Consider the following 114,599-nt stretch of genomic DNA (forward strand, 5'->3'; position numbering starts at 1 on the left):
CGCGGCGAATCCTCATCAAGGCCAGAGGCGGCAACGCCGCCTCGTTAACAGGCCGGATATATGGCAGCAACCTGTCCCTCATCAACAACGTCTGAGGCCTTGCAAGCGGGGAGGAGACCATATATGGATTCCGTGGCAAAAAAACAGTCTTTAAAGCTCCTGGCATAAGGTCATCCACCGGGCAATCCCGGCACTTCGGTATTTCTGCTTATGAAGGATGAAGTAGAAATGCCGGTCAAACTGCCGGTGGGGCACTTTCAGGGGCACCAGGCTGCCGCGTTTGAAGGCATCGGCCAGCACCACCTCTGACAGACATCCGATGCCCAGGTCCGCTTCCACGGCGCGCTTGATGGCTTCGGTGTGCTCCAGCTCCAGCAATACGTTCAGGTCTGGCAGCAGGCCGTGCATGCCGCGCTCGAAGCTCTGGCGGGTGCCGGAGCCCTGTTCCCGCAAAATCCAGGTGGCGGCGCGCAGGTCGTCGTCGGTCAGTTCGCCCTTTGCTGCCAGCGGGTGGGTAGGGGAGCAGAAGGCTACCAGCCGGTCTTCCCGCCAGGGGATCACTTCCAGTTCCGAGGCTTGCAGTTCGCCTTCAATCAAGCCGATGTCCAGCTCAAAGTCCCTGACCCGTTTTGCGATGGTGCTGGTGTTGGCCACTTCCAGCGATACTTTCGGCCGGGTAGGGGTATTCATGTATTGGGCCATCACGCCAACGGCCAGATAGTTACCTATGGTCAGTGTGGCACCCACTTTCAGGGCGCCTACTTCCGAGTGCTTGCTCAGGGCCTGTTCCAGTTCGGTGGCCTGGGCCAGCAGGGACTCGGCCTTGGGCCGGTACAGCCTGCCCAGCTCGTTCAGCTGCAGGCGCTTGCCTACACGGTCGAACAGCTGGATGTCGAACTGGTTCTCCAGTTCCTTCAGGGCACTGCTGGCAGCCGATTGCGACATGGCCAGGGATTCCGCAGCCCGGGTGATGTTCTGGAAGTGGGCGGCGGCAAGGAAGACTTCGAGCTGGCGGAAACTGTATTTCATGATTGGTCCGGCACTTTTGCTGCTTTTTTAATGGGTGGGGCCAAATTATCGATAAAATCGAACAGGTTTATGAGAACAGCCTGTTTTGTCGATTTCAAGCAAAAGGTTAAACTGGTTACCAATTGATGACTGACCGCAAATAATCTGGCGAGGGCTCCATGAGCAATATGATGAAAGAAACCGTGACCAGTGTGCATCACTGGAACGACACCTTGTTCAGTTTCAAAACCAGCCGGGACCCGGGCTTCCGTTTCAAGAACGGCCATTTTGTGATGATCGGCCTGGAAACCGATGGCAAGCCGCTGATGCGTGCCTACAGCATCGCCAGTGCCAATTACGAGGAAGAACTGGAGTTCTTCTCTATCAAAGTGCCCGATGGCCCGCTGACTTCCCGCCTGCAGCAGATCAAGGTAGGTGACGAGATCCTGGTCAGCCGCAAACCCACCGGCACCCTGGTGCTGGATAACCTGTTGCCGGGCCGCAACCTGTGGCTGATTAGCACCGGTACCGGACTGGCGCCGTTTATGAGCATAATCAAAGACCCGGAAGTGTACGAAGCCTTCGATAAGGTGATCCTCACCCACGGCGTGCGCTACGTGTCTGAGCTGGCGTACCAGCAAGAGATCGACGAATTGCCGGAGAATGAATTCTTTGGCGAGATGGTGTCCGGCAAGCTGCTGTACTACCCGACCGTTACCCGGGAGCCGTTCCGCAACCAGGGCCGCCTGACTGAAGCCATGAAAACCGGCAAGATCACGCGGGATCTGGGCCTGCCGGACTTCGATATAGAGCAGGACCGCTTCATGATTTGCGGCAGCCCGAGCATGCTCAAGGATACCTGCAACATCCTCAACGACATGGGCTTTAAAGAAGCCCGTGGCGGTGACATGGGCCACTATGTTATCGAGCGGGCATTCGTGGAGCAGTAAATGAAGCCACTGATTCCGTTGTTGCTGACAGCCATGCTGTTGGTCTTGTCCGGGTGTGATGCGGACCGGGACCCGGTGACGGCGGACTCGCTGGCTCTTAAGCCTGCCCAGCTGGACTGGGTGGGCCAGAAAATCTTCGCCAACGAATGCGCCAGCCGGTTCGACTGCCTGGTGCACTGGAATGAAGGCGAAGCCTTTCCGTCTCTGGGTATCGGGCACTTTATCTGGTATCCGGAGGGGGTAGAGGGTCGATTCACAGAAAGTTTTCCCCAGCTTATCCGCTACATGGTGCAACGCCAGGCCAACGTGCCAGACTGGTTGCGCAACCTCGAGCCCTTCGATGCGCCCTGGCCTGACCGGGCTGCGTTTCTCGCCCTGCAAGATTCTGCGAGGATTGCCGAGTTGAGAGAGTTTCTGGCAGGAACCCAGGGGCTTCAGGCGGAGTTCATTTTTCGACGGGCAGCGGAATCTCTGGGCAAGATCGTGGCGGCGGCTCCGGAGAATCGCCAGCAGCAGGTAAGTGCTCGCCTGGAAGCCTTGAGTGCCACCCCCGGCGGCGTATACGCCCTTATGGATTATGTGAACTTCAAGGGCGAGGGGCTGGCGGAAGGTGAGCGTTACCAGGGTCAAGGCTGGGGGCTGTTGCAGGTATTGCTGGAGATGGACGCGGCCGGTGATAAAACGGAACTGCAGTCGTTCCGGGAAGCCGCCGGCCGAGTGCTTACCCGGCGGGCAGAGAATGCCGGGAACCCGATTGAGCGGGAACGCTGGCTGCCAGGCTGGCTGAAGCGGCTGGAAACCTATCGGGAGCCGGCGGGCGGCCCCGAATCATAGCGGGACTTTCTTCAGTTCCGGTTCCTGTCCTGAACGGGCTTCCAGCCACCAAACGTGCGTGTCCCAGTCACCCAGAACAATCCTCCGGGCGGGTTCGCCGTTGGCTTCCAGGTCATGGATGGCCGGGCGGTGAGTGTGGCCGTGGATCATCAGCTGTACGCCATGATGTTCAAGCTCTTTCACCACTTCTTCGGGCGTGACATCCATGATGTCTTCGGCTTTGCCCTGATTCTTGGCCATGGACATCTGGCGCAGCTGTCGCGCCATCTGCTGGCGGTCTTCCAGTGGGCGGGCCAGCATCATTTTCTGCATCTGCGGATTGCGCATGTTGGCCCGGAACTTCTGGTATTCCACATCGGCGGTGCACAGGCTGTCGCCATGCATCAGCAGGGCAGGGGTGCCGTACAGGTCGATCACAGTAGGGTCGTCCAGCAGGGTGGCGCCGGCCCGCTCGCAGTAGTCATTGCCGATCAGGAAGTCACGGTTGCCGTGCATCAGGAAAATCTCTGTGCCACTGTCCCGCACTTCACGGAGTGCCGCAGCTACCTGTTCCTGCAGCGGCGTGCGTTCGTCGTCGCCAATCCAGGCTTCAAAGAAGTCGCCCAGAATGTACAGCTGCTCCACACCCATGGCGTGGGTTTTCAGGAACCCGAGAAAAGCGCCCGTGATGTCCGGGCGCGATTCTTCCAGGTGCAGGTCGGAGATAAACAGCGTGGTCACGCGTCCTCCAGAACCTCGGCCTTCTCGATAACCACGTCCTCGAAGGGAACGTCCTGGTGGCCGGCGTTCATGGTGGTGCGAACGGCGCGGATCTGATTCACCGTGTCCATGCCGTCAACAACCTTACCGAACACGCAGTAACCCCAGCCTTCGGCATTCTTGGCAGTGTGGTCCAGGAAGCCGTTGTCCTGCACGTTGATGAAGAACTGGGCAGTTGCGGAGTGCGGGTCCATGGTGCGGGCCATGGCGATGGTGCCGGTTTTGTTGCTCAGGCCGTTGTCGGCTTCGTTCTGGATCGGCTCGCGGGTTTTGCGCGGGGTCATGCCCGGCTCGAAGCCGCCGCCCTGGATCATGAAATTGCTGATTACCCGGTGGAAGATCAGGCCATCGTAGAAACCTTCACGAACATACTGCTCGAAGTTCTTGGCGGTTTCCGGCGCGTTTTCGTAGTCCAGTTCCAGTTTGATATCACCGAGGTTGGTTTTCAGCAGAATCATCAGGGCTTCCTGTAGTTTGAGGTCGGAATGATCAAAGTCGCTATTGTACTGAAGAGTTTCGTTGTGTGCATGAGTCCTGAGACTATTTGTGAGTATAATAGGCGGTTTCACGGAGCCTTCGGATTGCTCCCATGTTTCATCCCCCGTTGACAGAGATTGTATGAGCGCCGAGTCGAAGAAAGCCCACAACTTTATTCAAAGCCTGATCGAAGATGCCATCGCCAAGGGCGAGCACACCGGCACGGTCGTTACCCGTTTTCCGCCGGAGCCCAATGGTTATCTGCACGTTGGTCACGCCAAGTCCATCTGCCTGAACTTCGGCATTGCCGAAACCTTCGGTGGCGAATGCAACCTGCGCTTTGATGACACCAACCCGGAAAAAGAAAGCCAGGAGTATATCGACGCCATCAAGCAGGATGTCGAGTGGCTGGGTTACAAATGGGCAGACGAAGTACTCTACGCTTCCGATTACTTTGACCAGCTGTATTTATTCGCTGAAGAGCTGATCCAGAAGGGCAAGGCCTATGTGTGCGCGCTGAATGCCGAACAGATGGCTGAGTACCGGGGTTCCCTGAAAGAGCCGGGCAAGAACAGCCCTTACCGTGACCGTCCGGTGGAAGAGAGCCTGCAGTTGTTCCGGGATATGCGGGACGGCAAGTTCCAGAACGGCGAGCTGGTGTTGCGGGCCAAGATTGATATGGCTTCTCCGAACATCAATATGCGGGACCCCATCCTGTACCGTATTCGCTATGCCGACCATCACCAGACCGGCAGCAAGTGGTGCATCTACCCGATGTACGACTTCACCCATCCGATTTCCGATGCCCTGGAAGGGATTACCCATTCCCTGTGCACCCTGGAGTTTGAAGATCACCGGCCGCTGTACGACTGGGTGCTGGATAACATCACCATTCCGTGCCACCCGCGGCAGATCGAATTTGCCCGGCTGAACCTGAACTACACCATCACCAGCAAGCGCAAGCTGAAGCGGCTGGTGGATGAAAACGTGGTCGACGGCTGGAACGATCCCCGGATGCCGACTATTTCCGGCATGCGCCGCCGCGGTTACACCCCGGAATCCATCCGGAGTTTCTGCGACATGATCGGTGTGAACAAGGCCGGCGGTACCGTGGATGTGGGCATGCTGGAATATGCCATTCGCGAAGACCTGAACGACCGGGCGCCCCGCGCCATGTGCGTGATGCGCCCGCTCAAGGTGACCCTGACCAACTACCCGGCCGACCAGGTTGAAACCCTGACCCTGCCGGTGCATCCGCAGAAGCCGGAGATGGGTGAGCGGGAAGTGACCTGGAGCCAGACCCTGTACATCGACCGGGAAGACTTCGTGATCGAGCCGCCACGCAAGTGGAAGCGGCTGGCCCCGGACCAGGCGGTGCGCCTGCGCGGTGGTTACGTGATGACCTGCAAAGAGGTTGTGCGTGATGACAGTGGCGAAATTGTCGAGCTGAAGTGCGAATACGATCCGAACACCCTGGGCGTGAACCCCGAAGGCTACAAGCCTAATGGCGTGATTCACTGGGTGTCGGCCACTGATAGCGTTGAGTCAGATATCAATCTGTACGACCGTCTGTTCAACCACGAGAACCCGGACAGCGACAAGGAAGGCGACTTCCTGGACCACCTGAATCCGGAATCCCTGGTGGTGCTGAAAGGCGCGCGGGTAGAGAAAAGCCTGGCCGAGCCGCGTACCGACCTGCCTTACCAGTTCGAGCGGGAAGGCTATTTCTTCTGCGACCAGGAACTGACCGCCAAGGCCGGCAAGCCGGTGTTCAACCGTACCGTGACCCTGAGGGATTCCTGGGGTAAGGGAGGCAAGTAATGCGCATCTACAACACGCTGACGCAGCAAAAGGAAGAGTTCAAAACCATCGAGCCGGGCAAGGTGCGCATGTATGTGTGCGGCATGACGGTTTACGACTACTGCCACCTGGGCCATGCCCGGGTGCTGGTGGCCTTCGATGTGATTACCCGGTACCTGCGCCACCGTGGTTATGATGTGCACTACGTGCGCAACATCACCGATATCGACGACAAGATCCTGCGTCGGGCGGACGAAAACGGTGAGGTCTACACCGACCTGACCGACCGCATGATCCACGCGATGCACGAAGACGAAGCGCGTCTGGGCGTGCTGGCGCCCAATGACGAGCCCCGGGCAACAGCTTACATCGACGACATCATCGCCATGATCCAGACCCTGATTTCCGGCGGCCACGCCTATGCGGCGGACAACGGCGATGTGTACTTTGCGGTGGATTCATTCCCGGATTACGGCAAGCTCAGCAAGAAGAAGCTGGAGGACCTGCTGGCAGGTGCCCGGGTGGACGTGCAGGAAGCCAAGCGCAGCCCGGCGGACTTTGCCCTGTGGAAAGCCGCCAAGCCGGGTGAGGTGAGCTGGCAGTCGCCCTGGGGTGAAGGTCGCCCGGGCTGGCACATCGAGTGCTCTGCCATGTCCACCAAGTGTCTGGGTGATACCTTCGATATCCACGGCGGCGGCCCGGACCTGCTGTTCCCGCACCACGAGAACGAGATTGCCCAGTCCGAGTGCGCCACCGGCCACAAGTTTGTGCACACCTGGATGCACGCCGGCGCCATTCGTGTAAACAAAGAAAAGATGTCCAAGTCTCTGGGCAACTTCTTCACCATTCGCGAGATCCTGGAAAAGTACCCGGCGGAAGTGGTGCGCTATTTCCTGGTGTCCAGCCACTACCGCAGCCAGGTCGACTATTCCGAAGACAATCTGGCCGAAGCTGGCCGCACGCTGACCAAGCTGTATCACGCCCTGCGTGGCATCACGCCGGCGAAAGAAGCCGATGTGCCGGAATCCGACCATGATCGTCGGTTTGCCGAGGCTATGGACGACGATTTCAACACCGCAGGCGCCATTGCTGTGTTGCACGCGGTAGCTAATGACATCAATCATCAGCGCCGGGAAGGTGACGAAGAGGCTGCCAAGCGCAGTGCGGCCGTGCTGGTGCGTTTGGGTGCGGTGCTGGGCTTGCTGCAGCAGGACCCGGAAGCGTTCTTCCAGGCGGATACCGGCAGTGAGCTGACGGCGGAAGATATCGAGGCGATGATCCAGGCCCGCGCCGACGCGCGCAAGGGAAAGGATTTTGCTGAAGCAGACCGCATTCGCGATGAGCTGCTGGACAAGGGCATTATCCTGGATGACAGTCGGGAAGGAACCACCTGGCGCCGCGCCTGAGATCCGGTTGATACACATAAAGTCGCATTGTGCTGAGTGGGAATGACCTTGTAGGGATTTTCACGTACAATGCGCCGCTCAAATACTAATGCCCCCGCACCTGGTGCGCTAAGGGGGAGTCGGGAAACATAACCCATCGAGGCAAGCAACGATGACAGAACGCGTTCAAGTTGGCGGCATTCAAATCGCCAAGAATCTGTACGATTTCGTAAACAACGAAGCGATCCCGGGTACCGGCGTTGACGCTGAAAAATTCTGGGCCGAGTTCGACAAGATTGTGAACGAGCTGGCTCCGCGCAACCGCGACCTGCTGGTCAAGCGCGACGAGATCCAGGAAAAAATGGACACCTGGAACCGTGACCATAAAGGCCAGAAGCTGGACATGGCCGAGTACAAGGCCTTCCTGAAAGAAATCGGTTACCTGGTTGACGAGCCGGCGGATTTCAAAATTTCTACCGCCAACGTAGACCCGGAAATCGCCACCATGGCCGGCCCGCAGCTGGTTGTGCCGATCATGAACGCCCGTTTCGCGCTGAACGCTGCCAATGCCCGCTGGGGTAGCCTGTACGATGCCCTGTACGGCACCGATGCTATTTCCGAGGAAGGCGGTGCCGAGAAAGGCCGTGGTTACAACCCGGTTCGTGGTGCCAAGGTTATCGAGTGGGCCCGCAAACTGCTGGACGGCTCCGCGCCCCTGGCTTCCGGCAGCCATAACGATGCTGCCAGGTACTACATCGACGGCGGCAAGCTGGCGGTGAAACTGCAGAACGGTGAAGTGACCGGCCTGAAAGACGAGTCCGGCTTTGTGGGTTACACCGGCGCTGCCGATGCACCTACCGGTATTCTGCTGGTGAAGAACGGCATGCACTGCGAAATCCAGGTCGATGCCAGCCATCCGATCGGTAAAGACGACGGTGCCAACGTTAAAGACGTTCTGATGGAATCAGCCCTGACCACCATCATGGACTGCGAAGACTCCGTGGCTGCCGTAGACGCGGATGACAAGGTGTTGGCCTACAAAAACTGGCTGGGCCTGATGAAGGGTGACCTGGAAGAGTCCTTCGAGAAAGGCGGTCAGATGATGACCCGTCGCATGAATGGCGACCGCAGCTACACCGGCGCTGACGGCAGCGAAGTTAGCCTGAAGGGCCGCAGCCTGCTGTTCGTTCGTAACGTCGGCCACCTGATGACTAACCCGGCTATCCTGCTGAAAGACGGCAGCGAGATTCCGGAAGGCCTGATGGACGGCCTGGTTACGTCCCTGATTGCCATCCACGACCTGAAGGGTGACGGCAAGTTCCAGAACAGCACCAAGGGTTCTGTGTACATTGTTAAGCCCAAGCAGCACGGCCCGGAAGAAGTGGCCTTCACCAACGAATTCTTCGGCCGCGTTGAAGATGCCCTTGGCCTGCCGCGCTTTACCCTGAAAGTCGGCATTATGGACGAAGAGCGTCGCACCACGGTTAACCTGAAAGCCTGTATCCACGCTGCCAAAGAGCGCACCGTGTTTATCAACACCGGCTTCCTGGACCGTACCGGCGACGAGATTCACACCTCCATGGAGCTGGGTCCGTTTATCCGTAAGGGTGAGATGAAACAGGCGGCCTGGATCAGCGCCTACGAGCAGTGGAACGTGGACATCGGCCTGGAAACCGGCCTGTCTGGTGTTGCCCAGATCGGTAAGGGCATGTGGGCCATGCCAGACCTGATGGCTGGCATGCTGGAAGCCAAGATCGGTCATCCGAAAGCGGGTGCCAACACGGCATGGGTTCCGTCTCCGACTGCCGCTACCCTGCACGCCACGCACTACCACCAGGTGAATGTGTTCGACGTACAGAAAGAGCTGGCTAACCGCGAGCGGGCGTCCCTGGAGGACATCCTGACGGTGCCGGTGATGGAAGATCCGTCTGCCCTGACGGCCGAAGACATCCAGCAAGAGCTGGACAACAACGCCCAGGGTATCCTCGGCTACGTAGTTCGCTGGATCGATTCCGGCGTTGGCTGCTCCAAGGTGCCGGATATTAACGACATCGGCCTGATGGAAGACCGCGCAACCCTGCGTATCTCTTCCCAGCTGCTGACCAACTGGCTGTACCACGGTATCTGCACCGAAGAGCAGATCATGGAAACCATGAAGCGCATGGCTGCCGTGGTCGACAAGCAGAACGCCGGCGATGCCGGGTACCGCAACATGGCGCCGAACTTCGACGACAGCATTGCCTTCCAGGCGGCTGTGGACCTGGTTCTGAAAGGTCGCGAACAGCCGGCCGGCTATACCGAGCCGCTGCTGCACGCTTATCGCCAGAAGGCGAAAGCCAAGTACGGTCAGTAAGACCGGACACAAAAAACCCCGCCTCGGCGGGGTTTTTTATGGGCCTTGCAGGCTACAAGGGGGTCGTACCCCCGGCGGGGGTACGACCCCACCCTTCTGTAAGCGCCGGTCTCCGAAGAATCTAGACCTCCGAATGCAGCACATCCGCCGCATACAAGGTGTTCTCCAGTAGCGTGGCAATGGTCATGGGCCCCACACCACCGGGAACCGGGGTGATGTAAGCGGCCCGCGCGGCTGCCGCCTCAAAGTCCACGTCGCCACACAGTTTTCCGTTGGCCATCCGGTTAATGCCTACATCAATCACCGTAGCGCCGGGTTTTACCCATTCGCCCTTGATGATGCCGGGTTTGCCCACGGCGGCGACCAGGATGTCTGCTTCGCTGACAAACTTTTCCAAGTTGTCGGTAAAGCGGTGGCATACGGTGGTGGTGGCGCCTTTGAGCAGGAGCTCCATACACATGGGGCGGCCGACGATGTTGGAAGCACCCACAATCACCGCGTGCTGGCCTTTATAGGGTGTGCCAACGGAATCCAGCAGGGTAATCACGCCGGCCGGTGTGCAGGGGCGCAGGGCGGGCTTGCGCTGCATCAGGCGGCCGATGTTGTAGGGGTGAAAGCCGTCCACATCTTTATCCGGACGGATTTTTACCAGGATCGGGTCTGCGTCCAGGTGTGAGGGCAGGGGAAGCTGTACCAGGATGCCGTCTACCGTCGGGTTTTCGTTCAGCTCGTCTACCAGGGCTTCCAGAGCCTGCTGGGAGGTGTCTGCGGGCAGGTCGTAAGACAGTGAAAGGATACCGGCCTGTTCGCAAGCCTTGCGCTTGTTGCCTACATAAACCTGCGAGGCGGGATCGTTGCCGACCAGGACCACGGCCAGGCCTGGTACACGAAGCCCCTTCTGTTTGCGGGCTTCCACGCCGGCAGCAACCCGCTGCCGGACCTGTGCGGCAATGTCTTTTCCGTTAATCAGTTTGGCGCTCATGTTTCCGTCTTGTCGGTTGGGCATGAATAGTGGTGAAGTGAGGCCGCGCATTGTCTCATGCTTCGGCGTGAACGCCAATGTAGCTTCCCGGAGGGAGCTTTTGCCGGGGCAGGCAGTCTTCTGAATCAACGTTATACGCAGGTTTTTTAAAATCCGTGTTGACGGATGCCTCAGGCGCCGGTAATATGCGCGCCAACTTTGCTGAGGCACTTGTTGTTCAGTTAACGGGGTATAGCGCAGTCTGGTAGCGCGCCTGCTTTGGGAGCAGGATGTCGGGAGTTCGAATCTCTCTACCCCGACCATTTTTCTGGATGTTCAGGTGGGCGAACGGTCAAGCGCCCGTAGCTCAGCTGGATAGAGCATCCGCCTTCTAAGCGGATGGTCGCAGGTTCGAGTCCTGCCGGGCGCGCCATACTGCTCGAAGCAGGTTGGCACCGGACTCGCCGAACCAGCAAAGTTGAAGTAAGCAGATGCGTACCGTAAGGTACCTCCCTGATGTGGTGGACGTAGCTCAGTTGGTAGAGCTCAGGATTGTGACTCCTGCGGTCGAGGGTTCGAACCCCTTCGTCCACCCCACTTTTCCCCTTGTTTGTTTCCGCGGTTCTGACCTTCCCGTTCCGGGATCGGTGCTGCGACGGATGTGCGAGAGTGGCGGAATTGGTAGACGCACTGGATTTAGGTTCCAGCGGGGCAACCCGTGAGAGTTCAAGTCTCTCCTCTCGCACCACCCTTTCTTTTTTCTGATTTGTCCCCATCTTTTGTCCGGTCCGGTTGTGGTACTGGTCTCAATCCGTTATTCCGGCGTGTCGGGTGATTCTCTCGGCAGGGTAAACCGTGATAAACTACCGGCCTTTAATTTTGCGTCCCTTTGAGGTGAACCGCTTCATCCGGGATTTTGTTTTAATTTTCATTCACATACAGAATCTGTAATTTGAGGATCTTCCATGCAAGTGTCTGTTGAAACGACCTCCAACATCGAGCGTCGCATGACGATTGGTGTGCCCGCCCAGGAAATCGACCAGGCGGTCCAGAAACGCCTGCAGGAAACTGCCCGTACTGTTCGCCTGAACGGTTTCCGCCCTGGCAAGGTGCCCATGAGCGTGGTCAAGCGTCGTTTCGGTGACAGCATCCGCCAGGAAATCGTTGGCGAGGTTATGCGCGACAACTACATCAAGGCACTGCAGGAGCAGGACGTTAACCCGGCCGGCTGGCCGCGGTTCGAGCCGAAGACCATGGAAGAGGGCAAAGACCTCGAGTTCGTGGCTATCTTCGAAGTGCTGCCGGAAATCGAACTGGGCGACCTGAGCAAGGTTGAAGTCGAGAAGCCGGTGTCTGAAGTGACTGACAAAGACATCGATACCATGATCGATAACCTGCGTCGTCAGCAGGCCACCATGAAGGAAGTGAAGCGCAAGTCCAAGAACAAGGACGTTGTGACCATCGACTTCAAAGGCTCCATCGACGGTGAAGAGTTTGAAGGCGGCTCCGCTGAAGGCCATCGCCTGACCCTGGGCTCCGGCCAGATGATTCCGGGCTTCGAGAAGGGCATTGTTGGCGGTAAGGCCGGCGAAGAGCTGGAAATCGACGTAGAATTCCCGGCGGATTACCACAACGAAGACCTGGCCGGTAAGCCTGCCAAGTTCGCCATCACTATCCACAAGGTTGAAGAGCCCCAGCTGCCCGAGCTGGACCAGGAGTTCTTCAAGCGTTTCGGTATCGAAGCCGAAGACGAAGCCGCCTTCCGTGAGGAAGTGAAGAAGAACATGGAGCGCGAGCTCAAGCAGGCGGTTTCCAACAAGGTCAAGAACGACGTTGTTGAAGGCCTGCTGGCTACCACCGAGCTGGACATTCCGTCTGCCCTGGTAGACCAGGAAATCGACCGTCTGCGCCAGGACGCTGTTCAGCGTTTCGGTGGCCAGGTTGACTTCCAGCAGCTGCCGAAGGAAATCTTTGAAGACCAGGCCAAGCGCCGCGTGAAGACCGGCCTGCTGTTCCAGGAAGTGGTCAAGAAGAACGACCTGAAGGCCGACGACGCCAAGGTTGAAGAGAAAATCCAGGAAATCGCTTCTACCTACGAGCAGCCGGACGAGGTTATCGCCCACTTCAGCAGCAACCCGGACCAGAAGGCCCAGGTTGAGTCTTCTGTACTGGAAGATGCCGTGGTTGACCACGTCCTGGCCCAGGCCAAGGTGACCGAGAAGAAAATGAAGTACGAAGAAGCGGTAGCCGCTGGTCAGCAGCAGCGCTGATCAGGCCCGGGCCTGGTGCCCGGTGCCGCTTTCTGGAAACAGCCGGCGTGTCCGGCTGTTTTCATCTGGGCTTACTGCTGGCAGAGTATAAGTATTCAGGGGTGTCCTGATCGCCGATTCAGGATATCCTCCGCAGAAGTCCATGCCCATTGTCCATAAGGAGTTCAGGCGCACATGACGCAGAAACCGTTTGATGGTCCTACAATGATAACCAGCGCCGGTCTGGTGCCGATGGTAATTGAACAGACGGCACGTGGAGAGCGTTCCTTCGACATTTATTCACGTCTGCTCAAGGAGCGGGTGATTTTCCTGGTTGGCCCGGTTGAAGATCACATGGCGAACCTTGTGGTTGCCCAGTTGCTGTTCCTGGAATCCGAAAACCCGGACAAAGATATCCACCTGTACATCAACAGCCCGGGTGGCTCCGTAACTGCGGGTATGTCGATCTACGACACCATGCAGTTCATCAAGCCGGACGTTTCTACCCTGTGTATTGGCCAGGCGGCCAGCATGGGTGCTTTCCTGCTTTCCGGTGGTGCCAAGGGCAAGCGTGCCTGCCTGCCGAATTCCCGCGTGATGATCCACCAGCCGCTGGGCGGATATCAGGGCCAGGCAACGGATATCGAGATCCACACCCGCGAGATTCTGAAGATTCGCCATACTCTGAACTCCATTCTGGCCCACCATACCGGCCAGGACCTGGATACCATCGCCCGTGATACCGACCGTGATAATTTCATGGACCCGGTCCAGGCGAAGGAGTACGGGTTGATCGATACAGTACTTGATAAGCGCGTATCGAATAACTAATACTGAAAGTCATCGCATCATCCCTGGTCGGCGTACTGTTTGATGGCGCCGACCAACGAAGAACAGAGGTATTTCAATGGCAGATGAAAGAAACGGCAGAGGCGACGATAACGGCAAGTTGCTGTACTGCTCGTTTTGTGGAAAGAGCCAGCATGAAGTCCGTAAGCTCATTGCAGGGCCCTCGGTGTTCATCTGCGACGAGTGTGTAGACCTGTGTAACGACATTATTCGGGAAGAAATCCAGGAAAATGCCCAGGAAGAGGCCAGCGACCGGCTGCCCACTCCTGCGGAAATCCGGGAGACCCTGAACGAATATGTGATCGGCCAGGATCGCGCCAAGGTGGTTCTGTCTGTAGCGGTATACAACCACTACAAGCGTCTGCGTTATGGTGAAGGCAAGAGCGACGTTGAGCTGGGCAAGAGTAACATCTTGCTGATCGGGCCGACCGGTAGCGGTAAGACCCTGCTGGCTGAAACCCTGGCCCGCATGCTGAACGTGCCGTTTACCATTGCCGATGCCACCACGCTGACCGAAGCCGGTTATGTGGGTGAGGATGTTGAAAACATCATCCAGAAACTGCTGCAGAAGTGCGACTACGATGTCGACAAGGCCCAGCGCGGCATTGTGTACATCGATGAAATCGACAAGATTTCCCGCAAGTCTGACAACCCCTCCATTACCCGGGACGTATCCGGTGAGGGTGTGCAGCAAGCACTGCTCAAGCTGATCGAAGGCACGGTAGCATCGGTTCCGCCCCAGGGTGGCCGCAAGCATCCGCAGCAGGAGTTCCTGCAGGTTGATACCACCAACATGCTGTTTATCTGTGGTGGTGCCTTCGCTGGCCTGGAAAAGGTGATTCAGGAACGGTCCGAGCGCAGCTCCATCGGTTTCTCCGCTTCGGTGAAGAGCCCGGACGACAGCAAGAACACCGGCGACATCATCCGTGATGTGGAAACCGAAGACCTTGTGAAGTTCGGCCTGATTCCCGAGTTCGTCGGTCGTTTGCCGGTTGTGGCAACCCTGACCGAGCTGGACGAAGAGGCCCTGGTGCAGATCCTGACCGAGCCCAAGAACGCACTGACCAAGCAGTACCAGAAGCTGTTCGATATGGAAGGTGTGGAGCTGGATTTCCGGGAAGACGCCCTGCGTGCGGTGGCCAGAAAGGCCATGGAACGCAAGACCGGTGCCCGGGGTTTGCGCTCCATCATGGAAGCCACCCTGCTGGATACCATGTACCAGATTCCATCCGAGCATGATGTGTCCAAGGTGGTGATTGATGAAAGCGTGATCAAGGGCGATTCCGAGCCCTTCAAGATCTACGCCAGCAGTGATCACGCCAAGGCAGTACCGGAAGACTGATTTCCGGACCGTCATGGTGCATCAGACAAAGGGGCGGCAACGCCCCTTTTTCATTGGCCTGCTTTCACAATACCGCATCATCCCGCCCGTGCTTTCCTTTCGTAAAAAGATTGCAATTTTTGTCTGCGCCCCAATGATGGGTGATATGCTGAAAGAAACGCTGTCAGAGGATTCCCTATGACCCGTATACCTGAAGAAACCGTGCAAGAATATCCGCTGCTCCCGCTGCGGGATGTGGTGGTATTTCCGCACATGGTGGTGCCCCTGTTTGTGGGCCGAGAAAAATCCATCCAGGCCCTGGAAGCCGCGATGGAGGGCAGCAAGGAAATCCTTCTGGTCGCCCAGAAAGACGCTTCTACCGACGAGCCGGGCCCGAAAGATGTGTTCGACATGGGCACGCTGGCTACTGTGCTGCAGATGCTCCGGTTACCGGACGGCACCGTTAAAGTGCTGGTTGAAGGTAATGCCCGGGCCAGCATCACCGGCATTGAAGAAGCCGACTTCCTGACCGGCCAGGCTGTTCTGATGGACGAGGAGTCTTTGCCCGAGCGCGAAGAAGACGTTCTCACCAAGACCCTGATGGGCGAATTTGAGAAGTTCGTAAAATTGTCCAAGAAAGTGCCTTCGGAAGTGTCCAATGCGCTTACCGGCATCAATGAGCTGGAGCGCCTGGTAGACACCATGGCCGCGCATCTGGATATGCGCATTCCGGAGAAGCAGGAACTGCTGGAAGCCCTGGATGTACGCAAGCGGGTAGACCTGCTGCTGGGCAAGTTGGACGGAGAGATCGACCTTATCGAGGTTGAAAAACGCATCCGTGGCCGCGTGAAGAAGCAGATGGAGCGCAGCCAGCGGGAGTATTACCTGAACGAACAGATGAAGGCCATCCAGAAAGAGATGGGCAATCTGGGTGAGGGTAACAACGATTTTGAAGAGCTGGAGCAAAAGCTCGAGCAGGCCGGCCTGCCGGAAGAAGCCCGCAAGAAGACCGAAGCGGAGCTGAACAAGCTGAAGATGATGTCGCCCATGTCTGCCGAAGCCACGGTAGTGCGGGGCTACATCGACTGGATGCTGGCAGTGCCCTGGAAAAAGCGCAGCCGCGTTCGCCATGACCTGGAAAAAGCGCGCGAGATTCTCGACCGGGACCACTACGGCCTGGATGAAGTCAAAAAGCGCATTCTTGAGTACCTGGCGGTGCAAAGCCGGGTGAAGAAGGTCAAAGGGCCGGTATTGTGCCTGGTAGGGCCTCCCGGTGTGGGCAAGACCTCGCTGGGGCAGTCCATCGCCAAGGCTACCAACCGGAAATACACCCGAATGGCCCTGGGTGGCGTGCGTGACGAAGCGGAAATCCGTGGTCACCGCAAAACCTATATCGGCGCCTTGCCGGGCAAGCTGTTGCAGAAGCTGGCCAAGGTAGAGGTGAAGAACCCGCTGTTCCTGTTCGATGAAATCGACAAGATGGGTATGGACCATCGGGGTGACCCGGCGTCGGCCCTGCTTGAGGTCCTGGACCCGGAACAGAACCACACCTTCAACGACCATTACCTGGAAGTGGATTATGACCTTTCCGATGTGATGTTCGTGTGTACCTCCAACTCCATGGATATTCCGCCGGCGTTGCTGGACCGTATGGAGATCATCCGGATTCCGGGTTACACCGAAGACGAGAAGGTCAACATTGCCCTGCGTTACCTGCTGCCCAAGCAGATCAAGGCCAATGGCCTGCGTAAGCACGAACTCAAGTTACCGGAAGAGACCCTGCGCGACCTGATCCGCTACTACACCCGGGAAGCCGGTGTGCGTGGCTTGGAGCGGGAGATTGCCAAGATCTGCCGTAAGGTAGTGCGTGAGCACGTAGAGAGCAGTGATAACGCTTCTATTACCCTGACGCCGGACATGCTGGAAGATTATTCCGGCGTGAAGAAGTTCAAGTACGGCCTGGCCGAGGAAAGCAATCAGGTTGGCCAGGTGACGGGCCTGGCCTGGACCCAGGTGGGCGGCGAACTGCTGACCATCGAATGCGCCCTGACCCCGGGTAAGGGCCGCGTGGTGAAAACCGGTTCTCTGGGTGATGTGATGCAGGAGTCTATCCAGACTGCGCTCACCGTGGTTCGCAGCCGTGCAGCAGGGCTCGGAATCGCTGATGATTTCCATGAAAAGCACGATCTGCACATCCACGTTCCGGAAGGTGCGACCCCGAAAGACGGCCCGAGCGCCGGTATCGGCATGTGCACCGCGCTGGTTTCTGCACTGACCCGAATTCCTGTGCGGGCCGATGTGGCCATGACCGGAGAGATCACATTGCGGGGCAGGGTACTGCCGATCGGCGGGCTGAAGGAAAAGTTGCTGGCAGCCCACCGTGGTGGCATCAAGACCGTTCTGATCCCAGATGAAAATGTCCGTGATCTCAAGGAGATACCGGATAATATCAAGGAGTCGCTGGAGATCCGTCCGGTTAAGTGGATTGATGAGGTGCTGGGCATTGCCCTGGAATATGCACCGGATCCGTCTGCCGAAAATGCCCCTGGCAAGGCGGCGTCTTCGAAAGCAAAAGAAGATGCCAGTGATGTTACCGAGCGCATAAATACTCATTAATGACGGGATGAGTTGTTGACACGTCGGAGAGCCCATTGGTATAACTGTTTCGCCGTGAAGCAGCCAATACCAAGGGCTCCCGCGCAGTATGTGCCTATTCCGATCACCGGTGAAACACCGCAAGGAATAAGAAAACAGAAGAATGGAATTCTCCGACTGCTTATGCGATAGTCGGAAAAGTCCGCTAAAAAATCCGACCTATAACATCTTCAACCTGAAATCGAAGGGGTTTAGTGTGAACAAGTCCGAACTGATCGACGCAATTGCAGAATCCGCAGATATTTCCAAAGCAGCAGCTGGCCGTGCGCTGGATGCAATGACCAGCTCCATCACCGGTGCTCTGAAGAAAGGCGACCAGGTTACCCTGATCGGTTTCGGTACCTTCTCTGTGAAAGAGCGTGCAGCCCGTACCGGCCGCAACCCGCAGACCGGCGCTGAAATCAAGATCGCGGCCTCTAAAGTACCTGGCTTCAAAGCAGGTAAGGCCCTGAAAGACGCCGTTAAGTAACGGTTCTTTCTTTGGCGGCTTTCGCACGCGGGAGCTGCCGCAGGAACTCGAGGCGCATTCCGTAAAGGGTGCGCCTTTTTGCGTTAAGAAGGGGCTGCCAGAACAGCTTCTCGCCAACAAAACATCCGCACGACCTTGAACAGGGATTCAGGAATAACATGCTTCAAGATATTCGGGATAATGCCCAGGGCACCATCGCAAAGGTTATTATCGGCCTTTTGATCATTTCCTTGTCGATCTGGGGGATGGACGCGATCATTGGCGGCTTCACCGGTGAACCGGAAGTGGCCACCGTTAACGGCAACGACATTACCGAACGGGAGTTCCTGCGCACCGTTCAGCTGGAAACCCAGCAACGCCTCATGCAGATGGAAAACCCGGATCCGTCACTGGTGGATGAAGACCAGGTTCGCCGGGATGTTCTGGAGGCTTTGATCCAGGAAGCCGTGCTCACCCAGGACGCTGCCAACCAGGGCCTCGAACTTTCCGATGCCGACATCGATTCCCTGATTACCCAGATGCCCCAGTTCCAGGTGGATGGCCAGTTCAACCGCGACCGCTTTGTGGCCACTGTGCGTAACCTGGGTATGGGTGTTGCTGAATTCCGTGAAAGCCTTCGCAAGAACTACGTGGTTAACCAGATCCGTGCGGCGATTGCCCAGACCGGCCTTGCCGTTCCCGCCCAGGCGGAACAACTGCTGGCTATCCAGAACCAGACCCGGGACTTCCGCGTACTGACGATTGATGCCGATACGGTGGCTGACCAGGTGTCGGTATCGGATGCAGACATCGAGGCTTACTACGAAGACAACAAAGACCAGTTCCGTAAACCGGAACAGGTTTCTGCCGCCTACATCACCCTGTCACTGGATGCGCTGGCAAGTGTCATCGAAATCTCCGACGAGGAAGTGCGTGGCTACTATGATGAGCGCGCCGAAGACTTTGCCCGTGAAGAGCGTCGTGCCGCCCATATCCTGATTGAAGCGGGTGTCGAGGCAGAGCAAACCATGGCAACCATCCAGCAGCGTCTGGAAGAGGGTGAATCCTTTGCTGCGCTGGCGGAAGAGTTTTCGGTTGATACCGTTTCCGCCCGTGAGGGTGGCGACCTGGGCTTTGCCGGTCGTGGTGTTTATGACGAAGCTTTCGAGCAAGCGCTGTTTGCACTGGAAGAAGGTGAAACCTCCGGCCCGGTGGAAACCAGCTTTGGTGTGCACCTGATTCGCCTTGTAGAAGTGCGCCGTGCTGATGTGCCGGCATTTGCAGAGCTGGAATCCGAACTGCGTGACGAGCTGGCCCGTGCCCGGGCAACCGAGCGTTTCGCTGAAGTGCGGTCCCAGCTGGCTGATGCTGCCTATGCCGCGGATGACCTGGCGGGCCCGGCCTCCGAACTGGGGCTGGACGTTCAGGAAGTCTCTGGTGTAACCCGCGACGGCGGCCCGGGGCCGTTTGACCACGCCGGACTGGTTCGCCAGCTGTTCTCTGACGACGTGCTGACTGGCGGCTACAACACCGAACTGATCGATGTTGAAAATAATCGTGCGGTGGTGGCCCGGGTTCGCGAGTATCAGGAGCCGCGCCAGCTGGAGTTGGCGGATGTTGAAGGCCAGGTTCGTGACCTGCTGACCAGCCGTGCAACCCGCAAGGCCCTGGATGACCGTGCGGCCGAGCTGGTGGCTGCGGTAGAAGCCGGTGAGCAGCCGATGGCTGACCAGTGGCAGGGTTTTGAAGGCGAGGGCCGTAACGTGGCAGGACTGGATCCGTTCATTGCCCAGGCTGTGTTCTCCCTGCCGCATCCTGAAGGCGAGCAGCCGGTTGTCGGCAAGGCGCTGGGTGGTAGCGAGGCTGCGGTGATCGTGCTGAGCGCGGTTAACCCGGGTGAGGTTCAGGATGATAATCCTGAGTACCGCCAGCTGCAGCAGTTCCTGGCACAGCTTGAGGGACAGCGTGAGTACCAGGCCTATCAGCAGTACCTGAGAAACACCGCAGAAGTCGAGCGGAATTAAGATCAGGCTTCAGACTGTAAAGGGTGCCCTCGGGCACCCTTTTTCGTATCCGGGGATCAGTTCTGGGGGAAGCGGGTAGCCTTCAGGCTTTCCTTGATCTTTTTCAGGTGATCCAGGAAATCCGGGCCGCGCTTGAGGGTGACTCCGGTGGCCAGGATATCGATGACCGTCAGGTGAATGATCCGGGAAGACATGGGCATGTAGACCTCGGTATCTTCCGGTGCAGTGACACCCACAACCGCGGTGCAGGCTTCCGCCAGCGGCGACTCCGGATTGGTAATGCCGATAACCGTGGCACCATTGGCCCGCGCCAGGTGTGCAATCTCCACGGTTTCCCGGGTACGGCCGGTAAAGGAGATCAGCACGATGGCGTCGCCAACCCCGGAACCGGCGGCCACCATGCGTTGCATCAGGGCGTCGTCGTAGGAGGTTACCGGGATGTTGAAGCGGAAAAACTTGTGTTGGGCATCCAGGGCCACCGAGGCCGAACCGCCCATGCCGAAAAAGGCAATCTGCTTGGCCTGGATCAGGTAATCCACCACTGTGGCAATGGCCTGTGGGTCCAGCGCCTGCCGTGCCTTGTCCAGGTTAGCGATGGTGCTGAGCATGATTTTTTCGCCATACTCCGCCGGGCTGTCGTCCGGCTCTATATCCTGGCCCACGTAGGGAGTGCCGGTGGCAATGCTCTGGGCCAGCCGGATTTTGAAGTCCGGAAAGCCGGTTGCGGAGAATCCGCGGCAGAACCGGTTGACCGTCGGCTCGCTCACATCCGCTGCGCGGGCGAGGGCAGCGATGGAGTAACGGGTTGCCGCACTCGGGTCTTTGAGAATGGCTTCGGCAACCTTGCGCTCGGATTTATTCAGCGATTCCAGGCGATTCTGGATCTGCTCAAGCAGGTTGTCGTCTCTGCGTCCCGGGTTATCCGCCATGCAGCTATACTCCCTTCGGTTCTGGTGGTAAGACGGCATTATACCTGCTGCGGGCAAACAAAAGGGTAGTAAATATGTCATATATCGGAAGTGCCCTTGGCTTGGCCCCGGGACAGTGCCATTATTTGGCTAAAGTTACGAAAAATCCGGCCTTGCGGTACGCCGGGCGAAGGAGACGCTGATGGTGGACCAACCTGTGTGTGCCTGCGATCTGATGCTGTTCGGTGCCTCGGGAGACCTGGCCCAGCGCAAACTGTTCCCGGCGCTGTATCAGCTTGACCGGGCCGGGTTGCTGGCATCGGACAGCCGGGTGCTGGCCATTGCCCGGCGCGACACAGACACCGAAGCCCTGCGCAAAGCGCTGTTGGCCAGGCTGGAAGAGCAGATTCCGGAGCCGGAGTTCGACGCCACCGTGGCGCAGGGATTTGTCAGCCGTGTGGAATACCTGAAGCTGGATTTCACCGATACCGACGGCTTCCTGGTGCTTAACGACTGGCGCCATCCCGGTAACCAGTTAATTGTCTATATGGCCACGCCGCCATCCATGTATGGCGTGATTGCCCGGAATCTGAGGGCCGGTGGTTGCTGTACCGAACGTACCCGGGTGGTTGTAGAGAAACCCATCGGCCACGACCTGGAATCTTCGAAAGTGATCAATGACGAGCTGGCTGAAGTGTATCGGGAAAGCCAGCTGTTCCGGATTGATCATTACCTGGGTAAGGAAACGGTCCAGAACCTGATTGCCTTGCGGTTTGCCAACAACCTGTTTGCCTCCCAGTGGGACCAGAACCATATCTCCCACGTGGAGATCACGGTGGCAGAAAGCATGGGCATTGAAGGCCGCTGGGGTTATTTCGACCAGGCCGGCCAGATCCGGGATATGATCCAGAACCACCTGCTGCAGCTGCTGTGCCTGATTGCCATGGACCCGCCATCGGACCTGTCTGCCGACAGTATCCGGGACGAAAAGGTAAAAGTGCTGAAGGCGCTGAAACGGATTACCCCGGATATGATGGCGGAATACGTGGTGCGCGGTCAGTACACCTCCGGCACCAGTGAAGGCAAGCCGGTGCCCGGTTACCTGGACGAAGAGGGCGCCAACAAGGCCAGCGAAACCGAGACCTTTGTTGCACTGAAGGCAGAAATTGATAACTGGCGCTGGTCTGGCGTGCCGTTCTATATCCGCACCGGCAAGCGGCTGCCGGAGAAAATGTCGCAGATCATCATCCACTTCAAGCCGGCACCCCATTACATCTTCGATCCGGACCAGAAGCACCTGGCCAACAACAAACTGATTATCCGGCTGCAGCCCGATGAGGGCATGGCCCTGAAGATCCTCACCAAGGACCAGGGGCTGGATAAGGGCATGCGGTTGCGCCAGGGGCCACTGGAGCTGACGTTCTCCGAAACCTTTGATACCGATCGGATTCCGGATGCCTACGAGCGGTTGCTGTGGGAAATCATGCGGGGCAACCAGTACCTGTTTGTCCGCCGCGATGAGGTGGAGCATGCCTGGCGCTGGGTAGACCAGATCATCCGTAACTGGCACGACAGCGGCGAACCGCCGAAGCGCTACGCCGCAGGCACCTGGGGGCCGGTGGCATCGATTGCCATGATCACCCGGGATGGCAGGAGCTGGTATGAAGACGTGTGACCTGCCGCTACCGGAAGGGGTGCAGGCATTTTTCAGTGAGACAGCGCAGGAATGTGCGGGCCAGCTGGCGTTGCACGTAGCGGAAAGCCTGCGTGGCCGGCTCCGCCGGGGCGGTCGGGCTTCGCTGGTGGTTTCCGGTGGCTCTACGCCGGTACCCTTCTTTCAAACGCTGGCACAGCAGGAGCTGGCCTGGGCCCGGGTTACGATGCTGCTGGCCGACGAGCGCTGGGTGCCGGAAGGGGACCCCGCCAGCAACACGACCCTGGTGCGGCAGAGCCTGCTGCAGGGCAGGGCAAAGGACGCACGCTTTCTCAGCCTGCGGCAGCCGCTGTGCAGCGCCGAGCAAGCCTTGCCTGCTATCGAGCAGCTGCTGGCCGAGTTGAAGTTGCCGCTGGATGTGGTGGTTCTGGGTATGGGCAACGATGGCCATACGGCGTCGCTGTTCCCGGATGCGCCCCAGCTGCCGGAGGCAATGTTCATGCAGGCACCAGGGCGGGTGTGCGTGATGACACCGCCGTCCCAGGCCCATACCCGGGTAACCCTGACCCGGCCGGTGCTGGCGGGCGCCCGGTTCCTGGCGTTGCATCTCAGGGGTGAGGACAAGCTGGAAACCCTGGAGCGGGCCCTGAAGGCCCCGGATGACTGGCGGGAAATGCCAATCCGTGCTTTTCTGAAGCCAGGCTTGCGAATTTACTGGAGCCCGTAACGGGCTGTTGTCCGGTTAGCGCCGGGGGAGACTTGAATGCCATTGCTGTCTGTGGAGCACCAGGAAAAGATCGAGTTTGTGATGGCGCAGTCGCCATTGATACCCGTGATCACCATCCGTGATCCGGACGATGCCATCCCGCTTTGTCGGGCGTTGTTTGACGGCGGTATTCGCGCGCTGGAGATCACCTTGCGCACAGAACATGGCCTGGATGCCATCCGGCGGGTTCGGGAAGCGCTTCCGGACGCGATTGTGGGGGCGGGTACGGTGATCAGCATCGATCAGTACCGGGACGTCGAGCGAGCCGGGGCCGAGTTTGTCATTACCCCTGGTGTAACCGATGCCATCCTGGATTTCGGTGTGACCTCGGAATCCCCCCTGCTGCCGGGCATTGCCACCGCATCAGAACTGATGATGGGGTACAGCCACGGCTACCGGCACTTCAAGTTGTTTCCCGCGGAAGTATCCGGGGGTGAAAGGGCCTTGAAGGCGTTTGCCGGCCCCTTCCCGGATGTCTGCTTTTGCCCGACCGGCGGGGTTCGCCAGCAGACGGCTGCGGCCTACCTGGCGCTGGATAATGTCTCTGCGGTGGGCGGTACCTGGCTGACGCCGGATGAAGCCGTGGCCAGTAAGGACTGGCAGACCATTACCGGCATCGCCCGGGCCAGCCTGGCGGCCATTGGCCACCGGGGCTGACCGGCGCAGGCTACTGGATGTCGGACCCTACACGAACGATTTTCATGGAGTTGGTGCCACCCTGGGCGTTCACATAGTCGCCCTTGGTGATCACCACCAGGTCGTTATCCTGCACAACACCCCGGCTCTTCAGTTCGTCGACGGCCAGTGCATTGACCTTTTCATTGGCGTGGTTGGCAGAATCGAACGGAACCGTCTGCACGCCCCGGAACAGAGCCACCCGGTGCTGGGTGGAGTGGTGCCGTGAGAAGGCAAAGATCGGCAGGCTGGATTTGATCCGTGACATCAGGCGCGGAGTAGAGCCGGTTTCTGTCAGGCAGATAATGGCAGACACACCCTGCAGGTGGTTGGCGGCGTACATGGCAGACAGGGCAATCGCCTCGTCTACCTTTTCCATGCTCTCGTGGATCCGGTGCTGGGACTGGTGCATGGACGGGTGCCGTTCCGCACCGGTGCAGATGCGCACCATGGCTTCCACGGCTTCTTTCGGGTAATCGCCCACGGCAGTCTCGGCGGACAGCATCACGGCATCCGTGTAATCCATCACCGCGTTGGCAACGTCAGATACCTCCGCCCGGGTGGGCATGGGGTTGGTGATCATCGACTCCATCATCTGGGTGGCGGTGATCACGGCCCGGTTCAGTACCCGGGCCCGCTTGATGATGTGTTTCTGAACTGCCACCAGTTCGGCATCGCCGATCTCCACGGCCAGGTCGCCCCGGGCGACCATTACGGCGTCTGACGCTTCGATAACGGCATCCAGTGCGTTGGTATCGTGGGCCAGTTCGGCCCGTTCAATCTTCGCCACCAGGCCGGCATCGGAGCCGGCTTCTTTCAGCAGCTGACGGGCCACGTGCATGTCTTCGGCGGTGCGGACAAAGGAAACCGCCACGTAGTCGGCATCCAGGCGGGCGGCGGTGACGATGTCCTGCTTGTCTTTCTCGGTGAGGGCGTCCGCTGAGAGGCCGCCACCGCGCTTGTTCAGGCCCTTGTTGTTGGACAGCGGGCCGCCGATCAGTACGGTGGAGGTGATGCTGTGGTCGTCGACCGCGGTCACTTCCATTTCAATCCGGCCGTCATCCAGCACCAGGATATCGCCCGGGCTGACGTCGTTGATCAGTTGTTCGTAATCAATGCCAACTTGCTCCGATGTGCCAGCCTCTTTGTCCATGGTGGCGTCGAGCACGAAGGTCTGGCCCCGTTCCAGGGTGACCTTGTTGTCGGTGAAGCGGGCGATGCGCAGTTTCGGGCCTTGCAGGTCGGCCAGGATGGCCACAAAGCGACCTTGGGCCGCGGCCGCTGCACGAACCCGGCGGGCTCGTTCCATATGCTCTTCGGCGCTGCCGTGGGAAAAGTTGAGGCGGGTAACATCAACGCCGGCGGCGATGATACCTGCCAGCGATTCCTCACTGTCGGTGGCGGGGCCGAGGGTGGCGACAATCTTGGTGCGCCTGAGCATAGTGCGTGTCCTTGTCTGTAAAATTTGAGTGTTCAATTGAACCTGAAAGCCTCCGGTAAAGAAAGTACACTTAGGTCTGGAATAACCACGATACAGGGAGAGAGCCCATGCACTCTACGGTTCAGAAGGTGGCCAACCGCATCATCGAACGCAGCAGGGCTTCCCGCGCGGATTATCTCGAGAGGATGGCCGGGCTGGCGGCAAAGGACCCCCATCGTGGCACCTTGTCTTGCGGTAACCTGGCCCATGGCTTTGCGGCTTGTAGCCAGGGCGATAAAGACACCCTGAAATTTCTTAACCGAGCCAATGTGGCCATGGTTTCCGCCTACAACGACATGTTGTCTGCCCATCAGCCTTATCAGCGCTTTCCTGACCTTATCCGCGAAGCGGCCCATGGTATGGGCTCGGTAGCCCAGTTTGCCGGCGGCACTCCCGCCATGTGTGACGGGGTCACCCAGGGCCAGCCGGGAATGGAGCTGAGCCTGTTCTCCCGGGACACCATCGCCATGAGTACGGCAGTGGCGCTGAGCCACAACATGTTCGACGCGGTTATGCTACTGGGTATATGTGACAAGATTGTGCCAGGGTTGCTGATTGGTGCCCTGAGTTTCGGCCACCTGCCGGCCATTCTGGTGCCATCCGGCCCCATGCCGTCCGGGCTGCCGAACAAGGAAAAGCAGCGGATTCGCCAGCTCTATGCCGAGGGCAAGATCGGCCGGGATGAATTGCTGGAAGCCGAAAGCCAGTCTTACCACAGCCCGGGTACCTGTACCTTTTACGGCACCGCCAACAGTAATCAGTTGCTGGTAGAGGTGATGGGCCTGCACCTGCCCGGTGCGGCCTTCGTAAACCCCGATACGCCCCTGCGGGATGCCCTGACCCGTGCAGCGACCGAGCAGGTCATCAAGTTGTCCCGGCCCCACGGCGGCGAGTTGGGGCTCGGCCATATGGTGGACGAGAAAGCCATTGTGAATGCCCTGGTAGCCTTGCTGGTGACCGGTGGCTCCACCAACCACACCATCCACTGGATCGCCATTGCCCGGGCGGCCGGGATCCTGGTTGACTGGAACGACTACGCCGAGTTGTCGTCGGTGGTGCCCTCCATGACCCGTATTTACCCGAACGGCCAGGAAGACATCAACGCTTTCCACGAAGCCGGCGGCACGCCGTTCCTGATTCGGGAGTTGCTGGCACAAGGCTACCTGCATAACGACGTCAACACAGTGATCGGTAAGGGGCTGGATGCCTACGCCCGGATGCCGGAGCTGGAAGGGGAAAGCCTTCGCTGGCACCCGGCTGTTACCAGGAGCCAGCGCCCGGATGTGCTGAGCAGCGCTGCAGAGCCCTTCGCCCCGGATGGCGGATTGAGGGTGCTGGATGGCAATCTCGGGCGCGGAGTGATCAAAGTGTCGGCGGTAGCACCGGAACACCATCGGGTTGAGGCGCCGGCGGTGGTGTTCAACGACCAGAACGAACTGAAAGCCGCCTTTGAAGCTGGCGACCTGGACCGGGATTGCGTGGTGGTGGTGCGCTTTCAGGGGCCGAAAGCCAACGGCATGCCGGAGTTGCACAAGCTGACCCCTTACCTCGGTGTACTTCAGGATCGAGGCTATCGGGTGGCGCTGGTGACCGATGGCCGGATGTCCGGAGCCTCCGGCAAGGTGCCGGCGGCTATCCATGTTTACCCGGAAGCACTGGCGGGCGGCCCGCTGGCCAGGATTTGTGACGGCGACGTTATTTGCGTGGATGCCGTTAGTGGTGTGCTGTCGGTGCAGCTCGGCGAGGCGGAACTGGCTGACCGCAGCCCGGCCAGTGCAGACCTGGCAGCGAACCATACCGGCTATGGCCGTGAACTGTTCGGCTGGATGCGCCAGGGTGTCTCGAATCCGGAGCAGGGTGCCAGTGTGTTCTGGAGCGCCGGCTGATGACGGAAGCTTTTCCGCACGCCATGGCGCTGGTGGGTGATGTTGGCGGCACCCATGCCCGGTTTGCGCTGGTGGTGCCGGGATCGGTGCAGTTGCAGTCGCTGAAGGTTTTCCGCTGTGCTGATTTTTCGGGGCCCGGGCAGGCCATTGCGGCGTACCTGAAGCATGTAGGGCCGGTGACTGTCCGCGAAGCCTGTGTGGCCGTTGCCGCCCCGGTTACCGGTGACGTTGTCACCCTGACCAACAACCGCTGGCAGTTCGATACCGGGCACCTGGCGCAACGCTTCGGCCTGGACCGGTTCCGGCTGGTGAATGATTACACCGCCATGGCGTTGGGCGTAATGCACGTGCCGGCCAGCCAACGGGTGCCGGTGGGCGGGGGCGGCGCAGACCCGTCGCGCCCGGTACTGGTACTTGGCCCGGGCACGGGCCTGGGCATGTCGGCACTGGTGCCGGCGGGGGATGGCTGGATACCGCTGGCAACCGAAGGGGGCCATGTGGACTTTGCGCCGCTGGATGACCTTGAGTGCGAGATTGCCCGCCGTCTTCGCGCCGCCTATGGCCGGGTTTCTGTGGAACGACTGCTGTGTGGTTCGGGTATCATGAACCTGTATCGAACGCTGGCGGAGATTACCGGCAGTAAGCCGGTACAGGAAACCCCGGAGCAGGTTTCCGCAGCGGCCGTGGCAGCTAATGACGAGCTGGCAGCCCGGGCGCTCAGCCTGTTCTGTGACATTCTGGGCCGGGTAGCCGGCAACAGCGTTCTGACCCTGGGCAGTTACGGCGGTGTCTATCTTTGTGGCGGCATTGTGCCGGCGATTCTCGACTTTTTCATGGCCAGCGGCTTTCGCGCCGCCTTCGAAAACAAGGGCCGGATGCGGCCGTTATTGGAGGCCACGCCGGTTCAGGTGGTGCTGGATGGCAACACCGGGCTGTACGGCGCTGCAGCGGCCCTGACCAATGCCGGGAGGTGACCATGACTCAGACGGCTAATCATCTGGATCGCCTGGACTTTGACCAGCTGGTGCAGCAGGTAAGGGCCTGTACCCTGTGTAAAGATGTCTTGCCGGAAGGGCCGAGGCCGGTTGTCCAGCTGTCCCGGTCGTCCCGAATCCTGGTGGTCGGCCAGGCGCCGGGCCGCAAGGTTCACGAAACCGGAATTCCGTTCAACGATCCCAGCGGTGACCGGCTTCGGCAATGGATGGGCGTGGACAGGGAGCAATTCTACAACGAGGAACAGGTGGCTATTCTGCCCATGGGATTCTGCTTTCCCGGCACCGGAAAATCCGGCGACCTGCCGCCCCGGCCGGAATGCGCCGAAACCTGGCGCGAGGTCTTGCTGGCGCGGCTGGACAAGGTTGAGCTGACCCTGGTGATCGGCCAGTATGCCCAGGCCTGGCACCTGCCGGACAGCCGCAAATCGGTAACGGATAATGTCAAAGCCTGGCGGGAATACTGGCCGGGGCTATTGCCCATGCCTCACCCGAGCCCGCGCAATATCCGCTGGCTGAAAAGCAATCCCTGGTTCGAGCAGGAGGTGATTCCCCGGCTTCAGGCCCGGATCCGGGAATTACTCTGACCCGGCGGCGGTGAACAGGCTCTGGTGCCGGGTTGCCGCCCGATGGATGTGGCTGTCCAGCTGCTCCCGTTGCTGCTCCGTGATATAGAGCCCCTGCTTGGTACGCCGCCAGAGCACATCTTCCGCGCTCAGTGCCCACTCGTGGGCAATCAGGTAGTCCACTTCACGCTGGTACAGGGTGGCGGTGTAGGCGTGGCCAAGATCCTCTGTGCCGGTACAGCCTTTGAGGATGTGGTGGCTGTCGGTGCCATAGCTGCGCACAAACCGGCGGATAATGGCGCGGTCCAGCCAGGGGTAGTGCAGTTGCAGCTCTTCTGCGAGCTGTTGCTGGCTGGCAAAGTCGGCCCCCGGTAACAGGGCGTTCCGGGTCCAGGATTTGCCCGCTCCGGGGAAGTAATCGCATACGGCATCGGTGACCGCCTCGGCCAGCTTCCGGAAGGTGGTGATCTTGCCTCCGAACACGGAAATCAACGGCGCCTGGTGATCCTGGTCGTCGACCTCGTAGGAGTAATCGCGGGAAGCGCTCTGGGCATTGCCGCCTTCATCGTCCATCAGCGGCCGGACCCCGGAGTAACTCCATACCACATCGCCGGGTGTCAGTTGCCGGCGGAAATACTGGTTCACCACGTCCAGCAGGTAGCGGGTTTCCTCTTCGGAAATTCGTGCTTCAGACGGGTTGCCCTCGTAGTCCACATCGGTGGTGCCGATCAGGGAGAACACATCTTCGTAGGGGATGACGAACACAATGCGCTCGTCGGCATTCTGGAGAATGTAGGCTTCGGTATCCTGGTTAAGGCGGGGCACCACAATGTGGCTGCCCTTGACCATGCGGATCTGTTTGGGCGCAGCCATGCCCAGGCTTTCACCGAACAGACGGCTGACCCAGGGCCCGGTGGCATTCACTACCACTTTGGCGCTGAGGGTTCGTGTGTGCCCGGTGAGGGTATCTTCCAGTACCGCCTGCCAGCCAGAGCCCTTGCGTTCGGCCCGGACGCACCGGGTGCGGGGCAGGATACTGGCGCCTTTTTGCTGGGCCTTGCGAGCTGAGAGTACCACCAGCCTTGCGTCGTCTACCCAGCCATCGGAGTATTCAAAGCCCCGGGTGATGTCCGGTTTCAGGGGGGATTCTTTGCCGATGTTGATGGCCCGGGAGCCGGCCAGCAATTCACGCTTGGCGAGGTGGTCGTACAGAAACAGGCCCGTGCGGATCATCCAGGCCGGTCTCAGGTGGGGCTGGTGGGGTAAGCGAAAACGCATCGGCCACATGATGTGGGGAGCGTTGCCCAGCAGGGCCTCCCGTTCCGCCAGTGCTTCACGCACCAGCCTGAACTCGTAATGCTCCAGATAACGCAGGCCGCCGTGGATCAGCTTGCTGCTGCTGGACGACGTCGCCGAGGCCAGGTCGTTCATCTCACACAAGACAACCCTTAGCCCGCGGCCGGCGGCGTCCATGGCAATGCCTGTGCCGTTTACGCCGCCACCGATAACAAGTAAGTCGCAGTGGTCCGGAAATCCGCCGAGCGGTGATGTTTCTGTGCTGGTTTTTGGTGCTTTCCGAACCACTGTCTGCTCACTCCTTGTGTCAGAGCCGGACTGGCTTGCCGGCCTCGCGGCGGCGCTCCTCCCACTCTTCCTGGGTTTGTGCGGCCTGTTCTCCGGCCATGGAGCCGATGATCTCGAAATAATCCGAGGCAAATTCATCGGCCATCACCTGGTCACGGGGTTTTACCTTCACCACGTAAACGCTTTGTACGTTCTGGTGATCAAACTCGCGCCAGTACTGCTCGTCTTTCAGGAAACTGTAGCGGTGGCCTTCCAGTGCCCGGATCACATCGGCAGTATTCGTGGTGCCGGCACGCTCAACCGCTTCCTTGTACTGGTACACAATACTGTAGGCCGAGGCCGCAGAGGAAGAGGGACGCATTTCATAGCGGGCAGAGAAGGCTTCAACAAACTCCTTGCCGCGGGGGTAGTTGTTCTCGTACGGCAGGGTCCATACCCAGGGTGCGCCGCCAATCACACCTTCCATCATCGCCGGGCCCACCTGCCGGGCCATGCCCAGGGTCAGGTTGGGAACCACCACCTGCATGCGCTTGGTCAAACCCATTTCATAGGCCACCTGCAGCGCGCGCACCATGTCGTCGCCAAACAGTACCATCATCAGCACCTTGGCGTCAGATTCGGCAGCCTGTTCCAGGGCCTTGCGGAAGTCGGTAATCAGTGCCCGGGGAAACGGGGTTTTGACGCCCGGGTGGCGTTCGGTGTCCTGGGTATTGGAAAACTGGCGAACGGACTCTTCCACTGACCAGCCCCAGGTGTAGTCCGAGGTGATGTAGAAGTAATCGTCGTTTGCGTGGTTCTGGTTCAGGTAATCGCCCAGTGCCTTGGCGGTCATCCAGGCATTGTATGGCTCCCGGAACATGAACCGGTGGCCTTCACTGCCGGTGGTGGCGTTGGAATAGGTGAGGGTGCCGAAGTAAATGCGGTTCCTGTCGCGGGCGGCCTTGCCTGAGGCGATGGCAACGGCGCTGGATACACCGCCAAACACCATCTGAACACCTTCCTGGTCAATCATTTCGGCGGTGTTGCGGGCGCCTTTTTCCGGCTCGCCGCGGGTGTTGCGGATGACCAGTTCCAGTGGTTGCCCCAGCACACCGCCGGCCTGGTTGATTTCCTCAACCGCAAGGTAGGCAGCCAGGCGTTGTTGCAGGCCTTGGTTTTTGTAGCGTCCCGTTTCCGGGTAGTTAAGACCGATCTTGAGAGATTCGGCGGAAACAGTGGCGCTGCCGAGCAAAAGCAGACATGCCGAGAGCAGGAAAGTCCTGAAAGTCATTGCAGATTGGCCTCCGGTTTAGGGTTCGCACAGCCTATTCTTGTTTTATGTCAGGCTGAAGTAATAGCGTAGTTTCTGCCCGGGGCTTTGAGGCAACAATGGGACTAAAGTGTAAAACGCCCGCTAATTCGCGGGCGCTTGATTTGCGTCAGTTTACGGGGTTATTGCCGTTGCCGGTTTGCGGGGTTATCGACGGCTTTCGGGTTGAAAAGCTGGTATCCGTCACGGCCACTTTGCTTGGCCTGGTACATCGCAATGTCTGCGCCATTAAGTAATTCTTCGCTGGTCTTGCCGTCACCCGGATACAGGCTGATACCGATACTGGTGCTCACTGCAAGGTGGTGGCCATTGATAACGTAGTCTGGGGCAGACGCCCTGACCAGCCTTTCTGCAACGTTCAGGACGGCTTCGGGGCTTTTTACCTCCGGCAGCAGGATAATAAACTCGTCTCCGCCCAGCCTGGCGAGGGTATCGTCTTCCCGAAGGCAACTACGCACCCTTGCAGTGAACTGTACCAGTAATTCGTCACCTGTCGCGTGGCCGAGGCGATCGTTCACGTCCTTGAATTTGTCCAGGTCCATGAACATGACAGCCAGTAACTGTTTGGTTCGATGAGCATGTCGGATGGCGTGGTCCAGGCGGTCTTCAAGCAGCCGCCGGTTGGGGACCCCGGTCAGGGCATCGTAATAGGCAAGCTGGCGGATTTGTTCTTCGTTTTTGCGGTTCTGGGTAATATCCGTAAACAGGCCGGCATAATGGGTAGCGTTGTCGTTGTCATCGGTGATTGCGGTAATGGTCAGCAATTCCAGGTAAAGCTCGCCGGTTTTACGCCGGTTCCAGATTTCACCGCGCCAGTATCCGTGGTGTTCAAGAGACTGCCACAGACGTGTGTAAAATTCTGAATCGTGGCGGCCGGAGGAAAGAACTTCCGGTGTGCGGCCGATCACTTCTTCCGGGCTGTAGCCTGTGAGGTGCGTAAAGGCCGGATTCACGAACTCGATTCGGGCATTTTTGTCGGTCACCATGATGCCTTCGAATGACGATTCAATAACACGTTCTGCCAGCTGCAGGGTCCGGCTCGACCGGGCAAGGGCTTTGTCGCGCTGTTCGAGTGCCTGCCGAAGGTCATCCAGGTACATTTGCTCGGCACCCGACAGCATATCGTTGTAACCGATCAGCCCGATGATTGCCCCTGTTTGGTCCAGCACACCGAGATGGCGAATGCGGTGGTCCAGCAACAAATCACGGGCGTGGATGAGCGGATCTTCTTCCTTCGCGGTAACCAGCGGGCGGGACGCTAATTCGCCAATACGGGTATTGCTGGTATGCCTGGCGATGAAGCGAACCATATCGCGCTCGGTGACAATACCAAAGCCGTCCTCACCGAAATTGACCACCACTGCGTCGGCTCCCCGGCGGTGCATCAGGTCGGCCACCTGGGCCAGGGGCAGCGATTCAGGTACGACTGCCGGTAAATGCGGAATGGCTGCGCCAACTTCCCTCAAGCGCAGATAGGGTTCCAATCCCTGATTCAGGGCCAGGTCTGTACGGGAAATAATGCCAACGGGTTGGCCGTCTTCGTCGGTAACCAGGGCATGTCGCTGGTTCTGGTTTTTTAGCCTGATTGCCGCCTGGGCAGTATCCATGGTGGCAGGTAACGACAGCACCGGCGATCTCATCACCGAGCGGACCGGTTGGCTGAACTGGTCCGGATCGGCGAAGTTGATGGCCAGGGCATCCCGTTCCGTCCATATTCCGACCACGGTGTTGTCCTGGCTGATCAAAATGGAACTGACCGAATTCTCCGCCATCCGCGCTGCGGCTTCGGAAATCACCGTTTCCGGACTGCATTGAAGCAGGAGGCCACTGTGCATGATCTGGGATACGGGAATTGGTTGCCCCATGTGTGCTCCTGTTGTCGATGCCGGAAGTTCCTGAATTATATCAATGTCCGGCGTCGGCTGCTTTTACTTTCACGTAACTGCCAGGGGCATCTTCAATGACCTCGAGTTTTCCTTCGCCGGGCTGTCGGGCCGGCACCTGGTCGCCTTCATAGCCGGCAATCCATTCCCGCCAGTATGGCCACCAGGAGCCCGGATGCTGCTCCGCACCGGAGAACCAGGCGTCCGGATCTTCCGGCAGGGTGTTGTTGGTCCAGAAGCCATATTTTTTTTTGTAGGGCGGGTTGATCACACCGGCGATGTGCCCGGAACCGGACAGGACAAAGCGGACATCGCCGCCGTAAGCGTGTGCCCCGTGGTAAGTGGTTTTCCACTTGGCGATGTGGTCCTGTCGCGCCGACAGGAAGAACGATGGCACCCGGATTTCCGACAGGTTGATGGTTTCGCCGTTCATGGTCAGGGCATCCGGCTGCACCAGCCGGTTATGCAGGTACATTTCCCGCAGATAGTAACTGTGCATTCTGGACGGCAGGTTGGTGCCGTCGGTGTTCCAGTACAGCAGGTCAAAGGCGGCGGGTTTCAGGCCTTTGAGGTAGTTGTTGGTCCAGTACGACCAGAACAGGTCGTTCTCGCGCAGCAGGTTAAACGTGAAGGCCATGGCCCGGCCATCCAGGTAGCCCTTGCGCTCCATGGCCCGCTCGATGCCACGGATGGAGTGATCGTTGATGAATACGCCGATGCCGCCGGGATCCGAGAAGTCCAGCAGGGTGGTCAGATAGGTGGTGCTGATGATCGGGTTACGGTTCTTCTTCTCCAGCCAGGCCATGGTAGAGCCCAGCAGGGTGCCGCCAATGCAGTAGCCGATGGCGTTCATCTGCTCTTCGCCGGTGGCCTCTGTTACCGCATCGATCGCCGCGAGGGGGCCGAGCTTCATGTAATCATCCCAGCCGGTCTCTTTCTGGGCCGGTCCCGGGTTACGCCAGGACACTACAAACACCGTCTGGCCCTGGCTCACGAGCCAGCGGATAAACGAGTTGCGCTCGGTCAGATCCAGTATGTAGAACTTGTTGATCCAGGGCGGGATGACCAGCAGCGGCCGCTGCGCTACCGTCCTGGTGGTGGGTGTGTACTGGATCAGCTGCATCAATTCGTTCTGGTACACCACCTTGCCCGGTGTGGTGGCCAGGTTGCCGCCGACTTCAAAAGCCGAACGGTCGGTCATCCCAACATTGAACAGGCCGGGGTTCTGGCGCAGGTCTTCCACCAGGTTACGGGCGCCATCCACCAGGTTCATCCCCTTGCGTTCCCAGGTAATGCGCAGTACTTCCGGGTTGGTCAGGGGGTAGTTGGAGGGCGACAGGGCGCTGGTCAGTTGCCGGGCATAGAACATCATCTGGTCCCGGGCGGGGCCGGGCAGGCCCTCCATGTTTTCTACCCAGTTCAGGAACGCGCCGGAATTGATCAGGTATACCTGCTGAAGCACATCGAAAGGCACATGCTTGCGCCAGTCGTCAGCCAGGAAGCGACGATCGTCGGATTCCGGAACGGCTACCGGCTCTGGCTGTTTGCCGGTCAGCCGGCTGAAAGTGTAACGGGCGAGGCCCAGATGCCTTTTGCCCAGCTCGATCTCGGCGCTGGCAAAGCGAAGCGGATGCAGCAGCAAGTCTTCGGCCATGGCACGATAGGCGTCTGACATTTCGCTGAGGGTGGACAGCTTGGCGTGGTCTACCATGCCGGTGTCGCCCAGCCATTGTTCCAGTTGCTGCTGGCCCTGACGCACGTTGTCGTCAAAGGTTTTCATCATCTGCTTTGCGGTTTTACTGATGTAGTCCATACCCAGCATCGAGGTTCTCCTTGCCACGGATACAAAAAGGCCGGAGCGTCGCAGACGTTCCGGCCCGGCCGGTCATTCAGGGTGTCAGGCAGCGGTTTTGCTGTTGCTGCCTTTACCGGTGGCCGGTGTTTTTTCCGCTGTGTTATCAGCCGGTTTTGCCTCGAACACCTGCTGCAGTTGCTCGCGGGTTTCGTTGGCGTAGTCCTGCCAGGCCTTCCAGTCTGCAGATACCTGCTCGCTGATGGTTTTCAGGGTTTCGGCCTGGTCTGTGGTCAGGGTTTTCAGGCTTTCGAGGTCGCGTACCTCGGCCATCTTCCGGGCCTGTTCCATGGCAACATCGGCATAGCGGCGGAACGCTTCCATCTGCATTTCCGCAGCTTTGCCGAACTGGTTGAACAGGGTTTCATTGAGGCGGTTGGCTTTTTCGAACAGCTCATTGTTCATGGGGTACAACTCCTTTGTAGTTGGAATGACTGGAATCCTCAGTCTAACTTTATATGCGTGACACCATTTTGACAGGCATCAAATGCCGTTCCAGCATATTCTTTAGTCTGGAATTTGTAACCTTACAGTGGAGAAAACCATGAGCAGTCGCAAATCCGAACTGGAAACCCTGAAAGCCGAACTCGAAGCACGGCTGGCCCGTTATAAGGCGCACCAGCACCGTGAGGGCGGGGCGCTTGACAAGGATTTTGAAGAGCAGGCCACGCAAACCCAGAATGACGAAGTGGTCGATTCACTGGAAGTGGAAACCCGCGCCGAACTGGTACAGATTGCCCATGCACTGGAGCGGATCGACAGCGGAGCAGGGGACGAATGCGAAAAATGCGGTGAGCAGATCGATCCGCGCCGGCTTCAGGTGTTGCCTTATACCACCGTTTGTGTAGATTGCGCCGACAACTGAATTCCGTCAAACACTGAGTGGTAAAGATGACACAGAACCCCGCTGGATCAGAACCGAAGCAAGGATTGCCCAAAAGCCAGGTCATTGGTTTGTTTCTTGGCGCCGCTTTCCTGCTGGTTACCCTGCTGGTGCCGGCGCCGGAGACGATGGGTCCGAAGGCCTGGGCCGCCCTGGGCATGATGCTGATGATGGCCACCTGGTGGTCTACCGAAGCCATTCCCATTCCGGCTACCTCCCTGTTGCCGATTGTGCTGATACCGGCGCTGGGGTTGGGAAGTATCAGCCAGGCCACATCGCCCTACGCTAATCCGATTATCTTCCTGTTCCTGGGCGGGTTCACCCTCGGCCTGGCCATGCAGAAGTGGAACCTGCACCGCCGGATTGCGTTGCTGACCTTGCGGGCGATGGGGGACAAGCCGAAACGGCAGATTGCCGGGTTCATGCTGGCGACGGCCTTCCTGAGCATGTGGGTGAGCAACACTGCCACGGCAATCATGATGCTGCCGATCGGCTTGTCGGTCATCGGCATGATGGATGACAGCAATCCGGACGGGGTTCGCCGTTATGCCACGGCCTTGCTGCTGGCCATCGCCTATTCCGCCAGCGTGGGTGGTATTGCCACCCTGATTGGCACGCCGCCCAATGCCTTGCTGGCGGCTTACCTGAGCGAAAACCAGGGTATTTCCGTGGGCTTTGCCCAATGGATGCTACTCGGTGTGCCGGTGACGGTGGTGATGCTGACATTGACCTGGTGGTGGCTGACCCGCAAGGACTTCGGCATTGAAGGCGCCCGGGAAAGCGGCCAGATGATTCGGGACGAACTGGCCGCGCTCGGCCCCATGAGCAAGGGTGAAAAGCTGGTTGCACTGGTGTTTGTGGTGACGGCGTCGCTGTGGATTTTCCGGCCTTTGCTCTCTGGCAGCATTGCGCCCTGGTTGAGTGACACCGGTATTGCCATTGCTGCAGCGATTGCCATGTTCCTGATTCCGGTAAGCACCCGGGACAGGAGCTTCGTGCTGGACTGGGATTCGGCTAACCGCCTGCCCTGGGGCGTGCTGCTGCTGTTTGGTGGCGGCCTGGCCATGGCGGGCGTGATCAGCAGTTCCGGACTGGCCGAGTGGATTGCCGAGAGCATGGGCGTGGCTGGCACCTTGCCGGTACTGGTGATGATGATCCTGGTGGCTGGGGTGATTATCTTCCTCACCGAGGTGACCAGTAACACCGCTACAGCGGCGGCGTTCCTGCCGCTGCTGGGTGCCCTGGCGATGTCGCAGGACGTCTCTCCGCTGCTGTTGACGGTGCCGGCTGCCATTGCCGCCAGCTGTGCCTTCATGATGCCGGTGGCCACGCCGCCGAACGCCATCGTGTTCTCCAGTGGCCACATGAAGATTTCCGATATGATCAGGGCCGGTTTTGCGCTCAATATCATGGGTATTGTGGTGGTAACCCTGATTACCTACGCGCTGCTCGGAACCGTTTTCTCAATGTGATTCAGGGCCGGATGCTTTCCGGCCTTTCCCTCCCTTGAACCAGTTCTCAGTACTGTCGCTGCTGGCCCCGCCTGCAGCGACAGATTTGAGGCACAGTTATCTTTAAGCCCGATTCGATTTCGGTATCTTACGGTTACAACATGTAACGCCGACGTTGCACATCCAAGAAAGTTGCACATCCAATAAAAACAGGAACTTTGCAAAATGCTGCTGGTGCTGGCCGGATCCCTTCTCACATTCGCCATGGTGCAGGAAGCCACCGAGGTAGAGCCGTTCGAGCCGGGCACCATCGTGCTGGAGCACAAGGTGGATGCGAGCCCGGTTGAGCAACGCTCTGATGTGCGGGTGGAGCCCCTGGTCGAGCAGAAGTTCCGGAACATCGTGCGACAGGCCTACGACTACAGCTGTGGCAGTGCGGCACTGACCACGGTCCTCAATTTCTATCTTGGCCGGACCCTCTCTGAACGGCAGGTGATGGAAGGGCTGCTGCACTACGGCGAGAGCGATCGCATCGTCCAGCGCCGGGCCTTTTCCATGCTCGATATGAAGCGCCTGGTGACGGCTTTGGGTTATCCCTCTGGCGGCTTCAAGGCCGAGATTGACGACCTGATGGAGCTGGATCACCCGGCTATCGTGCCCATCGACCACGCCGGCTTCAAACACTTCGTAGTGCTCCGGACCATCCGGGATGACCGGGTTTACCTGGCCGACCCCGCCGTCGGCAATATTTCCTTTACCGTGGCCCAGTTCCAGGAGAAGTGGGACGACAACGTGCTGTTCATTGTCTTCCCGGGCAGCGACAAGCCGCTGGACAACCTCGAACTGAAAGAGGAAGACCTGCGCTTTGTAGCCGACCAGACCATGACACTGCTGGCTATCCAACAGATGCCGGCGTTCGCCGAATCCACAGAAAGACGCGTCCAGAACTTGCTGGAACGCCAGAAGAACAATCCTGACGGTAGCGTTGAGAATACCCGTAAACAGCTTTACTACCGTCGAAACTAATTTTCCGGGCGGTTTTCCCCGGATCAGGAATAAAACCAATAAGAGTAGGGAGTCAGGATGAATCGTTGGTTAGTGCGAGGTTTTATCCTTGTTTCCGCGGCCGGTGTGCTTCCGGGCATGGCGATGGCCCAGGACGGAAATGTTGACCAGGCGCGGGAAGCCCTGTCACGCCAGGAAGGTGATGAAGATTCCACCAAGCAGCTCGAGGAAGTGTTCCTGGCTGCCGAGAAGAACTATTCGTTGCAGAAGAAGGGATCTCACTACCTGAACTATTCCTTCGACTATTCCTACACCGGGGATCAGCGCCTGGACCTGGCCATTACCAATGGTTCGGTGCGCAATCTGGATGTGGTGCCGTCAGCTACCCATAACTTCACCAATGCCTTTTCCTACGACTACGGCTTGCTGGACAACCTTACGGTTGGTACCCGGGTACCGCTGGTGGTCAAGTACGATACCGAGGACGAGCTGAATGTTTACGACTTCGGCGACATCTCCTTTACGGCCCGCTGGCAGCCCTTTGCCTACGTACCCGGCAAGGCATCGGCTACCTTCTTTGGCACCCTGAACAGCAAGACTGGTGTCAGCCCCTACGAGATCGACATCAAGGAACAGCTGTCTACCGGTAGCGGTTATTACTCCGTTGGTGGCGGCCTGAGTATGTCCAAGGTGCTGGACCCGGTGGTGGTGTTCGGTTCGCTCAGTGCAACCTACAACCTGACCGAAGACGGCCTGGAACAGGTTCGTGGTGCCCGCCTGCTCGAGAAGGTGGAGCCCGGCTTTGGTCTCTCCGGCTCCGCGGGCTTTGCCTATTCACTGTCTTATGACATTTCCCTGAGTATCTCGGCCCAGGTCAGCTACAGCGACCAGACCGTTCTGACCTTCTCCAACGGCGACCAGGCCGTAGCCCAGGACCAGATGACGGGCTTCCTGAGCATGTCGCTGGGTACCCGGGTCAGTGATATGACCATCGTAAACACCAGTCTGGGGATTGGCCTGACCGAAGATGCCCCGGATTTCTCTCTGGGTATATCCCTGCCCATTAATTTCTCCGGCCTCAAAGAGTGATTGGAGCTGCAGACGTTTCACGGGAAGGGAAGATTTTCATGGGACAACCTAGTCAAAAGCGACGCATTCTGGGAGCGCTGATCGCGGCAAGCCTGTCCGGCGGTGCCCAGGCGCAGCTGACCCAGAACCTGACGCTGCACCCCAAGGCACTGGCACTGGGGAACGCGGTCACCGCCGATCCCCCGGGTTTGATGGCCATTCACTACAACCCGGCAGGCCTCACCAAGCTGGATGGTCGCCAGCTTGAAGTCAACGTGTTGAGTATCTACCTGGATATTGATGCCGACTTCATTGCGGATGAAGACTACGAGATTTTCGGTATCAAAGGCCTGGAAACAGACCCCCTGACCGGCAAGCAGCGGGACCCGGTGGCCAATACTCGCAGCCACACCAACAACGTCGCCCTGTACGTTCCCGGGTATGGCATTCTGCGGTTGCCGCCGGGGCCGGCGGTAGCGCCCTCTGCGGGTATCAGTATCAAGCCACCCGGCTCAAAGCTGACCTTTGCCAACGCGTTCTATATGCCGATGGCCGCGGGTTTTTACCGGGAGAAAGACGATCCCGGCCGTTACCAGCCCCAGGCCGCAACGCTTCAGCGGACAACCTATCTTTCCCCCACGGTTGGCTATGAGATAAACGATGAATGGTCGGTGGGTGCCGGTATTCACCTGTCCCATTTCGGGTTTGCGGCAGACCAGTACATGCGGGCGCCGAACATGCTGATTGGTGTGGCAGAGGTTCTGCAAGACGCCTTCAACTGTGAAAGCGGTGACGAACCCCTGCAACCCTGGCTGGCCCTGTGTGGCGGTAATGTGGGCCCCTGGGACGATATCGGCGCGATGAACCTGAACCTGCAGGAAACCATCTCGCCCACCTACGCCCTGGGTGTCATGTGGGAGCCCACGGACTGGTTCCGCTGGGGTGCCAGCTACACCTCCGAAGCGGACATGAACCTGAAAGGCCAGTTCGAGATCCAGTACACCGATGACTGGTCCGGGTTCTGGCAAAGCGTTAACGGCTCAGTGCTGGGGGCCATCACCTCGGCTATTCTGAGCCTGCCTTCCGGTGCCCCCCGGGAGGCCGGTAACGTCAGTATGGACCTGGTGTATCCGCAGCATTTCCAGACAGGGATCAGCGTGGATGTACACCCGCTGCTCACCCTGAACGCCGACATCGGCTGGACCGACTTTGCCCAGTGGGACGCCTTCGAATTCAAGTTCGACCGCAAGCTGGAGTTCCTGAACGCTGCCCGGATTTTGTCGCCGGACAACGCCACACCAGACAGCCTGCGCCTGCCGCTGGGCTACAAAAGCCAGTGGAACTGGGCCTTTGGTGCGGAACTGCATGTGTCTTCCCGGCTTGACCTGCGCGCCGGTGTCGAGATAAGGGACTCGGTGATTCCCGATGACCAGCGCTCGATCATGGCGCCGTTCGGCGGAGCCAACCTGTACAGCGTAGGGCTGGGGTATCGCTGGGACAAAGACACGGAAATCGACCTGAACCTGTCTTACCTGCAGTCTATCGAGACTATTCCGGCAGACAGCAGCTGTAACGTAAACTGTGACAACATCACCAATATCATTTACAACCCCTATGCGGACCTGGAGATCAAGACCTCGCTGCGGGTTGTGATGGCGGGGCTGAGTTTCCGTACCAAATTCTGATGCAGTCCGGGGAGTAGTTTGTCATGGTTCTGATGCGATCCGTCCGGTTGGCAGGCTGTGTCCTGGCAGTGGCCCTGTCGGCGGGCTGCCAGTTGGGTGGAACCCCCATCGAGCAGCGGGACGGTTACTTCACCTGGGTAGACGAACAGGGCCAGGTACGTTACTCCCGCATTCCCGAAACAGAATCCGAATCCGAAAGTCCGGAAAGCGAAGATGTTGCCGAGACTGCGGGCTTACCTCCCAAGAGGGCACTGGGCGAGCCCGATGCTGCCAGCAAGCTTGAGGATGCCGGCGACTACACCACCGAAAACTACCCGGATGGCGAAGAGCTGGCCCGGGACGGTTTTATCCGGCCGGGCCAGCGGCAGCCCTATTACACCTGGCGAGATGCCGACGGCATTGTCCGGGTCAGCTATTACAAGCCCGATACCCGCACCGAGCGGCAACGTAACCCGGACATGGCGCCACTGAACCTGACCCCCGCCAGCGTTTACCTGCCCCGGCAGGAATCCGGAGAGGCCGAGCCCGTAGCCGGCCATGATCCGGATGCCTTTGCCGTCCTCGGCATCGAGCGTGAACCGGAGAACGTGTTGACCACCTTTGCCGGCAACTGCTGTGAAGCGTTATCCAACAAGGAGTTCGAGCACTGGCAGGAGGGAAGGGAGTTCGGGGTTCGTATCACCGAAGATTCCCCGGTTTATGATTTCAGCAGTGGCGAGTCCGCCTTCCAGTTGGTGGCCTTGCCCTCCGGTGAGTTTACCCATGGCTTTGTAACGCGCCTGCGCTCCTACGCCCACAAGGGCGTGTTCGTGCCTACACTGGCGTTTCTGGATCGGGATTTTCGCCCGGTTCGCCTGATTACTGACCTGGTGATGGATTATTATCCGGAAACCTGGCGTAAGCGGGGCTACCTGGAAGCCTGGGTGCCGGTATTTCCGGGGCAGGGTGAGCGTTGGTTATTGGTGATCACCCGTAGCGAAGACCTGCGCGCGCAAACCGTGTATGACGCCGATCACGGCCCCGTGGCGATTCCCCATGTGCCTTACGGTGAACTCGGCTTGACCACCTTCGAAGAGTAAGGGATCAGTCTTCCGGAGCGTCCAGGTTCAGCCATTGCTGGGATAGCCAGTAGTAGCGGCCATCACCTGCCGGGTGGGTACAGTTATAGCGAAAACGCCGGCTGTCGAATGCCTTAGGTGCCTTCACCGAGACCCGATTGCCGGTTGTCCGGAATTCGATGCGGCCCTGGCCGGAGGCAAAGCAGGTGAGCCGGTCTGCGGTCAGTTTTTCCCCCAGTTCGAACACCAGTTCCGGCGGGTTGGTTTCCAGTACGCCGTCGGGTAACTCGCTGGCAAGCACCGGGAAGGCCTTGCTCAGCAACTTGTCTTTCAGGCTTCCAAGCTGGCCAAAGCTGTTCGCCATGGGAAAACGGGGCAGTCGTGTGCTGTGGGAATAGCGGCCAATCGCCCCGGACTGTTGCCCGAATCCCAGCCAGCCTCTGGCTTCCAGTTTGCCCTCCAGTTTTTCGTCGAACTCACCGTAGGGGTAGGCAAACATCGGCTCCTCCACCCCGAGCCTGGTTTTCAGCGTGCCCTGGGCCTGGTCCAGGCTGTGCTCTGTCCGCTTGTGCCATTGCGCTTCGGGTTCACCGGGCTTGCGCGCCAGGTGGCCGTGGTCAGTGCTGTGGTTGGCAATGGTCACCTGTTCACCGGTGGCCAGCTCCTGTAACTGTTCCCAGCTCATGTAGCCCCGGCTGCCGATGGCGTCGGTGTTCACGAAGATGGTGTAGGGCAGGCCATGACGTTCAAGCAACGGGGAGGCGTTTTGATAGACCGACTCGTAGGCATCGTCAAAGGTGATGGCAACACGGCTGCTGTCATCCTCACCGGCCAGCGCCTGCCGGGTTGCGGGCAGCAGTGGCACAACCTCAAGGTTCAGGTCCCTGATCATGTCCAGCTGGGCTTCAAACAACGAGCGGGAGGTGCTGGTGGCCGGAGGCGTATGGTCCGCCACATGGTGATACTGCAGCACAACAAGGTCGGCAAGGGCGTGGGGTGCGGAGGCAGTCAGGCCAAGAATGGCCGCGGCTGCGAATCGGTTGAGTCGAGTCATGTCAGTCTATTGCCGGGTAAAGTGACGTTTGAGGACGGAAAACGCCCGGTTCAGCTCCTGGATATCTTCTGTGCGCCCGCCGCGATCCGGATGGGCTTGCATCACCCGCCGGCGGAATCGCTGCTTCACGGTATCGAAGTCGCCGGGCAGTGTATCAAAGCCGAGCACCTGCGCGGCTTCCTGAACGTCCTCCGGGCTGCCGGCCAGTGTTACGCCAGCCAGGAAACGCTCCATCATGCCCCGGATATCGTGGCCGGACAGGAAGTACCGGGACAGATCCAGGTAAAAGCTTCTGAGTGGATCTTCTTCTGCCGGCAGGGCCCGGGTATTGCCGGAGCCGGTGGTCAAAATACATAATCGAAGCGGGGAAATCACCAGTGTTTCCCCGGCCTGGGCCAGCTCCGATTGCAGCCGGTAAAGGGCATGGAACAGCAGGAAGTGCACAGGATAGAGCGCGGTCGGGTCGCTGAAGGTGACGGGCTCGATGAGTTGCCAGCGCGGGCTTTGTAAGGCACGGATCAAAGCCAGTTCTGTCAGCCCGGAAGCCCCCGCCGCCCGAAGTTCATGTTCGGCAGCCACCTGCAGGTGATCGGCCTGCTGCTCAAGCCAGGCGAGCTGATCGCGGCTGATCGGGGATTGATCCGGTCGGGCGGAAGGTGCGGGTGTATTCATGGCGGCCATGGTATGACACTCTGCCAGCACGTGAAAGCACAGGAGTTGAGGGAAGTGGCGTGCGGCGCACTTAGGAAAGTACCGAGCGCGGGGCCCCTGTCACTCGGCAATCGGGGCGCGTATAATTGCCGCCTCATTTACCTTGCAAGTGTGCCAACAGAATGTCCGAAGCCATGATCGCCAATGCCGAGCAGGCGCCGATGTCCGAGCAGGAGCGTCGCCAGAAACTGGAGCTGAACAAACTGCAGAAACGGCTGCGCCGGGACGTGGGGCAGGCCATTGCCGACTTCTCGATGATCGAAGCAGGCGACAAGGTGATGTGTTGCCTGTCTGGCGGCAAGGATTCCTACGCCATGCTGGATATTCTGCTGAACCTGCAGAAAAGCGCGCCGGTACGTTTCGAGCTGATTGCCGTCAACCTGGATCAGAAGCAGCCGGGCTTCCCGGAAGAGATCCTGCCTGAGTACCTGAAGTCGCTGGGTATCGAATACCACATCATCGAGAAAGACACCTACAGCATCGTCAAAGAGAAAGTGCCTGAGGGCAAGACGACCTGTGGCCTGTGTTCCCGCCTGCGGCGAGGCATTCTCTACAACTTTGCCGAAGAGCACGGTGTTACCAAGATCGCCCTGGGCCATCACCGCGATGACATGCTGGAAACCCTGTTCCTGAACATGTTCTATGGCGGCAAGCTGAAATCCATGCCCCCGGTTCTTCACAGCGACGACGGCCGTAACACGGTCATCCGCCCGCTGGCCTATGCCCGGGAGAAGGATATTGCCCGCTATGCGGGACTGCGGAATTTTCCCATCATTCCCTGCAACCTGTGCGGTTCCCAGGAAAACCTCCAGCGGCAGGTGATCAAGGAAATGTTCCAGGCCTGGGACAAGCAGCATCCGGGGCGGCTGGAAACCATGTTCCGGGCCCTGTGCAACGTCGAGCCATCGCACCTGGCGGATCCAAACCTGTACGACTTCAAGGAAGGCAAGCGGCTGGGCGGCAAGCGCCAGGCGGTGGTGCGGTCTGCGGAGCCGGAACAGGACTTCGGCCGGCTGGACGTGCTGAATCTCTGATCAGCCAGCAACCGTCGGCCGTTGGATCAGTGCATCAACAAGGCCTGGAACGGTAGCGTCCACAAGCCGAACAGTATCAGCAGGACACCGCTGATCTTGCGGAAGCCCTGATTGCTCTTGATGCCGCGAATCCAGTTGGCGGCGTAGCCGGTGGCCAGCATCGAGGGCAGGGTGCCCAGGCCGAAGAAAAACATGGTCAGGGCGGCGGCCGGCACCGTTGGCTGAAGCGCCGCCCAGCCCAGCGTGCTGTACACCAGTCCGCAGGGCAACCAGCCCCACAGAGCCCCCAGGGCCAGCGCCTGGCCGGCATTATTGACCGGAATAAAACGTTTGGTCAGCGGCGATAACGCCTTCCAGACCGGTGTCCCCACCCTTTCAACAAAGCGTATGCCCTGCCACCACTGGCCCATGGAAAGACCCATGAAAATCAGCAGCAGGCCGGCTATGGTCATCAGCAGCAAGCCGGCCCAGCGCCATTGGCTGGCGGCCTGGGTGCTCAGCAGGGCCACGAGGGTGGCGATCAGGGCGTAACTGCCAATCCTGCCGAAATTGAAGGCCAACAGCAGTAGTGTCTGGCGCAGGCGAAACCCTTTGCCGACCGGCAACGCCATCGACAGCGAAGCGCTGATTCCCCCGCACATGCCCAGGCAATGGGTGCTGCCCAGCAAGCCGATAACGAAGGCGCTCGAATAGCTCAGGTAAAGTTCCGGCTGCATGGTTCCGGTCAGGCCTTGTTATCGGGGTTTTGGTCAGAATCCCCGGTGCTGGCCTGTCCTTCCTGATCCGCTTTTTTGTCAGTGCGGGCATCATCCGGAATCATGTCTTTATCGTCGTCATACAGAATGCGATGGGCCGGCCCGTCCAGGTCGTCATACTGGCCATTCTTGACGGCCCAGGAGAACAGGAACACGCCCAGGGCCACCAGAAGCAGCATCAGGGGGACCAGGAACATGACAATGTGCACGACAACCTCCTTGCATGGGGAATGCGACAGGTGTTTCAGGCCTTCCGGCTAAGGCGCAGGGCGTTAAGCACCACAATGAGTGAGCTGGCAGACATGCCGATCGCGGCCAGCCAAGGCGCCACCAGCCCTGCGGCAGCCAGGGGCAGCGCACAGACATTGTACCCGAAAGCCCAGATCATATTCTGGCGGATAATCCGGCGGGTCTGCCGGCTGGTGTTGAGAGCCTCCACCAGCTGGTAAAGCTGGCCGTTCAGCAGGACCGCATCGGCTTTGAGCTGGGTCAGGTCGGCGGCAGTGCCCATGGCCACCGAAATACCGGCGCCGGCCATGGAGGGCAGGTCGTTCAGGCCGTCGCCCACCATCATCACCCGGTGGCCCTCGGTCCGGAGCTGATCCAGCACCTCCAGTTTCTGCTCCGGCGAGGCTTCTCCGATCGCCCGGTCGATCCCCAGCATTTGCGCGACGGTCTGCACGTGGCCGGATCGGTCACCGCTGAGCAGGATGGTCTGGATACCGGCGTCCTGCAGGGCGCGCACGGCTTTGCCGGCATCGTCCCGAACCTGGTCATCCAGCTGGAAGCTGGCCAGCCACTCGGTATCGCTGGCAAGCCAGATCTCCATGCCTCTGGTGGGGGCCGACTCCGGCTCGGGTGCCTGGGTGTGGCCGGCTACAAAACTCTTGTGGCCGATATACACCGGCTGGCCATTGTAGATGCCGGATAAGCCGCCGCCCAGGTGGTTGGTTACGTCGCTAACCGGAACAGACGCCAGGCTGTGAAACACCTTGGCAATCGGGTGTTCCGAATGCTTCTCCAGCCCGGCTGCAAGTTTCAGGGCACTTGCCTGGTCCATGCCGCCGAACTGTTGCTGGCCACTGAGGCTGAGTTCGCCCCGGGTCAGGGTACCGGTTTTGTCGAACACCACCGTGTCGATGGTGTTCATGGATTCCAGCGTGTGGCCCCGGGTAGGCAGGAAGCCGAGTTTGCGCAGGCGCACGGTGGCGGAGGTAATTGCCGTGGGCGTAGCCAGTGACAGGGCGCACGGGCAGGTGACCACCAGAACCGACAGGGTGATATCGAACGCGTTATCGGCGCCGGCCAGCCACCATCCGATCCAGACGACTGGCGCCAGGATCAATACACGGCCAACGAATTTGCCGGCAATGCGGTCGGCCATCCGGGCCACTGGCGGTTTCTCGGACTGGACCCGGTCCAGCACCCGCAGGATTCCGGACAGCCGCGTGTGGGCGCCGGCCTTGATTACTCGGACATCCAGCGGATTCTCGCCGTTGACGCTGCCGGCATGGACCGCGTCACCCGGGCGACGGGTTTCGGGTAGATACTCGCCGGTCAGAGCAGCTTCGTTCAGGGTCGATTCACCGGAAACAATTTCACCATCCACCGGCAGTGTTTCCCCGGGGCGTACCCGGACAATGTCGCCGGCCTTAACCCGGTGCATCGGCACGATATCGGCGTGGCCTTCCTTTACCAGTGCGGCGACTGATGGCTGGAACCCGGCTAGTGCATTGCCGGTGAGCCCCGCCCGGTATCGCGCCTGCACTTCCACGTACCGGCCCAGCAGCAGGAAGAAGGTAAACATGCAGACCGATTCGAAATACACCTCGTGGCCGCCGAACACGGTAATCCAGGCGCTGGCGGCATAGGCCAGGCCGATGGCAATGGCTACCGGCACGTCCATGGTCAGGTGTCGGGATTGCAGGTCGCGCCGGGCGTTACGGAAAAACGGCCGGGCGCTGTAGAACACCACGGGGGTGGCCACCAGCAGGCTGAACCAGCGGAAGAAGCTGACAAAATCGTTGGACAGGTCGTTGATCAGTTCGAAGTACAGCGGAAACGCGAGCATCATGCTCTGGAAGGTGCCAATGCCTGCCACCGCAAGCCGGATCAACATGGAACGGTGTTCAGCCTTCAGGGCCTGTTCTGCTTCGTCTGCCTGGTAGGGGCGGGCGGTGTAGCCCAGCTCATGGATGGCGATGAGCAGGTCGCTCAGGCGGGTCTGATCCTGCGCCCAGACCAGCCTGGCGCGCTGGGTGGTGTGGTTAACCGTGAAGCTCAGCACACCCGGTTGCTGCTTCATGTGGTTTTCCAGCAGCCAGATACAGGCTGCGCAGGTAATCCCGCCAATCAGCAGCTGGGCTTCCTGTCCCGCTTTGACGGGCGAAACAAAGGATTGTTGTACCAGCGGATGGTCCAGCTCCCTCAGGCGCTCAACCTCGGCACGGGTGAGTTCCCGGGGCGTGACGGCTGGTTCGGTACGGAAGTCATAAAAACCGGTCAGACCTTCCTGGTGGATGGTCTGACACACGGCTTTGCAGCCCTGGCAGCAGAAATGCTGTTGTGTTCCGTTCAGGTCCAGCGTGATCGGAGGATCACCGTCCGCTGGCTCTCCGCAATGGAAACAATTCAGGGCGGTCACCCTTGGGCGTTGCCTTTCGCATCAATGGTGATTGGAGAGGAAGAGGGCAGGCGCACTTCGCCTTTTACCCGCCAGTCGTTGTCCGGACCCTGCAGGTCGTAATACCAGCGGCCACTGACCTGCTCAAACAGCTGGCCACGGTACTCTCCGGGGGCCACACGGGTGAACTGAACGGTTTTGTCCTGGCCGGACAGGGTCGGGTGATACAGGTTGAACACCAGGTACGGATAGTCTGCCGCACCGTCAGCGGTATCCAGCATCAGGGTGGCAGATTTGTCCTGCAGGCTCAGTTCGCCGGCCAGCTGCAGTTCAGCGGCGCGCTCGTCCCGGGCGATGGACATATTGATGCCCCGGCCTTCCTTGGAGTAATCGTCTGACACCATGGAGTTGTCCAGGCTGGAAGACACTACCAGGGTGGTGATCCCCCACATGATCGACGCCAGCGGGAAAATGGTCAGAAACCAGAACCAGGGCTGGCGGTACCAGGGTGCAACAGGTGCGTTATCAGTCATTACTCTTCAATCTCGGATGATGGCTTTAGACCCGCGCACGGGTCGTTAACGGGGCCTTGGACCAACAAAACGGCTTTCAGTTTCCAGGTTCAGGGACGGATCTGTCTCTGATTCTGCAAAGAAGCGAATGGTGTTGTTGGATTCAACAATAGACTCCGGCGGAACGTCCACAACCGTCGGCAGGGAGCGATTCTCGCCACTGCTGATGGTAAAGGTGGTTTCGGTCAGAATCCGGATACCTTCCATGCCGTCAACGCTCAGTTCGAAAGTTTGGGGCACTTCCGACATGTTCTGGATCTTCACCGTGTAGGAGTTCTCTACCCGGCCTTCGCCGTTGAAGCTGAATAGTGCGCCACGGTCCCGCAGTACGTCCATCTTGGCCGGTACACGGGTAGCCACGGTAAAGATCATCGCACCGATCATCAGCAGCAGTACCGCACCGTAACCGAAGGTACGCGGACGCAGCAGCTTGGAGGTCTTGCCTTCCAGTTCGTTCTCGGTGGTGTAGCGAATCAGCCCTCTCGGGTAATTCATCTTATCCATGACTTCGTCGCAGGCATCAATACACAGCGCACAGCCGATGCACTCGTATTGCAGGCCGTCACGGATATCGATGCCGGTAGGGCACACCTGCACACACTGCTCGCAATCGATACAGTCGCCAAGGCCTACCTCTTCAGGCGCGACGCCTTTCTTGCGCTTGCCGCGAGGCTCGCCCCGGTTCGGGTCGTAGGAGACGACCCGGGTGTTGGGGTCAAACATCACCGACTGGAACCGGGCATACGGGCACATGTACAGGCAGACCTGCTCACGCATCCAGCCGGCGTTCAGGTAGGTGGCAACGGTGAAGAAGGCAACCCAGAAATAGGCCCAGCCGTTGGCCTGCAGGGTGAACAGGTCCACGATCAGTTCGCGGATCGGGTAGAAGTAGCCAACAAAGGTGACGCCGGTGGCAAAGGCAACAAACAGCCACAGTGCGTGTTTGATGGTTCTTTTGGTGACCTTTTCCCGGGAGTTGGGGGCCTTGTCGAGTTTCATCCGCTTGTTGCGGCTGCCTTCCACCTTTTCTTCAATCCACATGAAGATAAAGGTCCACACGGTTTGCGGGCAGGTGTAACCACACCAGACACGGCCAAACAGGGTGGTGATGAAGAACAGGCCGAAGGCGCTGATAATCAGCATGCCCGAGAGCAGGAAGAAATCTTTCGGGAAGAAGGTGATGCCGTAAAGGTGGAACTCGCGAGCCGGCAGGTCAAAGTGGATCAGGGGCTGGCCGTCCAGTGTGAGCCAGACAAACAGGAAATACATGCCCATGAGCACGGTCAGGCTGACGTTCCGGATTCTCTGGAAAAAGCCTTTTACCTCCTTCACGTAAATCTTTTCACGACTTGCGTAGAGGTCAACGGTTTCTGCTTTCTTGTTTTTGTTGTTCGAGGGATCGGAGGATGGGTCAACCTGCTTGACAGGAATCTCGTTACTCATGGGTACCTCCCGGTATAGGGTAAAGCTGGGAGCGGGCCTCGGCGGGTCTGCTGATCTTCTCAAGCCTGTACCCGCGAGGGCAGATACAGGGTTGAAAAGACCGGGCCAGGGCTAACCTGGCCGGGTCTGACTCAGTTTGACAGGCTGTAAACGTAAGCCGCCAGAATCTGAATCTGGTCGCCGGTCAGACGACCTTCCTGTGCGGGCATCTGGTTCTGGCGACCGTTAACCACGGTCTCCTTGATCCACTCGTAGGTGGAACCATACAGCCACACGTTGTCGGTCAGGTTCGGGGCACCCATGGCTGCCATGCCGGTACCGTCGGCACCGTGACAGGCCACGCACGCCTGGGCGAACACCTGCTCACCGGCCTTCGCTGCTTCGGCGTCCAGTTCACGGCCGCTGAAGCTCAGAACGTAGTTAACCACCTGGTCAACCTGCTCGTTGGTCATGTTCGGCATGGTTCCTTTCGGAGTCATGTTGCCGTTACGACCCTTGGCGATGCTGTGCAGGATCTGGTCCGGCTCGCCGCCCCACAGCCAGTCGTCGTCAGTCAGGTTGGGGAAGCCCACCTGGCCGCGAGCGGCAGTGCCGTGGCATACGGAACAGTTGTTGGCGAACAGGCGCTGGCCGATTTTCATGGCGTCTTCGTCCTGGGCCAGTTCCGGAATGGCGGTGTTACCGTACTGGGCATAGATTTCGCCGTATTTCTCGTCAGCCTCGGCAACTTCTGCTTCCCACTGGTTAGTAGAAGTCCAGCCCAGCAGGCCTTTGTAGTTACCCAGGCCCGGGTACAGGGCCAGGTAGCCCAGGGCGAATACGCAGGTCGCGATGAAGAGGTAGAACCACCACTTCGGCAGCGGATTGTCGTATTCCTCGATGCCGTCAAAGGCATGGCCCATAGTGCGGTCAGTTTCAGTGTCGGTTGTCTGGCCCTTGCGGGTTGCCCAAAGCAGCCACCAGCAGCCGAACACAGTACCGAGCACGATCACAGTGACCCAGATGCTCCAGAAGGTACTCATTGTTTTTTCTCCGTTTTATCCTGTTCGAGAGTACGCTTGTCCACTTCTTCGTCGTCGAAGGGGAGGTGAGCCGCTTCCTCATTGGCCTTCTTGCGGTGGGCGCTGTAGGCCCACCACACGATGCCGAGAAAAACGGCCATTACCAGAAAGGTGTGAATTCCGCGTAACTCATTGATATCCATTGGCTCACCGTTTCTCTGAAATCACAGTGCCCAGCTGCTGCAGGTAGGCAACCAGTGCTTCGATTTCAAACTTGCCTTCGATGTCGGCAGAAGCCTTGGCAACCTGTTCGTCGGTGTAGGGAACACCCAGAGTCTGCAGCGTAGACATACGCGCTTCGATGCTCTGGTGATCTACACGGTTTTCGAACAGCCAGGGGAACGCCGGCATGTTGGACTCGGGAACAACGCTGCGCGGATCGTACAGGTGCTGGCGCTGCCAGGCATCCGAGTAGCGACCACCTACACGAGCCAGGTCCGGCCCGGTACGCTTGGAACCCCACAGGAACGGACGGTCATAAACGAACTCGCCCGCAACGGAGTAGTGACCATAACGCTCAGTCTCAGCCCGGAACGGACGGATCTGCTGGGTATGGCACACGTGGCAGCCTTCACGGATGTAAATGTCCCGGCCTTCCAGTTCAAGAGCGGACAGAGGCTCCAGGCCTTCGACCGGCTCGTTCACCTCTTTGTGGAAGAACAGGGGCACCACTTCCGCCAGAAAACCACCACTGATGGTCAGTACGATCAGCACGATCATCAGACCAAGGTTCTTTTCGACTATTTCGTGTCTCATCTGGTCTCTCTCCCTTACGCCGCCTGAACCGCAGCATTATCTTCTGCAACGGCGTCTTTCTGGCGTACGGTCATGTACACGTTGTAGGCCATGATCAGCATGCCGGTCAGGAAGATCGCGCCACCGATGAAGCGTACAAAGTAGCCCGGGTAGGAAGCTTCAAGCGCTTCCACGAAGCTGTAGGTCAGGGTGCCGTCTTCGTTTACTGCGCGCCACATCAGACCTTGCATGATGCCATTCACCCACATGGCGGCGATGTAAAGCACGGTGCCTACGGTAGCCAGCCAGAAGTGAGCGTTGATCAGCGCAGTGCTGTACATTGCCTGGATGCCCCAGAGTTTCGGGATCAGGTGATAAACCGCACCGATACTGATCATAGCAACCCAGCCCAGGGCGCCGGAGTGCACGTGGCCGATGGTCCAGTCAGTGTTGTGGGACAGAGCGTTGACGGTCTTGATAGACATCATCGGGCCTTCGAAGGTAGACATACCGTAGAAGGACAGAGAAACCACCAGGAAACGCAGGATAGGGTCAGTGCGCAGTTTGTGCCAGGCACCGGACAGGGTCATCATGCCGTTGATCATACCGCCCCAGGACGGCGCCAGCAGAATCAGGGACATGACCATGCCTGCGGTCTGTGCCCAGTCAGGCAGAGCGGAGTAATGCAGGTGGTGACCACCGGCCCATACGTAGGTGGCGATCAGTGCCCAGAAGTGCACGATAGACAGGCGATAGGAGTAAACCGGACGGTTGGCCTGCTTGGGAACGAAGTAGTACATCATGCCCAGGAAGCCAGCAGTCAGGAAGAAGCCCACCGCGTTGTGACCGTACCACCACTGCATCATCGCATCGGTAACACCCGCATAGGCGGAGTACGACTTGAAGGCGGTGGCCGGCAGCGCCATGTTGTTACCGATATGCAGTACAGCAACGGTAATGATGAACGCGCCGTAGAACCAGTTGGCAACGTAGATGTGCGGAGTGCTACGCTTCATCACGGTTCCGAAGAACACCAGGGCGTAGCTGACCCAGACAACCGCAATCGCGATGTCAATCGGCCATTCCAGCTCGGCGTATTCCTTGGACGTTGTCAGGCCCATCGGAAGGGTGATGGCAGCAGCCACGATGATCGCTTGCCAGCCCCAGAAGGTGAACGCCGCCAGGCCATCGGAGAACAGGCGGGCCTGACAGGTCCGCTGAACTACATAGTAGGAGGTAGCAAACAGGGCACTACCACCAAAGCCGAAGATAACGGCGTTGGTATGCAGCGGCCGCAGTCGGCCGAAGTGGGTAAAGGGCAGGTCGAGGTTGAGGGATGGCCAAACCAGCTGCGCTGCAATCAGCACACCCAGAGCCATGCCTACAATACCCCATACCACTGTCATGATGGCGAATTGTCTCACCACCTTGTAGTTGTATGTCAGGTTTGCATTTACTGTGCTCATAGCCTTACCAATGGGTTCAGGATGGGGAATTATGCGGGCGCAAGTATGGAGAAACCGTTAGTTGTTTGCAATGATTCAGGTCAACTCCTGATATCCGTCAAATTCGCCGGATTCCGGAGTTTTACCAGTAAGTTGCAATGACAATCATTCCGGGTTCAGAAGCCCTGAAAGGGCAACAGACACCCACTTGCGCGTGGCCAAATGATACCCCTTCAGAGGTAACAGGTGAACGATGTGAAGCTGATTAAGACCAAAGGCTATGGCAAACAGGCCGAAATGGTAATGATTCTGGCCCACGGGGCCGGTGCGCCGATGGATTCTCCCTTTATGGAAGCGCTGTCCGAAGCCCTGGATGATCAGGGCATTGCCTGTGTCCGTTTCGAGTTTCCTTATATGCAGAAACGCCGGGAAGACGGCAAAAAACGCCCGCCGGACCGGCAGCCGAAATTGCTCGAGTGTTTTTCGGAAGTGGTGGCGGCCGTCCGGCAGGAAGTCGGGCCCGGAGCCAGGCTACTGATCGGGGGCAAGTCCATGGGCGGGCGCATGGCTTCGGTGCTTGCCGGCGAAGCCATGGCGGGTATCCGTGGTGTGGTGTGTTATGGCTATCCTTTCCATCCCCCGGGCAAGCCAGACCGTTGGCGTATTGATCACCTGTCGCAGGTTTCCTGCCCGCTGATGGTGGTGCAGGGTACCCGGGATCCGTTCGGCAAGCCGGATGAGCTGGCAGCCCAGGGTGAGATTGCGGGGATTTCGAAGCTGGTCTGGCTGGATGGTGGTAACCATGATTTCCAGCCTCCGGTGCGGCATCCCGAAACCCAGGCCAGCCTGATTCAGCAGGCGGCCGGCCATACCCGTCAGTTTTTGGCGGATTTTGTCACAGCCTCGTGAGTGCCCGGTGCGCCCCTGACCTGGTCCCGTCCCGCCGCCTTGGCAGTGTAAAGTGCTTCGTCGGCCCGGCGGAACAGCTCCCTGGGGCCTTCGCCCGGTTGCAGGGCGGCAATGCCGGCGCTCAGGGTCAGGCACAGGTCGGCGCCATCGGGTGTTCGGATTACCGTGGTTCGCATGGCCTGGAGGATGGACTGGCACAGAGTGATGGCGCCATCGGGCGTTGTCTCCGGTAACAGCAGGGCAAATTCTTCACCACCAAACCGGATGGCGACATCTCTCGGACGTCTAACGTGGCCGGCCAGGTTGTCGGCTATCTTCTTCAGGCACTGGTCGCCAAAATCATGGCCCCAGGTGTCATTGATCCGCTTGAAGTGGTCGGCGTCGACCAGGGCCAGTGTCAGTGGCTGGCCGGTGCGCCGGGCCTCGGCACAGAGTTCCGGCATGATGTTATCCATGTGCCGGCGGTTGTGCAGCCCGGTCAGGGCGTCGTTGAGACTCAGAGACGCCAGTTTCCGGTTTGCCTGTTCCAGTTCCTGCATGGTGTTGCGTAACTGGGTGGTGCGCTCGTGTACCTTGAATTCCAGTTCGGTCCTGGCTTGCTGTTCGATATCCAGCAACTTCTGGTTCAGCAGACGCCACCGTTGCACCATGGCGTAGTTCAGCAGCACCACCTGGGCACCGATGGCCGCCTGCATCATGACTTCCCGGGCCTGATAGTCGCCCAGGTGGCCGAAAGCCGCCAGGGCGTACAGCAAGGCACCAACCACCATCACGAGCCAGGCGCCGAGATACCAGAACGCGGGCTGGTAACCCTGGCGCCAGCGAATGGTGGCAATCACCGACAGGCTGGCAATCACCGACAGGGTCAGGAAGGTATTCAGCAGGATGCTTTTCGAGTACGGCAGAATAAAGCTGGCTCCAAGGAAGCCGACTGAGGTCCATGCCAGAATTTGCATGGCCTTTGCCGCAAGGGTGCCGGATTCGATTTCCAGGAAAGAGCCGCCAAACAACACCATGGCCAGGGAACACAGGGCCAGCCCCAGGGGGATCGACTGATTGGCCAGCTCGGTGTTGTCGGGCCAGAAGTACTGGTTAGCCAGCCCGCCCATGGCAAACAGGAACAGGGCCATGGAAACTATGTAGAACGCGTTGAAGAAGTAGTAGCGGGTACCGGAGCTGAAGAACAACACCAGGTTGAACACCGCCAGCACCAGCAGTGCACCGTAAAACAGCCCGTGCACCAGGGTCAGGTGGTTGCTCTCGGCAACGGCTTCACCGGGTGTGACCAGCGACAGCGGCACATTGAGCGCACCGCTGCTGTGAATCCGGAGGGTAATGGTGCGTTCTTCCTGTACATCCAGTGTGACGGGCAGCAGGTAATAACGGTAATCTATGCCCCGGCTGGCAAACGGGAAGCGGTCACCGGTTTGCAGGGGTGGTTCCAGTTCGGTGTACTGCCCGGGATTGTCCGGGGTGTGTTGCCAGAAGGTGATTTCATCCAGCAGCGGATAACTGAGTTTCAGGAACCAGAACGCCTGTTGCGGGCTGCTGTTACGGACCGTGAGCGTCACCCAGTACACCGCGTCGGTATGGCTGAACACCAGGTCATGGCCCTGCGCCGCCTGCCATTGCAGATTCTCGGGCAAGGCGCCCGGAAACCTGGCGCTGTGGGCCGGGTCGCCGGGACGGGCGCTGTAAAAGCACAGGTGATCATTGATGCGCTGTCGGGCGTCTGCGCTGGCAGCATCAAGCACCGTGCAGCGCTCGGCGGCAAAGGCCTGCTCCGGGCCGAACAGGGCCAGCAAAGCCACTACAAACAGGGCACAGGCTCGGTTGAGCATAGACAACATCCCGTAACAGCAAAGCGGGAAGTGTAGCCAGAATAAACCAGAGCGACCGTTAAACAGGTTCAACTTTCGTGGCCGGCCAGGTGCCATTTTCCTGACGGCCCCCGGGAAACACTTTATATGCAACAGATCATGCTGATATGCCGGCCAGGGTTCGAGACCGAGGCAGGTCAGGAACTGACCGACCAGGCTGCGGCGGCCGGTATTTTTGGTTATTTCCAGCCCGGCAAGAACACCGGGTTACTCCGCTTCACCATTGGTGGCAACGAGCCGGCCGAAGAACTGATGCGCCGCGTGGCCCTGGATAGCCTGGTCTTCACCCGGGACTGGTTTGCGCTGCTGGGCGATTGCGAATTGCCGGCCAGCGATCGGGTAGGGGCGATCCTGGCGTTCCTGAATGATCAGGAGTGGCAGGGCGACCGCTGTGCACGCCTGGAGGTACGGCTGTCGGAAATCAATGACGACCGGGACCTTGGCAACTTCGCCCGCAAATGGGTGGCGCCCCTGTCAAAAGGTCTGCGCGGTGCCGGCCTGTTAAAGGACGATCAGGAGGCCGAGGCACCGGTAAGGCTGGAAATTCTGCTGACGGATTTCAGCACGGCTGTGGTGGGTTACAGCCTGGCCGGCAACCGGTCACCCTTTGTCGGTGGCGTGCCCAGATTGCGTTTGCCGGCGTCAGCCCCCAGCAGGTCGGCGCTCAAGCTGGAAGAAGCCTGGAAAGTGTTTCTGCCGAAGGAGCGCTGGCTGGATTATCTCGGCGGCGGCAAAAAGTCGGTTGACCTGGGCGCCGCTCCCGGCGGCTGGACCTGGCAGTTGGTGCGGCAGGGCATGATGGTAACGGCGGTAGACAATGGCCCCATGAACCCGGAGCTGATGGCCAGTGGCCATGTGGAACATGTGGAGGCCGATGGCTACGCCTGGCGGCCGAAGCGGGCCGTGGACTGGATGGTGTGCGATATTGTTGATAAACCCCGCCGGACGGCGCGGATGGCGGTGGACTGGATGGGTGAGAAGCTGTGCCGCTACACGGTGTTCAATCTCAAGCTGCCGATGAAAAAGCGATACGAGGAATGGCTGGTGTGCCGGGAAATCCTGGTTCAGGGCCTGGAGGATGCGGGCCTGCATTGTCAGCTGAAGGCCCGCCACCTGTACCATGACCGTGAAGAGATCACCTGTTTTATCGAGCGGCTCGACTAGCCTCTCAAGGCATGGGGCTTTGCTCGAGCACGGTGATGGCCTCATCCTGGTCCATCATCGGTATCAGTTCGGCCATCAGGTTCTTGCGGGTTTCCGAGTGGTACCAGCGCTGCCAGTCAGCTTCTGAGCGCCAGTTGGCCAGGGTGATGCGATGGTTGGGGTCGTGGCTGTCGACCAGGGTTTCGCCGGAAATAAACCCCGGCGCGCCCACCGCCTGTTGCAGCACCAGTCGGGACCGCTCTTCATAGGCAGTTTCGAGTGTTTCGGCAATATGGCGTTCAATCAGAACCCGGATCATTAAAATCTCCTTTATTTTCGATGCTATAAACAATAATTTAGCACTGAATTCTGAAAAATCACGAGAACTTCTGGAGGCAATGTTGGCAGTTTCAGATTTTGACGCGGAACTCGATGCCCGGGGGCTGTTTTGCCCGGAACCGGTGATGATGCTGCACAACCGCATTAACGATGTGGAGCCCGGGCAAGTGCTGCGGGTACTGGCCACAGACCCGTCGACGACCCGCGATATTCCGCGTTTCTGCCAGTTCCTTGGCCATGAGCTGATAGGTGAACACGAGCAGGATGGGGAATACGTATACCTGATCCGGCGCAGCGAAGGCTGACGCCGGCCAGGTCAACGCAAGTCAGCTCAGATTTCCCGGGCGACCTTGTCCAGATGATCCATGAACTGCTCCCTGTCCATTTCTCCCAGAATCCGGGCCTGGCCCAGCTCCTCGCCATTGTTGCGGTAAAACAGGATGGCCGGCGGGCCGAACAGGCCCAGTTCGTCCAGAAGGGCCTGCTGGGCCCGGGTGTTGTCTGTCATATCAATCTGCAACAGGGTGTAGGGCCGTAATGCCTGAATCACATCCGGCTTGCTGAACACGTTGCGTTCCATCACTTTGCAGGAAATACACCAGTCGGCGTAGAAGTCGAGCATTACGGGCTGCCCGGCGCTGCGGGCATCGGCCAGCATGGCGCGAATCTGCTCCGGGTCTTCTACCCGCTCGAAAGGCGCGTGGGCTTCGGCAGCGCCAGCCGCTGACACGGTACCGGCGGTGGCTACAAAGGGATCCAGCGGGCGCAGGGGATCACTGGCCCCGCCAGCCGCGCCGGCCAGCAAGGCCAGGCCGTAGGCAAAAAACACTAGGCCGAAGCCTTTGCGGGTGCGCTCCCAACCGGCCCTGGCGGCATCAAAGGCGCCCAGTTGCACGCCGGTGATGGCAATCAGCAGACCCCAGAGCGTCAGCCCGGCCCAGGCCGGAATCAGCCGCTCGACCAGCCAGATGGCCACGGCCAGCAGCATCACACCATAGAAGTGTTTGACGGTAGTCATCCAGTGGCCCGAGGTAGGCAGCAGCTTGCGCCCGCCCACGGCTACCAGGATCAGTGGCACGCCCATACCCAGGCCGAGGGACAGCAGGGCAACGCCGCCGATGACCGGATCCTGGGTGGTGGAAATATAGAGCAGGCTGCCGGCAAGGGGAGCCGACACGCAGGGTGAGACAATCAGGGCAGACAGCGCGCCGATACCGAACAGGCTCAGTACCCGGCCGCCGGTCATCTTCTGGCTGGCATCGTTCAGGGGCTCCCGGATAAAGCGCGGCAGCTGGATTTCAAACATGTCGAACATCGACAGGGCAAAGACAACAAACATCGCCGCAAAGACCCCGAGCACCCAGGGCGATTGCAGGTGCGCCTGCAGGTTGAAGCTGGCTCCCAGCAAACCGGTGATCACCCCGGCGGCGGCATAGGTAATGGCCATGCCCAGCACATAACTGCCGGACAGCATTAGCGCCTGGCCGGTGGAGCGGGTGTTATGGCCCGAAACCATGCTGGAAATGATCGGCACCATGGGCAGCACGCAGGGGGTAAAGGTCAGGCCCAGCCCCAGCAGGAAAAACAGGCCGGCAATCATCCAGATGGTCTGGCTGGACAGGAAGCTGGCCAGGCCGCTGGCGCTGGAAGTGTCTGCGCCCTGCACGGAGCCCGGGCCGGTATTTGTGCCGGCAGCGCTGCCACTGCTGTTGCTGGTTGCGGCAGCGGCGGATTCACCACCGTTTCCGCCCGGATAATACAGCACATCCCGGGTCTGTGGCGGGTAGCAAAGACCGGCTTCCGCGCAGCCCTGGTAGGTCACCTGGAGTTCTGCTTCGCGGACACCATCCGGCAGGTTTACCGGCACCCGGGCTTCTACGGGATCAAAGAAGACTTCCATTTCACCGAAGAAGTCGTCTTCGGTCAGGGTGCCCGGCACGGAAAAATCGGGTTCTCCGAGGGTGACACCCTCGGTGACGGGGTTAATCCTGATGCGGGACTTGTACAGGTAGTGTCCGGGGGTGATATCCCAGGACAGCACAACAGCGCCCTGATCGGTGGAGAAGTTAAACGGGAGGGCTTCATCCACGGGCAGGAAGTCGCCGTTTCCGCCGCCGAACAGGGAGTTTCCGGAGTTGCCGAAAGCTTGCGCGGGCGAGGACGCCAACAGGCCCAGCATGGCGAGCAAAAGCAGTGCAGGCAGCAAAAGGGCGTGGCGGCGGATACCGGGATCAGAGAGCGTTGTCATGAATTCGTGATAATCCTGTGTCGTAAATGCATGAAGTCGTTCTGCCGGGGGGTGGACACGGGGGCCCCGCTAAAGTTCCCTCTGGTATTGGCCGGAGTAAAGTCGCACAATAGCCAACCGATGAACCACAATCCAGACGATCTTATCATGCTGTTCAATGACCTGTTCCGGGAAAGCTGCCGGACGCTACTGGTCAGGGGCAGCGACGAACCGGAATACATTCCTGCCAGCGAGCCCGAGGGGTTTGCCCGGGTGGTCTTTGCCCACGGATATTTTGCCAGCGCCCTGCACGAAATTGCCCACTGGTGTATTGCCGGTGAGCACCGCCGCACACTGCACGACTATGGTTACTGGTATTGTCCGGACGGGCGTACCCTGGAACAGCAGCAAGCCTTCGAGAACGTTGAAATCCGGCCCCAGGCCATCGAGTGGCTGTTTTCGCTGGCGGCCGGTTCGCGGTTCCATATCAGTGTGGACAACCTGGCAGGCGACGGCGCGGCCGACGAACAGGCCTTCCGGCGTAACGTTTGTAAACAGGCTGCGGATTACCTCGAGCATGGCCTGCCGGAACGGGCCCAGCAGTTTTTTGACACACTCAAGCAGTTCTACAACACTTCAACCCGCATCGGCCACGACTGGAACTACGACAAGGTTCGCATAGCGCCGGCGGGGAATGAATACCTTAAATCAAGGACAGCAGACACTCTATGACACCTGAAATCAAACATACGGGCGACCTACGCTTCGGTGATCTCAACCTGGATCAACGCCTGCTGGATGCCATTACCAAAATCGGCTTTGAATACTGCACGCCTATCCAGGCGGAAACCCTGCCCTGGACCCTGGCCTGTGAAGACCTGATCGGCCAGGCCCAGACCGGCACCGGCAAAACCGCGGCCTTCCTGATTACCGCCATCCAGACCCTGCTGGAAACCCCGATCGACGAGAAAGACCGCTTTGCCTCGGAACCGAGGGTCCTGGCCCTGGCGCCGACCCGTGAACTGGCCATGCAGATTGCCAAGGACGCCGAGCAGCTGTGCCAGTACACCGGCCATAACGTGGTGACCGTGGTAGGCGGCATGAACTACGACAAGCAGCGGGAACAGCTGCAGAACGAAATCGTGGACATCCTGGTGGCTACCCCGGGCCGGCTGATCGACTTTCTGGGCTCCCAGGATGTGTTCCTGGACCAGCTCGACATCCTGATCCTGGACGAAGCAGACCGGATGCTCGACATGGGCTTTATCCCGGACGTAAAACGCATTATCCGCAAATGCACGCCCAAGGATGAGCGCCAGACCCTGCTGTTCAGCGCCACCTTCAACCAGGACGTACTGAACCTGGCTTCCATGTGGACCCGTAACGCCGAGTTTGTGGAAATCGAGCCGGAACAGAAAACCGCCGAGCGGGTTGAGCAAACGGTCTACCTGGTGTCTGACGACGACAAACTGCCAGTACTGGTGAATTACCTGAAGCGTCCGGAAGTGGACAAGGCTATTGTCTTCGCCAACCGCCGTGACCAGTGCCGTGACCTGGAAGAAGACCTCCGTAACCAGGGCGTTAAAGTTTCCCTGATGTCCGGAGAAATTGCCCAGAACAAGCGCCTGAAAACCCTGGACCAGTTCAAGAAAGGACAGATCCAGGTGCTGGTGGCAACCGATGTGGCGGGCCGGGGTATTCACGTGAACGGTGTCACCCACGTGTTCAACTATAACCTCCCGGAGAACGCCGAGGACTACGTGCACCGGATCGGCCGTACCGGCCGGGCAGGCAGTACCGGTGTTTCGGTGAGCTTCGCCGGCGAAGAAGATGCGTTCGCGCTGCCGGAGATCGAGAAATACATCAGCCAGAAGCTGAAGACCGCGGTGCCGGACGAGGACCTGATGGCTGCCATGGAAAATCCGCCGATCACCCGCAAGCGCGGAGGTCGCCGGCCTCAGGGCAACCGTGGTTCCGGTGGCCGTGGTGGTCCGCGCCCGCGCCGCAACTGATCGGGAACCCGGAGACAGGTTATGTTGATCGTTGCAGATGAGAATATTCCGTTACTCGATGCCTTTTTCGGGGATATCGGGGAGATTCGCCGGGTTACCGGAAGAACCCTGACCCGGGACCAGGTGGAAGATGCCGACATCCTGCTGGTGCGGTCGGTAACCCCGGTCGGGCCCGGGTTACTGGAAGGCACTCGGGTAAAGTTTGTCGGTACCACCACCATCGGCACCGATCACGTGGACCTGGACTGGCTGGAACAGCAGGGCATTGCCTTCGCGGCTGCCCCCGGCTGTAATGCCAGCAGCGTGGCGGAATACGTGTTGTCGGTGCTTTCGCTGTTTGCCGAGCGCCAGGGGCGTGATGACTGGAGCTCTCTGAGTGTCGGGATTGTCGGCGTTGGCAATGTTGGCGGAGCCCTCGCCCGGGTTCTTGACCGGCTCGGTTTCGAGGTTCGGTTGTGTGATCCGCCGAGGCAGGACGCCGAGCCGGAGTCAGACGAAGCCTTTGTGAGCCTGGCGGAAGCGCTGGAGTGCGATGTCGTCACCCTGCACACGCCGCTGACCCGAACCGGTGCCCATGCTACCCACCATATGATTTCCTCAGCGGAGCTTGCGGCACTTCGGCCCGACCAGCTGCTGATCAATTCTGGCCGTGGCGAAGTCATCGATAACCAGGCCCTGAAACATCGCCTCGAACAGGCTGATGCACCACTGGCAGCGCTGGATGTCTGGGAAGGCGAGCCCCGTATCGATCCCGAACTGGTGGCGCTGACCTGGCTGGCGACGCCCCATATTGCCGGTTATAGCCTGGAAGGCAAGGTTCAGGGCACAGAGATGATCTACCAGGCTCTGAGTCAGTTTCTGGGGTTGCCGGTGCGCAAGAAGGCCGGCCAGTTTTTGCCGGAACCGGCCATGAGCAAGGTCTCGTTTACCAGCAATGCCGCCGAGGATGCGGCGATCCGCATTGCGCTCCGGGCTTGTTATGACCCCCGCCAGGACGACGCCCGCTTGCGATTGGCGATGACAGGAGCCCCGGAAGAGCGGGGCCTGGCTTTTGACCAGCTGCGCCGGGACTACCCGGTACGGCGGGAATGCTCCAGTCTGAAGGTTCAGCTCAAAGGCAGTAGCAAGTCCCTGCAGGACAGTTTCAAGGCCATCGGTTTCAAACTGAAAATCTGACCAGGATGCTTGCCTGGTTGGCGAAAAGCAGAAGGGGCGCATAGTGCGCCCCTTCTTCGTTATGGCCTGGCTGACCCGCTTATAGCTTGGCGTTTTGCAGTGCGGCAATCCGGTCTTCCAGCGGCGGGTGGGTCATGAACATGGCCGCCAGGCCGGAGCGGGCTCCGCGGTTGATACCGAAGGCCTGCAGGGTATCCGGCATCTGGTCCGGCACCTCGCTTTCCTGTTTCAGGCGGGCCAGGGCATTGATCATGGCGCCGCGCCCTGCCAGCTGGGCACCGGCGATATCAGCCCGGAATTCCCGGCGACGGGAGAACCAGAACACAATAGTGCTGGCCAGGCTACCCAGGACGATTTCCGCAACGATGCTGACCACAAAGAAACCAAGCCCGTGGCCGTTTTCGTTCTTGAAAATCACCCGGTCGACAAACGAGCCGATCACCCGGGATGCGAAAATCACGAAGGTGTTCACTACGCCTTGAATCAGGGTCAAGGTTACCATGTCGCCATTGGCCACGTGGCCGATCTCATGGCCCAGCACCGCCCGGATTTCATCCTTGTTGAAACGGTGCAGAAGGCCTTCGCTAACGGCGACCAGCGAGTCGTTCTTGTTCCAGCCGGTGGCAAAGGCGTTGGACTGGGACGCCGGGAAAATCGCGACTTCCGGCATGCCGATGCCGGCATTCTTTGCCAGTTCCGCGACGGTATCCACCAGCCAGCGCTCGGCAGGGGTGCGGGGCGACTCAATCACCTGCGCCTTGGTGCTCCACTTGGCCATGGGCTTGGAAATCAGCAGGGAAATGATCGCACCGGCAAAGCCGAAGACGGCGGCAAAGGCCAGCAGGGAGCCGTAATCAATGCCTTGCCCGGCCAGGTAACTGTCGACCCCGAGCAGGCGCAGGGTAAAGCTTGCCACCAGAATAACGGCCAGGTTAGTGGCCAGAAACAACAGAATGCGCATAGAGTTTTCCTGTAGTGACGTACGCTGAATCGTGTTGGCTGTCTGACCGTTATATGTGGCCCGGGTTCACTGCTTCAAGATCCTTACCGTGATTTAATGCAGCCCTTCGGCACTGAAATCCGTAAAGAAAGCGGCCTGGACGGCCAGGCTGATACGGGTGGAACTGCCGTTTTTCAGGGCGGCCCGAAGCAGGTGGATATAGGTAGACAGGTCCTGCTGGACTGAGGCCGGAAGGTTCGCTTCCTCGGGCAGGGCATTCAGCCTCCGGGCCAGTGATTGTGGTGCTGGTGCGCTGAGGCGAACGAAGGCTTCCCGGGTCAGCACCGCCTGGTCCAGGGCTTCCTGGCGGATGGTGTCGACATATCGCAGCAAACCTTCTTCCTGCAGCCACAGCAGGGCGCCGAAGCAAGCCATGTGGCGTTTGCTGTGCAGCCCGAATTCGTCCGGCTCATCCGGGCCGGCAATGTCTTCCACAAACAGGTTGGTGCGCCTGGGGAAGGCAGCGTACAACTGCGCCAGGGCGATGGCTACGTCCTTGTAAAATTCCTCGACATGAATGTCGGCCATGATAGATCCCGATTATTGGCGGTAGTGTTCCAGGAAGTTGGCCAGCCGTCCCATGGCATCTGCCATGGTGTCCTGGCGGGGCAGGAACACCACCCGGAGGTGTTGCTTGTCGTCGATGTTGAAGGCGGAACCCTGTACCAGCAGGATTTTTTCCTGCAGCAGCAAGTCCAGCACCAGTTTTTCATCGTTGGCGATGGGGAAGTGCTTCGGGTCCAGCTTCGGGAACATGTACAGGGCGCCCTGGGGCTTCACACAGCTGACGCCCGGAATGTCGTTGAGCATGCGCCAGGTGGTTTCGCGCTGCTCATAGAGCCGTCCGCCGGGTGCCACCAGGTCGTTGATGGACTGGTAGCCGCCCAGGGCGGTCTGGATGGCCAGCTGGGCCGGCACGTTGGCGCACAAGCGCATGTTCGACAGCATCTCGATGCCTTCGATCAGGTCCCGTGCCCGGTGCTTGGCGCCGCTGATGATCATCCAGCCGGAACGGTAGCCGGCTGCCCGGTAGTTTTTCGACAGGCCGTTGTAGGTAAAGAACAGCACGTCTTCGGCCAGGGAGGCGATGGACGTGTGCACGGTGCCGTCGTACAGAATCTTGTCGTAGATTTCGTCAGCCAGGATGATCAGGTTGTGCTTGCGGGCCAGTTCGATCACCTGGTGCAGCAGCTCATCCGAATACACCGCGCCTGTGGGGTTGTTCGGGTTGATTAGAACAATGGCCTTGGTGCGACGGGTGATCTTCTTCTTGATATCGTCGATATCCGGGAACCAGTTCTGCTGCTCGTCGCAACGGTAGTGTACCGGCTTGCCGCTGGACAGGGTGACGGCTGCGGTCCACAGCGGATAGTCGGGGGCCGGTATCAGTACTTCGTCGCCGGTATTGAGCATGGCCTGCATGGACATCACGATCAGTTCACTGACACCGTTACCCAGGTAGATATCATCAATGTCTACCCGGGGAATGCCGCGCTGCTGGCTGTAATGCATGACCGCCTTGCGGGCAGAGAACAGGCCCTTGGACTCCACATAGCCCTGGGCCTGGTGCATGTTGTAGATCACATCCTGCTGGATCTCTTCGGGCACATCCAGTTCGAAGGCAGCCGGGTTGCCGATATTGAGCTTGAGTACCCGGTGGCCTTCTTCCTCGAGCCGACGCGCCTCACGCAGAACCACGCCACGAATTTCATAACATACGTTGTCGAGTTTGGCGGATTTGAAATAGTTCTGCATGGCGTGATGCGTCCTTAACGAAAAACGGGAAAAGTTTCCGGATAACGGAAGCTTACTATTCTAGCGGAGGGATGTACCGGGGTAACAGGGGCAATTGTGACCAATTGTGGCGAATTACCGATTGATCACGGGAAGGTTGCCCGCCGGAAGTGCCAACTCTGTCCCGAAATGCCGTAAAAAGGGATGGTTGGACACAACCAAATTGCGCACAATGCGAACCCGCCCATTCAATACAAGGCAGTCAAACCATGTCGGACGCAACCATCTACGATTTCAGCGCCAAGGATATCAAGGGTAATGAAGTATCGCTGGCGGACTATCAGGGCAAGGTATTATTGATCGTCAATACCGCCTCCAAGTGTGGTTTTACGCCGCAGTTCGAGGGTCTTCAGAACCTGCACAAGGAGCTTGGCGACAAGGGCTTTGAAGTGCTGGGCTTCCCCTGTAACCAGTTCCTGAGCCAGGACCCGGGTGATGAAAATGCCATCAGCCAGTTCTGCTCCCTGAATTACGGTGTCAGCTTTCCCATGTTCGCCAAGATCGAGGTGAACGGTGAAGGCACCCATCCGCTGTTCCGGTTCCTGAAAAAAGAAGCCAAGGGGCTGATGGGCTCGGAAAAGGTTAAGTGGAACTTCACCAAGTTCCTGGTGGACAGTAACGGCCGCGTTGTTCGCCGCTATGCGCCTACCGCCAAGCCGGAAGAAATCCGGGCGGATATCGAAAAGCTGCTCTGATTCCGGCGCCACTCCGGGCTCTGCCGGCAACTACCCGGCCGGCGGTGCCCAGCGGCTGATAATGGCCCGCAACTCATCCCGCTGGTAAGGCTTGGTCACATAGTCGTTCATGCCGGACGCCAGGCAGTGTTCCCGGTCTCCCTGTAAGGCATTGGCGGTTACCGCTATAACCGGAAGATCCGCCCATTTCGGGTTCTGCCGGATGGCACGGGTAGCCTCGAAACCGTCCATCACCGGCATCTGGCAATCCATCAGAATGATGTCGTAACGGCGGCTTTCCAGTGCCGCCAGTGCCCGTTCACCGTTCTCTGCCAGGTCTACCCGGTGCCCGAGTTTCTTCAGCAGGCCACTGGCAACCAGCTGGTTTACCCGGTTGTCTTCCACCAGAAGGATCGATAAAGGCCGGTCGCTTGCCCGTTCCGTGATGGCTTCCGGGGCCTGAGGTCTGGTGTCCGCTTCTGCCACGGCCAGCGGCAAGATGACCGTGAAGTGAGTGCCGGCCCCTTTGCTGGAATCCACCAGGATACGCCCGTGCATATGCTCAACCAGCTGCCGGCAAAGGGTCAGCCCCAGACCGGTGCCGCCATAAAGCCGTGTTGTGCCGGTATCGGCCTGGGAGAAGGGCGAGAAAATGCTTTTCAGCCCCTGCTCGGACATGCCAATGCCGGTGTCGATCACTTCGATACGCAGGCTGCCACCGGTCCAGCTGGTGCGTACTTTTACACTGCCGGTGTCGGTGAATTTGATGGCGTTGCCCAGCAGGTTATTGATGATCTGCCGGGTGCGGGTGGGATCACCCAGAAAGCAGGCGGGTAAGTCCGGATCGGTTTCGCTGATCAGCTGGATCTGTTTGCCTTCGGCCTGTTGGCGGTGCAGCGTGGTGCATTCGTCGATCAGCTTGCGCATGCTGAACGGTATGGTCTCCAGGCTTAGCTTTCCGGCCTCCACCTTGGAAATGTCCAGGATGTCGTTGAGCAGGCCAAGCAGGTTTTCCCCGGCATTCAGGGCAATTTCCAGGCGATTGCGCTGGCCCTGGTCTTTTTCGCTTTCCAGCGCCAGCCCCAGCATCCCCAGCACGCCGTTCAGGGGCGTTCGGATTTCATGGCTCATGCTGGCCAGGAAGTTGGCCCTCGTGCGGGCGCGCCGTACCGCATCCTCCTTTGCCTTGACCAGGGCCCGGTTACCCCGCTGAAGGGCGTCGTTTTTCTCGGAAATTTCCCGGGTCCGGTCCGCAACTTCCTGTTCCAGCTGGCTGGAATAGTTCTTCATGGTAGCTTCAGCCGTTCGCAGTTGCGAAACGCTGTTGTCCATGTTTTCCAGGTGTTCATTGATAATGCCCACCATGGTGCCGATCTCGTCTTCCCGGTGGTTTTCCGGAACCGGCAGGCGAACTTTTTCCGGGGAGCTGGCGTTTACCTGGCTCAGGGCGTTGATTACGTTGAGCATGGGGCGGGTGAGCACAAAGTAGAAAATGGCCAGCAACACCCCGGATAACGCCAGGCTTTTCAGTAGCCCGATAACCAGGGTGTAGGTGGCACGCTCAAGGAACCTTATGCCGTAGTGGTAGGTATCGATGGTGACCACTAGCTGGCCCAGGGGCAGGTCTGCCAGCTGGGGTACCCGAAGGCTTTCCCGGAACACCCGGTCTGCGCCGAACAACAGGTCGCTGGCCCAGCGGTAGCGGGATTCCGGGCTGCTTTCGCTGGAGGCCGACATGGTCTGGCCTTCGTTATCGATCAGCCGGGCATCGATGGCGGCCGGGTGCTGCAGCAGGCCGTCGAGGAGTTCATCGGCCAGCCGCATGTCTATGTTGTAGGCAATCTGCGACGCGGGGCTGTGGCTGGTTTCAATCAGGGCTTGGACTTCCCGCTCCATGGAATCGCGGGCGTCAAAATAATCCAGGGTAATCTGGATCAGGTTCAGTACCAGGCCTACGGCCATGGCAACCAGAACGGTGTCCCGGGTAAGGCGGTAGGAGAGCCGTTGCCTGAAACTTTTGAACACGGTGGTGGTGGATCCCTGGATAAGCGCGGTGTTTTGCGCCAGAGCGTAGCAGAATTCTCCGGATCAGTCCGTTAACCTGCGTAACCGCATCATCCCATTCATTTAATGAATCATATGATTCCTGTATATTGAAGCGGTGAATAGTCGGCCGGTTGTCGGGCCGAGAACCCCTGATGGAGTTGCCCATGGATATTTCCCGCGTAGACCTCAACCTGCTGGTGTACCTGGATGTGTTGCTGCGGGAGCGCAATGTGACCAAGGCCGCCAACCATCTGGGCATTACCCAGCCGGCCATGAGTAACGGCCTGCGCCGCTTGCGGGACTTGTTCGGCGATCCCTTGCTGGTTCGTACCAGCGAAGGCATGACCGCGACTGAACGGGCCCGGGAGCTGCAGCCCCTGGTGCGGGGGATCTTGTCGAACATCGAACAGGCGGTGCAGGAAAAGACGCCGTTTGCGGCCCACGACAGCCAGCGCGTGTTCCGGATCATGGCCAGTGACTACGCAGAATCCTGCCTGATGCCGAGGGTATTGCGGCGGATTCGCCAGGAAGCGCCCCATGTGACCCTGGATGTCCTGACCCCCAGTGATGTCAGCTTCCTGGATGTGGAGCAGGGCCGGCTCGACATGGCCATCAACCGCTTCGACAAGATTCCCCAGTCGTTTCACCAGAAAACCCTCTGGACCGAATACTTTGCCTGCCTGATGAATTCCCACAATCCGATCCTCAAGCAGCCGTTCACCCTGGACACCTACCTGGAAGCCAGCCATATCTGGGTCAGCAAAACCGGTTTTGGTGTGGGTGTCGGGGTAAACCCGAAAGATGTCCAGCGTTTGGGGTGGGTAGACGAAGCCCTGGGGCGGATGGGGCGTAAACGCCAGATTTCCGTGTTTACCCGCCATTACCAGGTGGCCATGTTGCTGGCCGAGCAGCACGACCTGATTGCAACGCTGCCGTCACGGGCGGCCTGGCTGCAGAAAGATAATCCGAACCTGGTGGTGAAGGTGCCGCCGTTCGAAATCCCGCCGTTCGAACTGAAAATGGCCTGGAGTCCCTTGCTGCAGCACAACAGTGACCATCAGTGGTTGCGCCGGCTGATCATTGAAGTGGCCGAGGAGGTGGATGAGGAGTTTGCGCCGTTCGGTGCCCGTTTCGAATCGCCCCAGGCAATCTACGGGCAACACTCAGAGCGGTAGTTCCCGCAGTTCCATGGAGGGGCGGGCGGCGTCCCACATGCGCTGGAAGGATTCTTCCATCAGTTTTACCCGGCCTGATGCGGCGAAGCCGGCAAAGCCGTCGGGTTTGTTGAAGTGGTGGCGGTAAAGAACCCCTTCACGGTCAACCAGCATGAACGGCTGGTCTTCCATCGGGTAGTCGGCGTTTACCAGCCTTAGCTCCATGCGGCTGCTCAGGCGACGCATCAGCTCAACCAGCTGGTGCCGGCGTTTCACCAGGGGTTTGTCGTCGTGGATCAGCAGGCGGACTTCGCTCAGGCGGTGTCGGCGGGCTACCGCAGAAATCAGTTCCCGCAGCCGGTAACGGTCATACAGGTCGTGGTCCAGCAGGTTGTCATACAGCCACAGGCGCTGGCCGGCCTGGCCCACCAGCGAATCCATCAGGCCGAGCATAGTGGCTTCGTCGTGGAACAGCCAGCTCTCGGTGTCGGCCCCGAGAATCAGCGGTTGGGTGCGGTCAGCGAGTGCCTGGTGGGCCAGCGAGGGCGCAAGGCAACGCATATCCAGGTGGGGGATGCCGGCGTCATCGTAGGGCTCGGAGCAAATATGGAAGCCGAAGCGCCCGTAGAAGCCGGTGGCGTGGTTCTGGGCTGATAGCCGAAGTTCCTGGAAGCGCCCGGCTGATTCCGCAACCAGGTGCCGCAGCAGCGCCTCGCCCACACCTTGGCCACGGTATTCCGGAAGCACAGCCATTCGCCCGATAAAACCGGTTTCTTCCATGGTGGAAAACAGCCGGGCGGTGGCCATGGGGGTATTGCCATGATCGACTGCCAGGTAATGATCGGCAATCTCGTCAGTGTCGTCCCACTCAAGCTCCGGCGGCACCTTCTGCTCATCGATAAACACCCGCTGACGGATGTCGCGGATGGAGGCAGGGGCCAGTTGCCAGCTGTATTTGCGAAATCTCGGAGTCATAGCTTACTCGAAGTACAACGAACCCTGGTTATACAGGTTGGTCAACAGGCCCAGCAGGGCCTCGTCACCGGCAAATTCGGCCAGGGCCGACATATCAATGCGGGCTCCGGCACACAGCAAGGGTGCCAGTAGCTGGGCATCGCCTTTCAGCAGGTATTGCTCACCATCCACAAACAGGGCGGTTTCACCGGCCAGTTCATGGTAGGCAAAGCGGGAGCCTTCGTTCCAGCGCAGCTGCTCGCCGGCGCGGATGGCTTCCGCCAGGTCTTCTGCTTCAGCGGGTTCCTCTGCCGGCACCACGATGTCCATGCTCTTGGGAGCGGTGGTGAACTGGCCGAACCACAGGGCCAGGTTGCGGCGGTCGCCCAGCTGTTCGCGGATTACCGTATCCAGCCGGTCGATAACCTCCGCACCGATGGTGCCCGGGTTGTCCTGAACCTGTAGGTCCGGGTCGTCCAGGTGTTCGGCGGCCTTTTCTTTCTGACTCAGGAAATCGGTAAAGCTGGTCAGGATGTCGTCGATGGTGGGCGCACGAAAGCCGACAGACAGGGTGATGCAGTCGTCTTCCGCCACACCGTGGTGGCCGATACCCGGGGGCAGGTACAGCATATCGCCCGGTGCCAGGGTGACGGTTTCTTCGCCGTCCCAGCTGCTCAGGATGCGCAGGGGCGTGCCTTCCACCCTTGGCGATGTGTGGTCGCAGTGGCCACCAAAGGTCCAGCGGCGATGGCCCTGGGCCTGCAGCAGGAAGACGTCGTACATGTCGTAGTGAGGGCCGACGCTGCCACCTTTCGGGGCGTAGCTGGCCATGATGTCATCCAGGCGCCAGTTGGGGACGAAACGGAAGTTGTCGAGCAGGTCGGCAATTTCCGGTACCCAGTGGTCCAGGCCCTGAACCAGCAGGGTCCAGTCCTGTTCCGGCAGGTCGCTGAAGCGATCCGGGTTGAACGGGCCGTTGTGCAGTTGCCAGGGTTTGCCTGCATCGTTCTCGATGACGATGCGGGATTCCACCGCTTCTTCACAAGCCAGGCCGGCCAGTTCGTCCGGGCTGACCGGGCACTGGAAACCGGGAAATGCCTGACGGATCACCAGGGGCTTTTTCTGCCAGTAATCCCGCAGAAATTCAGAAGCTGTAAATCCGCCAAGCATGTCCATGGTGTTGCTCCCGTTTAAATGTTGCCGGCCTGTTCGACGGCATTACCGATGTAGGTGTCCGGAGTCAGGTTGCGCAGTTCGGCCTTGGCTTCTTCCGGAATTTCCAGGGTCTCCACGAAATTCTTGATGACTTCCGCGCTCATGGTTTTGCCGCGGGTCAAGTCCTTGAGTTTTTCGTAGGGCTTTTCGATGTTGTAGCGGCGCATCACGGTCTGGATCGGCTCGGCCAGTACTTCCCAGGCGTTGTTCAGGTCTTCGTTCAGGCGCGCCGGGTTGATTTCCAGCTTGCCCAGGCCTTTCAGGGAGGCTTCGTAGGCAATCAGGCTGTGGGCGAAACCAACACCCAGGTTGCGCAGTACGGTGGAGTCGGTCAGGTCACGCTGCCAGCGGGAAATCGGCAGCTTGGCAGACAGGTGGCCGAAGATGGCGTTGGCGATGCCCAGGTTGCCTTCGGAGTTTTCGAAGTCGATGGGGTTCACCTTGTGGGGCATGGTAGAGGAGCCAATTTCGCCGGCCACCGTCTTCTGCTTGAAGTAACCCAGTGAGATGTAGCCCCAGATGTCCCGGTCGAGGTCGATCAGGATGGTGTTGAAGCGGGCAATGGCATCATACAGCTCGGCGATGTAGTCGTGGGGCTCGATCTGGGTGGTGTACGGGTTCCAGTCCAGGCCCAGGCTCTCGACGAACTCTTCGGCGTTGGCGGCCCAGTCTACATCCGGATAGGCAGACAGGTGGGCGTTGTAGTTGCCCACGGCGCCGTTGATCTTGCCCATGATTTCCACTTCACGAATCTGCAGCAACTGGCGGCGCAGGCGGTAAACCACGTTGGCCAGTTCCTTGCCCACGGTCGTGGGAGAGGCGGTCTGGCCATGGGTGCGGGACAGCATCGGCTGTTCGGCGTGTTCCTTGGCCAGCTCGGCCAGCTTGTCGACCACCTTTTCCATGCCTGGCAGCAGTCCATGGTCCAGTCCTTCGCGCAGCATCAGGGCGTGGGACAGGTTGTTGATGTCTTCGGAGGTGCAGGCGAAGTGCACGAATTCGGTCACTGCGTGCAGCTCGGGCACATCGGCGATCTTTTCTTTGATCAGGTATTCGACCGCTTTCACATCGTGGTTGGTGGTGCGTTCGATTTCCTTGATGCGCTCGGCATCGGCCAGGCTGAATTCGCTGACCAGCTTGTCCAGGAAGGCATTGGCTTCGGCAGAGAACGCCGGCACTTCGGTAATGGCCGGGTGTGCGGCCAATTGTTGCAGCCAGCGGATTTCGACGGTTACCCGGTTACGGATCAGGCCGTATTCACTGAAGATGCTGCGAAATACGCTGACTTTACTGCCGTAGCGGCCATCGACCGGGGAAATAGCGGTCAGGGCGGTGAGTTCCATCGAAAACCTCTCAGTTCATCAAAGAAAAATCGGATCGGGAAAATATGAAGGCGTTAATGATACACCAGAGGACGCTGCGAATCAGCGCAGCAGCTCCCTGGCGTGCAGGATCACTTTCTTGCGCTTGAAGATCAGTTGCCAGCGGTGGCCGCCACTCTGGCGCCAGAGTACAGCCGAACGGATGCCGGCCAGCAGCAGGGCACGGACTTTGTGCTGGTTGTCTTCCCGCTGCAGCATGTTGGGGTTACCGCTGACCTGGATGCGCGGGCCCAGGGTACTGATGGTGTCGCTGTATACGGATGCCAGGTTGCTCAGCAGGTTGCTGTGGGTGTAACCGAAATGGCTGGCGGTGTGGCGGGCCTGCTCAATGCGGTTGCCGAGCACATCCATTACATCGCCCTTGCGCTTGAGCTTGGATTCCAGGTGAATCAGGTTCAGCACATAGCGCAGGACCTCTGCGTCCTGCGGACGGGCTTGCTGGGCGAATACGGTCGACAGCACCTGCAGGCCATCGCGGATGTCGGACAACTCGCCACCGTAAACATCCAGCGTGGTCTCAGGATCTGTGGCAAACAGCGAGCGGATGCAGGTTTCCATGGCCGCTTCGTTGCAGTAGCCGGTGTGGGCAATTTCCCGCACCAGCGCGGCTGCCTGAAAGATACCCGCCAGGGCCAGGGTCTGGTCGTGCAGGGAACGGCTCATGCGTCGGCTTCCGCAGCCAGGCGGGCGGGCAGGGGCTCGCCATCGCGCCAGGTTTCTTCAATCACACCGCCACCGAGACAGATTGCGCCTTGATAGAACACTACAGATTGCCCGGGGGTCACCGCACGCTGGGCATCGTCAAAGACTACCTTCACGCCTCCATCGATGATCGTGACTTCGCAGTCCTGGTCCGGCTGGCGGTAACGGGTTTTGGCCTTGCACCGGAACTGCTGCGCCGGCGGTTCGCCTGCGACCCAGTCGATGGCGCCGGAGACCAGGCCCCGGGAAAACAGCAGCGGGTGGTTCTTGCCCTGAACGGCGATCAGCACGTTGCGGGACAGGTCTTTTTCTGCCACGTACCAGGGTTCATCGCCAAACTCCGCCAGGCCGCCAATGCCAAGACCCTGGCGCTGACCAATGGTGTGGTACATCAGTCCCTGGTGCTTGCCGATCACCTTGCCGTCCGGCGTTTCAATGTTGCCGGGCTGGGCCGGCAGGTATTGCTTCAGGAAGTCGGTGAACTTGCGCTCGCCGATGAAGCAGATACCGGTGGAATCTTTCTTGTCGTGGGTTACAAAACCCTGGGCTTCGGCAATGCGGCGAACTTCCGGCTTTTCCAGCTCGCCCACCGGGAACAGGGTGCGGGCGATGCGGTCGCCGGAGACGGCGTGCAGGAAGTAGCTCTGGTCTTTGTTCGGATCTAGTCCCTTCAGCAGTTGCGCTTTGCCACTGCCATCGTTGAGGGGGCGCTGGCGGGTGTAGTGGCCGGTGGCAATGTAGTCGGCGCCCAGGGTGACGGCGTAATCCAGGAAAGCGCGGAATTTTACTTCCTTGTTGCACAGGATGTCCGGGTTCGGGGTGCGCCCGGCGCTGTATTCGGACAGGAAATGCTCGAACACCCGGTCCCAGTATTCGGCGGCAAAGCTGGCGGTGTGCAGCTTTATACCGATGGCATCGGCCACCGCCTGGGCATCGGCCAGGTCTGTCATGGCAGTGCAGTACTCGGTGCCGTCGTCTTCATCCCAGTTCTTCATGAACAGGCCTTCCACCTGGTAGCCCTGGTCTTTCAGCAACCAGGCAGCTACGGAGGAGTCCACGCCGCCGGACATGCCGACGATCACGCGGGTGTTCTGGGGAGTCTTGGGTTCTGCAGTCTGGGTCATTGGTTTTCCGGGTTACCGCTGAAAAGGGGCGATTTTACCATCTTGTGGCGGTTACGTCTGTCCGTCGACCACCACTTCAAGGGGGAATCGCCGGCCGTTTCGGTAATCCTCGATGCACTGCAGCACCAGCGGGCTGCGCAGCCGGGTGCCCAGGTTGCGGATTTCGTCCAGGGTAAGCCAGTGCGGGGCGATAATGCCGGTATCCAGCTCGGTGGTGATTTGCCTGACGGCTTTGGCGGCGTAACAGAAGCGGTAGTAGGTAACGCCGTTGGCCGGGGCCTTGTAGGTGTAAACGCCAAGGAAGGACTCCGGCTCAACCTGCCAGCCGGTTTCTTCCAGTGCTTCGCGCCGGACTGCATCCAGAATGGCTTCGCCTTCCTCGATATGCCCGGCAGGCTGGTTGAAAACGACCTTGCCGTGGCTTTCCTCTTCAACCAGCAGAAAGCGGCCCTGTTCGTCTTCGGCCACAACGGCCACGGTGGCATGGGGTTTCCAGGTCATTTTCGGCTTGGCCTCCTGTTGGTCGTGCGGCGCCCGGGCTTGGCCTTGCGCGGGTTTTGCTTGCCAGCCGGCGGAGTGTCTGGCAAGTGAATGGTTTCAAGGCGGAAATGGCCGGGTTTCAGGCCGTCCAGTGTCCAGTCCCCTATCCGGTAGCGGATCAGTCTCAGGGTAGGGTAGCCCACGGCGGCTGTCATGCGCCGCACCTGCCGGTTACGGCCTTCGGTAATGGTGAGTTCCAGCCAGCTGGTGGGGACGGATTCACGGTAACGCACCGGAGGTACCCGGGCCCAGACCTCCGGTTCTGCTATCCGCCTGGCGCTGGCGGGGCGGGTCAGGCCGTCTTTCAGTTCGACACCGCTGCACAGTTGTCCGATTGCATCGTCGGAGATCTCCCCTTCAACCTGCACCCAGTAGGTTTTCGGCATTTTGTTGGTGGGGGAGGCAATCCGGTGCTGCAGCGCGCCGTGGTTGGTCAGCAGCAACAGGCCTTCGGAGTCATAGTCCAGCCGGCCGGCGGGGTAGAAACCGGGCTTTTTAATCCATTGGGCAAGGGTTGCGCGGGGTTGTCCGGCGCGGTCATCGGTGAACTGGCTCAGCACCTGGAAAGGTTTGTTGAACAGAATCAGCTCGGCCATGCACGGTTCCTGTTGGTAATACGGAGGAGTGGCAAGCCTAAAGGATTCGGAATTCCGGAAAAAGCACAAAAAGACACGGCCTGCCGGCTACCCGGCAGGAATCGGGGAAATAATCGCCGCGCCTGTCTCAGCCGTTCACAGCTCTCGGAGGATACCCCGAGTGGCCTGACAGCCCGCTATCCGGGGACTCGCCGCCTTGCCCGGACTCCTGGCCCGGTTCCCGCTTTGCTGGCGCTTCATCGGGTACGATGTTGATGGCGTGAACGCCTTTTTCGACCGGCTTTTTGTCGAAGGTGACCGACTGGCCTGCCTTCAGGGTTTTATAACCCTCCATCTGTACCGAAGAAAAATGGGCGAACAGATCGTCACTGCAGCCGTCTTCGATAATAAAGCCGTATCCCTTGGCGTTGTTGAACCATTTGACTTTGCCTCTTGGCATGATGAACTCCCTTGTTCCCTGTCTGTCTTATTATTGGATTGAGCGTTGTGCGAGTGTTGCTTCTGGTTACATAAGTCTTGCGTTTATTTACATTGTTTTACAATGCAGGTTAACTCTCTGCCAATCCGGCGTCTGAGTCAAGAGTTCTGACGGGGTGAATGAGTGGTTGAAGCAGGTCTGGAAGCTGTATCATGTCCGTATTGATAAATAACGCACGCTTGCTCCGCTTCCGGCTTGAAAAGCCGCAGTCGGGCAACCACATTTAGTCAGGAAACCGAATAACCGGTAAACAGAACCATGCGGACAATTAAGAATTCTCTACTAGTATTCAATCAGGGGGAGGACGAACAGCCAGGGCGCCATGAGGGGGTCAGTGTTGCGCCTGAAAAGCCTGCCCTGAAGCGCCCGGCCCGATTCAGGGTGGTGCTCCTGAACGACGATTACACACCCATGGACTTCGTGGTGGAAGTATTGATGAAGTTCTTCGGAATGAATGAGGAAAAGGCGACGCAGGTGATGCTGCTCGTCCATACGCAGGGAAAAGCCGTATGTGGGGTATATACCCGTGACATCGCAGAAACAAAGGCGGCACAGGTGAATCAGTATTCTTCGGAATGTGAGCATCCGCTCCTTTGTGAGATTGAACGTGCTGACTGATAGACGGCGGGGTGGCCCATGCTGAGCAAAGATCTTGAAATTACGCTGAATACGGCCTTCAAAAATGCCCGGGACAAGCGTCATGAGTTTATGACCGTGGAGCATTTGTTGTTGGCCCTTCTCGACAACGAATCGGCGGTGGGCGTTCTCAAAGCCTGTGGTGCAGACCTCCAGCGGCTCGAGGAAGAGCTGGTCGAATTCGTGGATTCAACCACACCTCTGATACCGAGCACCGACAGCGAACGCGAAACCCAGCCGACACTGGGCTTCCAGCGTGTGCTGCAGCGGGCGGTATTCCATGTGCAGTCTTCCGGCAAGAAAGAAGTCACCGGCGCCAACGTACTGGTGGCGATTTTCAGTGAGCAGGAAAGCCAGGCGGTGTACGTGCTGAAGAAGCAGAACATTGCCCGGATCGATGTGGTCAACTTTGTCTCCCACGGAATTTCCCGGGTACAGGGTGCAGAAGACCAGGACGGTTTGGATCATTCCGCCCACGAAGAAGCCGGAGAAGAAGGCAGCCAGTCCAGCCCGCTGGACAGCTACGCAACCAACCTGAATGAACAGGCACGGCAGGGCCGGATCGACCCGTTGATCGGCCGCGAGCACGAAGTGGAGCGGGTGGTGCAGATCCTGGTGCGTCGCCGCAAGAACAACCCCTTGCTGGTGGGCGAGGCCGGTGTCGGTAAAACCGCCATCGCCGAGGGCCTGGCCAAGCGCATTGTTGACGGCCAGGTGCCGGATATCATCTCCGATGCGGTGGTGTATTCCCTCGATATGGGCGCGTTGCTGGCCGGTACCAAGTACCGCGGTGATTTCGAAAAGCGCCTGAAAGGCCTGCTGAGCGACCTGAAAAAACAGGATCATGCCATCCTGTTTATCGACGAGATCCACACCATCATCGGTGCCGGTTCGGCATCCGGCGGTGTGATGGATGCCTCGAACCTGCTCAAGCCGATGCTCAGTTCCGGCGAACTGCGCTGCATCGGTTCGACAACGTTCCAGGAGTTCCGGGGAATCTTCGAGAAAGACAGCGCCCTGGCCCGTCGCTTCCAGAAAATCGATGTGAACGAGCCGAGTGTTGAAGATACCTACCAGATTCTCAAAGGCCTGAAGCCGAATTTCGAGAAACACCACGACCTGACCTACACCGACCAGGCTCTGCGCGTGGCTGCAGAGCTGGCAGACCGGTACATCACCGACCGCCACCTGCCGGACAAGGCCATTGATGTGATTGATGAAGCCGGTGCCCGGCAGCGGCTGCAACCGGAAGACAAGCGCAAGAAAACCATCGAAGTTTCGGATATCGAAGACGTGGTGGCGAATATTGCGCGCATTCCGCCGAAGAACGTTTCCACCAGCGACAAAGACCTGCTGCGTAACCTGGAGCGGGACCTGAAAATGGTGGTGTTCGGGCAGGATCCGGCCATCGAATCCCTGGCTACGGCCATCAAGCTGGCCCGCGCCGGCCTGAAAGCACCTGAGAAGCCGGAAGGTGCCTTCCTGTTTGCCGGTCCGACCGGTGTTGGTAAGACGGAAGTGACCAAGCAGCTGGCCAAGGTTCTGGGCATCGAACTGGTTCGCTTCGATATGTCCGAATACATGGAGCGCCATACCGTATCGCGGTTGATCGGTGCGCCTCCGGGCTATGTCGGTTACGACCAGGGCGGCCTGCTGACCGAGGCGGTCAACAAGCATCCGCACTGTGTGTTGCTGCTGGATGAAATCGAGAAGGCGCACCCCGAGGTGTTCAACCTGCTGCTGCAGGTGATGGACCACGGTACCCTGACCGATAACAACGGCCGCAAGGCGGATTTCCGCCACGTGATCCTGGTGATGACCACCAACGCCGGCGCCGAGAGCATGGCTCGCCGCTCCATCGGCTTCAGCGAGCAGGACCATAGTACTGACGGCATGGAAGTGATCAGCAAGACCTTCACGCCGGAGTTCCGTAACCGCCTGGATGGCATTATCCAGTTTGCCGACCTGCAGAAGGCCACCATTACCCATGTGGTGGACAAGTTCCTCACCGAGTTGCAGGCGCAACTGGATGAGAAACACGTGGTGTTGCATGTGGATGAGGCTGCCAAGGTGTGGCTGGCCGAGAAGGGTTACGATGTGACCATGGGCGCACGCCCGATGGCGCGTCTGATCCAGGACAAGATCAAGCGGCCACTGGCCGAGCAGATCCTGTTCGGAAGCCTGGCAGAGAAGGGTGGGGATGTGTTCATCCACCTGAAAGGCGACGAGCTGGTGTTCGAGTACGAGAACGAGCCGGCAGAAGCCCTCTGAAGCAACAAAAAAGCCCCGCACTTGCGGGGCTTTTCAGATGTCACTCGAGCAGATTAACGGGCGCGGTATACGATGCGGCCCTTGCTCAGGTCATAGGGAGTCAGCTCAACCTTGACCTTGTCTCCGGTCAGGATGCGGATGTAGTTCTTGCGCATTTTTCCTGAGATGTGGGCAGTCACAACGTGGCCGTTGGACAGCTCAACGCGGAACATGGTGTTGGGAAGGGTGTCGATAATAACGCCTTCCATTTCAATGACATCTGATTTCGCCATTCAGTAGAAACCTCGTTCGGAATGCTTTTCGGTGATTTTAAATTGCGCAATTCTGCCTGAATTCTTGCCGTTTGGCAAAAGTCAGTCTGATTGCAGTTCTCGCCAGTGCCCGTCGCGCAGCGCTTCGATGGGTTTGAAACGGGTTTTGTAGTTCATTTTACGGCATTCCCGGATCCAGTAACCCAGGTACAGATGGGGCAGGCCGCGGCGCCGGGCTTCTTCAATCTGCCAGAGTACGGCAAAGGTGCCCAGGCTCCGGTCTTCCAGTTCCGGAGCAAAAATGGTGTAGATGGCGGACAAGCCGTCATCCAGCAAGTCGACCGCCGCCAGGCCGGCCAGTTTGTCTCCCAGGGAAATTTCCAGGAACCAGGAGTCGGTGGCACCGTCTACCAGAAACGAAGTGAACTGTTCCCTGGAGGGCGGGTACATATCGCCATCGCGGTGGCGTTCTTCGATGTAATGGGCGTACAGCCGGTAATAACGCTCGCTGAAAGCGGCGGGCACCAGCCGGCACGACAAGTCTTCATTCTTGCGCAAGACACGGCGCTGGTTACGGTCCGGCTGGAACTGATCCACTTTAAGGCGTACCGGCACGCAGGCATTGCAATGTTCACAGTGTGGGCGGTAATAGTGGGAGCCACTGCGCCGGAAGCCCAGTGCAGTCAGTTGGCTGTAGAGTTTCTTGTCGACGTTGGCCCTCGGGTCCACAAACATGGTGGTGGCTTCGCGATCCGGCAGGTAGCTGCAGTCGTGGGGCGGCGTTGCGAAGAAGACCAGCGTTCTGAGATTGCTCATTCATTCCTCCGGCCCGGGCCAGCGCCAGTTGAAGGCCCAGTCTTCCTTTTCCGGTTTTTGATCCACGTACTTCCCGAGTATAGATAAAAACTCGCCCCTGGGAATAGTTCGCGCACCCATGCTGAGCAGATGGTCGCTTTCGACCTGGCAATCCATCAGTCTGTAACCCCATTGTGCCAGCTGGCGGGCCAGGTGCACCATCAAAACCTTGGAAGCATTGGTTTCCAGGGAAAACATGGATTCACCGAAGAAGCAGCGTCCCAGGGCAATGCCGTACATACCCCCGGCCAGCTCGCCGTTGCGGTTCCAGACTTCGATGGAGTGTGCGGTGCCGTGCCGGTGCAGGTCGGTATAGGCCTGGATCATGTCGTCGGTAATCCAGGTGCCTTCGGCGCGGGTGGTGGCACACAACCGGATGATGCGGCTGAAGCATCGGTCTGCGGTAACCTCGAACCGGTGCTGGTTCAGGGTGCGGCGCAGGCTGCGGGATACGTGGACTTCGTCCGGAAACAGGACGCAACGGGGATTTGGGGACCACCAGAGAATGGGCTGGTCGTCGCTGAACCAGGGGAAGATGCCGTTCCGGTAAGCCAGCAGGAGCCGGCCCCGGGACAGGTCGCCACCCACGGCGAGAAGACCGTCCGGATCGTCCAGTGCTTCGTCGGCCGGAGGGAACCAGAGTTCCTCCGGCTCCAGCCAGGGTAGAGAGGCCATTCCGTGTCGGCCGTTTAGTCCTGCTGGTCCAGGAATTTCTCGGCATCCAGGGCGGCCATGCAGCCGAAACCGGCGGAGGTGACAGCCTGGCGGTAAACGTGGTCGGCTACGTCGCCGGCGGCGAATACGCCTGGAATGCTGGTCTGGGTGGCCATGCCGTTCAGGCCGGACTGGATACGCAGATAGCCGTTGTCCATGTCGAGCTGGCCTTCGAACAGGCTGGTGTTCGGCTTGTGGCCGATGGCGATGAATACGCCGGCCAGGTCGATGTCCCGGGTGCTGCCGTCTTCGGTACTCTTGATGCGCATGCCGGTTACACCGGTGCCGTCGCCCAGTACTTCATCCAGGGTGTGGTTCCAGACGATCTTCACGTTGCCGTTCTCGGCCTTTTCGAACAGCTTGTCCTGCAGGATTTTCTCGGAGCGCAGCTTGTCGCGGCGATGCACCAGGGTCACTTCATCGGCAATGTTGGACAGGTACAGGGCTTCTTCAACGGCGGTGTTGCCACCACCGATCACAGCGACTTTCTGCTTGCGGTAGAAAAAACCGTCGCAGGTGGCGCAGGCTGACACACCCTGGCCCTTGAACTTCTCTTCGGATTCCAGGCCCAGGTACATGGCGGAGGCACCGGTGGCGATGATCAGGGCATCGCAGGTGTACTCGCCGTTGTCGCCCTTGAGGCGGAACGGACGGTTCTGCAGGTCGGCTTCATTGATGGTGTCGTACACGATGCTGGTTTCGAAGCGCTCGGCGTGCTTCTGCATGCGCTGCATCAGTTCCGGGCCCTGAACGCCATCGTTGTCGCCCGGCCAGTTGTCCACGTCTGTGGTGGTGGTGAGCTGTCCACCCACTTCAATGCCGGTAATCAGGGTCGGGTTCAGGTTGGCGCGGGCGGCATAGACTGCTGCGGTGTAACCTGCGGGGCCGGAACCAAGAATGATCAGTCGGGAATGCTGTGTTTCGCTCATGGGAATCTCGCTGGTATGTGATATGTAATCTGGATGTATGAGGCCGGAGCCGGATTATTCAAGTACCGAGACCGTGGTCAGCAGCTGTCGCACCCGCTCCTTGCTCTTGCCGGATTCGCCCTGCTCAAGCCGGTGCTCAGCCACGGAGGGGAACACTGCCTGGACGTCGTCTGGCAGCACGTGGTCACGCCCTGCCATCAGCGCCCAGGCCTTGGCGGCCCTTAACAGCCCGAGGCCGGCTCGCGGCGACAGGCCGTAGACCAGGCCAGGCATGCGCCGACTTTGTTCAAGCAATCGCTGCAGATAGTCCAGCAGGGCAGGGCTGGCGCTGACTTTTTCGACGGCGGCCTGAGCTGCTTCCAGTTCAGGCTGGGGCAGTATGGCTTGCAGCCGCCCGGTGATGGCCCGGCGGTCTTCGCCTTCCAGTAACTCTCTTTCTGCTTTCGGATCCGGGTAGCCCAGCTGCAGGCGCATCAGAAAACGGTCGAGCTGGGATTCCGGCAGCGGAAAGGTGCCGCCCTGTTCAATGGGGTTCTGGGTGGCAATCACAAAGAACGGAGAGGGCAGTGGCCGGGTTTCGCCTTCAATGGATACCTGGCGCTCTTCCATGGCTTCCAGCAGCGCACTCTGGGTGCGGGGCGAGGCCCGGTTGATTTCGTCTGCCAGCACCACCTGGGCAAAGATCGGGCCCGGGTGAAACACCAGGCTGCCGGCCTCCCGGTCGTACATGGAATAACCCAGAACATCCGCCGGTAGCAGGTCGTTGGTGAACTGGATGCGTTGATAGCTCAGCCCCATGATCTTCGCCAGCGCATGGGACAGTGTGGTCTTGCCCATGCCCGGAATGTCTTCGATCAGCAGGTGGCCGCGAGCCAGCAGGCCACACAGGGCCAGGCGGATCTGGTTGTCTTTGCCCAGCAAGATCTTGTTGAGCTCGGCAACCACGCTGTCCATTTTCTGTTTCATGCAGGCCTCAGTCCCGTACCCGTTTGAGAATGTCGTCGTAGGCATCAATGCGCCGATCCCGAAGATACGGCCAGATACGCCTGACGGATTCAGTCCGGTCACGGTCCAGCGTGGCGGTCAGAATGCATTCGCTTTCATCGTCGGCCCGGGCCAGGAACTCACCCTGCGGCCCGCAGATAAAGCTGTTGCCCCAGAAGCGGATGCCGTCGCCCTGGCCGGATGGGTCGGGTTCTGTGCCCACTCGGTTGGGGGCAATCACCGGCAGGTTGTTAGCCACCGCGTGGCCCCGCTGAACAGTCACCCAGGCTTCCAGCTGGCGGGCCTGTTCGTCGGCTTCGTCGGTAATATCCCAGCCGATGGCCGTGGGATAGATCAGGATTTCCGCGCCAGCCAGCGCCATCAGGCGGGCGGCTTCCGGGTACCACTGGTCCCAGCACACCAATACCCCGAGCTTGCCGACGGAGGTATTGATCGGGGTAAAGCCGCTGTCGCCATTGTTGAAGCGGGCGTCGCCCGGGGTGAAATAGAACTTTTCGTAGAAGCCCGGGTCGTCCGGGATGTGCATTTTCCGGTAGATCCCGGCCAGGCTGCCGTCGGTATCAAACACCACCGAGGTGTTGTGATACACCCCGTTCATCCGGCGCTCGAAGATAGAGCCTACCAGCACAATGCCCAGCTCCCTGGCCAGCTCCGACAGGCGGTTGCTGGTGGGGCCCGGAATGGGTTCGGCGAGTTCGAAAACGGCGGTGTCTTCGGTCTGGCAAAAATACAGGGTGGCGTGCAGTTCCTGAAGTACCACCAGTTGCGCACCCCCGGTGGCGGCTTCCCTCACCAGTTTTTCGGAGGTTGCCAGGCTGGCGGCTTTGTCGTTACTGCACTTTTGCTGGATAGCAGCGATTTTCAGCTGGCTCATAGGGAAACGACTCCGGCAGGAATCTGCATGGTGACACAGTGCAGGCTGCCATGCTGGTGGATCAGTGGACGGCAGTTAACGGGAATGATTTCCCGCTCCGGGAAGATCTCACCCATGATGCGAATGGCTTCCGGATCTTGCGGCACATCGTAGACCGGCAAAAGAACTGCATCGTTGATAATCAGGAAGTTGGCATAGGTGGCCGGCAGGCGCTCGCCCTCTTCGTCATAGATGGCATCGGGCCAGGGCAGGGCGGTCAGCTTGTAGGGGCTGCCATCCTGCTGGCGGAACTCCTGCAGTTCCTCTTCCATGGCGGCCAGGGCGCTGTAGTGTTCGTCTGCCACATCCGGACAGGTGACATAACAGATGTGGTCCGGGGCGCAGAAGCGGGCGAGGGTGTCGATGTGGCTGTCGGTGTCGTCGCCGGCCAGGTAGCCGTGGTTCAGCCACAATATGCGGTCTGCGCCCAGTAACTCGGAGAGCCGATGTTCGATGTCTGAGCGATCAAGGTCCGGGTTGCGGGTGGGGGTCAGCAGGCATTCGCTGGTGGCCAGGATGGTGCCCTGGCCGTCAGACTCAATGGAGCCGCCTTCCAGGACAAAATCCACCGCTTGCATCGGTGTCTTGCCGAATACGCCTGCATTGGCCAGGTGTCGGTTGAGGGCGTTGTCTTTCTCCCAGGGGAATTTGCCGCCCCAGGCGTTGAAGCTGAAATCCAGAAGCGTGGCGCTGTCAGCATCGGTAACGGTAATGGGGCCGTGGTCCCGTGCCCAGGTGTCATTGGCCGGGGCCGGTACGGCCACAACGCGGCCGGGGAGATGGTTGTCTTCAGCGTACTGGTTCAGTTCCTGCCCCAGCTTTTGCAGCCCGGCCACAAACTCGCAACTGATTACCAAATGTTCAAAGCGCAGTACCGCTTTGGCGATGTCGAGGAAGACCTGTTCTGCATCTGCCTTCATCCGGGCCCAGTCGGTTCCGGGGTGAGGCCAGGTCAACATTACTGCGCTCTGGGGAGCCCATTCCGCAGGCAACACTCGTCTGGAAGTCACTGTTATCTGCCACCTTGGTTCGCAAAAAGCAGTCATTCTATCTGACCGCTAAGGCAACGTCAGGACATGGGCAATGAAAAACCGGTGTATTGCCCCCGACCGGTTATTTGCGGCGCTTCATGACCGCATGGATAACCCGGTCGTGCTCCAGGTACACCACGAAATCCTGGTAGTGCCACTGGGTAATCGGTGGCTGGCCAACCGGGCCCCGAATCTCCATAGGGGCACCCCAACGGCCCTGCACGGAATCGCCGGTCATGCCGTTGGCCGGCAGTTTGACCAGGCTGCGGTCGGCCTGGCTGCCAACCGGGATGGTCAGTTGTTCTGCGTGGGCCTGGGGCAGGGCTGCAACCGCCACTGCTGCGGCTATGGTAAAGGCAGCGATCAGGTTCCGTTTGTTGTTCATAGATGGCTCTCCACTGATGCCGGAATGCTGTGGTGTGTCCACGGAATGTGTATAAAACGTAATATCCCGAAAATATTAGCAAAAGTCAGTATATTTTCGAGAGTTTATCCGGTTTGCCCCCGTGTTTTCAGTCATTGGATCACATCGGGGGCAGTTTTGCGGGCAGCCTGCCGGCCATGGGGCGGCGGGTGGTGCGGTTGCAACGCATTTTGATCCAAGGCGATAATGCGCGCCGGCATCTACCCCTCTGAAAGTGGCGACAGGCACCTCCTAATGTTCAGACCCTTATCATTTTATATAGGCCTGCGATACACGGCCGCCAAACGGCGCAATCACTTTATTTCCTTTATTTCCCTGACCTCCATGATCGGCCTTATGCTGGGTGTGGCGGTGCTGATTATTGTGTTGTCGGTGATGAACGGCTTCGACCGGGAGCTCAAGCAGAGAATTCTGGGCATGGTGCCCCACGCGACCATTCAGGGCGCCAATGGCCCGCTGGAAGACTGGCAGCAGATTGACCAGCTGGTGCAGGAACATCCCAGGGTGCTGGCGGCTGCGCCGTTTATCCAGGGGCAGGGCATGGTGACCGGTGGCGGCAATGTGCGCGGGGTGATGCTCAGCGGTGTTCTGCCGGAAGAAGAAGCCTCGGTTTCGATCATCGAGAACCACTTTATTGAAGGTGGGCTGGACGATCTCAAATCCGGTGAATTCGGCATCATTATCGGCCGGTTGATGGCCAACAGCCTGAGGTTGGCGATTGGCGACAAGCTGACGGTGGTGTTGCCCGAAGCGTCGGTGACTCCGGCCGGAGTGTTGCCCAGACTCAAACGCTTCACCGTGAAGGGTATTTTCAGTGTCGGCGCAGAACTCGATGGCAACTACGCCCTGATCCACATGGACGATGCTGCGCGACTGATGCGCACCGGAGGCAAGGCGGAAGGTGTGCGCTTGCTGGTGGATGATCTGTTTGCCGCGCCCCGTGTGGTTAACCAGGTGGCCCAGGAGCTGGGTGGCCGCTATTACGTATCCGACTGGACCCGCACCCACGGCAACCTGTTCCAGGCTATCCGCATGGAAAAAACCATGATCGGCTTGTTGCTGATGTTCATTGTGGCGGTGGCTGCCTTCAATATTGTGTCCACCCTGGTGATGGTGGTAACGGATAAAACGGCCGACATCGCCATTCTGCGCACCATGGGGGCCACTCCGGGCCGGATCATGCGCATTTTCATTATCCAGGGGGCGGTAATCGGCGTGTTCGGTACGCTGGTCGGCACCACCCTGGGCGTGCTGGGCGCACTCAACATCAGCGGCATTATTGCCTGGCTGGAAAGCGCCATGGGGCACCAGTTCCTGAGTGCGGATGTGTACTTCATCAGCTATCTGCCATCGCAGTTGCAGTGGCAGGATGTGTTTATTATCAGCGGTGCCGGCCTTGCCATGAGCCTGCTGGCAACGATTTACCCGGCCTGGCGTGCATCGCGGGTCGAACCGGCGGAGGCTTTGCGCTATGAGTGATGTCACAGCGAACGAGGCAGGCAAGCCTCTGGTGATCGACTGCTGGCAGGTAACCCGAACCTACAGTGAGGGCCCGGAGAAGCTCACGATTTTCTCTGACATCTCGCTGGAGGTGACGCCTGGAGAAACCGTTGCCATTGTCGGTAGCAGTGGCGCTGGCAAGACCACCTTGCTGAACCTGCTGGGTGGGCTGGACAAGCCCTCGTCCGGCCAGATCGAGATTTGTGGCCAGAACATTCACAAACTCTCGGAAGCCGGCCGGGCCCGCTTCCGTAATCGCCATCTGGGGTTTGTGTATCAGTTTCATCACCTGTTACCGGAATTCTCCGCACTGGAGAATGTGATGCTGCCCTGTGTGTTGGGTGGCTTGTCGCCGGCCCAGGCCCTTCCGAAAGCCGAAGCGCTTCTGGGGCGTGTGGGCCTGGCTGAGCGGCTTCGTCATAAGCCGGGTGAACTGTCAGGCGGTGAGCGCCAGCGCGTGGCCATTGCCCGTGCCCTGGTGAACGAGCCGGATTGCGTGTTGATGGACGAGCCTACCGGTAACCTGGACCAGCACACCGGTGAGGGGGTTCGGGCTTTGATCGAGGAACTGCGTGATCAGTCCGGCATCGCGTTCATCATGGTGACACACGATATGACCATGGCCCGGAGCCTGGGGCGGGTGTTGCGCCTGGAACAGGGCCGGCTGGTTCAGGAAGTCTGATTGCCGGGCGCGCGGTCAGCGCGCCTGGCTGTGCGTCTCTGGCGCCAGTCGGTGCGGATTTTTCGCCGCCACAGATACTGGATGCCCAGATAGGCGAGGCAGGCACAGAGGGTGGCGATGATCAGTGACCCCAGGTACAGCGGAATGCCGATGTCCACCAGGCGGTGGCTGATCCAGTGCCAGGTAAGTTCGAATTCAAAGTCGAGCACCGGGCGATCCAGCAGCCAGGCCCCGAGTTTGTAGTTGAAATAGAACATGGGTGGCATGGTCAGCGGGTTGCTGATCCACACCAGTGCCACCGACAAGGGCAGGTTAGCGTTGATCCAGATGGCACAGAAGGCCGCGGCCAGCATCTGGAAGGGCATAGGAATAAAACAGAACCAGACGCCGACCAGGAACGCCCGTGCTACGCAATGCCGGTTGATGTGCCACAGGTTGGGTTCATGGAGGATATCGCCCAGAAAGTGCAGCGAACGCATGGCGCGCACTCTCTCGGGGCTGGGCAAATACCGTTTCATGAACTTCTTCGGCATTGGAAGTTCGGCCTGTTGCGTTGCAGTGAAACACCACTGACAAACGGAAATTGTCAGCTTTTACCAGAGGAGGACAGGGAGTGTCCGGGCAAGTTCATAATGGCTGTGAGCGCATAAAACCGGCGCTGGCCGCATCCTGCATGGTCGCCTTCTCTAGCGGCGTTATCTTACTGTATTGGCTGACAGTCTTACCACCTTATACATGGTTGTTTGTGCTTACCTTCATGGTTGGTGCCGCCGCGTTTTGGGGGCGGGGCAGCCGGTTCTCCAGTCTCTGTTTATTGGTTTGTTTCGGGTTGCTGGGCCTGCTCTGGGCCACCTGGCATGCCGATGGGCGCCTGGCGGAGCGGTTGCCCCAGGGGCTTGAGGGCGAGCAGGTGACAGTCTCCGGTCATCTGTGCAGCCTTCCTCAACCGGGCAGCTTTGGCAGTCTCCGTTTCAATTTCTGTGTCCAGCGCTGGCACGAACCTGCGACGGTGCCCGAAGGCACCCGCTTGCCGGAAACCCTGCGGCTGGCCTGGTACGGGCGTGACGGTAAAGACCTGCCTGACCACCGGCTGCGCCTGGAAGTCGTCCTCAAACGCCCCCACGGCAACCTGAACCAGGCCGGCTTTCGCTACGAGGACTGGTTGTTTCGAAACGGCTTCCGGGCCACTGGAAGCGTCAGGAGCGTTGCCCTGGAGCCCGGGCTTGCCTGTGGCTGGCACTGCCAATACCGGGCCTGGCACCAGTCGGTGGCGGCTGTGGTGGAAGGCTGGTTTGGTGAGGCGCAACAGTTTCCCCTGATTGCATCGCTGCTGATCGGTAACCGCGGGCATCTGGAAAACGCCCACTGGGATACCCTGAAAGCCACGGGCACCATTCACTTGGTGGCTATTTCCGGGCTGCATCTGGGCTTGGTGGCGGTAGCAGTGGGGCTGCTCGGGCGCCGGCTGTTGTTGCTGGTGCCATCGGGGTGGGTGTCCGTTCATCAAGGCCGGGTGGCGGTGTTTGCATTGGTAATGCTGTGCAGCCTGGCCTATGCCCTGCTGGCGGGGTTTACGGTACCTACCCGCCGGGCCTTGATCATGGTGGTTGTGGGTGGCGGGTATCTGTTGATGGCCCGGGAAGCCAGTGCCTGGCAACCCTTTGTGGCGGCGCTGTTCCTGGTGTTGCTGCTGGATCCATTTGCGCCGCTGGATCAGGGCTTCTGGCTTTCCTTTGGTGCGGTGGCGGTGTTGTTGCTGGTGTTTGCCAGCAGGGTAGCAACTCCGGGCTGGCTGAAAGGCCTGGTGCTCGCGCAGTTTGCGGTGTTCGCCGGTTTGTGGCCGGTTCTGTCGCACTTCGGCCTGGGCCAGCCGGTGGCTGGATTGCTGGCCAACCTGTTGGCCATTCCCTGGGTGTCCCTGGTGGTGATGCCGGTGTTGTTTGTGGGTGCGTTGCTGTCGGCGCTGTCCGGCGGCGGGTTGTCGGGCTTTGCGATGGTGCTGATGGACGGGGCACTGGCATTGCTCTGGGGCTGGCTTGAGTGGGTCCAGGTTCTGGACTGGCCTGTGCCCGGAGGAGGCAAGGTTGCGCAATCCGGCTTGCTGGCGCTGGTGGTGGTTGTCATGATTCGGCTGCCGGTGCCCGGGTTCCGGCCCGCGGCATTCGCTGCCATCGCCTTATGGAATCTTGCGGCGCTGTACCATCGCGAGCCGGAGAACTCGTCAGTGGCGGTTCCGGAAATTCGCATCCTGGATGTGGGGCAGGGGCTGTCAGTTCTGATCCGGGTGGATGACAAGGTGCTGCTGTATGACACCGGCCCGGAGGTGAAAGGCGTGTTTTCTGCGGCCGATTCGGTGTTGATACCGGAGCTGAGCGCCCGGGGTATCCGGCGGATAGACCACCTTGTGCTGAGCCATGCCGATAACGACCATTCCGGCGGCTTGCCTGTGTTGCTCGATACCTTCGATGTGGTGCGGATATCCAGCGGTGAAGCCGGGGAGTTATCCGGGAATTTGGACGGCCTGCGCCTTGTGCATGACTGCCCGGCAGTCGCTGAGCACTGGGGAGACCTGGAGCTGGCATTCTGGCAAGCGCCGGATGCAACGGAGGGTAACGATGCATCCTGTGTGCTCCGGGTAAGCCATGGGCTGTCCGATACCGAGACCTGGCTGACCGGTGATATCAGCGACCGGGTAGAAGCCCGGATGCTGGCGGACCCGGAACTGGACTGGTTCAACCGGCAGCCGGCCCACCGCCTGGTGCTGGCACCCCACCATGGCAGCAAAACCTCGTCGTCAGAAAGCTGGGTTGAGACTCTGCGGCCCGACCAGGTCATCTACACCGCCGGATATCGCCATCGTTTCGGACACCCCCATCCGGAGGTGACGGCCCGCTATCGCCAGGCTGGAGCCCGGGCGTTGAATACAGCCTGTTCCGGTCAGATTGCCATTACCTTGCCGGCGACAGGCCCGGAAATCGAAGAAATCCGCCATTCCGCACCCTTCTGGGTAGCCGCTCCGGGCCTGGCCCGTGACCAATGTAATATACCGTGACATTCCGGGTGTGGCCTGCACCGGCAGCTATGCTAAAGTAGCGCGGCTTGTAATTAATCAGGGAGATCAAGCGTGTTCGAGCTGTTGAAAGCCGGTGGCATCCTGATGGTGCCTATTGTTGCCTGTTCCATTCTGGCCCTTGCCATCGTTCTGGAGCGATTCTGGTCTTTGCGTGCTTCCCGCGTAGCGCCGCCGCAATCGATCAATGAGCTCTGGCGCTGGATCAAGAAAAAAGAGCTTAACGGTCGCAAGCTCAAAGCCCTGCAGGGCTCCTCTCCGCTGGGCCGGGTTCTGGCCGGTGGTCTGATCAATGCCAAGCATGGCCGTGAGGTCATGAAAGAAAGCATCGAACACGAAGCCAGCCAGGTTATCCACGAGCTGGAACGGTTCCTGAACCCGCTGGGAACCATTGCTACCATTACCCCGCTGCTGGGTCTGTTGGGGACGGTTATCGGTATGATCAAGGTATTCGCCGAGATCCAGCTGGCCGGTGTCGGTAACGCAGGCAACCTCGCAGGCGGTATTTCCGAAGCCCTGATTACCACGGCTGCAGGCCTGAGCGTTGCCATTCCTGCGCTGATCTGCCATCGCTATTTTATCCGCCGCGTTGACGAGCTGGTGGTTAACATGGAACAGGAAGCCATAAAACTGGTGGAAGTGGTTCATGGTGACCGTGAAATCGACGTGGAAGGAGCCTGAACACAGTGAAGTTCAAGCGCCAACGAAGCCAGGAAGTCGGGGTAGACCTGACGCCACTGATCGACGTGGTGTTCCTGCTGCTGATTTTCTTTATGGTATCCACCACCTTCACCCGGGAAAGCCACCTGGAAGTGGAATTGCCGCAAGCCAGTGGTGATCCGGCAACGCCGTCTGAAGTGCACCAGATTGACGTGGTGATCAATGCCGAAGGCCAGTACATCCTGAATGACAGGACACTGGTGAACAACCGGCGCGAGACCCTGGAGCGGGGTGTCAGGGAACTGGCTGAGGGAGATAGCAACCTGCCGTTTATCATCACGGCAGATGCCCGTACTCCCCACGAATTTGTTGTGCGCGCCATGGATGTGGCCGGTCGCCTGGGGTTTGCGAAACTGAGCATAACCACAGAGCGGGAGGCTGACAGCCAGTGATCGATGTAAGGCCGGAACCGCTCAAAGCTCCGCCGGTTGGAAGCTGGACAACCTACAAGCGCCTGCTCACCTACGTAAAACCTTTCTGGCTGGCCTTTTCGCTGGCGGTGCTGGGCAACATTATCTACGCGGCGGCGTCTACCGGTATGGCGGCAGCCATGGAGTATGTGATCACCGCCATTGAAAACCCCACCGACCAGAACCGGATGCTCCTGACCGGCCTGATCGTTGGTGTGTTTGCCCTGCGCGGCCTGGGCACCTTCTTCAGTCAGTATTTCATCAGCTATGTTGGCCGCAATGTTATCAACGCCCTGCGTAACGATGTCTTTGACCGGCTGATGACCCTGCCATCCCGTTACTTCGACGACAACGCCGCCGGCCGGCTGGTGTCCAAGCTGACGTTCAACGTGGAGCAGGTGGCGGAAGCGGCCACCAATGCCATCACCATTACCCTGCGCGAAGGCCTGACCATTGTCGGCTTGCTGGGCTTCATGCTGTATACCAACTGGAAACTGACCCTGGTGTTCCTCACCGTGGGGCCGGTGATCGGTTTCGTGGTCAGCTATGCCAGTAAACGCTTCCGCCGGATCAGCAAGCGCATTCAGGGCTCCATGGGTGATATTACCCACGTGGCCTCGGAGTCCATCACCGGTTACCGGGTGGTGCGTACCTTTGGTGGCGAAGACTACGAGCGGGAGCGTTTCCGCGATGTCAGCGAGCGCAACCTGAAGCAGAGCCTGAAAATGGCTTCCACCCAGGCCATCAGTGTGCCGGTGATCCAGGTGCTGGTGGCGGTTGCCATTGCGGCCCTGGTCTGGACCATGCTGGCCCCGGAAATTCGCGGTGAAATGACCACCGGACAACTGGTTGCTTTTATCACTGCAGCAACCACCATGGCGAAGCCGATCCGCCAGGTAACCTCGGTACACGCCAAGATACAGAAGGGCGTGGCCGCCGCCTACGACGTGTTCGAAACCATGGACGAACAGCCGGAAGAAGACCGTGGCGGATTCGCGCCGGAGCGGGTGGAAGGCCGTATCGAGTTTGACCAGGTGTCTTTCCGCTACCGCGACCAGCTGGATAACGTACTGGAAGGCATTTCCCTGAGCATTCCTGCGGGCCAGAGCGTTGCCCTGGTCGGGCGCTCCGGCAGCGGCAAGTCCACGCTGGTGAGTTTGTTGCCCCGGTTCTACGAGTTCACCGGCGGTGATATCCGCATCGACGACCATTCCCTGAAAGAATTCTCCCTGCAGGCGCTGCGTTCGCAGATTGCCCTGGTAAACCAGAACGTGGTGCTGTTCAACGACACCATCGCCGCCAACATTGCCTATGGCGCGTTGCGGGATTGCAGCCGTGAGGAGATTCGGGAAGCAGCGGCCAAGGCCCATGCCCTGGAGTTTATCGACCGCATGCCGGAAGGGCTGGATACCATGATCGGCGATAACGGTGTGATGTTGTCGGGTGGTCAGCGACAGCGGCTGGCCATTGCCCGGGCGCTGCTGAAGAACGCGCCGATCCTGATTCTGGATGAGGCCACTTCGGCGCTGGATACAGAGTCTGAGCGGCATATCCAGGAAGCGCTGGAAACGGTCATGGAAGGGCGGACAACGCTGGTGATTGCGCACCGTCTTTCCACTATCGAGAAAGCCGACCGGATCCTGGTGATGGACAAGGGCCACATTGTTGAATCCGGTAACCACGATGAACTGCTGGCGGCCGATGGCGCCTATGCCCAGCTGCACCAGATTCAGTTCAGCGAGCAGGCATGAGTACCAGCCTGGTCGATCGGCTTTGGTACGGGCGGGGCAGGCCACTGGCCCTGCTGACGCCACTGGCCTGGCTGTACCGGGCGGTGTCGGAATCCCGGCGCCGGAAGGCCTGGCAGGCCCGTAACGAATCCCTCCCGGTACCCGTGGTGGTGGTGGGTAACATCACCGCCGGCGGTACCGGCAAGTCGCCCCTGACCGCCCGGCTGGTGCAGCGCATGAATCAGGAAGGCTGGAAACCGGTCATTCTGAGCCGGGGCTACGGCGGCAAAAGCAATCACTACCCCCTGTTAGTCAGTGAAGGCACTTCGCCGGGTGTGAGCGGTGATGAGCCCCTGATGCTGGCCCAGGCAACCGGTTGCCCGGTGGTGGTGGATCCGGAACGGTGCCGGGGTGCTGCCTGGGCGCTGGAGAATGGTCTGGGTGACGTGCTGATCTGCGATGACGGACTGCAGCACTACCGGCTGCCCAGAGATATCGAGCTGGCGGTGTTCGACGCCCGGCGGGGCATCGGCAATGGTGCGATTATCCCGGTAGGCCCGTTGCGGGAGCCGGTCGAGCGCCTGGGCAGTGTCGATTTTGTCATCCTTAACGGCGCCGGATTCCCTGAAGCAGGAGAGACCCTGGACAGCTTTGCCGGCGTTGACCATCCGGACATCCATGCCATGGAGCTGGTGCCGTCGGCCCTGGTGAACCTGAATTCCGGTGAGACCGTGCCCCCGGAAAAGCTGAAAGGCAAACCGGTACGGGCGGTGGCAGGTATCGGCAACCCCGGGCGATTCTTCGACACGCTTCGTGGCTTGGGTGCCCACGTGAATGAAGTGCCATTTCCTGACCATCACCATTTCCGACCGGAAGACCTGGCCTCCGGTGCCCTTGAGTGGCTGGTGATGACCGCCAAGGATGCGGTGAAATGCCGTGGCTTTGCGCCAGACAACGCCTGGGTGTTGACGGTAGAGGCCCGGGTATCGGAACCTTTTGAACAACGTTTTATCGAGCGGCTCAGGGAGTGTTCCGGGCAGCTGAAACCACATGATACCGAGAGATCTGACCATGGATAAAAAACTGCTGGGCCTGCTGGCCTGCCCGGTTTGCAAGGGTGAACTCAAGCTTAACGAAGCCCGCACCGAACTGATCTGTTACCAGGATGCCATGGCATTCCCGATCCGTGAGGGTATTCCGGTTATGCTGGCGGTTGAGGCGCGGACCCTGAGCACCGACGAACGTCTCGACAAGCACTGATCTGCACGGGGTAGTCCATGTCTTTCACCGTTGTTATCCCGGCCCGTTACGCTTCCAGTCGACTGCCCGGCAAGCCCCTGGCGATGATAGCTGGCAAGCCGATGATCCAGCATGTGTGCGAACGGGCGGCAGAAAGCCGTGCCAGCCGCGTGGTGGTTGCCACCGATGATGCCCGCATTGAAGAAGCCTGCCGGGGGTTCGGGGCCGAGGTGGTGATGACCTCACCGAACCATGCCAGTGGCACCGACCGGCTGGAAGAAGTGGCCCGCAAGCTTGGGCTCGATGCCGACCACCGGGTGGTGAATGTACAGGGCGACGAGCCGCTGATTCCGCCGGCCCTGATCAACCAGGTGGCCGAGAACCTGGAGCTGTACCCGGAAGCCGAGATCGCTACGTTGTGCGAGCGGCTCCACGATGCCCGCCAGGTGTTTAATCCGAATGTGGTGAAAGTGGTGTTCGACGCCCGTGGTATGGCCCACTATTTCAGCCGTGCGCCCATTCCCTGGGCCCGGGATTTCTGGCCGGCCAATGCGCCAGCGGTGGATGTAGACCTGCCCGACGGTGTGGGTTATTTCCGCCATATCGGCATCTATGGTTACCGCGCCAGCGTGTTGCGGCAGTTCGTCACCTGGCCGCCTGCGCCTACCGAGCAGGTAGAGGCGCTGGAACAACTGAGGGCGCTTTACAACGGTGCCCGTATCCATGTGGACATTGCCGAACGGCCACCGGCGGCCGGCGTGGACACCGAAGAAGACTTGGCCCGGATTCGGGCATTGCTTGAAGCGGGAGGGCGCTATGTCTGATGCTGCATCCGGAAAAGTCAGCGTTCTGTTTGTCTGCCTGGGTAACATTTGCCGCTCGCCGAGCGCGGAGGGCGTATTCCGGCAGCTGGCCGCAGAACAGGGCTTGCTGGAAAGCCTGCATATTGATTCCTGCGGCACCGGTAACTGGCACATCGGCAAGGCCCCGGATGCCCGCGCCACCGCCGCAGCGGAGCGTCGCGGCGTCGATATTGCGGAGCTTCGGGCGCGGCAGATCCAGGCCGAAGATCTTGACCGGTTTGACTATGTGCTGGTGATGGACCGTTCCAACCTGGCCGATGTACGGGATATCTGGAACCAGAACGGTGGCACAGAGCCCCGGCTGTTCCTGGAGTTCGGTCGATCCGGCCATGCCGAGGTGCCAGACCCCTACTACGGCGGTGAGGACGGCTTCGAGCAGGTGCTGGACCTGATCCATGAGGCCAGCGAAGGGCTGCTGGAATCCATCCGGGAGCGGCTGGCTTGAGCCGACTGCCCGAGATCCGTGAGCAGGTCAGCCTGCAAGGCCTGAACACCCTGGCAGTGCCGGCTAAGGCCCGTTATTTTGCGGACATTACCACCGCCGACGAGCTTGAAGCGGCCCTTGACTGGGCCCGCAAGAATGGCCAGCAAACGCTGGTGCTCGGTGGTGGCAGTAACCTGGTCTTCGCCGGGGACTTTGACGGTCTGGTGCTGCACATGGCGCTCCGGGGTCGTACCTGGGAGCAGGTGCGGGAAGCTGACGCGGTACTGGTATTGGCGGCCGGGGAAAACTGGCATGATGCGGTGCTGTATGCGGCCCGCTCCGGTTACCGGGGTATCGAAAACCTGGCACTGATTCCGGGAACCGCCGGGGCCGCGCCTGTCCAGAACATTGGCGCCTACGGTGTGGAGCTGTGCGACACCCTGAAAACGGTCACGGCCCTGGATCGCACGACCATGGAAGTGGTCGAGTTACCGGCAGCCGACTGCGAGTTCGCCTACCGGGACAGCCTGTTCAAGCATCAGCCCGGTCGTTACATAATTCTTGAAATCCGCCTGGCCCTGTCCCGAACCGAGCCGATAAAGCTCGGTTACCGTGACTTGCAGGAGTACCTGGGAAGCGAGGACACCGATCAACTGACGCCCCTGGCTGTGGCAGAAGCGGTGATGGCCGTTCGCCGCCGAAAACTGCCGGATCCGGCTGTGCTGCCCAATGCCGGAAGCTTCTTCAAGAATCCGGTGGTCAGCCAGGCGCAATTTGAAGACATTGTTAGCCGTTTTCCGGACGTGGTGTCCTACCCGGTCGCTGAAGGCGTCAAACTGGCGGCAGCCTGGCTGATCGACCAGGCCGGCTGGAAGGGTTACCGAAACGCAACGGTCGGTGTGCATAACCGCCAGGCCCTGGTATTGATCAATCATTCCGGGGGCAGCGGGCAGGACATCCTGGCACTGGCGCAGGAGGTGCGGGAATCGGTGCGGAACAAGTTCGGGGTGGAGCTGGAGCAAGAACCGGGTATCGTCGGTAACTGAGACTTTGTTGCAGTGTTACCTGCCTTCAGCGAGCGGCCAAGCCGGCCACCCGCCAAAGACCGGACGGGCGGGTTAGAGCCCGCCTTTAGGTGAGGCCTTCACCAGGAAGGGCAGGGCTTCTTCCAGGGCAATATCCTGTTTATCTTCATCGCGACGGCCCTTGTATTCCAGGGTGCCGGCAGCCAGGCCCCGCTCGGAAACCACAAACCGGTGCGGAATGCCCATCAGTTCCATGTCCGCAAACTTCACGCCCGGGCGCTCGTTCCGGTCATCCAGCAACACATCGTAGCCAGCCTGGCGAAGTTGTTCGTAAAGCTTGTCACCGGCTTCGGCCACTACGGCGTTCTTGTGGGCGTTCAGGGTAACGATAGCCACTTCGAACGGAGCAATGGCGTCGGGCCAGATGATGCCCTTGTCATCGTGGTTCTGCTCAATGGACGCCGCCACGATGCGGGATACGCCGATGCCGTAGCAGCCCATCTCCATGATCACGGCCTTGCCGTTCTCGTCCAGTACAGTGGCATTCATGGCCTGGCTGTACTTGTTGCCCAGCTTGAAGATGTGGCCCACTTCGATACCGCGGCGGATCTCCAATGTGCCCTTGCCGTCCGGGCTCTGGTCACCTTCCACTACGTTGCGCAGGTCTTCCACCCGGCACAGGGCTACATCACGCTCCCAGTTCACGCCGGTCAGGTGATAGTCATCCTTGTTGGCACCACATACGAAGTCCGCCAGGTGGGCGGCGCTGCGATCGACAATGACCGGCACCGGCAGGTTAACCGGGCCGATGGAACCGGGATTGCAGCCAATGGCTTTCACGATTTCTCCATCGGTGGCCATGGTCAGCGGCTCGGCAATGCCGGCCAGGTTTTCAGCCTTGATCTCGTTCAGGGTGTGGTCGCCGCGCAGGATCAGTGCCACCAGGCCGGATTCGCCGTTCTCGTCGGCTTCGCCTTTTACCAGCAGGGTTTTCACGCTGCGCTCTGCCGGCAGGCCCAGGAACGTTGACACCGCTTCAATGGTTTTCTGGCCCGGGGTGTGTACTTCCTGCATGGCTTCGCCCGGTGCCGGGCGTTCGCCCGCCGGAGCCACGGCCTCGGCTTTCTCGATGTTCGCGGCGTAGTCGCTTTCGGTGCTGAACACGATGGCATCTTCACCGGAGGAGGCCAGCACGTGGAACTCGTGGGAAGCGCTGCCGCCAATAGAACCGGAATCCGCCTGTACCGGGCGATAATCCAGGCCCAGCCGATCAAAGATGTTGCAGTAGGTCTGGTGCATCAGCTGATAGGTATCATCCAGGGACGCCGCGTTCACGTGGAACGAGTAGGCGTCTTTCATGATGAATTCCCGGGCGCGCATCACACCGAAACGCGGGCGGCGCTCGTCGCGGAACTTGGTCTGGATCTGGTAGAAGTTGGCCGGCAGTTCCTTGTAGCTCTTGAGCTCGTTACGGATCAGGTCGGTGATGACTTCTTCATGGGTCGGGCCGAAGCAGAAATCCCGGCCATGGCGGTCGTTCAGGCGCAGCAGTTCGCCGCCGTACTGCTCCCAGCGGCCGGATTCTTGCCACAGTTCCGCAGGCTGAACGGCGGGCATCAGCACTTCCTGGGCACCGCTCTTGTCCATTTCTTCACGAACAATCCGCTCTACCTTGCGCAGGGTACGCAGCCCCATGGGCAGCCAGGTGTAAAGGCCGGCGGCCAGTTTGCGGATCATGCCGGCGCGCAGCATCAGCTGGTGGCTGATGATCTCGGCATCGGCGGGGGTCTCTTTCTGGGTGGCAATCAGGTAGCGGCTTGCTCGCATGGTGTCTTCCGTTTTTTGAAATCCGGGGTTAAGACTAATTGGCAGGTCTGTTGGCCTGACTCTGCCTTTCTTTGTCGTAAAGTGGGCGTTATTGTACGGAGCCTGCTGCACAAGGTACAGATAATGACTGACGAATCTATCGACGTAACACCACGCCGAAAGCCCGTACAGGCCCGGAGCAGGGAGCGTGTAGACGCCATCTTGCGGCACGCCGCTGCGATCTTTCACGAGAACGGGGTAGACGGCACCAGCATGTCGGCCATTGCCCGGCAGTCGGACATGTCCCTCGCCTCCCTTTACCGGTATTTCCCGAACAAGCCGGCCATCGTCCACGCCATTGCCGAAGGCCATGTGGAGAAAATGGAACGTGCACTCCGGGAGAAGCTACCGCAACTTGGCCTGGATGAGGCCATCGAAGTGCTGATCGAGCAGTTCTACACCTTCTACCGCACCGAGCCTGCCTATTCGGCCATCTGGAGTGGCGTTGAAGCCATGCCCGAGTTGCGGGACCTGGACCTGCGAGAGCTCTACAACAACGCCAGTGACCTGGATGCACGCCTGCAACAGGAATACCCTAACCTGCCGGATGACCGCCGCTGGAATGCCAGCCTGTTACTGCCGCGGGCGGCCGGATCCATTCTGCGGCTGGCAGCGACACTGCCGGACCAGCAGGGCCGGCAACTGGTCGGTGAACTGAAAGTGATGACCCAGGCCTATGTGGCCGAGCTGATCCGTCAGGAAAGGTAGCCCAGGGGCAGGGCGGTGCTGTCGATTACCCGCCGCAGAACAAAGCTGGAATGCACGCCACTGACCCCCGGGATACGGGTAATCCGGTTCAGCAGGAACTGGTGATAGTGGTCCATGTCCGGCACCACAATTTTCAGCATGTAGTCGGCGCTCTGGCCGGTAATCAGGTAGCACTCCTGGACTTCCGGGTATGCGGCAACCTGTTCCCCGAAGGCGGCAAACCGCTCTGGTGTGTGCCGGTCCATGCCGATCAGGATAATCGCCGTCAACGCCAGCCCCAGTTTCTTGTGATCCAGGATAGTCACGGTGCGGATAATGATTCCCGCTTCCTCCAGGGCCCTGACCCGGCGCAGGCAGGGCGACGGCGATAACCCCACCTTTTCGGCCAGCTGCTGATTGGTCAGCGAACCGTCTTTCTGCAATTGTTCGAGGATTTTCCGGTCTGTTTTGTCGATTTGTATCAGGGTCTTTTCTTTTGTGGGCATTTTATTCTTTATAACCTTTAATGATCGCAATTATATGCCGTAAAGTTAGTGAAAGCGCCCCGAAATAGCAACCAAATAGCGCCACAGCGGCGTTAGAATGGTGTCATTACACAGACCCGTGAAAGGAATTGTCAGATATGGCCTTTGATCATCGTAAATACGTTGCCTTCAAGCCGGTTGCCAAGAAAGACCGCCGCTGGCCCGACCAGGTTATCGAAAAAGCCCCCACCTGGTGTGCCGTAGACCTGCGGGATGGTAACCAGTCCCTGATCAAGCCCATGTCCGTTGCCCAGAAGCAGCGTTTGTTCGATTTGCTGGTCAAGCTTGGCTTCAAGGAAATCGAAATCGGTTTTCCGGCAGCCAGTCAGCCGGACTTCGATTTCTGCCGCAAGCTGATCGAGGAAAACCGCATTCCTGAGGATGTAAAAATCCAGGTGCTGACCCAGGCCCGCCCGGAACTGATCGAACGTACCTATGAAGCGCTGGCAGGTGCGAAGCAGGCGATTGTGCACGTGTACAACTCCACCTCTACGGTCCAGCGGGAGCAGGTGTTCGGCCTGGATCGTGACGGTATCCGCGAGATTGCCGTAAATGGCGCCACCCTGGTGAAAGAAATCGCGGCTCGCCACCCGGATACCGACTGGACCTTCCAGTATTCGCCCGAGAGCTTTACCGGCACCGAGCTGGACTTTGCCGCGGAAGTGATCAATGCAGTCACCGACGTCTGGCGTCCGGACCAGGGCCAGCCGGTCATTATCAACCTGCCGGCCACGGTGGAGATGTCCACGCCCAACGTGTTTGCCGACCAGGTAGAGTGGATTTGCGAGAACATTCGCTACCGCGAGCACATCAGCATCAGCCTGCACACCCACAACGACCGGGGTTGCGCGGTTGCAGCCGCGGAGCTGGGTGTCATGGCCGGCGCTGACCGGGTGGAAGGCACCCTGATGGGCAATGGCGAGCGCACCGGTAACATGGACCTGGTGACCATGGCCATGAACCTGTACTCCCAGGGCATCGATCCGACCCTGGATTTGTCCGGCATGGCGGAAATCACCGAGGTGGTGGAAGCCTGTACCGAGATTTCCACTCATCCGCGCCATCCGTATGCCGGTGAGCTGGTATTTACCGCCTTCTCCGGCAGTCACCAGGATGCGATTCGCAAGTGCCTGGCACGGCGCAAGGAAGGCGACGTCTGGAACGTGGCCTACCTGCCGATCGACCCGTTCGACGTGGGCCGCCGGTACGAAGAAGTGGTGCGTATCAACAGCCAGTCCGGTAAGGGTGGCGTTGCCTACGTGCTGGAGCGGGACTATGACATTACCCTGCCACGCTGGTTGCAGATCGAGTTCAGCAAGGTGGTGCAGCGAGAGGCCGAAACCAATGGTGGCGAGATCGATTCCCACACCATTCACCGGTTGTTCGAAGATCGCTATCTGAAGGTGTACGGTGACTGGTCATTGCGTTCGTATGACCTGCACCGGGACGAAGATGGCGTGCGCGCAGAAGTGGTTGTAGGTGGCGAGAAGGCACCGGTTACCCTCGAAGGGCGTGGTCTGGGTGCAGTAGAAGCGGTGTCGGACGGCCTGGCCAAGCGCTTTGGTGTAACCGTCGCCGTAGAGGCCTATGACGAGTTTGCGCTGGGTGAGGGCACCAACGCCAACGCACTGGCGTGTATCCGCCTGACGGCCAATGGCCAGCACTGCAGCGCTGCTGCCCTGGCCGAAGACACCACCTCGGCGACCCTGCAGGCCCTGTTCTCTGCTGTGGCCCAGGCTGTAGGTACGGAAATGCCGGCAGCCAAGGCGCCGGAACCGACTGAAACCGCCTGACTCAGTTGGTGATGAGCTAACCAGAACGCAAGAAGGCCGGCAAATTTGCCGGCCTTCTTGTTTTTCCGTCTGCCCGTGAGGGGCATCCGGCGGGGAACGCGCGCCCTTACAGAGGGGTTACGTTTTCCGCCTGCGGGCCTTTCGGGCCCTGGGTAACGGTAAACTGTACCTGCTGGCCTTCAGCCAGGGTACGGAAACCGTTTGAGTTGATTGCACTGTAGTGAACGAAAACGTCACTGCCGCCTTCCTGGGCGATGAAGCCAAAGCCCTTGGATTCGTTGAACCACTTCACGTGGCCGGTTTTGGTATCGGACATCGATCTTTCCTGTCTTACTGAAATTTGCCCTCACGGGACCTTCATTTTTGCACTTAGGCAGTTATGAGCTGAAACATCCGGAGCGTACTGAGGAAGGGGCAACGAAAAGCCGGGGCAGGACGTTGGAACGCATTCGCCAAATACCGCTGCAGAGGTTCACAGCAATTTTCAGTATAGACCGAGTTTGAGGGGCGTCAATTATTTTCTAAAGATTGATTTTCTTGTTTTTGTTGATAAAAAACAAGGAGTTGTAATTAAAATGACATCAAGGCCTGTTCCGTCGGGAGCAGGCCTTGATGGGTTTTCTTACGGTAGGGTCCGGGGCGGATCAGCGTCCGAATTTCTCGCTGATTTCTTCCAGGATTGCCGGGTCGTCGATGGTGCTGGGTACGTTGTACTGTTCACCGTCGGCGATCTGCCGGATCACCCGCCGCAGGATTTTGCCTGACCGGGTTTTCGGTAGCCTTTCCACCACAATGGCGCGGCGGAAGCAGGCGATAGCGCCGATCTTCTCCCGCACCATTTCCACCAGTTCCTCTTCGAGCTCGTCCTGGTCGATGGTGGCGCCGTCCTTGATCAGTACCAGGCCGACCGGGATCTGCCCTTTCATATCATCGTGGGCACCTACCACGCAGCATTCCGCGATGGCCGGGTGAGAGGCAACCACCTCTTCCATTTCGCCGGTGGACAGGCGGTGGCCCGCCACGTTGATCACGTCATCGGTACGGCCCATCACGAACACGTAGCCGTCATCGTCAATAAAACCGCCATCGCCGGAGCTGTAGAAGCCTTCGATGGGCCGCAGGTAGCTGTTCAGGAAGCGCTCGTCGTCGCCCCATACGGTCATCAGGCAGCCCGGTGGCAGCGGTAATTTAACGGCAATCTGGCCTTGCTCGCCGGCGGGTACCTGGCGGCCGCCCATATCCACCACCTGAACGTTGAAGCCGGGGGAGGGTACCGTGGCGGAGCCGGGTTTGGTGGCCATCATTTCAATGCCCACCGGGTTGCAGCAAATGGCCCAGCCGGTTTCGGTCTGCCACCAGTGGTCCAGCACCGGCAGGCCGGTGTGTTCTTTCAGCCACTCGTAGGTGGGCGGGTCCAGTCGCTCACCGGCCAGGAAGATACGCTTGAGGGAAGACACATCGTACTTGGCCAGATGATCCGCTTCCGGGTCTTCCTTGCGCACGGCGCGGAAGGCAGTCGGAGCGGTGAACAGCATGTTCACCTTGTGTTCCTCAACCACGCGCCAGAAAGCGCCGGCATCCGGGGTGCGTACCGGCTTGCCTTCATAGAGGATGGTGGTGCAGCCGGTAAATAGCGGCGCGTAGATAATATAGCTGTGGCCAACCACCCAACCGACGTCCGAGGCCGCCCAGAACACATCTCCGGGCTTGGCGTCATAGACCAGTTCCATGCTGTATTTCAGGGCGACGGCGTGGCCGCCGTTATCCCTTACCACGCCCTTGGGCTTGCCGGTGGTGCCGGAGGTGTACAGCACGTACAGCGGATCATTGGCTTTAACCGGTACCGGGTCTGCGGGGCTGGCTGCGGCAGAAATGGTGTTCCAGTCAAAGTCCCGGCCGTCCTGCATGTCTGCCTTTGCCTGCGGGCGTTGGTAGACCACGCAGAATTCCGGCTTGTGGCTGGATTGCTCGATGGCTTTATCCACCAGCGGCTTGTATTCGATCACCTTGGTGATTTCGATGCCGCAGGAGGCCGTCAGCAAGGCCTTGGGCTTGGCGTCTTCAATCCGTACTGCCAGTTCGTGGGCGGCAAAACCGCCGAACACCACAGAGTGGATGGCACCAAGGCGGGCGCAGGCCAGCATGGCAATGGCGGCCTGGGGGATCATCGGCATATAGATGATTACCCGGTCGCCTTTTTCGATACCGCGATCACGCAGGGCGCCGGCAAAGCTGGCCACTTCGTCACGCAGTTCGTTGTAGGTGAATGTCTGGCGGGTATCGGTAACGGGAGAATCGTAAATCAGTGCGGTCTGGTCGCCGCGGCCGGCGCGGATGTTGGCGTCCAGCGCTACGTCACTGGTATTGAGTACACCATCGGGAAACCATTCGCCGTGGCCGTTATCCTTGGCCTGCCAGATGGTCTTGGGTGGCTCGATCCAGTCGATGTTTTGCGCCTGGTCTCGCCAGAAGTCGTCCCGCTGATCAATCGACCGACGGAATTCGGCGTTGTAGCTCATGTGCTCCACCTCAGTTGTATCGTTTTTTATTTTAGGGTTGATGGCTACAACTGTAGGGGCTTTGAAAAAGGGGGCTACTAGACCATAGGCGTAGTTTTGATCGGTTCCGGGTCTATTCTGTGACGGAATTGACTTTCGTCACCTCTGCCGACACGTTGCCCTGTCCAAAGCGGGCACTGATGGCCTGGCCGGCTGACAGCTGATCGGCACTCCGTACGATGCGATTCTGGTCATCCCGCACGATGGCGTAGCCGCGGCCAAGGGTGGCCAGCGGGCTGACCACGTTCAGGGTCTGGGCGTTCAACTGGAGCTTTTCCTGCTGCTGCCGCAGGTTCTGGCGAATGGCTTTGTTCAGCCGTTCATTCAGCCGCTGCACCTGTTCCCCGGCATTCTGCAGGGTTTTTGTTGGCGACTGGGTGCCCAGGCGCTGCGCCAGGTGCCCGGTTTTAAGCTGCTGTTGCTGGAGCTTAAGGTTCATGGCCTTGTTCAGGCGCATGTCCAGCTCGTCCATGCGCTGGGCTTTGTCCTGGAGTTCCCGGCGCGGGTCCCGAAGCCTTGCGGCCAGGTGGCCGAGTTGCTGGTCCAGCCGGAGCAGCAAACGGCGGGCGGATTGCCCCAGCCGGAGTTGCTGTTCAGCCAGCCGGCGCAGCCACTGGCTTTGATCCGGCGAGATTTTTTCCGCTGCGGCAGAGGGGGTGGGTGCCCGAAGGTCTGCCACGAAATCGGCGATGGTAACGTCCACTTCGTGGCCCACTGCACTGACGGTGGGAATAGAGCATCCGGCAATCGCCCGGGCGACGGCTTCTTCGTTAAAGCACCAGAGGTCCTCCAGCGAGCCGCCGCCCCGGCCAATGATCAGCACATCCGCCACGCCGTGGCGCTGGGCGCGATCGATGGCGTTTACAATGTCGGCCGTCGCAGCCTGCCCCTGAACGGCAGTGGGGTAGAGCGTGACCGGAATGGCCGGGCAACGCCGTGCCAGCACGGTGAGAATGTCGTGAATGGCTGCGCCGGTGGGTGAAGTGACCACGCCGATGTGGCGCGGGGTAACGGGCAGGGGCTTTTTGCGAGCCGGGTCGAACAGGCCCTCGGCCTGCAGTTTCATTTTCAGGGCTTCAAATGCCTGCTGCAGCGGCCCCAGGCCGGCAGGTTCCAGGTGTTCTACGATGATCTGGAAGTCACCCCTGTTCTCGTAGAGGGTCACCTTGCCGCGAATGCGGATCTGGTCGCCTTCTTTCGGCAGGGTGCGAATACGCTGGTTCGCCCCGCGAAACATGGCGCAGCGGATCTGGCATTTCTGGTCTTTCAGCGAAAAGTACCAGTGGCCGGACGATGGCCGGGAAAAGCTGGACAATTCGCCTTCCACCCACACCTGCATGAAGCTGGATTCGAGCAGGTGCCTGGCCTGATGATTGAGTTCGGAAACGCTCAGTGCTCTTGGGCGGGTGTCCGGATAGGGGGGTATCAAAGGGCGGGCTCCCGGTTTTTTCATACGCAATAGCCGAAGGTGACAGGCAAAAATAACGTAAATTCAGAAAGATGCAACCAAACCGCAAAAACCCTGCGGTTTACTGTGTTCTGTCACCACTTTATAATAGATCGATTAAGGATTTTGCTTTGTTGCACCGCCGCGGGTGCAGCTGGGAAATTCCAAACTTAGCATGTTCAAAAGGCGGACCCAAATGCTGCGTATTGCCGAAGAAGCCCTCACGTTTGATGACGTTCTCCTGGTTCCCGGATTCTCGGAAGTTCTACCTCACCAGGTTGAGCTGAAAACCCAGTTGACCAAAGGTATCACCCTGAACATTCCGCTGGTATCAGCGGCCATGGACACGGTAACCGAAGCTGAGCTGGCGATCGCCATGGCGCAGGAAGGCGGCATTGGCATCATGCACAAGAACATGACGGTTGAACAGCAAGCTGCTGCGGTACGCAAGGTCAAGAAATACGAAAGCGGTGTGGTGAAAGACCCGATTACCGTTAACCCGGACACCACCGTGCGGGAACTGGTTGATATCACCATGGCCAACAGCATCTCCGGCCTGCCGGTGGTGGATGGCAACGACCTGGTAGGTATCGTTACCGGCCGTGATATCCGCTTTGAGAGCCGCATGGATACCCCGGTGCGGGATATCATGACGCCGAAAGACAAGCTGGTGACTGTCAAAGAAGGCGCCAGCCTTGAAGACGTGAAAGAGCTGCTGCACCGCCATCGCATCGAGAAAGTGCTGGTGGTCAACGACGACTTCCAGCTGCGCGGCCTGATTACTGTTAAGGATATCCAGAAGGCCAAGGATTACCCGCTGGCCTGTAAAGACGAGCAAGGCCGTCTGCGTGTTGGTGCTGCGGTGGGTACCGGTGGCGATACCGAAGCCCGTATTGCCGCACTGGCCGAGGCCGGTGTAGACGTGATCGTGGTAGACACGGCCCACGGCCACTCCAAGGGTGTGATTGACCGGGTTCGCTGGGTCAAGCAGAACTACCCGGATGTGCAGGTGATTGGTGGCAATATTGCGACTTCTGCCGCAGCCATCGCCCTGGCCGACGCAGGCGCAGATGCCGTGAAGGTTGGTATTGGCCCCGGCTCCATCTGCACCACCCGTATTGTGGCAGGTATTGGCGTACCTCAGATTTCTGCGGTTTCCAATGTAGCTGCTGCCCTGAAAGAGCGCGGTGTGCCGTTGATTGCCGACGGTGGCATCCGGTTCTCCGGCGATATCGCCAAGGCCATTGCCGCTGGCGCCCACGCCGTGATGGTTGGCAGCCTGCTGGCCGGTACTGACGAAGCCCCGGGTGAAGTTGAACTGTTCCAGGGCCGTAGCTACAAAGCCTACCGTGGCATGGGTTCCCTGGGTGCCATGGGGCAGGGCTCCAGCGACCGTTATTTCCAGGACGCCAGCAAAGGTATTGAAAAGCTGGTTCCGGAAGGTATCGAAGGTCGTGTTGCCTGCAAGGGCCCGATGCGTAACATCGTGCACCAGCTGGTTGGCGGCCTGCGTGCCTCTATGGGTTACACCGGCAGCGCCACCATGGACGACATGCGTACCAAGCCTGAATTTGTGCGGATTACCAATGCCGGTATGCGTGAGAGCCACGTTCACGACGTGACCATCACCAAGGAAGCGCCGAACTACCGCATCGGTTAATTCAGCCTGATCTGATGCGGCCCGGTTTCCGGGCCGCGTTGTTTTTTAAAGCCCGAGGACTCCATGGCTCAGAACATTCACGACCACCGTATCCTGATTCTTGATTTCGGTTCCCAGTACACCCAGCTGATTGCCCGTCGCGTTCGGGAAATCGGGGTTTACTGCGAGATCAAGGCCTTTGATATCACAGACGAAGAACTCGCCGAGTTCAATCCCAAAGGCATCATTCTGGCCGGTGGTCCGGAGTCGGTAACCCAGCTGGGTGGTCCCCGTGCTCCGGAAGGCCTGTTCGACAAGGGCATCCCGGTTCTGGGCATTTGCTACGGCATGCAGACCATGGCCGAGCAGCTCGGCGGCCGGGTGGCCAGCTCCGAGAAGCGCGAGTTCGGTTATGCCCAGGTTAAGGTTCGTGCCAAGGGCCCGCTGCTGGCAGACATTACCGACCACCTGACGCCGGCCGGTGATTCCCTGCTGGACGTATGGATGAGCCACGGCGACAAAGTGGTCGCCATGCCGGAAGGCTTCGAGCTGCTGGCCTCCACCGAAAGCGCACCGGTTGCCGCCATGCAGGACCTGAGCCGCAACCTGTACGGCGTTCAGTTTCATCCGGAAGTCACTCACACCCTGCAGGGCAAGCGCATCCTCGAGCACTTTGTCCTGACCATCTCCGGTTGTGAGGCACTGTGGACCCCGGCCAAGATCGTTGACGATGCCGTTCGCCAGATTCGCGAGCAGGTGGGTTTCGACAAGGTGCTGCTGGGCCTGTCCGGTGGTGTGGATTCCTCAGTCACCGCTGCGCTTCTGCACAAGGCCATCGGTGAGCAGCTGACCTGCGTGTTTGTGGACAACGGCCTGCTGCGCCTGCACGAAGGCGACCAGGTGATGGACATGTTCGCCAGCAATATGGGCGTAAAGGTTATCCGAGCCGATGCCGAAGACCTGTTCCTGTCCAAGCTCAAGGGCGAGAACGATCCGGAGCAGAAGCGGAAGATCATTGGTAACACCTTTATTGATGTGTTCGATGCTGAAGCCGCGAAGATCAAGGATGTGAACTGGCTGGCCCAGGGCACCATCTATCCGGACGTGATTGAATCCGCTGCGTCCAAAACCGGTAAAGCCCATGTCATCAAGTCCCACCATAATGTGGGTGGCTTGCCGGAAACCATGAAGATGAAACTGGTAGAGCCGCTGCGCGAGCTGTTCAAGGACGAAGTCCGCAAGATCGGCCTCGAGCTTGGCCTGCCGTACGACATGGTCTACCGCCACCCGTTCCCGGGGCCGGGTCTGGGCGTTCGCATCCTTGGCGAAGTAAAGAAAGAGTACGCCGAGATCCTGCGCCGCGCCGATGCCATCTTCCTGGAAGAGCTGCACCGCGCGGATCTGTACCACAAAACCAGCCAGGCCTTTGCCGTGTTCCTGCCGGTGAAATCCGTGGGTGTAGTGGGTGATGCCCGCCGCTACGAATACGTGATCGCGATCCGTGCCGTGGAAACCGTGGACTTTATGACCGCACGCTGGGCGCGGCTCCCGTACGAACTGCTGGAAACCGTATCCAACCGGATTATCAACGAGATTTCCGGTGTGTCGCGGGTGACCTACGACATCTCGTCCAAGCCGCCCGCAACAATCGAGTGGGAATAAAGGACGACCAGTACTGGATGGTCAGGGCGCTTGAGCTGGCCAGCCAGGCTGCAAGCAAGGATGAAGTGCCGGTAGGTGCCGTGGTGGTGCTGAATGGCAAGGAAATCGGGGCCGGGTTTAATGCCCCGATTTCCGGGTGTGACCCGACCGCCCATGCGGAGATTCGCGCACTGCGGGACGCCGCCGCCAGGGTTGGGAATTACCGGTTGGCCGGTGCCACCTTGTACGTGACGCTGGAGCCCTGCACCATGTGCGTGGGTGCCATTGTGCACAGCCGTATCAGCCGCCTGGTGTATGGGGCCGCAGAACCCAAAGCCGGCGCCGTAGAATCCGCCCGCAGAACGCTGGAAGAGCCGCACCTGAACTGGCGGGTAGAGGTAACCGGCGGTGTGATGGCCGAGGCATGCGGGCAGGCCATTTCAGAATTTTTCAGCCGGCGCCGTCGGGAAATCCGTGCGCGCCGACAACAAAACTCAGGGAAGGGAAACGAAATTCCATGAAAGTTCTCGTTACCGGCGGTGCCGGTTATATCGGCAGCCATGTGGCCCGGCAGTTGGCTGCAGCAGGCCACGACATTGTGGTTTTCGACAATCTTTCCACCGGCTATCGCTGGGCGGTCACTGCCGGTGAGCTGGTGGTGGGCGACCTGGCCGATGAACAGGCTATTGAAGCCGTTTTCTCGCAGCATAAGTTTGAGGCGGTCCTGCATTTTGCCGCCAACATTGTGGTGCCTGAGTCGGTCAGTAATCCCCTCAAGTATTACAGCAACAACACCCGTAACACCCTGAACCTGCTGAAAGCGGTGGAAAGCCACCAGGTTCCCTACATGGTGTTCTCCTCCACGGCCGCTGTGTATGGCATGCCGGAAGAAACGGTACTGACCGAAGACCTCCCGCTGGCGCCCATCAATCCCTACGGGGCTTCGAAGATGATGAGCGAGCGCATGATGATGGACCTGGCCGCGGCCAGCAGCCTGAACTATGTGATTCTGCGCTACTTCAACGTGGCCGGCGCTAACCCCGAAGGACTTCTGGGCCAGGCAACGCCGGAAGCGACTCACCTGATCAAGGTGGCCAGCGAGTGCGTGACCGGGCAGCGCGAGGGCATGAGCGTCTTCGGCACGGATTACGAAACCCGCGATGGCACCTGCATCCGCGATTACATCCACGTGGAGGACCTGGCCAAGGCCCATGTGATGGCGCTGGATTATATGGCCGGAGGCGGGGAATCGCAGGTGCTGAACTGTGGCTACGGCCGCGGCTTTACCGTGCGGGAAGTGATTGATGTGGTAAAGCAGGAATCCGGTGTGGATTTCCCGGTCACCGAAACCGGCCGCCGCGCCGGAGACCCGGCTGCCTTGATGGCCGACAACACGCGAATCAAGAAAGTTCTGGGCTGGCAGCCGGATTACGATGACCTCAATACCATCGTGCGCACCGCGCTGGCCTGGGAAAAGATCTGGCTGCAGAAAAAAGCCTCTGATTGACGCCCTTTTCAACGAAATTCAGGAACAGTTACATGAAAATCACGATTTTCGGAACCGGTTATGTTGGCTTGGTGACGGGTGCCTGCCTGGCGGATGTGGGGCACCACGTTCTGTGTATGGATGTCGACCAGGGTAAGATCGAAAAGCTGAAGAACGGCCAGATCCCCATCTACGAGCCGGGCCTGGATAACATCGTGAAGCACACGGTTGAAGCGGGCCGTCTGTCCTTTACCACCGATACCGAAGAAGCCGTCAAACACGGCACCCTGCAGTTCATCGCCGTGGGCACGCCGCCGGATGAAGACGGCTCTGCCGACCTGCAATACGTGCTGGCCGTGGCCAAGTCCATCGGCCAGTACATGGATGATTACAAGGTGGTGGTGGACAAATCCACCGTACCGGTTGGCACCGGCGACAAGGTGAAAGCGGCGGTTCGTGCCCAGCTGGACCATCGCGGCCTGGAGCTGGATTTCGATGTGGTCTCCAACCCGGAATTCCTGAAAGAAGGGGCGGCCATCAACGACTTCATGAAGCCGGACCGGATTGTGGTGGGCACCGACAGCGAGCAAGCTGCGGACCTGCTGCGCGAAGTGTACTACCCGTTCAACCGCAGCCACGACCGGATGATCTTTATGGACATCCGTTCCGCTGAGCTGACCAAATACGCCGCCAATGCGATGCTGGCCACCAAGATCAGCTTCATGAACGAAGTGGCCAACCTGGCCGAGCGCCTGGGCGCGGATATCGAGGAAGTGCGCCGCGGTATCGGTTCCGACCCCCGTATCGGTTACCACTTTATCTATCCCGGCTGCGGCTACGGCGGCTCCTGCTTCCCGAAAGACGTCCAGGCCCTGGCCCGCACCGCCCGCGACTGTGATTACGAATCCAAGCTGCTGAACGCTGTAGAAGCGGTGAACTACGCCCAGAAGCACGTGCTGTTCGACAAGATCAGCCATTACTTCCAGGGCGATCTGAAGGGCAAGGTCGTCGCTTTGTGGGGGCTGGCCTTCAAGCCGAACACCGACGACATGCGTGAGGCCTCGGCCCGCACCCTGATGGAAGACCTCTGGAAGGCAGGTGCTACCGTGCAGGCCTTCGATCCGGAAGCCATGGAAGAAACCCAGCGTATCTACGGTGACCAGGATGGCCTGACTCTGTGCGGTACCAAGGAACAGGCCCTCAAAGGCGCCGATGCCCTGGCCATCTGCACCGAGTGGAAAGAATTCCGCTCCCCGGATTTCGACGTGGTGTCCAGCACCCTCAAGCATCCGGTGGTCTTTGATGGTCGTAACCTGTACGAGCCGGAAATGCTCGAGCGCTATGGTTTGATCTACTACGCCATCGGCCGCGGCCGTAACCAGTTCCATTCGGCGCTCTGAGCCGGGGAGGGCAGGTGATGTTCCAGTTACATGAACGCCTGGCGGCAGACACCCATAACCTGGGGCGCAGCCAACTGTGCGAAATCCTGCTGATGAATGATCGCACCTGGCCCTGGATTATCCTGGTGCCGGCGGTGCCGGATATTCGGGAGATCTACCAGCTCGGCAAAGAGCAGCAGCGTTTGCTGGAAGAATCGTCGACCCTGAGCCAGGGCATGATGGAGATCTTCGGTGGCGACAAGATGAACGTGGCGGCGCTGGGCAACATGGTGCCGCAGCTTCACCTGCACCACATCGTACGCTTTGAAGGCGACCCGGCCTGGCCGGGCCCGGTATGGGGCAAACAGCCGCCGGTTCCCTATGAGGACGGCGAACTGGAACAGATCAAGGCAAAACTCAAGCCGCTGCTTCAGCAACTGGCCTGAGTACTCTTTGGTATTACTCCCGGCCCTGCTGCCACTGCGCCAGGGTCTGGGAACCTACCAGAATCATCCGAAGCTCCGTCTTCAGCTTGGCTTTCAGCTCCTCCCGCTCTTTGGGTGTGGCATCCAGCGCTTCCGCGCCCTGATTGAACACCAGGGTAACCATGGACTCGGCCACCAGGCGGGCATCCGCCAGCGGCTTGTTCTGCTCCTCGGCAAACCGGCGCAAATCATCGGCCAGCTCTGTCACGAAGTGATCAATCTCCGCCTTCACCGCCGTCCGGAACGGCTTCGACACCCCGGTACGCTCCCGCAGCATCAGACGGAACAGATTGGCATTATTGCCCAGATACTCCATAAACGTATCCACCGACGTAGAAATAGCACTGCCGTCGCGCACAATCCGCTTGCGGGCCTGCCGCATCAGCTGCCGCAGCGCCACACCGCCTTCGTCCACCAATGCCAGCCCCAGCTCATCCAGCTCGGCAAAGTGCCGGTAAAACGACGTCGGCGCAATCCCGGCCTCCCGGGCAACCTCCCGCAAACTGAGACTGCCAAAGCCCCGATCCGCGCTCAGCTGTGCCAGGGCCGCATCCATCAGCGCCCGCCGGGTTTTCTGTTTCTGTTCCGCTCTGGTGGCCAACTTACAACTCCATCCGCCGGTCAAACCATGCATTCTAGCCCCCGGTTTTTTGATAGTCACCTTTACGCCCGATTTGCGGTGCCTGGAGTTATGGTGATTTCTGGTGTATGGAAGCAGGCTGAAGGGGTGGCGTATCCTGTTGGTTGATCACCGCCAAGATCACAACCAACAGAGGAATGATACGCCATGTCCGAGTCTAACCTGCATGCTCTTTCACAACCAGA

Annotated in this window: 105 protein-coding genes and 4 tRNA genes; 57 read left to right on the top strand and 52 right to left on the bottom strand. The window is 59.4% G+C overall.

Going from position 1 to position 114,599, the window contains the following annotated elements:
- Positions 1–150: 150 nt before the first annotated feature.
- Positions 151–1,029, bottom strand: coding sequence for a LysR family transcriptional regulator (locus H3Z84_RS00960; protein WP_199455935.1), 879 nt, complete (start codon positions 1,027–1,029; stop codon positions 151–153).
- Positions 1,030–1,187: 158 nt separating this feature from the next.
- On the opposite strand from H3Z84_RS00960, the gene H3Z84_RS00965 reads away from it, so the two are divergent.
- Together H3Z84_RS00965 and H3Z84_RS00970 are read left to right on the top strand one after the other, a co-directional pair.
- Complete coding sequence (locus H3Z84_RS00965; RefSeq protein ID WP_199455936.1) at positions 1,188–1,958, top strand: ferredoxin--NADP reductase; 771 nt, start codon at positions 1,188–1,190, stop codon at positions 1,956–1,958.
- On the top strand, positions 1,959–2,792 hold the full coding sequence (locus H3Z84_RS00970) for a hypothetical protein (RefSeq protein ID WP_199455937.1): 834 nt from the start codon (positions 1,959–1,961) through the stop codon (positions 2,790–2,792).
- On the opposite strand, the gene H3Z84_RS00975 is transcribed toward H3Z84_RS00970, so the two are convergent.
- Together H3Z84_RS00975 and H3Z84_RS00980 are read right to left on the bottom strand one after the other, a co-directional pair.
- On the bottom strand, positions 2,787–3,512 hold the full coding sequence (locus H3Z84_RS00975; RefSeq protein WP_199455938.1) for a UDP-2,3-diacylglucosamine diphosphatase: 726 nt from the start codon (positions 3,510–3,512) through the stop codon (positions 2,787–2,789). The genes H3Z84_RS00970 and H3Z84_RS00975 overlap by 6 nt on opposite strands.
- Entirely contained in the window at positions 3,509–4,009 is a 501-nt protein-coding gene (locus H3Z84_RS00980) for a peptidylprolyl isomerase (RefSeq protein WP_058340083.1), read from the bottom strand. The genes H3Z84_RS00975 and H3Z84_RS00980 overlap by 4 nt, the downstream gene beginning before the upstream one ends.
- Before the next feature lie 160 nt (positions 4,010–4,169).
- Here H3Z84_RS00980 and H3Z84_RS00985 point away from each other — a divergent pair, with 160 nt between their 5' ends.
- From H3Z84_RS00985 to H3Z84_RS00995, 3 genes are all read left to right on the top strand, one after another.
- Entirely contained in the window at positions 4,170–5,849 is a 1,680-nt protein-coding gene (locus H3Z84_RS00985) for a glutamine--tRNA ligase/YqeY domain fusion protein (RefSeq protein WP_058340082.1), read from the top strand.
- On the top strand, positions 5,849–7,234 hold the full coding sequence (gene cysS, locus H3Z84_RS00990) for a cysteine--tRNA ligase (RefSeq protein WP_058340081.1): 1,386 nt from the start codon (positions 5,849–5,851) through the stop codon (positions 7,232–7,234). Before H3Z84_RS00985 ends, cysS begins: the two co-directional genes overlap by 1 nt.
- Positions 7,235–7,385: 151 nt before the next feature.
- Entirely contained in the window at positions 7,386–9,566 is a 2,181-nt protein-coding gene (locus H3Z84_RS00995) for a malate synthase G (RefSeq protein WP_199455939.1), read from the top strand.
- Positions 9,567–9,687: 121 nt separating this feature from the next.
- Here H3Z84_RS00995 and folD read toward each other — a convergent pair whose 3' ends face one another.
- Complete coding sequence (gene folD / locus H3Z84_RS01000) at positions 9,688–10,548, bottom strand: bifunctional methylenetetrahydrofolate dehydrogenase/methenyltetrahydrofolate cyclohydrolase FolD (protein ID WP_058340080.1); 861 nt, start codon at positions 10,546–10,548, stop codon at positions 9,688–9,690.
- A gap of 225 nt (positions 10,549–10,773) precedes the next feature.
- Between folD and H3Z84_RS01005 the strand changes: the two genes are divergently transcribed.
- The 10 genes from H3Z84_RS01005 (at position 10,774) to H3Z84_RS01050 (ending at position 20,073) form a co-directional block, all read left to right on the top strand.
- A tRNA-Pro gene (locus H3Z84_RS01005) sits at positions 10,774–10,850 on the top strand.
- Between the two features lie 33 nt (positions 10,851–10,883).
- Positions 10,884–10,960: transfer RNA gene (locus H3Z84_RS01010), tRNA-Arg, on the top strand.
- An 88-nt stretch (positions 10,961–11,048) separates the two neighbouring features.
- Positions 11,049–11,124 (top strand) — tRNA-His (locus H3Z84_RS01015).
- 66 nt (positions 11,125–11,190) lie between these two features.
- A tRNA-Leu gene (locus tag H3Z84_RS01020) sits at positions 11,191–11,275 on the top strand.
- Positions 11,276–11,492: 217 nt separating this feature from the next.
- On the top strand, positions 11,493–12,797 hold the full coding sequence (gene tig / locus H3Z84_RS01025) for a trigger factor (RefSeq protein ID WP_199455940.1): 1,305 nt from the start codon (positions 11,493–11,495) through the stop codon (positions 12,795–12,797).
- Between the two features lie 174 nt (positions 12,798–12,971).
- A complete protein-coding gene (clpP, locus tag H3Z84_RS01030; RefSeq protein ID WP_199455941.1) occupies positions 12,972–13,607 on the top strand; it encodes an ATP-dependent Clp endopeptidase proteolytic subunit ClpP in 636 nt (211 codons plus the stop codon).
- Positions 13,608–13,683: 76 nt separating this feature from the next.
- A complete protein-coding gene (gene clpX, locus H3Z84_RS01035) occupies positions 13,684–14,967 on the top strand; it encodes an ATP-dependent Clp protease ATP-binding subunit ClpX (RefSeq protein ID WP_199455942.1) in 1,284 nt (427 codons plus the stop codon).
- Positions 14,968–15,144: 177 nt separating this feature from the next.
- The gene (gene lon, locus H3Z84_RS01040; RefSeq protein ID WP_199455943.1) at positions 15,145–17,562 is read left to right on the top strand and encodes an endopeptidase La; all 2,418 of its coding nucleotides are present in this window, start codon (positions 15,145–15,147) and stop codon (positions 17,560–17,562) included.
- 235 nt (positions 17,563–17,797) lie between these two features.
- A complete protein-coding gene (locus H3Z84_RS01045; RefSeq protein ID WP_022988046.1) occupies positions 17,798–18,070 on the top strand; it encodes an HU family DNA-binding protein in 273 nt (90 codons plus the stop codon).
- A gap of 158 nt (positions 18,071–18,228) precedes the next feature.
- A complete protein-coding gene (locus H3Z84_RS01050; protein ID WP_199455944.1) occupies positions 18,229–20,073 on the top strand; it encodes a SurA N-terminal domain-containing protein in 1,845 nt (614 codons plus the stop codon).
- Positions 20,074–20,129: 56 nt separating this feature from the next.
- Here the strand turns inward: H3Z84_RS01050 and H3Z84_RS01055 are convergent, their stop codons facing one another.
- The gene (locus tag H3Z84_RS01055; RefSeq protein WP_058340076.1) at positions 20,130–21,002 is read right to left on the bottom strand and encodes a MurR/RpiR family transcriptional regulator; all 873 of its coding nucleotides are present in this window, start codon (positions 21,000–21,002) and stop codon (positions 20,130–20,132) included.
- A 181-nt stretch (positions 21,003–21,183) separates the two neighbouring features.
- Here H3Z84_RS01055 and zwf point away from each other — a divergent pair, with 181 nt between their 5' ends.
- The 3 genes from zwf to H3Z84_RS01070 are packed head-to-tail and all read left to right on the top strand — an operon-like array spanning position 21,184 to position 24,058.
- On the top strand, positions 21,184–22,656 hold the full coding sequence (gene zwf / locus H3Z84_RS01060) for a glucose-6-phosphate dehydrogenase (RefSeq protein WP_199455945.1): 1,473 nt from the start codon (positions 21,184–21,186) through the stop codon (positions 22,654–22,656).
- Entirely contained in the window at positions 22,643–23,362 is a 720-nt protein-coding gene (gene pgl, locus H3Z84_RS01065; protein ID WP_199455946.1) for a 6-phosphogluconolactonase, read from the top strand. Before zwf ends, pgl begins: the two co-directional genes overlap by 14 nt.
- 36 nt (positions 23,363–23,398) lie before the next feature.
- Positions 23,399–24,058 carry a bifunctional 4-hydroxy-2-oxoglutarate aldolase/2-dehydro-3-deoxy-phosphogluconate aldolase gene (locus tag H3Z84_RS01070; protein WP_022988041.1) on the top strand — a complete coding sequence of 220 codons (660 nt, stop codon included), beginning with the start codon at positions 23,399–23,401 and terminating at the stop codon, positions 24,056–24,058.
- 10 nt (positions 24,059–24,068) lie between these two features.
- Here H3Z84_RS01070 and pyk read toward each other — a convergent pair whose 3' ends face one another.
- Positions 24,069–25,517, bottom strand: coding sequence for a pyruvate kinase (gene pyk, locus H3Z84_RS01075; RefSeq protein WP_199455947.1), 1,449 nt, complete (start codon positions 25,515–25,517; stop codon positions 24,069–24,071).
- Between the two features lie 107 nt (positions 25,518–25,624).
- Here pyk and edd point away from each other — a divergent pair, with 107 nt between their 5' ends.
- Genes edd through H3Z84_RS01090 form a run of 3 tightly spaced genes read left to right on the top strand, consistent with a single transcriptional unit; the run spans position 25,625 to position 29,021 of the window.
- Positions 25,625–27,442, top strand: coding sequence for a phosphogluconate dehydratase (gene edd / locus H3Z84_RS01080; RefSeq protein ID WP_199455948.1), 1,818 nt, complete (start codon positions 25,625–25,627; stop codon positions 27,440–27,442).
- Positions 27,442–28,416 carry a glucokinase gene (glk, locus tag H3Z84_RS01085; protein WP_199455949.1) on the top strand — a complete coding sequence of 325 codons (975 nt, stop codon included), beginning with the start codon at positions 27,442–27,444 and terminating at the stop codon, positions 28,414–28,416. Before edd ends, glk begins: the two co-directional genes overlap by 1 nt.
- 2 nt (positions 28,417–28,418) lie before the next feature.
- On the top strand, positions 28,419–29,021 hold the full coding sequence (locus H3Z84_RS01090; protein WP_199455950.1) for a uracil-DNA glycosylase family protein: 603 nt from the start codon (positions 28,419–28,421) through the stop codon (positions 29,019–29,021).
- Here H3Z84_RS01090 and glpD read toward each other — a convergent pair.
- The 5 genes from glpD to H3Z84_RS01115 form a co-directional block, all read right to left on the bottom strand.
- A complete protein-coding gene (glpD, locus tag H3Z84_RS01095; RefSeq protein WP_323126996.1) occupies positions 29,013–30,584 on the bottom strand; it encodes a glycerol-3-phosphate dehydrogenase in 1,572 nt (523 codons plus the stop codon). The genes H3Z84_RS01090 and glpD overlap by 9 nt on opposite strands.
- A 19-nt stretch (positions 30,585–30,603) precedes the next feature.
- The gene (locus tag H3Z84_RS01100) at positions 30,604–31,854 is read right to left on the bottom strand and encodes an ABC transporter substrate-binding protein (RefSeq protein WP_199455952.1); all 1,251 of its coding nucleotides are present in this window, start codon (positions 31,852–31,854) and stop codon (positions 30,604–30,606) included.
- Positions 31,855–32,015: 161 nt separating this feature from the next.
- Entirely contained in the window at positions 32,016–33,758 is a 1,743-nt protein-coding gene (locus H3Z84_RS01105) for a diguanylate cyclase domain-containing protein (protein ID WP_199455953.1), read from the bottom strand.
- Between the two features lie 40 nt (positions 33,759–33,798).
- The gene (locus H3Z84_RS01110) at positions 33,799–35,598 is read right to left on the bottom strand and encodes a PHA/PHB synthase family protein (RefSeq protein WP_199455954.1); all 1,800 of its coding nucleotides are present in this window, start codon (positions 35,596–35,598) and stop codon (positions 33,799–33,801) included.
- A gap of 75 nt (positions 35,599–35,673) precedes the next feature.
- Positions 35,674–36,033, bottom strand: coding sequence for a phasin family protein (locus H3Z84_RS01115; RefSeq protein ID WP_094624211.1), 360 nt, complete (start codon positions 36,031–36,033; stop codon positions 35,674–35,676).
- A 139-nt stretch (positions 36,034–36,172) separates the two neighbouring features.
- On the opposite strand from H3Z84_RS01115, the gene H3Z84_RS01120 reads away from it, so the two are divergent.
- The 6 genes from H3Z84_RS01120 (at position 36,173) to H3Z84_RS01145 (ending at position 42,799) form a co-directional block, all read left to right on the top strand.
- Complete coding sequence (locus H3Z84_RS01120; protein ID WP_199455955.1) at positions 36,173–36,493, top strand: TraR/DksA family transcriptional regulator; 321 nt, start codon at positions 36,173–36,175, stop codon at positions 36,491–36,493.
- Positions 36,494–36,519: 26 nt separating this feature from the next.
- Positions 36,520–37,983 carry an SLC13 family permease gene (locus H3Z84_RS01125; protein WP_199455956.1) on the top strand — a complete coding sequence of 488 codons (1,464 nt, stop codon included), beginning with the start codon at positions 36,520–36,522 and terminating at the stop codon, positions 37,981–37,983.
- Positions 37,984–38,187: 204 nt separating this feature from the next.
- Positions 38,188–38,988: a C39 family peptidase gene (locus H3Z84_RS01130; protein WP_199455957.1), complete on the top strand. Its 801-nt coding sequence runs from the start codon at positions 38,188–38,190 to the stop codon at positions 38,986–38,988.
- Between the two features lie 57 nt (positions 38,989–39,045).
- The gene (locus H3Z84_RS01135) at positions 39,046–40,056 is read left to right on the top strand and encodes a transporter (protein ID WP_199455958.1); all 1,011 of its coding nucleotides are present in this window, start codon (positions 39,046–39,048) and stop codon (positions 40,054–40,056) included.
- 38 nt (positions 40,057–40,094) lie between these two features.
- Positions 40,095–41,720 carry an OmpP1/FadL family transporter gene (locus H3Z84_RS01140; RefSeq protein ID WP_199455959.1) on the top strand — a complete coding sequence of 542 codons (1,626 nt, stop codon included), beginning with the start codon at positions 40,095–40,097 and terminating at the stop codon, positions 41,718–41,720.
- 23 nt (positions 41,721–41,743) lie between these two features.
- Positions 41,744–42,799 carry a MalM family protein gene (locus H3Z84_RS01145; protein ID WP_199455960.1) on the top strand — a complete coding sequence of 352 codons (1,056 nt, stop codon included), beginning with the start codon at positions 41,744–41,746 and terminating at the stop codon, positions 42,797–42,799.
- 4 nt (positions 42,800–42,803) lie between these two features.
- Here the strand turns inward: H3Z84_RS01145 and H3Z84_RS01150 are convergent, their stop codons facing one another.
- Positions 42,804–43,832: a polysaccharide deacetylase family protein gene (locus H3Z84_RS01150; protein WP_199455961.1), complete on the bottom strand. Its 1,029-nt coding sequence runs from the start codon at positions 43,830–43,832 to the stop codon at positions 42,804–42,806.
- Between the two features lie 6 nt (positions 43,833–43,838).
- Positions 43,839–44,513, bottom strand: coding sequence for a DNA-J related domain-containing protein (locus tag H3Z84_RS01155; protein ID WP_199455962.1), 675 nt, complete (start codon positions 44,511–44,513; stop codon positions 43,839–43,841).
- A gap of 191 nt (positions 44,514–44,704) precedes the next feature.
- On the opposite strand from H3Z84_RS01155, the gene ttcA reads away from it, so the two are divergent.
- Complete coding sequence (gene ttcA / locus H3Z84_RS01160; protein WP_228285840.1) at positions 44,705–45,577, top strand: tRNA 2-thiocytidine(32) synthetase TtcA; 873 nt, start codon at positions 44,705–44,707, stop codon at positions 45,575–45,577.
- Positions 45,578–45,603: 26 nt separating this feature from the next.
- Here ttcA and H3Z84_RS01165 read toward each other — a convergent pair whose 3' ends face one another.
- The 9 genes from H3Z84_RS01165 to ccoN all read right to left on the bottom strand — a co-directional run bounded on the left by H3Z84_RS01165 (position 45,604) and on the right by ccoN (position 54,232).
- Positions 45,604–46,293, bottom strand: coding sequence for a sulfite exporter TauE/SafE family protein (locus H3Z84_RS01165; RefSeq protein ID WP_022988022.1), 690 nt, complete (start codon positions 46,291–46,293; stop codon positions 45,604–45,606).
- Between the two features lie 8 nt (positions 46,294–46,301).
- The gene (gene ccoS / locus H3Z84_RS01170) at positions 46,302–46,541 is read right to left on the bottom strand and encodes a cbb3-type cytochrome oxidase assembly protein CcoS (RefSeq protein WP_022988021.1); all 240 of its coding nucleotides are present in this window, start codon (positions 46,539–46,541) and stop codon (positions 46,302–46,304) included.
- Positions 46,542–46,576: 35 nt separating this feature from the next.
- Positions 46,577–48,976 (bottom strand): heavy metal translocating P-type ATPase, encoded by a 2,400-nt coding sequence (locus H3Z84_RS01175; RefSeq protein ID WP_199455964.1) that lies wholly within the window; start codon positions 48,974–48,976, stop codon positions 46,577–46,579.
- Entirely contained in the window at positions 48,973–49,488 is a 516-nt protein-coding gene (locus tag H3Z84_RS01180; RefSeq protein ID WP_022988019.1) for a FixH family protein, read from the bottom strand. Before H3Z84_RS01180 ends, H3Z84_RS01175 begins: the two co-directional genes overlap by 4 nt.
- A gap of 45 nt (positions 49,489–49,533) precedes the next feature.
- Positions 49,534–50,970, bottom strand: coding sequence for a cytochrome c oxidase accessory protein CcoG (gene ccoG, locus H3Z84_RS01185; RefSeq protein WP_199455965.1), 1,437 nt, complete (start codon positions 50,968–50,970; stop codon positions 49,534–49,536).
- A 131-nt stretch (positions 50,971–51,101) separates the two neighbouring features.
- Positions 51,102–51,992 (bottom strand): cytochrome-c oxidase, cbb3-type subunit III, encoded by an 891-nt coding sequence (gene ccoP, locus H3Z84_RS01190; RefSeq protein WP_199455966.1) that lies wholly within the window; start codon positions 51,990–51,992, stop codon positions 51,102–51,104.
- Complete coding sequence (locus H3Z84_RS01195; protein ID WP_022988016.1) at positions 51,989–52,174, bottom strand: CcoQ/FixQ family Cbb3-type cytochrome c oxidase assembly chaperone; 186 nt, start codon at positions 52,172–52,174, stop codon at positions 51,989–51,991. Before H3Z84_RS01195 ends, ccoP begins: the two co-directional genes overlap by 4 nt.
- 4 nt (positions 52,175–52,178) lie before the next feature.
- Positions 52,179–52,787, bottom strand: coding sequence for a cytochrome-c oxidase, cbb3-type subunit II (gene ccoO / locus H3Z84_RS01200; RefSeq protein ID WP_199455967.1), 609 nt, complete (start codon positions 52,785–52,787; stop codon positions 52,179–52,181).
- A gap of 14 nt (positions 52,788–52,801) precedes the next feature.
- Positions 52,802–54,232 (bottom strand): cytochrome-c oxidase, cbb3-type subunit I, encoded by a 1,431-nt coding sequence (ccoN, locus tag H3Z84_RS01205; RefSeq protein ID WP_199455968.1) that lies wholly within the window; start codon positions 54,230–54,232, stop codon positions 52,802–52,804.
- A 234-nt stretch (positions 54,233–54,466) separates the two neighbouring features.
- Between ccoN and H3Z84_RS01210 the strand changes: the two genes are divergently transcribed.
- Positions 54,467–55,120, top strand: a complete 654-nt coding sequence (locus H3Z84_RS01210) for an alpha/beta family hydrolase (RefSeq protein ID WP_323126997.1) — start codon at positions 54,467–54,469, stop codon at positions 55,118–55,120.
- Here H3Z84_RS01210 and H3Z84_RS01215 read toward each other — a convergent pair.
- Positions 55,087–56,961 carry a diguanylate cyclase gene (locus tag H3Z84_RS01215; protein WP_199455969.1) on the bottom strand — a complete coding sequence of 625 codons (1,875 nt, stop codon included), beginning with the start codon at positions 56,959–56,961 and terminating at the stop codon, positions 55,087–55,089. The two genes, H3Z84_RS01210 and H3Z84_RS01215, sit on opposite strands and share 34 nt — an antisense overlap.
- 126 nt (positions 56,962–57,087) lie before the next feature.
- Here H3Z84_RS01215 and rlmM point away from each other — a divergent pair, with 126 nt between their 5' ends.
- Positions 57,088–58,164, top strand: coding sequence for a 23S rRNA (cytidine(2498)-2'-O)-methyltransferase RlmM (rlmM, locus tag H3Z84_RS01220; protein ID WP_199455970.1), 1,077 nt, complete (start codon positions 57,088–57,090; stop codon positions 58,162–58,164).
- A 4-nt stretch (positions 58,165–58,168) separates the two neighbouring features.
- On the opposite strand, the gene H3Z84_RS01225 is transcribed toward rlmM, so the two are convergent.
- The gene (locus tag H3Z84_RS01225) at positions 58,169–58,462 is read right to left on the bottom strand and encodes an antibiotic biosynthesis monooxygenase family protein (protein ID WP_199455971.1); all 294 of its coding nucleotides are present in this window, start codon (positions 58,460–58,462) and stop codon (positions 58,169–58,171) included.
- Between the two features lie 79 nt (positions 58,463–58,541).
- Here H3Z84_RS01225 and tusA point away from each other — a divergent pair, with 79 nt between their 5' ends.
- On the top strand, positions 58,542–58,787 hold the full coding sequence (tusA, locus tag H3Z84_RS01230; RefSeq protein ID WP_199455972.1) for a sulfurtransferase TusA: 246 nt from the start codon (positions 58,542–58,544) through the stop codon (positions 58,785–58,787).
- A gap of 26 nt (positions 58,788–58,813) precedes the next feature.
- On the opposite strand, the gene dsbD is transcribed toward tusA, so the two are convergent.
- Positions 58,814–60,730, bottom strand: a complete 1,917-nt coding sequence (dsbD, locus tag H3Z84_RS01235; protein WP_228285838.1) for a protein-disulfide reductase DsbD — start codon at positions 60,728–60,730, stop codon at positions 58,814–58,816.
- A gap of 147 nt (positions 60,731–60,877) precedes the next feature.
- Between dsbD and H3Z84_RS01240 the strand changes: the two genes are divergently transcribed.
- The 3 genes from H3Z84_RS01240 to pdxB are packed head-to-tail and all read left to right on the top strand — an operon-like array spanning position 60,878 to position 63,897.
- Positions 60,878–61,441 carry an elongation factor P hydroxylase gene (locus tag H3Z84_RS01240; RefSeq protein ID WP_414673917.1) on the top strand — a complete coding sequence of 188 codons (564 nt, stop codon included), beginning with the start codon at positions 60,878–60,880 and terminating at the stop codon, positions 61,439–61,441.
- The gene (locus H3Z84_RS01245; RefSeq protein ID WP_199455974.1) at positions 61,438–62,721 is read left to right on the top strand and encodes a DEAD/DEAH box helicase; all 1,284 of its coding nucleotides are present in this window, start codon (positions 61,438–61,440) and stop codon (positions 62,719–62,721) included. The genes H3Z84_RS01240 and H3Z84_RS01245 overlap by 4 nt, the downstream gene beginning before the upstream one ends.
- Before the next feature lie 21 nt (positions 62,722–62,742).
- Entirely contained in the window at positions 62,743–63,897 is a 1,155-nt protein-coding gene (gene pdxB, locus H3Z84_RS01250) for a 4-phosphoerythronate dehydrogenase PdxB (RefSeq protein WP_199455975.1), read from the top strand.
- Between the two features lie 79 nt (positions 63,898–63,976).
- Here the strand turns inward: pdxB and htpX are convergent, their stop codons facing one another.
- The 3 genes from htpX to H3Z84_RS01265 all read right to left on the bottom strand — a co-directional run bounded on the left by htpX (position 63,977) and on the right by H3Z84_RS01265 (position 66,652).
- Positions 63,977–64,858, bottom strand: coding sequence for a protease HtpX (gene htpX / locus H3Z84_RS01255; protein WP_199455976.1), 882 nt, complete (start codon positions 64,856–64,858; stop codon positions 63,977–63,979).
- 93 nt (positions 64,859–64,951) lie between these two features.
- Positions 64,952–65,425 (bottom strand): hypothetical protein, encoded by a 474-nt coding sequence (locus H3Z84_RS01260; protein ID WP_199455977.1) that lies wholly within the window; start codon positions 65,423–65,425, stop codon positions 64,952–64,954.
- Between the two features lie 12 nt (positions 65,426–65,437).
- Entirely contained in the window at positions 65,438–66,652 is a 1,215-nt protein-coding gene (locus tag H3Z84_RS01265) for a pyridoxal phosphate-dependent aminotransferase (RefSeq protein WP_022988002.1), read from the bottom strand.
- Between the two features lie 248 nt (positions 66,653–66,900).
- On the opposite strand from H3Z84_RS01265, the gene H3Z84_RS01270 reads away from it, so the two are divergent.
- Complete coding sequence (locus H3Z84_RS01270) at positions 66,901–67,386, top strand: glutathione peroxidase (protein ID WP_199455978.1); 486 nt, start codon at positions 66,901–66,903, stop codon at positions 67,384–67,386.
- Between the two features lie 30 nt (positions 67,387–67,416).
- Here the strand turns inward: H3Z84_RS01270 and H3Z84_RS01275 are convergent, their stop codons facing one another.
- Entirely contained in the window at positions 67,417–69,390 is a 1,974-nt protein-coding gene (locus H3Z84_RS01275) for an ATP-binding protein (protein WP_199455979.1), read from the bottom strand.
- A gap of 185 nt (positions 69,391–69,575) precedes the next feature.
- Here H3Z84_RS01275 and H3Z84_RS01280 point away from each other — a divergent pair, with 185 nt between their 5' ends.
- The gene (locus H3Z84_RS01280; protein ID WP_058340040.1) at positions 69,576–70,586 is read left to right on the top strand and encodes a LysR family transcriptional regulator; all 1,011 of its coding nucleotides are present in this window, start codon (positions 69,576–69,578) and stop codon (positions 70,584–70,586) included.
- Here the strand turns inward: H3Z84_RS01280 and H3Z84_RS01285 are convergent.
- From H3Z84_RS01285 to H3Z84_RS17235, 8 genes are all read right to left on the bottom strand, one after another.
- Positions 70,575–71,540 carry a GNAT family N-acetyltransferase gene (locus H3Z84_RS01285; protein ID WP_199455980.1) on the bottom strand — a complete coding sequence of 322 codons (966 nt, stop codon included), beginning with the start codon at positions 71,538–71,540 and terminating at the stop codon, positions 70,575–70,577. The genes H3Z84_RS01280 and H3Z84_RS01285 overlap by 12 nt on opposite strands.
- A gap of 3 nt (positions 71,541–71,543) precedes the next feature.
- On the bottom strand, positions 71,544–72,695 hold the full coding sequence (locus H3Z84_RS01290; protein WP_199455981.1) for a cupin domain-containing protein: 1,152 nt from the start codon (positions 72,693–72,695) through the stop codon (positions 71,544–71,546).
- A gap of 14 nt (positions 72,696–72,709) precedes the next feature.
- Positions 72,710–74,077, bottom strand: a complete 1,368-nt coding sequence (gene purB, locus H3Z84_RS01295) for an adenylosuccinate lyase (protein WP_094624190.1) — start codon at positions 74,075–74,077, stop codon at positions 72,710–72,712.
- Positions 74,078–74,158: 81 nt separating this feature from the next.
- Positions 74,159–74,779 (bottom strand): high frequency lysogenization protein HflD, encoded by a 621-nt coding sequence (gene hflD / locus H3Z84_RS01300; protein WP_022987994.1) that lies wholly within the window; start codon positions 74,777–74,779, stop codon positions 74,159–74,161.
- Positions 74,776–75,942 (bottom strand): tRNA 2-thiouridine(34) synthase MnmA, encoded by a 1,167-nt coding sequence (mnmA, locus tag H3Z84_RS01305; RefSeq protein WP_094624189.1) that lies wholly within the window; start codon positions 75,940–75,942, stop codon positions 74,776–74,778. The genes hflD and mnmA overlap by 4 nt, the downstream gene beginning before the upstream one ends.
- A 51-nt stretch (positions 75,943–75,993) precedes the next feature.
- Positions 75,994–76,443: an NUDIX hydrolase gene (locus tag H3Z84_RS01310; RefSeq protein WP_199455982.1), complete on the bottom strand. Its 450-nt coding sequence runs from the start codon at positions 76,441–76,443 to the stop codon at positions 75,994–75,996.
- A complete protein-coding gene (locus H3Z84_RS01315; protein ID WP_199455983.1) occupies positions 76,440–77,078 on the bottom strand; it encodes a pseudouridine synthase in 639 nt (212 codons plus the stop codon). Before H3Z84_RS01315 ends, H3Z84_RS01310 begins: the two co-directional genes overlap by 4 nt.
- A 127-nt stretch (positions 77,079–77,205) precedes the next feature.
- On the bottom strand, positions 77,206–77,517 hold the full coding sequence (locus H3Z84_RS17235) for a cold shock domain-containing protein (RefSeq protein ID WP_022987990.1): 312 nt from the start codon (positions 77,515–77,517) through the stop codon (positions 77,206–77,208).
- Between the two features lie 297 nt (positions 77,518–77,814).
- Here H3Z84_RS17235 and clpS point away from each other — a divergent pair, with 297 nt between their 5' ends.
- Together clpS and clpA are read left to right on the top strand one after the other, a co-directional pair.
- Positions 77,815–78,174 carry an ATP-dependent Clp protease adapter ClpS gene (gene clpS / locus H3Z84_RS01325; RefSeq protein ID WP_022987989.1) on the top strand — a complete coding sequence of 120 codons (360 nt, stop codon included), beginning with the start codon at positions 77,815–77,817 and terminating at the stop codon, positions 78,172–78,174.
- 18 nt (positions 78,175–78,192) lie between these two features.
- Positions 78,193–80,463 (top strand): ATP-dependent Clp protease ATP-binding subunit ClpA, encoded by a 2,271-nt coding sequence (clpA, locus tag H3Z84_RS01330; protein ID WP_199455984.1) that lies wholly within the window; start codon positions 78,193–78,195, stop codon positions 80,461–80,463.
- 53 nt (positions 80,464–80,516) lie between these two features.
- Here clpA and infA read toward each other — a convergent pair whose 3' ends face one another.
- From infA to H3Z84_RS01370, 8 genes are all read right to left on the bottom strand, one after another.
- Positions 80,517–80,735 (bottom strand): translation initiation factor IF-1, encoded by a 219-nt coding sequence (infA, locus tag H3Z84_RS01335; protein WP_014421226.1) that lies wholly within the window; start codon positions 80,733–80,735, stop codon positions 80,517–80,519.
- A gap of 81 nt (positions 80,736–80,816) precedes the next feature.
- A complete protein-coding gene (locus tag H3Z84_RS01340) occupies positions 80,817–81,530 on the bottom strand; it encodes an arginyltransferase (protein ID WP_199455985.1) in 714 nt (237 codons plus the stop codon).
- Positions 81,531–82,244 (bottom strand): leucyl/phenylalanyl-tRNA--protein transferase, encoded by a 714-nt coding sequence (gene aat / locus H3Z84_RS01345; RefSeq protein WP_199455986.1) that lies wholly within the window; start codon positions 82,242–82,244, stop codon positions 81,531–81,533.
- A 14-nt stretch (positions 82,245–82,258) separates the two neighbouring features.
- Positions 82,259–83,212: a thioredoxin-disulfide reductase gene (gene trxB / locus H3Z84_RS01350; protein WP_094624185.1), complete on the bottom strand. Its 954-nt coding sequence runs from the start codon at positions 83,210–83,212 to the stop codon at positions 82,259–82,261.
- Positions 83,213–83,266: 54 nt separating this feature from the next.
- Positions 83,267–84,178, bottom strand: coding sequence for an AAA family ATPase (locus tag H3Z84_RS01355; protein WP_022989142.1), 912 nt, complete (start codon positions 84,176–84,178; stop codon positions 83,267–83,269).
- A gap of 7 nt (positions 84,179–84,185) precedes the next feature.
- A complete protein-coding gene (locus tag H3Z84_RS01360; protein WP_094624184.1) occupies positions 84,186–85,091 on the bottom strand; it encodes a carbon-nitrogen hydrolase in 906 nt (301 codons plus the stop codon).
- Positions 85,088–86,140: an agmatine deiminase family protein gene (locus tag H3Z84_RS01365; RefSeq protein ID WP_323126998.1), complete on the bottom strand. Its 1,053-nt coding sequence runs from the start codon at positions 86,138–86,140 to the stop codon at positions 85,088–85,090. The genes H3Z84_RS01360 and H3Z84_RS01365 overlap by 4 nt, the downstream gene beginning before the upstream one ends.
- 103 nt (positions 86,141–86,243) lie before the next feature.
- Positions 86,244–86,546, bottom strand: a complete 303-nt coding sequence (locus tag H3Z84_RS01370; protein WP_199455988.1) for a hypothetical protein — start codon at positions 86,544–86,546, stop codon at positions 86,244–86,246.
- Between the two features lie 273 nt (positions 86,547–86,819).
- Between H3Z84_RS01370 and H3Z84_RS01375 the strand changes: the two genes are divergently transcribed.
- Together H3Z84_RS01375 and H3Z84_RS01380 are read left to right on the top strand one after the other, a co-directional pair.
- The gene (locus H3Z84_RS01375) at positions 86,820–88,064 is read left to right on the top strand and encodes a lipoprotein-releasing ABC transporter permease subunit (protein ID WP_199455989.1); all 1,245 of its coding nucleotides are present in this window, start codon (positions 86,820–86,822) and stop codon (positions 88,062–88,064) included.
- Positions 88,057–88,767 carry an ABC transporter ATP-binding protein gene (locus H3Z84_RS01380; RefSeq protein ID WP_199455990.1) on the top strand — a complete coding sequence of 237 codons (711 nt, stop codon included), beginning with the start codon at positions 88,057–88,059 and terminating at the stop codon, positions 88,765–88,767. The genes H3Z84_RS01375 and H3Z84_RS01380 overlap by 8 nt, the downstream gene beginning before the upstream one ends.
- Here H3Z84_RS01380 and H3Z84_RS01385 read toward each other — a convergent pair.
- Positions 88,755–89,300: a DUF2062 domain-containing protein gene (locus H3Z84_RS01385; RefSeq protein WP_022989136.1), complete on the bottom strand. Its 546-nt coding sequence runs from the start codon at positions 89,298–89,300 to the stop codon at positions 88,755–88,757. The genes H3Z84_RS01380 and H3Z84_RS01385 overlap by 13 nt on opposite strands.
- Before the next feature lie 140 nt (positions 89,301–89,440).
- Here H3Z84_RS01385 and H3Z84_RS01390 point away from each other — a divergent pair, with 140 nt between their 5' ends.
- From H3Z84_RS01390 to murB, 9 genes are all read left to right on the top strand, one after another.
- Complete coding sequence (locus H3Z84_RS01390; protein WP_199456006.1) at positions 89,441–91,819, top strand: DNA internalization-related competence protein ComEC/Rec2; 2,379 nt, start codon at positions 89,441–89,443, stop codon at positions 91,817–91,819.
- A gap of 72 nt (positions 91,820–91,891) precedes the next feature.
- Positions 91,892–92,518: a MotA/TolQ/ExbB proton channel family protein gene (locus tag H3Z84_RS01395; protein WP_022989133.1), complete on the top strand. Its 627-nt coding sequence runs from the start codon at positions 91,892–91,894 to the stop codon at positions 92,516–92,518.
- 5 nt (positions 92,519–92,523) lie between these two features.
- Positions 92,524–92,949: an ExbD/TolR family protein gene (locus H3Z84_RS01400; RefSeq protein ID WP_058340703.1), complete on the top strand. Its 426-nt coding sequence runs from the start codon at positions 92,524–92,526 to the stop codon at positions 92,947–92,949.
- Positions 92,946–94,718 carry a lipid A export permease/ATP-binding protein MsbA gene (gene msbA / locus H3Z84_RS01405; RefSeq protein WP_199455991.1) on the top strand — a complete coding sequence of 591 codons (1,773 nt, stop codon included), beginning with the start codon at positions 92,946–92,948 and terminating at the stop codon, positions 94,716–94,718. Before H3Z84_RS01400 ends, msbA begins: the two co-directional genes overlap by 4 nt.
- A complete protein-coding gene (lpxK, locus tag H3Z84_RS01410) occupies positions 94,715–95,776 on the top strand; it encodes a tetraacyldisaccharide 4'-kinase (RefSeq protein WP_199455992.1) in 1,062 nt (353 codons plus the stop codon). Before msbA ends, lpxK begins: the two co-directional genes overlap by 4 nt.
- Positions 95,769–95,957 carry a Trm112 family protein gene (locus tag H3Z84_RS01415; RefSeq protein WP_022989129.1) on the top strand — a complete coding sequence of 63 codons (189 nt, stop codon included), beginning with the start codon at positions 95,769–95,771 and terminating at the stop codon, positions 95,955–95,957. The genes lpxK and H3Z84_RS01415 overlap by 8 nt, the downstream gene beginning before the upstream one ends.
- 17 nt (positions 95,958–95,974) lie before the next feature.
- Positions 95,975–96,760 (top strand): 3-deoxy-manno-octulosonate cytidylyltransferase, encoded by a 786-nt coding sequence (gene kdsB / locus H3Z84_RS01420; RefSeq protein WP_199455993.1) that lies wholly within the window; start codon positions 95,975–95,977, stop codon positions 96,758–96,760.
- The gene (locus H3Z84_RS01425) at positions 96,753–97,244 is read left to right on the top strand and encodes a low molecular weight protein-tyrosine-phosphatase (protein WP_022989127.1); all 492 of its coding nucleotides are present in this window, start codon (positions 96,753–96,755) and stop codon (positions 97,242–97,244) included. The genes kdsB and H3Z84_RS01425 overlap by 8 nt, the downstream gene beginning before the upstream one ends.
- Positions 97,241–98,269 carry a UDP-N-acetylmuramate dehydrogenase gene (gene murB / locus H3Z84_RS01430; protein ID WP_199455994.1) on the top strand — a complete coding sequence of 343 codons (1,029 nt, stop codon included), beginning with the start codon at positions 97,241–97,243 and terminating at the stop codon, positions 98,267–98,269. Before H3Z84_RS01425 ends, murB begins: the two co-directional genes overlap by 4 nt.
- Before the next feature lie 72 nt (positions 98,270–98,341).
- On the opposite strand, the gene H3Z84_RS01435 is transcribed toward murB, so the two are convergent.
- On the bottom strand, positions 98,342–100,075 hold the full coding sequence (locus tag H3Z84_RS01435) for a proline--tRNA ligase (RefSeq protein WP_199455995.1): 1,734 nt from the start codon (positions 100,073–100,075) through the stop codon (positions 98,342–98,344).
- 123 nt (positions 100,076–100,198) lie between these two features.
- Between H3Z84_RS01435 and H3Z84_RS01440 the strand changes: the two genes are divergently transcribed.
- Entirely contained in the window at positions 100,199–100,822 is a 624-nt protein-coding gene (locus H3Z84_RS01440; RefSeq protein ID WP_199455996.1) for a TetR/AcrR family transcriptional regulator, read from the top strand.
- On the opposite strand, the gene H3Z84_RS01445 is transcribed toward H3Z84_RS01440, so the two are convergent.
- Positions 100,810–101,307, bottom strand: coding sequence for an Lrp/AsnC family transcriptional regulator (locus H3Z84_RS01445; RefSeq protein ID WP_199455997.1), 498 nt, complete (start codon positions 101,305–101,307; stop codon positions 100,810–100,812). The two genes, H3Z84_RS01440 and H3Z84_RS01445, sit on opposite strands and share 13 nt — an antisense overlap.
- Before the next feature lie 137 nt (positions 101,308–101,444).
- Between H3Z84_RS01445 and leuA the strand changes: the two genes are divergently transcribed.
- Positions 101,445–103,139, top strand: coding sequence for a 2-isopropylmalate synthase (leuA, locus tag H3Z84_RS01450; RefSeq protein ID WP_022989122.1), 1,695 nt, complete (start codon positions 101,445–101,447; stop codon positions 103,137–103,139).
- Positions 103,140–103,245: 106 nt separating this feature from the next.
- Here the strand turns inward: leuA and H3Z84_RS01455 are convergent, their stop codons facing one another.
- The 3 genes from H3Z84_RS01455 to xseA form a co-directional block, all read right to left on the bottom strand.
- A complete protein-coding gene (locus tag H3Z84_RS01455; RefSeq protein WP_022989121.1) occupies positions 103,246–103,455 on the bottom strand; it encodes a cold-shock protein in 210 nt (69 codons plus the stop codon).
- Between the two features lie 328 nt (positions 103,456–103,783).
- Positions 103,784–105,700, bottom strand: coding sequence for a propionyl-CoA synthetase (locus H3Z84_RS01460; RefSeq protein WP_199456007.1), 1,917 nt, complete (start codon positions 105,698–105,700; stop codon positions 103,784–103,786).
- A 70-nt stretch (positions 105,701–105,770) separates the two neighbouring features.
- Positions 105,771–107,150, bottom strand: coding sequence for an exodeoxyribonuclease VII large subunit (gene xseA, locus H3Z84_RS01465; RefSeq protein WP_199455998.1), 1,380 nt, complete (start codon positions 107,148–107,150; stop codon positions 105,771–105,773).
- Between the two features lie 190 nt (positions 107,151–107,340).
- On the opposite strand from xseA, the gene guaB reads away from it, so the two are divergent.
- From guaB to H3Z84_RS01495, 6 genes are all read left to right on the top strand, one after another.
- Complete coding sequence (gene guaB / locus H3Z84_RS01470; protein ID WP_022989118.1) at positions 107,341–108,804, top strand: IMP dehydrogenase; 1,464 nt, start codon at positions 107,341–107,343, stop codon at positions 108,802–108,804.
- A gap of 63 nt (positions 108,805–108,867) precedes the next feature.
- Positions 108,868–110,445 (top strand): glutamine-hydrolyzing GMP synthase, encoded by a 1,578-nt coding sequence (gene guaA, locus H3Z84_RS01475; RefSeq protein WP_199455999.1) that lies wholly within the window; start codon positions 108,868–108,870, stop codon positions 110,443–110,445.
- Positions 110,436–110,945 (top strand): tRNA adenosine(34) deaminase TadA, encoded by a 510-nt coding sequence (tadA, locus tag H3Z84_RS01480; RefSeq protein WP_199456000.1) that lies wholly within the window; start codon positions 110,436–110,438, stop codon positions 110,943–110,945. The genes guaA and tadA overlap by 10 nt, the downstream gene beginning before the upstream one ends.
- Positions 110,942–111,931, top strand: a complete 990-nt coding sequence (gene galE, locus H3Z84_RS01485) for a UDP-glucose 4-epimerase GalE (protein ID WP_199456001.1) — start codon at positions 110,942–110,944, stop codon at positions 111,929–111,931. The genes tadA and galE overlap by 4 nt, the downstream gene beginning before the upstream one ends.
- A gap of 32 nt (positions 111,932–111,963) precedes the next feature.
- A complete protein-coding gene (locus H3Z84_RS01490) occupies positions 111,964–113,310 on the top strand; it encodes a UDP-glucose dehydrogenase family protein (protein ID WP_199456002.1) in 1,347 nt (448 codons plus the stop codon).
- Positions 113,311–113,327: 17 nt separating this feature from the next.
- A complete protein-coding gene (locus H3Z84_RS01495; protein ID WP_199456003.1) occupies positions 113,328–113,735 on the top strand; it encodes an HIT domain-containing protein in 408 nt (135 codons plus the stop codon).
- Between the two features lie 13 nt (positions 113,736–113,748).
- On the opposite strand, the gene fabR is transcribed toward H3Z84_RS01495, so the two are convergent.
- On the bottom strand, positions 113,749–114,375 hold the full coding sequence (gene fabR / locus H3Z84_RS01500; RefSeq protein ID WP_022989112.1) for an HTH-type transcriptional repressor FabR: 627 nt from the start codon (positions 114,373–114,375) through the stop codon (positions 113,749–113,751).
- Positions 114,376–114,599 lie beyond the last annotated feature (224 nt).

Source organism: Marinobacter sp. bablab_jr003 (assembly GCF_016464245.1).
In the GTDB taxonomy this organism is placed as follows: Bacteria; Pseudomonadota; Gammaproteobacteria; order Pseudomonadales; family Oleiphilaceae; genus Marinobacter; species Marinobacter vinifirmus.

Coding starts and splice junctions, on each gene's coding strand:
- H3Z84_RS00960 (WP_199455935.1), bottom strand. CDS start 1,029: ATGAAATACAGTTTCCGCCAGCTCGAAGTCTTCCTTGCCGCCGCCCAC.
- H3Z84_RS00965 (WP_199455936.1), top strand. CDS start 1,188: ATGAGCAATATGATGAAAGAAACCGTGACCAGTGTGCATCACTGGAAC.
- H3Z84_RS00970 (WP_199455937.1), top strand. CDS start 1,959: ATGAAGCCACTGATTCCGTTGTTGCTGACAGCCATGCTGTTGGTCTTG.
- H3Z84_RS00980 (WP_058340083.1), bottom strand. CDS start 4,009: ATGATTCTGCTGAAAACCAACCTCGGTGATATCAAACTGGAACTGGAC.
- H3Z84_RS00985 (WP_058340082.1), top strand. CDS start 4,170: ATGAGCGCCGAGTCGAAGAAAGCCCACAACTTTATTCAAAGCCTGATC.
- cysS (WP_058340081.1), top strand. CDS start 5,849: ATGCGCATCTACAACACGCTGACGCAGCAAAAGGAAGAGTTCAAAACC.
- H3Z84_RS00995 (WP_199455939.1), top strand. CDS start 7,386: ATGACAGAACGCGTTCAAGTTGGCGGCATTCAAATCGCCAAGAATCTG.
- folD (WP_058340080.1), bottom strand. CDS start 10,548: ATGAGCGCCAAACTGATTAACGGAAAAGACATTGCCGCACAGGTCCGG.
- tig (WP_199455940.1), top strand. CDS start 11,493: ATGCAAGTGTCTGTTGAAACGACCTCCAACATCGAGCGTCGCATGACG.
- clpP (WP_199455941.1), top strand. CDS start 12,972: ATGACGCAGAAACCGTTTGATGGTCCTACAATGATAACCAGCGCCGGT.
- clpX (WP_199455942.1), top strand. CDS start 13,684: ATGGCAGATGAAAGAAACGGCAGAGGCGACGATAACGGCAAGTTGCTG.
- lon (WP_199455943.1), top strand. CDS start 15,145: ATGACCCGTATACCTGAAGAAACCGTGCAAGAATATCCGCTGCTCCCG.
- H3Z84_RS01050 (WP_199455944.1), top strand. CDS start 18,229: ATGCTTCAAGATATTCGGGATAATGCCCAGGGCACCATCGCAAAGGTT.
- H3Z84_RS01055 (WP_058340076.1), bottom strand. CDS start 21,002: ATGGCGGATAACCCGGGACGCAGAGACGACAACCTGCTTGAGCAGATC.
- zwf (WP_199455945.1), top strand. CDS start 21,184: ATGGTGGACCAACCTGTGTGTGCCTGCGATCTGATGCTGTTCGGTGCC.
- pgl (WP_199455946.1), top strand. CDS start 22,643: ATGAAGACGTGTGACCTGCCGCTACCGGAAGGGGTGCAGGCATTTTTC.
- H3Z84_RS01070 (WP_022988041.1), top strand. CDS start 23,399: ATGCCATTGCTGTCTGTGGAGCACCAGGAAAAGATCGAGTTTGTGATG.
- pyk (WP_199455947.1), bottom strand. CDS start 25,517: ATGCTCAGGCGCACCAAGATTGTCGCCACCCTCGGCCCCGCCACCGAC.
- edd (WP_199455948.1), top strand. CDS start 25,625: ATGCACTCTACGGTTCAGAAGGTGGCCAACCGCATCATCGAACGCAGC.
- glk (WP_199455949.1), top strand. CDS start 27,442: ATGACGGAAGCTTTTCCGCACGCCATGGCGCTGGTGGGTGATGTTGGC.
- H3Z84_RS01090 (WP_199455950.1), top strand. CDS start 28,419: ATGACTCAGACGGCTAATCATCTGGATCGCCTGGACTTTGACCAGCTG.
- H3Z84_RS01100 (WP_199455952.1), bottom strand. CDS start 31,854: ATGACTTTCAGGACTTTCCTGCTCTCGGCATGTCTGCTTTTGCTCGGC.
- H3Z84_RS01105 (WP_199455953.1), bottom strand. CDS start 33,758: ATGGGGCAACCAATTCCCGTATCCCAGATCATGCACAGTGGCCTCCTG.
- H3Z84_RS01110 (WP_199455954.1), bottom strand. CDS start 35,598: ATGCTGGGTATGGACTACATCAGTAAAACCGCAAAGCAGATGATGAAA.
- H3Z84_RS01115 (WP_094624211.1), bottom strand. CDS start 36,033: ATGAACAATGAGCTGTTCGAAAAAGCCAACCGCCTCAATGAAACCCTG.
- H3Z84_RS01120 (WP_199455955.1), top strand. CDS start 36,173: ATGAGCAGTCGCAAATCCGAACTGGAAACCCTGAAAGCCGAACTCGAA.
- H3Z84_RS01125 (WP_199455956.1), top strand. CDS start 36,520: ATGACACAGAACCCCGCTGGATCAGAACCGAAGCAAGGATTGCCCAAA.
- H3Z84_RS01130 (WP_199455957.1), top strand. CDS start 38,188: ATGCTGCTGGTGCTGGCCGGATCCCTTCTCACATTCGCCATGGTGCAG.
- H3Z84_RS01135 (WP_199455958.1), top strand. CDS start 39,046: ATGAATCGTTGGTTAGTGCGAGGTTTTATCCTTGTTTCCGCGGCCGGT.
- H3Z84_RS01140 (WP_199455959.1), top strand. CDS start 40,095: ATGGGACAACCTAGTCAAAAGCGACGCATTCTGGGAGCGCTGATCGCG.
- H3Z84_RS01145 (WP_199455960.1), top strand. CDS start 41,744: ATGGTTCTGATGCGATCCGTCCGGTTGGCAGGCTGTGTCCTGGCAGTG.
- H3Z84_RS01150 (WP_199455961.1), bottom strand. CDS start 43,832: ATGACTCGACTCAACCGATTCGCAGCCGCGGCCATTCTTGGCCTGACT.
- H3Z84_RS01155 (WP_199455962.1), bottom strand. CDS start 44,513: ATGGCCGCCATGAATACACCCGCACCTTCCGCCCGACCGGATCAATCC.
- ttcA (WP_228285840.1), top strand. CDS start 44,705: ATGTCCGAGCAGGAGCGTCGCCAGAAACTGGAGCTGAACAAACTGCAG.
- H3Z84_RS01165 (WP_022988022.1), bottom strand. CDS start 46,293: ATGCAGCCGGAACTTTACCTGAGCTATTCGAGCGCCTTCGTTATCGGC.
- H3Z84_RS01180 (WP_022988019.1), bottom strand. CDS start 49,488: ATGACTGATAACGCACCTGTTGCACCCTGGTACCGCCAGCCCTGGTTC.
- ccoG (WP_199455965.1), bottom strand. CDS start 50,970: ATGAGTAACGAGATTCCTGTCAAGCAGGTTGACCCATCCTCCGATCCC.
- ccoP (WP_199455966.1), bottom strand. CDS start 51,992: ATGAGTACCTTCTGGAGCATCTGGGTCACTGTGATCGTGCTCGGTACT.
- H3Z84_RS01195 (WP_022988016.1), bottom strand. CDS start 52,174: ATGGATATCAATGAGTTACGCGGAATTCACACCTTTCTGGTAATGGCC.
- ccoO (WP_199455967.1), bottom strand. CDS start 52,787: ATGAGACACGAAATAGTCGAAAAGAACCTTGGTCTGATGATCGTGCTG.
- ccoN (WP_199455968.1), bottom strand. CDS start 54,232: ATGAGCACAGTAAATGCAAACCTGACATACAACTACAAGGTGGTGAGA.
- H3Z84_RS01215 (WP_199455969.1), bottom strand. CDS start 56,961: ATGCTCAACCGAGCCTGTGCCCTGTTTGTAGTGGCTTTGCTGGCCCTG.
- rlmM (WP_199455970.1), top strand. CDS start 57,088: ATGCAACAGATCATGCTGATATGCCGGCCAGGGTTCGAGACCGAGGCA.
- H3Z84_RS01225 (WP_199455971.1), bottom strand. CDS start 58,462: ATGATCCGGGTTCTGATTGAACGCCATATTGCCGAAACACTCGAAACT.
- tusA (WP_199455972.1), top strand. CDS start 58,542: ATGTTGGCAGTTTCAGATTTTGACGCGGAACTCGATGCCCGGGGGCTG.
- dsbD (WP_228285838.1), bottom strand. CDS start 60,730: ATGACAACGCTCTCTGATCCCGGTATCCGCCGCCACGCCCTTTTGCTG.
- H3Z84_RS01240 (WP_414673917.1), top strand. CDS start 60,878: ATGCTGTTCAATGACCTGTTCCGGGAAAGCTGCCGGACGCTACTGGTC.
- H3Z84_RS01245 (WP_199455974.1), top strand. CDS start 61,438: ATGACACCTGAAATCAAACATACGGGCGACCTACGCTTCGGTGATCTC.
- pdxB (WP_199455975.1), top strand. CDS start 62,743: ATGTTGATCGTTGCAGATGAGAATATTCCGTTACTCGATGCCTTTTTC.
- htpX (WP_199455976.1), bottom strand. CDS start 64,858: ATGCGCATTCTGTTGTTTCTGGCCACTAACCTGGCCGTTATTCTGGTG.
- H3Z84_RS01260 (WP_199455977.1), bottom strand. CDS start 65,425: ATGGCCGACATTCATGTCGAGGAATTTTACAAGGACGTAGCCATCGCC.
- H3Z84_RS01265 (WP_022988002.1), bottom strand. CDS start 66,652: ATGCAGAACTATTTCAAATCCGCCAAACTCGACAACGTATGTTATGAA.
- H3Z84_RS01270 (WP_199455978.1), top strand. CDS start 66,901: ATGTCGGACGCAACCATCTACGATTTCAGCGCCAAGGATATCAAGGGT.
- H3Z84_RS01280 (WP_058340040.1), top strand. CDS start 69,576: ATGGATATTTCCCGCGTAGACCTCAACCTGCTGGTGTACCTGGATGTG.
- H3Z84_RS01285 (WP_199455980.1), bottom strand. CDS start 71,540: ATGACTCCGAGATTTCGCAAATACAGCTGGCAACTGGCCCCTGCCTCC.
- H3Z84_RS01290 (WP_199455981.1), bottom strand. CDS start 72,695: ATGGACATGCTTGGCGGATTTACAGCTTCTGAATTTCTGCGGGATTAC.
- purB (WP_094624190.1), bottom strand. CDS start 74,077: ATGGAACTCACCGCCCTGACCGCTATTTCCCCGGTCGATGGCCGCTAC.
- hflD (WP_022987994.1), bottom strand. CDS start 74,779: ATGAGCCGTTCCCTGCACGACCAGACCCTGGCCCTGGCGGGTATCTTT.
- mnmA (WP_094624189.1), bottom strand. CDS start 75,942: ATGACCCAGACTGCAGAACCCAAGACTCCCCAGAACACCCGCGTGATC.
- H3Z84_RS01310 (WP_199455982.1), bottom strand. CDS start 76,443: ATGACCTGGAAACCCCATGCCACCGTGGCCGTTGTGGCCGAAGACGAA.
- H3Z84_RS01315 (WP_199455983.1), bottom strand. CDS start 77,078: ATGGCCGAGCTGATTCTGTTCAACAAACCTTTCCAGGTGCTGAGCCAG.
- H3Z84_RS17235 (WP_022987990.1), bottom strand. CDS start 77,517: ATGCCAAGAGGCAAAGTCAAATGGTTCAACAACGCCAAGGGATACGGC.
- clpS (WP_022987989.1), top strand. CDS start 77,815: ATGCGGACAATTAAGAATTCTCTACTAGTATTCAATCAGGGGGAGGAC.
- clpA (WP_199455984.1), top strand. CDS start 78,193: ATGCTGAGCAAAGATCTTGAAATTACGCTGAATACGGCCTTCAAAAAT.
- infA (WP_014421226.1), bottom strand. CDS start 80,735: ATGGCGAAATCAGATGTCATTGAAATGGAAGGCGTTATTATCGACACC.
- H3Z84_RS01340 (WP_199455985.1), bottom strand. CDS start 81,530: ATGAGCAATCTCAGAACGCTGGTCTTCTTCGCAACGCCGCCCCACGAC.
- aat (WP_199455986.1), bottom strand. CDS start 82,244: ATGGCCTCTCTACCCTGGCTGGAGCCGGAGGAACTCTGGTTCCCTCCG.
- trxB (WP_094624185.1), bottom strand. CDS start 83,212: ATGAGCGAAACACAGCATTCCCGACTGATCATTCTTGGTTCCGGCCCC.
- H3Z84_RS01355 (WP_022989142.1), bottom strand. CDS start 84,178: ATGAAACAGAAAATGGACAGCGTGGTTGCCGAGCTCAACAAGATCTTG.
- H3Z84_RS01360 (WP_094624184.1), bottom strand. CDS start 85,091: ATGAGCCAGCTGAAAATCGCTGCTATCCAGCAAAAGTGCAGTAACGAC.
- H3Z84_RS01370 (WP_199455988.1), bottom strand. CDS start 86,546: ATGAACAACAAACGGAACCTGATCGCTGCCTTTACCATAGCCGCAGCA.
- H3Z84_RS01375 (WP_199455989.1), top strand. CDS start 86,820: ATGTTCAGACCCTTATCATTTTATATAGGCCTGCGATACACGGCCGCC.
- H3Z84_RS01380 (WP_199455990.1), top strand. CDS start 88,057: ATGAGTGATGTCACAGCGAACGAGGCAGGCAAGCCTCTGGTGATCGAC.
- H3Z84_RS01385 (WP_022989136.1), bottom strand. CDS start 89,300: ATGCCGAAGAAGTTCATGAAACGGTATTTGCCCAGCCCCGAGAGAGTG.
- H3Z84_RS01390 (WP_199456006.1), top strand. CDS start 89,441: ATGGTCGCCTTCTCTAGCGGCGTTATCTTACTGTATTGGCTGACAGTC.
- lpxK (WP_199455992.1), top strand. CDS start 94,715: ATGAGTACCAGCCTGGTCGATCGGCTTTGGTACGGGCGGGGCAGGCCA.
- H3Z84_RS01415 (WP_022989129.1), top strand. CDS start 95,769: ATGGATAAAAAACTGCTGGGCCTGCTGGCCTGCCCGGTTTGCAAGGGT.
- kdsB (WP_199455993.1), top strand. CDS start 95,975: ATGTCTTTCACCGTTGTTATCCCGGCCCGTTACGCTTCCAGTCGACTG.
- H3Z84_RS01425 (WP_022989127.1), top strand. CDS start 96,753: ATGTCTGATGCTGCATCCGGAAAAGTCAGCGTTCTGTTTGTCTGCCTG.
- H3Z84_RS01435 (WP_199455995.1), bottom strand. CDS start 100,075: ATGCGAGCAAGCCGCTACCTGATTGCCACCCAGAAAGAGACCCCCGCC.
- H3Z84_RS01440 (WP_199455996.1), top strand. CDS start 100,199: ATGACTGACGAATCTATCGACGTAACACCACGCCGAAAGCCCGTACAG.
- H3Z84_RS01445 (WP_199455997.1), bottom strand. CDS start 101,307: ATGCCCACAAAAGAAAAGACCCTGATACAAATCGACAAAACAGACCGG.
- leuA (WP_022989122.1), top strand. CDS start 101,445: ATGGCCTTTGATCATCGTAAATACGTTGCCTTCAAGCCGGTTGCCAAG.
- H3Z84_RS01455 (WP_022989121.1), bottom strand. CDS start 103,455: ATGTCCGATACCAAAACCGGCCACGTGAAGTGGTTCAACGAATCCAAG.
- xseA (WP_199455998.1), bottom strand. CDS start 107,150: ATGAAAAAACCGGGAGCCCGCCCTTTGATACCCCCCTATCCGGACACC.
- guaB (WP_022989118.1), top strand. CDS start 107,341: ATGCTGCGTATTGCCGAAGAAGCCCTCACGTTTGATGACGTTCTCCTG.
- guaA (WP_199455999.1), top strand. CDS start 108,868: ATGGCTCAGAACATTCACGACCACCGTATCCTGATTCTTGATTTCGGT.
- galE (WP_199456001.1), top strand. CDS start 110,942: ATGAAAGTTCTCGTTACCGGCGGTGCCGGTTATATCGGCAGCCATGTG.
- H3Z84_RS01490 (WP_199456002.1), top strand. CDS start 111,964: ATGAAAATCACGATTTTCGGAACCGGTTATGTTGGCTTGGTGACGGGT.
- H3Z84_RS01495 (WP_199456003.1), top strand. CDS start 113,328: ATGTTCCAGTTACATGAACGCCTGGCGGCAGACACCCATAACCTGGGG.